Annotated in this window: 90 protein-coding genes; 41 read left to right on the top strand and 49 right to left on the bottom strand. The window is 67.0% G+C overall.

What is annotated here, in order from left to right:
- Positions 1 to 137: 137 nt before the first annotated feature.
- Positions 138 to 1,037, bottom strand: a complete 900-nt coding sequence (locus DJ029_RS16600; RefSeq protein WP_112323614.1) for a dihydrodipicolinate synthase family protein — start codon at positions 1,035 to 1,037, stop codon at positions 138 to 140.
- A 178-nt stretch (positions 1,038 to 1,215) separates the two neighbouring features.
- Here DJ029_RS16600 and DJ029_RS16595 point away from each other — a divergent pair, with 178 nt between their 5' ends.
- From DJ029_RS16595 to kynU, 10 genes are all read left to right on the top strand, one after another.
- Positions 1,216 to 1,950 (top strand): FCD domain-containing protein, encoded by a 735-nt coding sequence (locus DJ029_RS16595; RefSeq protein WP_112323613.1) that lies wholly within the window; start codon positions 1,216 to 1,218, stop codon positions 1,948 to 1,950.
- A 49-nt stretch (positions 1,951 to 1,999) separates the two neighbouring features.
- On the top strand, positions 2,000 to 2,962 hold the full coding sequence (locus DJ029_RS16590) for a sialic acid TRAP transporter substrate-binding protein SiaP (protein ID WP_112323612.1): 963 nt from the start codon (positions 2,000 to 2,002) through the stop codon (positions 2,960 to 2,962).
- Between the two features lie 55 nt (positions 2,963 to 3,017).
- Entirely contained in the window at positions 3,018 to 3,494 is a 477-nt protein-coding gene (locus DJ029_RS16585; RefSeq protein WP_112323611.1) for a TRAP transporter small permease, read from the top strand.
- The gene (locus DJ029_RS16580) at positions 3,491 to 4,765 is read left to right on the top strand and encodes a TRAP transporter large permease (RefSeq protein WP_112323610.1); all 1,275 of its coding nucleotides are present in this window, start codon (positions 3,491 to 3,493) and stop codon (positions 4,763 to 4,765) included. Before DJ029_RS16585 ends, DJ029_RS16580 begins: the two co-directional genes overlap by 4 nt.
- Positions 4,766 to 4,768: 3 nt before the next feature.
- Positions 4,769 to 5,449 (top strand): N-acetylmannosamine-6-phosphate 2-epimerase, encoded by a 681-nt coding sequence (locus DJ029_RS16575; protein ID WP_112323609.1) that lies wholly within the window; start codon positions 4,769 to 4,771, stop codon positions 5,447 to 5,449.
- A complete protein-coding gene (locus DJ029_RS16570; protein ID WP_112323608.1) occupies positions 5,446 to 6,345 on the top strand; it encodes an ROK family protein in 900 nt (299 codons plus the stop codon). The genes DJ029_RS16575 and DJ029_RS16570 overlap by 4 nt, the downstream gene beginning before the upstream one ends.
- Positions 6,342 to 7,124, top strand: coding sequence for a glucosamine-6-phosphate deaminase (gene nagB, locus DJ029_RS16565; protein ID WP_112323607.1), 783 nt, complete (start codon positions 6,342 to 6,344; stop codon positions 7,122 to 7,124). The genes DJ029_RS16570 and nagB overlap by 4 nt, the downstream gene beginning before the upstream one ends.
- Complete coding sequence (gene nagA / locus DJ029_RS16560) at positions 7,117 to 8,256, top strand: N-acetylglucosamine-6-phosphate deacetylase (protein ID WP_112323606.1); 1,140 nt, start codon at positions 7,117 to 7,119, stop codon at positions 8,254 to 8,256. Before nagB ends, nagA begins: the two co-directional genes overlap by 8 nt.
- 82 nt (positions 8,257 to 8,338) lie before the next feature.
- Positions 8,339 to 9,172 carry a tryptophan 2,3-dioxygenase gene (gene kynA / locus DJ029_RS16555; protein ID WP_112323605.1) on the top strand — a complete coding sequence of 278 codons (834 nt, stop codon included), beginning with the start codon at positions 8,339 to 8,341 and terminating at the stop codon, positions 9,170 to 9,172.
- Between the two features lie 2 nt (positions 9,173 to 9,174).
- The gene (gene kynU / locus DJ029_RS16550; RefSeq protein WP_370445250.1) at positions 9,175 to 10,362 is read left to right on the top strand and encodes a kynureninase; all 1,188 of its coding nucleotides are present in this window, start codon (positions 9,175 to 9,177) and stop codon (positions 10,360 to 10,362) included.
- Here the strand turns inward: kynU and DJ029_RS16545 are convergent.
- The 3 genes from DJ029_RS16545 to DJ029_RS16535 are packed head-to-tail and all read right to left on the bottom strand — an operon-like array spanning position 10,355 to position 13,278.
- A complete protein-coding gene (locus DJ029_RS16545; protein WP_112323603.1) occupies positions 10,355 to 11,686 on the bottom strand; it encodes a TRAP transporter large permease in 1,332 nt (443 codons plus the stop codon). The two genes, kynU and DJ029_RS16545, sit on opposite strands and share 8 nt — an antisense overlap.
- Positions 11,679 to 12,206: a TRAP transporter small permease gene (locus DJ029_RS16540; RefSeq protein WP_232823109.1), complete on the bottom strand. Its 528-nt coding sequence runs from the start codon at positions 12,204 to 12,206 to the stop codon at positions 11,679 to 11,681. The genes DJ029_RS16545 and DJ029_RS16540 overlap by 8 nt, the downstream gene beginning before the upstream one ends.
- Positions 12,207 to 12,258: 52 nt before the next feature.
- Positions 12,259 to 13,278, bottom strand: coding sequence for a TRAP transporter substrate-binding protein (locus DJ029_RS16535; RefSeq protein ID WP_198671174.1), 1,020 nt, complete (start codon positions 13,276 to 13,278; stop codon positions 12,259 to 12,261).
- A gap of 232 nt (positions 13,279 to 13,510) precedes the next feature.
- Between DJ029_RS16535 and DJ029_RS16530 the strand changes: the two genes are divergently transcribed.
- A complete protein-coding gene (locus DJ029_RS16530) occupies positions 13,511 to 14,689 on the top strand; it encodes a cytochrome P450 (protein ID WP_112323602.1) in 1,179 nt (392 codons plus the stop codon).
- A 2-nt stretch (positions 14,690 to 14,691) separates the two neighbouring features.
- Here the strand turns inward: DJ029_RS16530 and DJ029_RS16525 are convergent, their stop codons facing one another.
- Positions 14,692 to 15,573: a helix-turn-helix domain-containing protein gene (locus DJ029_RS16525; protein WP_112323601.1), complete on the bottom strand. Its 882-nt coding sequence runs from the start codon at positions 15,571 to 15,573 to the stop codon at positions 14,692 to 14,694.
- Between the two features lie 55 nt (positions 15,574 to 15,628).
- Between DJ029_RS16525 and pobA the strand changes: the two genes are divergently transcribed.
- Positions 15,629 to 16,798: a 4-hydroxybenzoate 3-monooxygenase gene (pobA, locus tag DJ029_RS16520; RefSeq protein WP_112323600.1), complete on the top strand. Its 1,170-nt coding sequence runs from the start codon at positions 15,629 to 15,631 to the stop codon at positions 16,796 to 16,798.
- Between the two features lie 82 nt (positions 16,799 to 16,880).
- Here pobA and DJ029_RS16515 read toward each other — a convergent pair whose 3' ends face one another.
- Complete coding sequence (locus tag DJ029_RS16515; protein ID WP_112323599.1) at positions 16,881 to 17,885, bottom strand: taurine ABC transporter substrate-binding protein; 1,005 nt, start codon at positions 17,883 to 17,885, stop codon at positions 16,881 to 16,883.
- Between the two features lie 387 nt (positions 17,886 to 18,272).
- On the opposite strand from DJ029_RS16515, the gene DJ029_RS16510 reads away from it, so the two are divergent.
- The gene (locus DJ029_RS16510) at positions 18,273 to 19,574 is read left to right on the top strand and encodes an NAD(P)/FAD-dependent oxidoreductase (protein ID WP_232823108.1); all 1,302 of its coding nucleotides are present in this window, start codon (positions 18,273 to 18,275) and stop codon (positions 19,572 to 19,574) included.
- A 109-nt stretch (positions 19,575 to 19,683) separates the two neighbouring features.
- The gene (locus DJ029_RS16505; RefSeq protein WP_112323597.1) at positions 19,684 to 20,709 is read left to right on the top strand and encodes a fatty acid desaturase; all 1,026 of its coding nucleotides are present in this window, start codon (positions 19,684 to 19,686) and stop codon (positions 20,707 to 20,709) included.
- A 6-nt stretch (positions 20,710 to 20,715) separates the two neighbouring features.
- Here DJ029_RS16505 and DJ029_RS16500 read toward each other — a convergent pair whose 3' ends face one another.
- The 13 genes from DJ029_RS16500 to DJ029_RS16440 form a co-directional block, all read right to left on the bottom strand.
- Positions 20,716 to 21,990: an amidohydrolase family protein gene (locus DJ029_RS16500; protein ID WP_112323596.1), complete on the bottom strand. Its 1,275-nt coding sequence runs from the start codon at positions 21,988 to 21,990 to the stop codon at positions 20,716 to 20,718.
- Positions 21,990 to 22,934, bottom strand: coding sequence for an ABC transporter permease (locus tag DJ029_RS16495; RefSeq protein ID WP_112323595.1), 945 nt, complete (start codon positions 22,932 to 22,934; stop codon positions 21,990 to 21,992). The genes DJ029_RS16500 and DJ029_RS16495 overlap by 1 nt, the downstream gene beginning before the upstream one ends.
- A gap of 3 nt (positions 22,935 to 22,937) precedes the next feature.
- Positions 22,938 to 23,987, bottom strand: a complete 1,050-nt coding sequence (locus DJ029_RS16490) for an ABC transporter permease (protein WP_112323594.1) — start codon at positions 23,985 to 23,987, stop codon at positions 22,938 to 22,940.
- Positions 23,977 to 25,509 carry an ABC transporter ATP-binding protein gene (locus DJ029_RS16485; RefSeq protein WP_112323593.1) on the bottom strand — a complete coding sequence of 511 codons (1,533 nt, stop codon included), beginning with the start codon at positions 25,507 to 25,509 and terminating at the stop codon, positions 23,977 to 23,979. Before DJ029_RS16485 ends, DJ029_RS16490 begins: the two co-directional genes overlap by 11 nt.
- Before the next feature lie 3 nt (positions 25,510 to 25,512).
- A complete protein-coding gene (locus DJ029_RS16480; RefSeq protein WP_112323592.1) occupies positions 25,513 to 26,538 on the bottom strand; it encodes a BMP family protein in 1,026 nt (341 codons plus the stop codon).
- A gap of 125 nt (positions 26,539 to 26,663) precedes the next feature.
- Complete coding sequence (locus DJ029_RS16475) at positions 26,664 to 27,281, bottom strand: glutathione S-transferase (protein ID WP_112323591.1); 618 nt, start codon at positions 27,279 to 27,281, stop codon at positions 26,664 to 26,666.
- Positions 27,282 to 27,360: 79 nt separating this feature from the next.
- On the bottom strand, positions 27,361 to 27,765 hold the full coding sequence (locus tag DJ029_RS16470) for a universal stress protein (RefSeq protein WP_112323590.1): 405 nt from the start codon (positions 27,763 to 27,765) through the stop codon (positions 27,361 to 27,363).
- A gap of 54 nt (positions 27,766 to 27,819) precedes the next feature.
- On the bottom strand, positions 27,820 to 28,572 hold the full coding sequence (locus DJ029_RS16465) for an SDR family NAD(P)-dependent oxidoreductase (protein WP_112323589.1): 753 nt from the start codon (positions 28,570 to 28,572) through the stop codon (positions 27,820 to 27,822).
- A gap of 4 nt (positions 28,573 to 28,576) precedes the next feature.
- Entirely contained in the window at positions 28,577 to 29,884 is a 1,308-nt protein-coding gene (gene hisD, locus DJ029_RS16460; protein ID WP_112323588.1) for a histidinol dehydrogenase, read from the bottom strand.
- 9 nt (positions 29,885 to 29,893) lie between these two features.
- Positions 29,894 to 31,225, bottom strand: coding sequence for a TRAP transporter large permease (locus tag DJ029_RS16455; protein WP_112323587.1), 1,332 nt, complete (start codon positions 31,223 to 31,225; stop codon positions 29,894 to 29,896).
- Between the two features lie 8 nt (positions 31,226 to 31,233).
- Complete coding sequence (locus DJ029_RS16450; protein ID WP_112323586.1) at positions 31,234 to 31,749, bottom strand: TRAP transporter small permease; 516 nt, start codon at positions 31,747 to 31,749, stop codon at positions 31,234 to 31,236.
- 116 nt (positions 31,750 to 31,865) lie between these two features.
- Complete coding sequence (locus tag DJ029_RS16445; RefSeq protein WP_112323585.1) at positions 31,866 to 33,005, bottom strand: TRAP transporter substrate-binding protein; 1,140 nt, start codon at positions 33,003 to 33,005, stop codon at positions 31,866 to 31,868.
- A 21-nt stretch (positions 33,006 to 33,026) separates the two neighbouring features.
- Positions 33,027 to 33,212, bottom strand: coding sequence for a hypothetical protein (locus DJ029_RS16440; RefSeq protein WP_112323584.1), 186 nt, complete (start codon positions 33,210 to 33,212; stop codon positions 33,027 to 33,029).
- A 194-nt stretch (positions 33,213 to 33,406) separates the two neighbouring features.
- Here DJ029_RS16440 and DJ029_RS16435 point away from each other — a divergent pair, with 194 nt between their 5' ends.
- The gene (locus tag DJ029_RS16435; RefSeq protein WP_112323583.1) at positions 33,407 to 34,447 is read left to right on the top strand and encodes a LacI family DNA-binding transcriptional regulator; all 1,041 of its coding nucleotides are present in this window, start codon (positions 33,407 to 33,409) and stop codon (positions 34,445 to 34,447) included.
- Between the two features lie 28 nt (positions 34,448 to 34,475).
- Here the strand turns inward: DJ029_RS16435 and DJ029_RS16430 are convergent, their stop codons facing one another.
- The 4 genes from DJ029_RS16430 to DJ029_RS16415 all read right to left on the bottom strand — a co-directional run bounded on the left by DJ029_RS16430 (position 34,476) and on the right by DJ029_RS16415 (position 37,943).
- Positions 34,476 to 35,009, bottom strand: coding sequence for a cysteine dioxygenase family protein (locus tag DJ029_RS16430; RefSeq protein WP_112323582.1), 534 nt, complete (start codon positions 35,007 to 35,009; stop codon positions 34,476 to 34,478).
- A 25-nt stretch (positions 35,010 to 35,034) separates the two neighbouring features.
- Positions 35,035 to 35,331 carry an antibiotic biosynthesis monooxygenase family protein gene (locus tag DJ029_RS16425; RefSeq protein ID WP_112323581.1) on the bottom strand — a complete coding sequence of 99 codons (297 nt, stop codon included), beginning with the start codon at positions 35,329 to 35,331 and terminating at the stop codon, positions 35,035 to 35,037.
- A gap of 121 nt (positions 35,332 to 35,452) precedes the next feature.
- Entirely contained in the window at positions 35,453 to 37,336 is a 1,884-nt protein-coding gene (locus DJ029_RS16420; RefSeq protein WP_112323580.1) for an SLC13 family permease, read from the bottom strand.
- A 178-nt stretch (positions 37,337 to 37,514) separates the two neighbouring features.
- Positions 37,515 to 37,943, bottom strand: coding sequence for a MarR family winged helix-turn-helix transcriptional regulator (locus DJ029_RS16415; RefSeq protein ID WP_232823107.1), 429 nt, complete (start codon positions 37,941 to 37,943; stop codon positions 37,515 to 37,517).
- A gap of 89 nt (positions 37,944 to 38,032) precedes the next feature.
- On the opposite strand from DJ029_RS16415, the gene hmgA reads away from it, so the two are divergent.
- The 7 genes from hmgA (at position 38,033) to DJ029_RS16380 (ending at position 44,445) form a co-directional block, all read left to right on the top strand.
- Positions 38,033 to 39,394, top strand: coding sequence for a homogentisate 1,2-dioxygenase (hmgA, locus tag DJ029_RS16410; RefSeq protein ID WP_112323578.1), 1,362 nt, complete (start codon positions 38,033 to 38,035; stop codon positions 39,392 to 39,394).
- A 69-nt stretch (positions 39,395 to 39,463) separates the two neighbouring features.
- Entirely contained in the window at positions 39,464 to 40,414 is a 951-nt protein-coding gene (locus DJ029_RS16405; RefSeq protein WP_112323577.1) for an MBL fold metallo-hydrolase, read from the top strand.
- On the top strand, positions 40,411 to 40,932 hold the full coding sequence (locus DJ029_RS16400) for a DinB family protein (protein WP_112323576.1): 522 nt from the start codon (positions 40,411 to 40,413) through the stop codon (positions 40,930 to 40,932). The genes DJ029_RS16405 and DJ029_RS16400 overlap by 4 nt, the downstream gene beginning before the upstream one ends.
- Before the next feature lie 2 nt (positions 40,933 to 40,934).
- Positions 40,935 to 42,560: an FAD-dependent oxidoreductase gene (locus tag DJ029_RS16395; protein ID WP_112323575.1), complete on the top strand. Its 1,626-nt coding sequence runs from the start codon at positions 40,935 to 40,937 to the stop codon at positions 42,558 to 42,560.
- A gap of 3 nt (positions 42,561 to 42,563) precedes the next feature.
- Positions 42,564 to 42,767, top strand: a complete 204-nt coding sequence (locus DJ029_RS16390; RefSeq protein ID WP_112323574.1) for a DUF2783 domain-containing protein — start codon at positions 42,564 to 42,566, stop codon at positions 42,765 to 42,767.
- An 86-nt stretch (positions 42,768 to 42,853) separates the two neighbouring features.
- Positions 42,854 to 43,492: a glutathione S-transferase family protein gene (locus DJ029_RS16385; protein ID WP_112323573.1), complete on the top strand. Its 639-nt coding sequence runs from the start codon at positions 42,854 to 42,856 to the stop codon at positions 43,490 to 43,492.
- The gene (locus DJ029_RS16380) at positions 43,489 to 44,445 is read left to right on the top strand and encodes a sugar kinase (protein WP_232823106.1); all 957 of its coding nucleotides are present in this window, start codon (positions 43,489 to 43,491) and stop codon (positions 44,443 to 44,445) included. The genes DJ029_RS16385 and DJ029_RS16380 overlap by 4 nt, the downstream gene beginning before the upstream one ends.
- A gap of 43 nt (positions 44,446 to 44,488) precedes the next feature.
- Here the strand turns inward: DJ029_RS16380 and DJ029_RS16375 are convergent, their stop codons facing one another.
- Entirely contained in the window at positions 44,489 to 45,217 is a 729-nt protein-coding gene (locus tag DJ029_RS16375) for a Crp/Fnr family transcriptional regulator (RefSeq protein ID WP_112323572.1), read from the bottom strand.
- A 148-nt stretch (positions 45,218 to 45,365) separates the two neighbouring features.
- On the opposite strand from DJ029_RS16375, the gene DJ029_RS16370 reads away from it, so the two are divergent.
- A complete protein-coding gene (locus DJ029_RS16370; protein ID WP_112323571.1) occupies positions 45,366 to 45,767 on the top strand; it encodes an ANTAR domain-containing protein in 402 nt (133 codons plus the stop codon).
- Here the strand turns inward: DJ029_RS16370 and DJ029_RS16365 are convergent.
- Positions 45,700 to 46,062, bottom strand: a complete 363-nt coding sequence (locus DJ029_RS16365) for a hypothetical protein (RefSeq protein WP_112323570.1) — start codon at positions 46,060 to 46,062, stop codon at positions 45,700 to 45,702. The two genes, DJ029_RS16370 and DJ029_RS16365, sit on opposite strands and share 68 nt — an antisense overlap.
- Before the next feature lies 1 nt (position 46,063).
- Positions 46,064 to 46,345 carry a hypothetical protein gene (locus DJ029_RS16360; protein ID WP_112323569.1) on the bottom strand — a complete coding sequence of 94 codons (282 nt, stop codon included), beginning with the start codon at positions 46,343 to 46,345 and terminating at the stop codon, positions 46,064 to 46,066.
- 191 nt (positions 46,346 to 46,536) lie between these two features.
- Here DJ029_RS16360 and DJ029_RS16355 point away from each other — a divergent pair, with 191 nt between their 5' ends.
- A complete protein-coding gene (locus DJ029_RS16355) occupies positions 46,537 to 46,701 on the top strand; it encodes a DUF1328 domain-containing protein (RefSeq protein WP_112323568.1) in 165 nt (54 codons plus the stop codon).
- A gap of 113 nt (positions 46,702 to 46,814) precedes the next feature.
- Positions 46,815 to 47,312, top strand: coding sequence for a Dps family protein (locus DJ029_RS16350; RefSeq protein ID WP_112323567.1), 498 nt, complete (start codon positions 46,815 to 46,817; stop codon positions 47,310 to 47,312).
- Positions 47,313 to 47,406: 94 nt separating this feature from the next.
- Here DJ029_RS16350 and DJ029_RS16345 read toward each other — a convergent pair whose 3' ends face one another.
- Positions 47,407 to 48,225, bottom strand: a complete 819-nt coding sequence (locus tag DJ029_RS16345) for a response regulator (RefSeq protein ID WP_112323566.1) — start codon at positions 48,223 to 48,225, stop codon at positions 47,407 to 47,409.
- A gap of 85 nt (positions 48,226 to 48,310) precedes the next feature.
- Here DJ029_RS16345 and DJ029_RS21780 point away from each other — a divergent pair, with 85 nt between their 5' ends.
- Genes DJ029_RS21780 through DJ029_RS16335 form a run of 3 tightly spaced genes read left to right on the top strand, consistent with a single transcriptional unit; the run spans position 48,311 to position 50,768 of the window.
- The gene (locus tag DJ029_RS21780) at positions 48,311 to 48,487 is read left to right on the top strand and encodes a NepR family anti-sigma factor (RefSeq protein ID WP_157966405.1); all 177 of its coding nucleotides are present in this window, start codon (positions 48,311 to 48,313) and stop codon (positions 48,485 to 48,487) included.
- Entirely contained in the window at positions 48,484 to 49,032 is a 549-nt protein-coding gene (locus DJ029_RS16340; RefSeq protein ID WP_112323565.1) for an RNA polymerase sigma factor, read from the top strand. Before DJ029_RS21780 ends, DJ029_RS16340 begins: the two co-directional genes overlap by 4 nt.
- An 8-nt stretch (positions 49,033 to 49,040) precedes the next feature.
- Positions 49,041 to 50,768, top strand: coding sequence for a sensor histidine kinase (locus DJ029_RS16335; RefSeq protein ID WP_157966404.1), 1,728 nt, complete (start codon positions 49,041 to 49,043; stop codon positions 50,766 to 50,768).
- A 349-nt stretch (positions 50,769 to 51,117) separates the two neighbouring features.
- Here DJ029_RS16335 and DJ029_RS16330 read toward each other — a convergent pair whose 3' ends face one another.
- Positions 51,118 to 51,363 (bottom strand): hypothetical protein, encoded by a 246-nt coding sequence (locus tag DJ029_RS16330; protein ID WP_112323563.1) that lies wholly within the window; start codon positions 51,361 to 51,363, stop codon positions 51,118 to 51,120.
- Between the two features lie 158 nt (positions 51,364 to 51,521).
- Between DJ029_RS16330 and DJ029_RS16325 the strand changes: the two genes are divergently transcribed.
- From DJ029_RS16325 to DJ029_RS16310, 4 genes are read left to right on the top strand one after another with little or no spacing between them, the layout of a single operon-like run.
- Positions 51,522 to 51,716, top strand: coding sequence for a PLDc N-terminal domain-containing protein (locus tag DJ029_RS16325; protein WP_112323562.1), 195 nt, complete (start codon positions 51,522 to 51,524; stop codon positions 51,714 to 51,716).
- Positions 51,717 to 51,762: 46 nt separating this feature from the next.
- Entirely contained in the window at positions 51,763 to 51,960 is a 198-nt protein-coding gene (locus tag DJ029_RS16320; RefSeq protein WP_112323561.1) for a CsbD family protein, read from the top strand.
- Entirely contained in the window at positions 51,942 to 52,994 is a 1,053-nt protein-coding gene (locus DJ029_RS16315; RefSeq protein WP_112323560.1) for an amidoligase family protein, read from the top strand. Before DJ029_RS16320 ends, DJ029_RS16315 begins: the two co-directional genes overlap by 19 nt.
- Positions 52,991 to 53,728 (top strand): gamma-glutamyl-gamma-aminobutyrate hydrolase family protein, encoded by a 738-nt coding sequence (locus tag DJ029_RS16310; protein WP_112323559.1) that lies wholly within the window; start codon positions 52,991 to 52,993, stop codon positions 53,726 to 53,728. Before DJ029_RS16315 ends, DJ029_RS16310 begins: the two co-directional genes overlap by 4 nt.
- A 6-nt stretch (positions 53,729 to 53,734) precedes the next feature.
- Here the strand turns inward: DJ029_RS16310 and DJ029_RS16305 are convergent, their stop codons facing one another.
- The 8 genes from DJ029_RS16305 to DJ029_RS16270 all read right to left on the bottom strand — a co-directional run bounded on the left by DJ029_RS16305 (position 53,735) and on the right by DJ029_RS16270 (position 61,645).
- Entirely contained in the window at positions 53,735 to 54,406 is a 672-nt protein-coding gene (locus tag DJ029_RS16305) for a hypothetical protein (protein ID WP_112323558.1), read from the bottom strand.
- 100 nt (positions 54,407 to 54,506) lie between these two features.
- On the bottom strand, positions 54,507 to 55,700 hold the full coding sequence (locus DJ029_RS16300) for a glycosyltransferase family 4 protein (RefSeq protein WP_112323557.1): 1,194 nt from the start codon (positions 55,698 to 55,700) through the stop codon (positions 54,507 to 54,509).
- Positions 55,701 to 55,708: 8 nt separating this feature from the next.
- Positions 55,709 to 56,848, bottom strand: coding sequence for a DegT/DnrJ/EryC1/StrS family aminotransferase (locus tag DJ029_RS16295; RefSeq protein ID WP_308861109.1), 1,140 nt, complete (start codon positions 56,846 to 56,848; stop codon positions 55,709 to 55,711).
- Positions 56,845 to 57,729: a sulfotransferase family protein gene (locus tag DJ029_RS16290; RefSeq protein ID WP_112323556.1), complete on the bottom strand. Its 885-nt coding sequence runs from the start codon at positions 57,727 to 57,729 to the stop codon at positions 56,845 to 56,847. The genes DJ029_RS16295 and DJ029_RS16290 overlap by 4 nt, the downstream gene beginning before the upstream one ends.
- Positions 57,726 to 58,316 (bottom strand): sugar transferase, encoded by a 591-nt coding sequence (locus DJ029_RS16285; RefSeq protein WP_112323555.1) that lies wholly within the window; start codon positions 58,314 to 58,316, stop codon positions 57,726 to 57,728. Before DJ029_RS16285 ends, DJ029_RS16290 begins: the two co-directional genes overlap by 4 nt.
- A gap of 4 nt (positions 58,317 to 58,320) precedes the next feature.
- Complete coding sequence (gene wecB / locus DJ029_RS16280) at positions 58,321 to 59,469, bottom strand: non-hydrolyzing UDP-N-acetylglucosamine 2-epimerase (protein WP_112323554.1); 1,149 nt, start codon at positions 59,467 to 59,469, stop codon at positions 58,321 to 58,323.
- On the bottom strand, positions 59,463 to 60,599 hold the full coding sequence (locus DJ029_RS16275; protein WP_112323553.1) for a polysaccharide biosynthesis C-terminal domain-containing protein: 1,137 nt from the start codon (positions 60,597 to 60,599) through the stop codon (positions 59,463 to 59,465). Before DJ029_RS16275 ends, wecB begins: the two co-directional genes overlap by 7 nt.
- Positions 60,596 to 61,645, bottom strand: coding sequence for an SDR family NAD(P)-dependent oxidoreductase (locus DJ029_RS16270; RefSeq protein WP_112323552.1), 1,050 nt, complete (start codon positions 61,643 to 61,645; stop codon positions 60,596 to 60,598). Before DJ029_RS16270 ends, DJ029_RS16275 begins: the two co-directional genes overlap by 4 nt.
- Before the next feature lie 248 nt (positions 61,646 to 61,893).
- On the opposite strand from DJ029_RS16270, the gene mgrA reads away from it, so the two are divergent.
- Positions 61,894 to 62,925, top strand: a complete 1,032-nt coding sequence (mgrA, locus tag DJ029_RS16265) for an L-glyceraldehyde 3-phosphate reductase (RefSeq protein WP_112323551.1) — start codon at positions 61,894 to 61,896, stop codon at positions 62,923 to 62,925.
- A gap of 126 nt (positions 62,926 to 63,051) precedes the next feature.
- Here mgrA and ade read toward each other — a convergent pair whose 3' ends face one another.
- Positions 63,052 to 64,746, bottom strand: a complete 1,695-nt coding sequence (gene ade / locus DJ029_RS16260) for an adenine deaminase (protein WP_112323550.1) — start codon at positions 64,744 to 64,746, stop codon at positions 63,052 to 63,054.
- 233 nt (positions 64,747 to 64,979) lie between these two features.
- Between ade and DJ029_RS16255 the strand changes: the two genes are divergently transcribed.
- Together DJ029_RS16255 and DJ029_RS16250 are read left to right on the top strand one after the other, a co-directional pair.
- Positions 64,980 to 66,092: a Hint domain-containing protein gene (locus DJ029_RS16255; protein ID WP_198671173.1), complete on the top strand. Its 1,113-nt coding sequence runs from the start codon at positions 64,980 to 64,982 to the stop codon at positions 66,090 to 66,092.
- Positions 66,093 to 66,199: 107 nt separating this feature from the next.
- The gene (locus tag DJ029_RS16250) at positions 66,200 to 66,952 is read left to right on the top strand and encodes an SDR family NAD(P)-dependent oxidoreductase (RefSeq protein WP_112323548.1); all 753 of its coding nucleotides are present in this window, start codon (positions 66,200 to 66,202) and stop codon (positions 66,950 to 66,952) included.
- 12 nt (positions 66,953 to 66,964) lie between these two features.
- Here DJ029_RS16250 and DJ029_RS16245 read toward each other — a convergent pair whose 3' ends face one another.
- On the bottom strand, positions 66,965 to 68,926 hold the full coding sequence (locus DJ029_RS16245) for a DEAD/DEAH box helicase (RefSeq protein WP_112323547.1): 1,962 nt from the start codon (positions 68,924 to 68,926) through the stop codon (positions 66,965 to 66,967).
- A gap of 171 nt (positions 68,927 to 69,097) precedes the next feature.
- Here DJ029_RS16245 and DJ029_RS16240 point away from each other — a divergent pair, with 171 nt between their 5' ends.
- Positions 69,098 to 70,369, top strand: coding sequence for a hypothetical protein (locus DJ029_RS16240; protein ID WP_157966403.1), 1,272 nt, complete (start codon positions 69,098 to 69,100; stop codon positions 70,367 to 70,369).
- A 27-nt stretch (positions 70,370 to 70,396) separates the two neighbouring features.
- Here DJ029_RS16240 and DJ029_RS16235 read toward each other — a convergent pair whose 3' ends face one another.
- Positions 70,397 to 71,371 carry an NAD-dependent epimerase/dehydratase family protein gene (locus DJ029_RS16235; protein ID WP_112323545.1) on the bottom strand — a complete coding sequence of 325 codons (975 nt, stop codon included), beginning with the start codon at positions 71,369 to 71,371 and terminating at the stop codon, positions 70,397 to 70,399.
- Positions 71,372 to 71,518: 147 nt separating this feature from the next.
- Between DJ029_RS16235 and DJ029_RS16230 the strand changes: the two genes are divergently transcribed.
- Positions 71,519 to 72,034, top strand: coding sequence for an RNA polymerase sigma factor (locus tag DJ029_RS16230; RefSeq protein ID WP_112323544.1), 516 nt, complete (start codon positions 71,519 to 71,521; stop codon positions 72,032 to 72,034).
- Entirely contained in the window at positions 72,031 to 72,759 is a 729-nt protein-coding gene (locus tag DJ029_RS16225; RefSeq protein WP_112323543.1) for an anti-sigma factor family protein, read from the top strand. Before DJ029_RS16230 ends, DJ029_RS16225 begins: the two co-directional genes overlap by 4 nt.
- A gap of 55 nt (positions 72,760 to 72,814) precedes the next feature.
- Here the strand turns inward: DJ029_RS16225 and DJ029_RS16220 are convergent, their stop codons facing one another.
- The 10 genes from DJ029_RS16220 to DJ029_RS16175 form a co-directional block, all read right to left on the bottom strand.
- Entirely contained in the window at positions 72,815 to 73,546 is a 732-nt protein-coding gene (locus DJ029_RS16220; protein WP_112323542.1) for a c-type cytochrome, read from the bottom strand.
- Positions 73,547 to 73,605: 59 nt separating this feature from the next.
- A complete protein-coding gene (locus DJ029_RS16215; RefSeq protein ID WP_112323541.1) occupies positions 73,606 to 74,901 on the bottom strand; it encodes a sulfite oxidase in 1,296 nt (431 codons plus the stop codon).
- 122 nt (positions 74,902 to 75,023) lie between these two features.
- Positions 75,024 to 75,536: a GNAT family N-acetyltransferase gene (locus tag DJ029_RS16210; protein WP_112323540.1), complete on the bottom strand. Its 513-nt coding sequence runs from the start codon at positions 75,534 to 75,536 to the stop codon at positions 75,024 to 75,026.
- A 34-nt stretch (positions 75,537 to 75,570) separates the two neighbouring features.
- Positions 75,571 to 76,116: a thioredoxin family protein gene (locus DJ029_RS16205; RefSeq protein WP_112323539.1), complete on the bottom strand. Its 546-nt coding sequence runs from the start codon at positions 76,114 to 76,116 to the stop codon at positions 75,571 to 75,573.
- A 130-nt stretch (positions 76,117 to 76,246) separates the two neighbouring features.
- On the bottom strand, positions 76,247 to 77,635 hold the full coding sequence (locus DJ029_RS16200; protein ID WP_112323622.1) for an FAD-dependent oxidoreductase: 1,389 nt from the start codon (positions 77,633 to 77,635) through the stop codon (positions 76,247 to 76,249).
- Positions 77,628 to 78,494: an isocitrate lyase/PEP mutase family protein gene (locus tag DJ029_RS16195; protein ID WP_112323538.1), complete on the bottom strand. Its 867-nt coding sequence runs from the start codon at positions 78,492 to 78,494 to the stop codon at positions 77,628 to 77,630. The genes DJ029_RS16200 and DJ029_RS16195 overlap by 8 nt, the downstream gene beginning before the upstream one ends.
- Complete coding sequence (locus tag DJ029_RS16190) at positions 78,491 to 79,096, bottom strand: cysteine hydrolase family protein (protein ID WP_112323537.1); 606 nt, start codon at positions 79,094 to 79,096, stop codon at positions 78,491 to 78,493. Before DJ029_RS16190 ends, DJ029_RS16195 begins: the two co-directional genes overlap by 4 nt.
- Positions 79,093 to 81,156 (bottom strand): hydantoinase/oxoprolinase family protein, encoded by a 2,064-nt coding sequence (locus DJ029_RS16185; RefSeq protein WP_112323536.1) that lies wholly within the window; start codon positions 81,154 to 81,156, stop codon positions 79,093 to 79,095. Before DJ029_RS16185 ends, DJ029_RS16190 begins: the two co-directional genes overlap by 4 nt.
- Entirely contained in the window at positions 81,153 to 82,844 is a 1,692-nt protein-coding gene (locus DJ029_RS16180) for a hydantoinase B/oxoprolinase family protein (protein ID WP_112323535.1), read from the bottom strand. Before DJ029_RS16180 ends, DJ029_RS16185 begins: the two co-directional genes overlap by 4 nt.
- Positions 82,841 to 83,254 carry a nuclear transport factor 2 family protein gene (locus tag DJ029_RS16175; RefSeq protein ID WP_112323621.1) on the bottom strand — a complete coding sequence of 138 codons (414 nt, stop codon included), beginning with the start codon at positions 83,252 to 83,254 and terminating at the stop codon, positions 82,841 to 82,843. The genes DJ029_RS16180 and DJ029_RS16175 overlap by 4 nt, the downstream gene beginning before the upstream one ends.
- Positions 83,255 to 83,397: 143 nt before the next feature.
- Between DJ029_RS16175 and DJ029_RS16170 the strand changes: the two genes are divergently transcribed.
- The 3 genes from DJ029_RS16170 to leuD are packed head-to-tail and all read left to right on the top strand — an operon-like array spanning position 83,398 to position 86,200.
- Positions 83,398 to 84,192, top strand: a complete 795-nt coding sequence (locus DJ029_RS16170; protein ID WP_112323534.1) for a GntR family transcriptional regulator — start codon at positions 83,398 to 83,400, stop codon at positions 84,190 to 84,192.
- Positions 84,189 to 85,598 (top strand): 3-isopropylmalate dehydratase large subunit, encoded by a 1,410-nt coding sequence (gene leuC / locus DJ029_RS16165; protein ID WP_112323533.1) that lies wholly within the window; start codon positions 84,189 to 84,191, stop codon positions 85,596 to 85,598. Before DJ029_RS16170 ends, leuC begins: the two co-directional genes overlap by 4 nt.
- A complete protein-coding gene (leuD, locus tag DJ029_RS16160) occupies positions 85,595 to 86,200 on the top strand; it encodes a 3-isopropylmalate dehydratase small subunit (protein ID WP_112323532.1) in 606 nt (201 codons plus the stop codon). Before leuC ends, leuD begins: the two co-directional genes overlap by 4 nt.
- The last annotated feature ends 2 nt before the right edge of the window (positions 86,201 to 86,202 follow it).

Here is an 86,202-nt window from a genome sequence, read left to right as displayed (position 1 = left end):
ACTCAGGCGAATGCTGCTTCCGTTTCGACATCTCTGATCTCCTTCTCGTCGAAGATCAGCAGACAGCAAATCATAGCTTACGTCAGCGTCCGATTTTCGGGGGGCAGCTCACGTCCCGCAGAACCCGGAAGCAGGTATCAGAGCGCGATCCACTCTTTCACGTCCGCGCGTTCCAGGAAGCCGGAGAGCAGGGCGGCCGGGTCGTCGGCTCTTAGGGCCATCGGTGCGCGGGTGGGCCCGCAGTCGATGCCGATCAGGCCGAACGCGGCCTTCATGCCGGGCAGCACGCCCGTCTGCAGGAGGATCTCGACAAACTCCTGCGAGATGTTCTGCAATTCGCGTGCGCGCAGCAGGTCGTTGGCCTGGATCGCCTCCCAGATCGCGACGTAGAGCCGGCCGAACAGGTTATAGGTCGTGCCGATCCCGCCATCGACGCCAAGCGCGCCGGCGGTGCTGAAGATCTCGTCAAAGCCGAAGAAGTACAGCCGGTCGGGCCGTTGCCGGCGCAGCATCGACATCTTGAACAGGTCGGTCGAGGTGAACTTGATCCCCGCCACGTTCGGCAGGTCGAGGATGCGCACCAGAAGCTCCAGCGGCAGCGGGCGCCCGGTTCGGATCGGGATCTCGTAGACGATCAGCGGCAGGTCGGTCGCGGCGGCCAGGGCCTTGTAGTAGGCGAAGATCTCTTCGTCCGTGAAGGGGTAGGAATGGGGCGGCAGCGCGGAAAGCGCGTCATAGCCCAACGTCTTCGCGTTCTTCGCGAGGCGGATCGAATCCCCCAGCGAGGGCAGGCCGACATGCGCCATCAGCACGTTACCGGTGCCGCGCGCAACATCGGCCACCACCGATTGCTGTTCAAGAAGCGCGGCGCTTTCGAGCAGGCCGGATTCGCCGCTGCTGCCGCCCACGTAGAGCCCGCGCAGCCCCTGGCCCGCGACGTACTTGGTCAGGACGCGCTGGCGCTCGGGGTCGAATGCGCCCGATTGGTCCAACCCGGTCATCAGGGCCGCGTACATGCCGGTGAATGAATCAGTCATGGGTTTCCTCGTCGTTGATCGGGCGCGGGCAGTGTAGCCGGCCGGACATTTCTCTTTGGACTTACCAAAAGGAGTAGTTCGGTAATTTTGGTTTGACAATAGTTAAAATCAGGGGTTACAAAACCGCAAGCGGCCAATCGAAGTGCCTTCGGGATGAGCCGAACAAGCGGGAGTAGGGATGGGCGACTTGCAGGAAACCAAACGGACAAGCGACGCGATCGCCGAGGCGCTGATCGCCGAGATCCGCGATGGCAGGATTGCCGCAGGAAACCCGCTCCCCCCCGAACGTGAGCTGACCGAGCAGTTCGGCGCCTCGCGGCCCACGGTGCGCCAGGCGCTGGCCCAGTTGCAGATGCGCGGCTATGCGACCGCCGACGCCGGTAGGCGCCCGCGTGCCAAGAAGCCGTCGCTGATCGACGTGCTGCGCGGGGCGGGCGACCATATCCGCGAGATCCTGGGCGACGCGGAAAGCGGCGTGCACCTCGAGCAGATGCGCCAGTTCATCGAAACCGGCGCGGTGCGGGAACTGGCGATGCGCGGCGGCAACGCGCAGATCGCCAAGCTGAATGCGACGCTCGACGCGAACTACGAGGCGATCGGAACCGACGCCTTCCCCGAGACCGACATCGCGTTCCATCGCGCGCTGGTCTCGACCATCGACAACCCGGTGATCCTGACGCTGCACGACATGTTCGTGTCCGAACTGCTGCGCCAGCGCACGCGGGTCGAAGACCAGGTCGCACACGACAACCAGGCCTACGAGGAGCATCGCGCGGTGTTCCAGTCGATCCTGGACGGCGACGCGACCGAGGCGACGGCGGTGATGGACCGTCACCTCACCCGATCATTCCGGCTTCGCCTGAAGCCCCCGAAATCCGTCAAGAACGGACCCGGTCAGGACATTGCGGACTGACATCAATCGGCAGCCACGATCTGCCACAGGACCCACTACGGAGGAACACATGACTTTTTACGGCAAAATGCTGGGCTGCGCGGCCGCGCTCGCCCTTGTGTCCGGTGCCGCCCAGGCGCGTGACCTGACGTTCGGCATGCAGGACAACGAAGTCTCCAACGTCTACAAGGGCGCTGTCGCGTTCAAGGAAAAGCTGGAAGAGCTTTCCGGCGGCGAGATGAGCGTCAAGCTGTTCCCCTCCGCCGCGCTTGGCGACTTCAAAGCGATGGTGGCGCAGGTGCAGGCGGGTGAGCTGGACATGGTTATGACCGGCTACCCGGACATGTCCTACATCATCCCCGAGCTGAAACTGGTGGGCGCGCCCTACGTCGTGGACGACTTCGCGCATCTTCAGGACATCGTCGCCGGTCCCTGGGGCCAGGAAATCGCCGGCAAGATGGAAGAGCAGAACATCCACCTGCTGGACGTTTGGTACTACGGCACCCGTCAGACCACGTCGAACCGCGCCATCAACTCCCTCGAGGACATGGCCGGCCTGCGCATGCGCACCCCGAACGTGCCGTTCCTGATCGCCTTCGCCGAGAACACCGGCGCAACGCCCGCCCCGGTCGCCTTCCAGGAAGTCTACCTAGCGCTGCAGACCAACCAGGTCGACGCCGAGGAAAACCCCCTGCCCACGATCGAGGCGATGAAGTTCTACGAAGTGCAGGACCACGTCGCGATGACCAACCACTTCATCGCCTCCAGCGCGATCCAGATGGGCACCGCGACCTGGGGTGACCTCAGCGACCAGGAAAAGGCCTGGGTGCAGGAAGCGATCGTGGCGGGTGGCGATGTCTCCGACGCGCTGACCTTCCAGGCGGAAGAGGAACTGGTCGAAACCTTCAAGGGACGCGGCCTGACGATCACCTATCCCGACACCGCGCCGTTCCGCGACGCGATGCAGCCGTACTATGATGAGCTCGAGGCCGAATTCGGAGAGGGCGCCATCGCCCGCGTCCGCGGCAAGTAAGCTTCAGGCGGGGGCCGCGACCGGCCCCCGCCGCCAACCAGCAGCGGAGGTCAGCATGTTCAGGAAATACAGTTTTGAGGCGTGTATCGGCTCGGTCCTATTCATCGGGCTGTTCCTGGTCATCCTGGTGCAGATCTTCGGACGCACCCCGTTGTTCTCGGGCCCGATCTGGACCGAGGAAGTGGCCCGCTGGCTCTGGGTCTGGATGGCGCTGATCTCGATCAGTGCGGTGGAGCGCAACAAGGCGCACCTGCGCATGGGCTTCCTGATGCAGCTGATGCCGCGCGGCTTCCAGCGCGCGCTGGGGCTGGTCAGCGATCTGGTCTACCTCGGCATTGCGGGGCACCTGGTCTGGATCGCCTGGAAGTCGATCCTGCGCACCTGGAACAATGAATCCGTATCACTGCCCACGACGGACGCGGTCCTCTACGCGTCGGCCTTTTTCGCCTTCATTCTGATCGTTCACCGCATCCTGCGCCGCATCCTGAGCGGCGACAGCGGCGATGCGCCCGACAAGGAGATCGTGCTGTGATCCTTTCCGCCGTTGTTTTCGGATGGCTCCTGCTCGTCCTGCTGAACGTTCCCATCGGGATCGCGATGATCTTCGTGTCGATGGGGTATTTCTACTGGTCGGGGCTGGGGCTGTCGTTCGCGACGCAGCGCATGGTGGACGGGCTGAACAGCTTTCCCATGCTTGCCGTGCCGCTGTTCATCCTTGCGGCGGCGATCCTGAACTCGGCGGGGATCACCAACCACCTGTTCGGCTTCGCGCGGGCCCTGGTCGGCCATATCACCGGCGGGCTCGGGCATGTGAACGTGCTGGCCTCGCTGTTCTTCTCGGGCATGTCCGGCTCTGCGCTGGCGGATGCCGGGGGCCTTGGCAAGATGGAAATCGAGGCGATGCGCAAGGCGGGCTACGACGATGAATTCGCCGGGTCCGTGACCGCGGCATCATCGATGATCGGCCCGCTGGTGCCGCCCTCGATCACCATGGTGCTTTACGGCGTCATCTCCAACACCTCCATCGGGAAGCTGTTCCTCGGCGGGATCATCCCCGGCGTGATGTGCGCCGCCGCGCTGATGTTCATGGTCTACTTCATCGCGCGCAAGCGGAACTATCCCCGCGACCCGGTGCACCGCCCGGCCGAGATTGCCGTGTTGTTCGTCAAGTCGCTGCCCGCGCTGCTGACCCCGGTGGTGATCGTGGGGGGCATCTTCTCGGGCTACTTCTCGCCGACGGAGGCGGCGGCGATCACCGTGCTCTACGCCATCCTGATCGACCTGGTGTTCTACCGCGAGCTGACATTCCAGCGCCTCTGGGACGCGATCTACGAGACGACCATCACCTCGGCCGCCATCGCCACGATCATCGCGGGCGTCGGGCTGCTGGGCTGGGTGCTGGCGCGCGAACAGGCGCCCCAGCAGATCGCGCAGCTGTTCCTGACCGTGGCGGACGACCCGATCAGCTTCCTGATCGCGGTGAACCTGATGATCTTCGTCCTCGGCGCGATCATCGAGTCGTTGGTGATCCTGCTGATCGTGGTGCCGATCCTGGTGCCCGTGGCCATGGGCTTCGGGATCGACCCGGTGCATTTCGGGATCATCGTGGTGCTGAACCTGATGATCTCCATCCTGACGCCGCCGATGGGCATGGCCCTGTTCGTCGTCGCGCAGGTGGGCGATATTCCCTACCAGCGGCTGGCGCGGGCGATCCTTCCCTGGCTGATCCCGCCGATTGTCGTGCTTATCCTGGTCTGCGCCTTCCCGATCCTGGCGACCGGCCTTCCCGGATTGATGGACTGAGCCATGGACGTGTTGAAGACTTTGCGCGGCGGGCTCGTCGTGTCCTGCCAGCCCGTGGATGACGGCCCCATGGACTACCCCGAGATCGTCGCGGCGATGGCCGAGGCGGCGGTCGCCGGGGGCGCTGCCGGGCTGCGGATCGAAGGCGTCGACAACCTGCGCGCCGTGCGCCCGCGCGTTACCGTGCCGATCATCGGCATCGTCAAGCGTGACAGCGCGGATACGCCGGTGCGGATCACGCCGCGCATCTCGGACGCGCTGGACCTGGTCCGCGCGGGGGCCGACGTGGTGGCCTATGACGCCACGCCCCGCCCGCGCGAGGATGAGCGCGACGCGATCCTCGCCGCGATCCTGTCTGCCGGGGCGCTTGCCATGGCCGACAGCGCCACGCTTGAGGACGGGCGCAGCGCCCGCGCGGGCGGCGCGTCCATCCTCGGCACCACGCTGTCGGGCTACACGGCAGAGACGGAGCGCGATGATCCCGCCCCGGACCTGGACCTGGTGCGCGCCTTCCGCGCCCTTGGCGGTTTCGTCATGGCTGAGGGGCGCTACGACACCCCCGCGCTGATCGCCGCCGCGCTGGACGCGGGGGCCGACAGCGTCACCGTGGGCAGCGTGCTGACCCGGCTCGAGGTGATGACGACGCGCTTCTGCGCCCCCTTCGCCGCAAGGGCAAGGCAATGAGCCGCACGGCACTGTCCGGGTTCGCCGTGGACATCGGTGGCACCAAGACGGCGGCGGCACGGATCACGGGCGGCACGCTCGCCGAGCAGCTCGTGGTGCCCACGGATGGCGCTGCGGGGCTGGAGGCCCAGCTCGCGCAGATCGAGACTCTGCTCACCCGGCTCGGCCACGGTGCGGGCGACACGCTTGGCGTGGCGGTCACCGGGCGGGTCAGTGATGACGGGCGCTGGTTCGCGGTCAATGCCGGAACCCTCAGCGCTATCGACGGTGTGCCGCTCGGGGCGGCGCTGCGCGCGCGGTTCGGTGCGGCGGGCTGTTGCAACGACGCGGCGGCGGCGGCCCTGGCCGAAGCGCGCTTCGGCGCGGGGCAGGGGGCGGCGAACTTCGTCTACCTGACCGTATCCACCGGTGTCGGGGGCGGCATCGTGCTGAACGACCGCCTGGTGCAATCCGCCAACGGGCTGGCCGGGCACCTCGGCTTCATGACCAGCCCCGAGGGGCAGGACATTTGCGGCAGCGGCCGACGCGGCACCGTGGAAAGCGTGGCGGGCGGGCGCGCCATCGCCGCCGCGGCGCAGGCTGCCGGGCACCCCGGGGCAGACGCGCGCGCGGTTTTCGAGACGGCCGCCGGGGGCGCCCCCTGGGCCGAGGCCATCGTCGCACGTGCGGCGCGGGCCATCGCCGGGCTTTGCGCTGACACCGCCGCCATGCTCGGTGCCGAGCGCATCGCCATCGGCGGCAGCATCGGCCTCGCCCCGGGCTTCATTGACCGCGTCGCGGCCCAGCTTGACGCGGAACCCGCACTGTTCCGTGTGCCGCTGGTAAAGGCTACCCTGGGCGCGGACGGCCCGCTTCTCGGCGCGCTGGCGCATATGTCAGGAGAGAATACGAAATGAAAGTACTGATCCTCGAGGACGAGGGCGCCGCAACCGCCCGCGTCGCGGGCATTGTCGCGCGAAGCGTGCGCGCGAACCCTGCCGCCGTGCTGGGCCTTGCGACTGGGGGCACGATGCTGCCGCTCTATCGCCTGTTGCGTGACATGCATCGCGACGAGGGAGTTTCTTTCGCGCAGGTCACGACCTTCAACCTGGACGAATATGTCGGCCTCGCGCCAGAGCATCCCGGTTCCTATCACAGCTACATGCGCGAGGCGCTGTTCGATCACATCGACATCGATCTCGCGCGCACCCATCTGCCCCGGGGCGATGCGCCTGATCCCACCGCAGAGGCGGACGCCTACGAGGCGCTGATCGCCGGTGTCGGCGGGATCGACCTGCAGCTTCTGGGGATTGGGCGGAACGGCCATATCGGCTTCAATGAGCCGACCTCCAGCCTGGGCTCGGCCACGCGGATCAAGACCCTGACGACCGAGACACGGGCCGCCAACCGCCAGTATTTCGCCGATGACGAAACGACCCCGCGCTATGCGCTGACGATGGGGATCGGCACGATCCTGGCCGCGCGCTCCTGCCTTTTACTAGCCACCGGCGCGGCCAAGGCCGACGCCGTCGCCCGCGCCATCGAAGGCCCGGTCAGCGCGGCCTGTCCCGCCTCGGCCCTGCAGATGCACGCGCGCGCCACGCTGGTGCTGGACCGGGCGGCGGCGTCCGACCTGAAGCTTACCGACTACTACGAACACGTTCATCCGGGGGGCGGGGAAAGTGAATTTGACTGAAACGCGCTGCACTGTCTTTGCCCGCACCCTGTATGACGGGGCAAGCGAAGAGGCGCAGCGCGACATGCTGATCGGGATTGAAGGCGGGCGTATCGCCTTCATCACGTCCGGCGATGCGGCCGGGGCGAGCCATTTTGCCGACATCGTCACGCCGGGGCTGATCGACCTTCAGATCAACGGCGCGGCGGACGTCCAGTTCAACGACGATCCCACCGTCGACGCCCTGGCCCGGATCGCGCAGGGCGCGGCTGAGGGCGGCACGGCGCACATCCTGCCAACCTTCATCACCGCACCGGGGCGCGACTATACCCAAGCCATCGCCGCCGCCCGTGCTGCGATCGAGGCGGGCGTGCCCGGCATCCTCGGCCTGCACCTGGAGGGGCCCTTCCTCAGCCCCCGGCGGCCCGGCATCCATGACCCGGCGGCGATCCGGCCCATGGACAGCGAGGATATCGAGCTCCTCACCCAGCCTTTTCCCGGCCCCCTGCTGCTGACCGTCGCCCCCGAGGAACTGCCAGAGGGCGCGGCACAGGCGCTGACCCGCGCCGGTGTCATCCTGTTCGCCGGTCACAGCGCCGCCACCGCGACCGAGGTCGAGCAGGCTGCCGCCGAGGGCCTGTCCGGGGCGACGCACCTGTTCAACGCCATGTCCCAGATCGGGCCGCGTGAGCCCGGTGTCGTCGGCGCAGTGCTGACCTCGGAGCGGATGTACGCGGGGATCATCGCGGACGGCCACCACGTTGCCTGGCGCAACGTCGCCCTTGCCGCGCGGCTGATGCCGGATCGCCTGTGCCTCGTCACCGACGCCATGCGCAGCCTTGCCGGGGTGGAGACCAGTTTCGACCTGCACGGAGAGACGATCCACCTGGTCGACGGCCGCCTGACCAATGACAAGGGCACCCTGGCCGGGGCGCATGTGGCGATGGACGAATCCCTTCGGAACATGATCGCGCAGGGCATCGCATCGCCCGGCGCTGCTGTGCGCATGGCCTCGCACAATCCGGCGGCGGCCCTTGGTTTGCAGAACGCGCTTGGCAGCTTGCGTGTTGGTCATCGCGCCAGCCTGACGCTGTTCGACGCGGATATGTATGCGAAAATGACGATATGTGACGGCCATGTCCTGAGGCCCTGACAGGCCAGCGCTTGCGCGCCACCTTGGCGTGGCCCCCGCGCCGCTGTATCAGCAAGATGAGCAGCCGCAGCAGGAGGGCACGATGAGCGACAGCTACGATCCCAGCCGGGACGGCGCGAAGATGTCCTTCGCGCGCGACATGAGCTACGGCGACTACCTGGACATGGATGAGCTGCTCGCCGCGCAGCGCCCGCTGTCCGGCGCGCATGACGAAATGCTGTTCATCATCCAGCACCAGACCTCGGAACTCTGGATGCGGCTGATCCTGCACGAACTTTCCGCTGCCCGCACGCTGATGGAGGAGGGGCGGAATCCCCAGGTGTTCAAGATGCTCGCCCGTGTCGCGCGGATTTTCGAGCAGCTCAATAACGCGTGGGACGTGCTGCGCACCATGACGCCCAGCGATTACACGACGTTCCGCAAGTCGCTCGGCGCGTCCTCAGGCTTCCAGTCGCACCAGTATCGCCTGATCGAATTCATGCTCGGCAATCGCAATCCCGCGATGCTGAAGGTACACGAGCACCGCCCCGAGCTGCACCGCCGGCTGAGCGCGGAAATGCAGCGCCCGAGCCTCTATCACGTGGCGCTCAGGCAGCTGGAACAGGCCCTCGGGCTGGAATTCCCAGCAGAGGTCTATCGCCTCGACGGGCCCCACAAGGCCCATGAGCAGGTCATCGCGGCCTGGACCCGGATCTACCGCGCGCCGGATGAACATTGGACGCTTTACGAATTGGCCGAAAAGCTGGTTGATCTTGAGGATTACTTCCGCCGCTGGCGGTTCAACCATGTCACCACGGTCGAACGCGTGATCGGCTTCAAACGCGGCACCGGCGGCACCAGCGGCGTGCCCTACCTGCGCCGGATGCTCGAAGTCGAGCTGTTCCCCGAACTCTGGCACATGCGAGGAGGATTATGACCATGACCCTGCCCCGAAAGGCGCTGTTCGATGTGCCCGATGGCGTGATCTACCTCAACGGCAATTCCCTTGGCCCGCTGCCGCGCGGCGTGGCCGAACGCCTGACACAGGTCGTTCGAGACGAGTGGGGGAAGGAGCTGATCAAGGGGTGGAACACCTGCGACTGGATGGGCCTGCCGCAACGGGTAGGCAACCGTATCGCGGGGCTGATCGGCGCGCCCAAGGGCAGCGTGATGACCGGCGACACGCTGACGATCAAGGTTTTCCAGGCCTTGTCCGCCGCGATGCAGATGCGCCCCGAGCGCAAGGTGATCCTGTCGGACGACGGCAATTTCCCGACCGACCTTTACATGGCCGAGGGGCTGATCCGCCTGCGGGACGCGGGTTACACGCTGAAGGTCGTCCCGCCCGAGGAGGTGGCCGCTGCGATCGACGATACGCTTGCCGCCGTGATGCTGACCGAGGTTGATTATCGCACCGGTCGCAAGCACGACATGGCCGCGATTACCCGCAAGGCGCAGGACGCGGGCGCGGTGATGATCTGGGACCTTGCCCACAGTGCGGGCGCGGTCGAGGTGGATATCGCCGGTTCCGGCGCGGAATTCGCCGTCGGCTGCACCTACAAGTACCTCAACGCCGGGCCGGGTGCGCCGGCGTTCATCTATGTCCGCCCGGACCTGATCGGGCAGGCGGAACCGTTCCTGTCGGGCTGGATGGGCCATGACGCGCCCTTCGCCTTCGACCTGGGCTACCGCCCCGCGCCGGATATCGAGCGGATGCGCGTCGGTACCCCGCCGGTACTGCAACTGAGCGCGCTGGACGCGGCGCTGGATGCCTGGGACGGCGTGTCGCTTGGCGATGTGCGGGCCGCCTCGCTCGCGCTGTCCGAGCGGTTCATCGCGGAGGTGGAGGCGCGTTGCCCGGACCTGCGCCTAGTCAGCCCGCGGGACGGGGCTCTGCGCGGCTCGCAGGTGTCTTTCGCGTTCGAGCATGGCTATGCCGCGATGCAGGCGCTGATCGCGCGCGGCGTGATCGGGGATTTCCGCGCGCCGGACGTGATGCGCTTCGGCTTCACCCCGCTCTACCTGGATGAGGGCGACGTTCTGGCGGCGGTGGATATCCTTCAGGACGTCATGGACAACCGCCTGTGGGACGATCCGGCCCATCGCAAGGTCAGCCGCGTCACCTGAGCCCGTCGATCACCCAGACCAGCCACAGCGTGATGCCCGGAAAGGCGGTCAGTATCACCACGCGGATCATGTCGGTGACAACGAAGGGCAGCGCCCCGCGATAGGTCTGCCCGATGGGCACCTGGTCGGCCAGTTTGTTTATGATGAACAGGTTCATGCCGACGGGCGGCGTTATCAGCCCCACCTCCACCACGATCAGCACGAGGATGCCGAACCACAGCCCGAAGTCGTTGGGGCTCATCCCGAAATCCAGGGCGGCCATGATCGGGAAGATGATCGGCACCGTCAGCAGCACCATCGACAGCGAATCCATGATGCAGCCGAACACCAGGTACATCAGCAGCACCGCGACCATCACCCACCAGGGCGAGACCCCCTGTTCCGCCACCCAGACGGAGGCGTTCTGCGGCAGTTGCGTCAGCGCCAGGAAGTTGTTGTAGACCCCCGCGCCAAGGATGATCAGGAAGATCATCGCCGTCGACGTGGCGGTGGACAGCAACGCCTGGCGCAGGCGCGCGACGCTCATCTGGCCCGACAGGGCGGCGGTCAGCCCGGTGCCGGCGGCGCCCACGGCCGCCGCCTCGGTCGGGGTGAAGATCCCGACGTAGATCCCCCCGACGACGGCGACAAAGATCGCCAGAACCGGCCAGATCCCCGCCAGCGCCACGATCCGTTCGCCCCATGGGACACGGTCCTTCACCACGGCGGCGTTGGGCGAAACCCGGACCCAGATCGAAATGGCGATCATGTAGCCGATGGCCGCCAGGATGCCGGGGATCAGGGCCGCGACGAACAGCTTCTCGATGTTCTGTTCGGCCAGGATGGCATAAATCACCAGGATCACGCTCGGCGGGATCAGGATGCCGAGGGTTCCCCCCGCCGCCAGCGCCCCGGTGGCCAGCGACCCGGGGTAGCCGTAGCGGCGCAACTCGGGCAGGGCGACCTGGCCCATGGTCGCGGCGGTGGCCAGCGACGAGCCGCAGATCGCCCCGAAGCCCGCACAGGCGCCCACGGCGGACATGGCGACGCCGCCCCTCCGGTGGCCGAGGAAACTCTCCGCCGCGCGGAACAGCGATGCGGACATCCCTGAAAGCGTGGCGAACTGGCCCATCAGCAGGAACAGCGGAATGATCGAGAAGGAGTAGTTGGAGAACGTGCCATAGGTCAGCGTCTTCAACTGGTTCAGCACCATGGCCGGAGTCCCGATGACCAGGTAGGAGCCCGCGAATCCGATCGCCAACATCGCCAGCGCGATGGGCGCGCGCAGGAAGATCAGGATCAGCAGAACCGGGAACGACCACAGCGCCAGCGCAATGTCAGACATGGGCACCATCCGCCTTGCCCCGGACCAGCGCGCGCGCCGCCCGGATGACGCAGAACGCCGCGACGAGCACGAAGGCCGCCGCCCCGACAAGGCTGGCCGCGTAGCCGTACCAGACCGGGATCTGCGCGATCTGCGTGGTTTCCCCGTAGCGCATCTTGTCCGCCATCCCGAGGTACATCCGGTATGTCACCACGAGGGCCACCGCGAACATCGCCCCGTCGAACAGCAGGTCGAGGAGGCGATTGAGCAGCGGCGGGAAGACCGGCTCGAACAGGTCGACGGCGGCGTGACCGCGCTGCACCTGGCACCAGGGCAGGAACGCGAAGACGGCGGCGGCCATCCCGATTTCGGTGATGTCGTAAATCCCCTTGATCGGCCCCACGCCCAGGTTGAAGGGCAGCAGCGCGCGCCCGGCGATGGAAATGCAGGTCAACCCGACCACGATCAGCAGCACCGCGCCGCCCGCGTAGGCCATCCAGCGCGCAAGCGCCTGGGCGAAGGAGGAGAGGATGCTGTACATGCGCGCGTCGCGGCCCTTGCCGGGGCCCCGTGCGGGGACCCCGGCGAAGTGCTTACTGCGAGTATTCGTCGATCAGCGCCGAGGCTTTGTCGATCAGGGCCTGGCCGTCGATGCCCTTCTCGTCCATCTCGGCGACCCAGCGCGCGATCACGGGCTGGGCGGCTTCCTTCCAGCGGGCGACTTCTTCTGCGTCGAGCTGGATGATGTTGTTGCCCGCGTTTTCCGCGATGGCGCGGCCCGGCGCATCGGCGTCCAGCATCGCTTGCGCGGCGAAGGTGGACAGTTTCTCGCCCGCCTCGGCGTCGAGAATGGCGCGCAGGTCGTCGGGCAGGCTTTCATACCGGTCCTTGTTCATCACCAGCACGACGGTGGCGGTGTAGAGCGCCTCGTCCCCGGTGAACTCGGTATGGTTGCTGACCAGTTCGGACGAGCGGATCGCCGGCGTCACTTCCCAGGGGATGACGGTGCCGTTGATCACGCCCTTGGACAGCGCCTCGGGCACGGCCGGGACGGGCATGCCGACCGGGGTTGCGCCAAGCTCGCTCAGCATGTCGGTGATGACGCGGGTCGGGCCGCGCAGGGTCTTGCCGGCCATGTCCTCAAGCGACCGGATCGGCTCGGCGGAATGGATCACGCCGGGGCCGTGCACCCAGGCGCCTAGCACCTTGACGTCGGCGTACTCATTCCCCTGGAAATCGCTTTCGACCATTTGCCAGAACGCACGCGAGGTCCCGACCGGGTCCTTCATCATGAAGGGCAGTTCGAACACTTCCGTGCGCGGGAAGCGGCCAGGGGTGTAGCCGACAATCGTCATGATCAGATCGGCCACGCCGTCGCGCGCCTGGTCCATCAGCTCGGGGGGCCGCCCGCCAAGGGCCATGGCGTCGAAGTGCTGGATCTCGATCCGCCCGCCGGATGCCTCGGACAGCTGCTCGCCCCATGGCTTCAGGATCTTGGCAGGCACCGTCGCCACCGGCGGCAGGAACTGGTGCAGGCGCAAGGTCACCTCCTGCGCGAGTGTCGCGGTTGGCAGTGCGACGGCGGCCAGCGCGGCGAGCATCGTGCGTGTCATTCGGTTCATCATGTCTCCTCCCGTAGGTTCTGAGCGCGTCTTCCAGGCATTCCGGCTTGGGTCCCGCTTTACACAACGCGATTATCACCCCGGCGTGAAGCCCTAAGTCTTTTGACGACCCGCCCACACCCCCTACATAGCTTGCGATATCTCCGCGGCGAGGGGTTCGCACGGGCAGGTGCCTGTGCCTATCGTGTTAAGAAGCGCATTTCGAATCGAAAGGGATCGCGTCATGGCAAATCTTGCCCCCGAGGATGACACCATCACGCTGGACCAGCTGGATCGCGACCCGTACCCCATCTACCGCCGCCTGCGCCGCGAGGCACCGGTGCTGCGCGTCAAGGCGACCGGGCGCACGCTGCTGACGAAGGCGGCGGACACCAAATACGTCAAGGACACGCCCGAGCTGTTCAGCTCGGACGACCCCAACACGCCGATGAAGCGCGCGTTCTGGTCCCACACGCTGATGCGCAAGGACGGCGAGGCGCATCTGAGGGAGCGGATGGCCATGGCTCCCGCCTTCAGCCCCAAGGTGATCCGCGACGACTGGATCCCGCGCTATCGCAAGGTGGCCGAGGACTACGTCGCGCGCCTGCCGCGGGGCGAGGTGGTGGACCTGTTTCCCGCGCTCTCGGGCCCCTACGCGGCGCGCGGCCTCGCGATCCTGCTCGGCATGGAGGAGGCCAGCGACGCGGAAATGCAGCGCTGGAGCCAGGCGCTGATCGACGGCGCGGGCAACTTCGGCTGGCGGGACGAGCCCTTCGCGCGCTCCGACCGCGCCAATGAGGAGGTTCACGCCCTGCTCGACAGCCTGCATGAACGCCACCGCGCCGAGCCGGGCAACTCTGCGCTTTCGGTGATGCTGAACGATCCGGACCCGATCCCGCTGACCCAGATCTACGCCAATATCAAGATCGCCATCGGCGGCGGCATCAACGAGCCGCGCGATGCGCTGAACACCGTCCTCTACGGCCTGCTCACCAACCCCGAGCAGCGCGACGAGGTGGTCCGCAACGAAGACTGGGACCTCGCCTTCGAGGAAGCGGTGCGCTGGGTCGCGCCGATCCAGGCCTCCTCCCGGCTGGTGACCGAGGATACGGAGATCCGCGGCCACCTGATCCCCAAGGGCGACACGGTGATGACGATCCAGGCCAGCGCCAACCGCGACGAGGACGTGGTCGAGAATGGCGAGGTGTTCGACGTCTACCGCCCGAAAGTGCCGCACCAGGCCTTCGGCAACGGCCCGCATTTCTGCCAGGGCACCCATGTCGCGCGCCGCGCGGTGGGCCAGGTGATGCTGCCGATCCTGTTCGATCGCTTCCCCGACATGTCCATTCCCGACGCCTCCGCGGTGATCTGGCGGGGCTTCGGCTTTCGCGGCCCGATCCGGATCCCCGTGCTGCTGGCCTGACCTCAGCCCAGGAAGGCGGCGCGGTAGGCGGTGGGCGTCAGCCCCTGCACCACGCGGAACCGGCGCGAGAAATAGGCCGGGTCCGCGAAGCCCAGCCGGTAGCCGATCACCGCGACCGGCAGCCGGGTGAAGGCCAGCAGGCGGCTTGCCTCGGTCATGGTCGCGCGCTCGATGTAGGCGTTCGCGCCGACACCCGCGGCGGCGCGGCACAGCCGGCTGAGGTGCCCGGTGCTGATCGACAGGGCCGCGGCATAGTCGCCCGGACGCCATCCGTCGCCCATGTGCGCCTTCATCAGCGCCTCGAGCTGGCGCAGGTGGCCTGCCCCGGTTTCGGGCGTGCCCGGCGGCGCGCCAAGCTCGGCCACGGCCGCCAGCATCGCCTGCGCGAGCCCGATGGCCGCCGTCGCGCGGTAGGTCGCGGTCCCGGCCAGCGTATCGGCCAGCAGCGCGGCGCTTGCCACAAGCCGGGGCCCCGCCATCCCCCCGATCGGGGCGGCCAGGCTTGCGCCGACATCCGGGTTCGCCGAAAGAATGCCGCCGAGCAGGGGCAGGGGGAAGGACATCACGAACCCCTCGGTCCCGGGTGCGAAGGCGAAGCCATGCACGGTTTGTGCCGGAATGTAGAGCACGGTGCCGGGGCCGATCCGGATCACGCGATCGTCCAGCTGCGCCTCGGCATGGCCGCTTTCGAGCAGGAAGACCTGGACCATCTGGCTATGCCTGTGCGGCGTGATCACCCATCCGTGCCCTGAAGCGCGGTCCCTGATCCGCTCGCAATGGACGACGTCGGGGAAGGCGCCAGTCTCTCCGAAGAGGGTGAAGTCGGGTATCGCGGCGGGGCGGGGCATGTTCGAATAGTACCAGTCATGGTGTCCCCGGTCCATTCCTGCGCGCATTCTGGCATGCGATGATCGCCGATCCTTCCGCCAGGGGCAGGCCATGAAAACCGAAGTCGCCATCATAGGCGGCGGCCCGTCCGGGTTGCTGCTGTCGCAACTGCTGAACCGCGCGGGCGTTGCCACCGTGGTGCTCGAACGCGCCAGCCGGGCGCATGTGCTCGGCCGGATCAGGGCCGGGGTCCTGGAAAGCGGCACCGTCGCGCTGTTGACCGAGGCGGGCGTCGGCGCGCGGATGATGCGCGAAGGCATCCCCCACGAGGGTTGCTACCTCAGCGATGACGACCTGATGGTGCGGATCAACTTCCACGAGCTGACCGGCAAATCGGTGATGGTCTATGGCCAGACCGAGGTGACGCAGGATCTTTACGAGGCCCAGTCCGCGATGGGCACCACGATCCTGCACGGGGTCGAGGACGTGGTGATCGAGTGCGCGAAGGACAGCGCGCCCGTCGTCTCCTTCCTGCATGAGGGCGCGCGCCGCACGCTGACCTGCCGCTACGTCGCGGGCTGCGACGGGTTTCACGGCGTCAGCCGGGGCACCATCCCGGCGGCGAAACGGCAGGAATTCGAGCGGGTCTATCCCTTCGGCTGGCTCGGCGTCCTGTCCGAAACCCCGCCTTGCAGTGACGAGATCATCTACGCGAACTCGCACCGGGGCTTCGCGCTCGCCTCCATGCGCAATCCGACGCTCAGCCGGTATTACGTGCAGGTCCCGCTCAGCGACCGCCCCGAGGATTGGAGCGACGCGCGCTTCTGGGACGAGCTGCGCCGACGCCTGCCGTCGGACACGGCGGAAGCGATGATCACGGGCCCCTCGATCGAGAAATCCATCGCGCCGCTGCGCTCCTTCGTGGCGGAGCCCTTGCGCTGGGGGAACCTGTTCCTGGTGGGCGACGCCGCGCATATCGTGCCGCCGACCGGGGCCAAGGGGCTGAACCTTGCGGTGTCGGATGTCTACTACCTGCACCATGCGCTGATCGATGCGCTGAAGCGTGACGACACGCGCGGCATCGAGGGGTATTCCGATCTGGCCCTGCAACGGATCTGGAAGGCGATGCGCTTCAGCTGGCAGATGACGATGATGCTGCATCATTTCGAGGGCGAGGACAGTTTCGCCGCGCAGATGCGCAAGGCCAGCCTTGCCCATCTTGCGCGCTCGGAAACCGCGCGCCGGGAACTGGCCGAGAATTACATCGGCCTGCCGTTCTGAACCTGCCCCCCTGAAACGCTCGGGGCGGGGCGCTGTTCGCAACCCCGCCCCGTGTGGTGTGCCTCCGGCGGCGTGCCGGTGGTTACATGTTGCTGGCGTCGTTGATCGGCCCGGCGTTCAGCGAGTCTTCGTAGCTGTCCAGCGCGCTTTCGATGCTGCCCGCTTCTACGAAGACATCCGCGACGCCCTTCATGAAGGTCTGAATGCCGCCGTTCATCCACTTGTCGCTCAGCTGCTCTTCCAGGCTCGGGAAGGTCATGGTCGAGATCGACGCGTCCGCATCCGCCAGTTCCATGCCGGACTGCTCGGCGATCACGGCCAGCATCGCGTCACGGTTGTCGCCCGCGTTCCACGCGTCGTTGGCCTCGGCTGTGACGGCCAGGAACTTGGCCACCAACTCGGGGTTCTCGGCGATGAAGTCCGCCGGGGCGGAGGTGACGTCGAAGACCAGGATGCCAAGCTCTTCCTTCTCGGCGCCGGTCAGCAGCACGTTGCCGTGCTCTTTCATCCGTGCCAGACCGCCGCCGTAGCCGCAGGCGAAGTCCAGCGCGCCCTGCGCTAGCGCGACCGCGCCTTCGGGCGGGGCCATGTCCACGATTTCCAGCGTCGAAATATCGACCCCGAAGTGATCCATCTGCCGCAGGAAGCCATAATGCGCGGCGGTGCCGAGCGGGATGGCGACCTTCTTGCCATTCAGCTCGGAGGCGTTTTCCTTGTCGATCTCAAGCTCAGTGCGCACGACGCAGTTGTCGTTGTCCGAATAGGACACGGCAACGTCGATCACCTGCAGCGGCTGCCCGCTGGAGGCCGCCACCACGAAGGGCGGGATCCCCTGGCTGACCGCGATCTGCACGTCGCCCGAGGCCATGGCGGCGCTCATCGCGGTGCCGGTGTCGAAGCTGACCCAGTTCACGTCGACGCCAAGCGCCTCTGCGTATTTGCCTTCCGCCTTGGCGGCAAGGAACGGCATCGGCCACTCAAGGAAGTAGGCGACGGTGATCTCGTCGATGTGACCATCGGCCAGCGACGCCTGGGCCGACGCCGCAATCGCGGTGCCTGCCAGCAGTGTTGCGAGTGTCTTTCTCATGATGTCTCCTGTTGGTTGAAAGCCGGCTTTGTGCCGGTCGTGTCGGTCTTGCGGCCCTTGTGGACGAGCATTGCACCGGATCCCCCGGTGTGGAGCCAGATGTAGCAGCTTGCGCAATGGGCATTTTTGTTATGCCTGAAAATCCTATTGAGCGTGGGACGAAAGGGTCAACACATTTTGAGCGTTGGCCCTAAGGTTGGCCCTAAACTGGAGTCTGTGACGCTATGTCCGCAAAAGATGTGGTCACGCCCTTTCCAATAATCGGCTAATTTCGCTGTATTTCCCGCGCTTTCTATTCAGCTTTCCCAATGGCGCGCCGCGATTGACAGGGCAAGCGGCGGGCTGAATTCTGGTGGGAACTCGCTTTTTGATCCGAAGGCCATGACCATGACTCCGCTTGCCCATGATGTGCAGCACCCGCTTTGGCGCGACACCGCGCCCGCGGGGGAGGATCACCCGCCGCTGAGCGGCGACCACCGCGCGGATGTGACCGTGATCGGGGCCGGGTTCACCGGCCTGCGCGCCGCCCTGATGCTGGCGGAGGCAGGGACGCGCGTCATCGTGCTGGACGCGGGCGATGTCGGCTACGGCGCGTCCGGGCGCACCGGGGGGCAGGTCAACCCGATGCTGCCCTTCAACACCCCGAACCGGCTGCGGGCGCTGCTCGGCCCGGTCTATTTCGAGCGCCTGGCGCAGACCTCGCTCGGGTCGGCGGACGAGCTTTTCGCCTTGATCGAGAGGTACCGGATCGATTGCCAGCCGCGTCAGAACGGGTGGCTCAGGGTCCTGCATTCGCCGCGCGCGCTGAAGGAGGCGCGCGCCGGAATGGCCGCCTGGAACGCCTTTGGCGCCGGGATGGAGGAGGTGGACGGCGCCACGCTCGCCAAGCTTTCCGGGACGACGGCGTATCGCGCGGGGGTGCTGACGCCCCGGGGCGGCGCGGTGCAGCCGCTGGCCCTGGCCCGCGGGCTGGCGGAGGCCGCGAAAAGCCGGGGCGCGGCGATCCACGGCCAAAGTGCCGTCACTACGCTGGAGCGCCGCGACGGCGCGTGGCATGTGCGCACCGCCCGGGGCGCGGTCACCTCGGACTGGGTGATCGTGGCGACGAACGGGTATACGGGCGGGCTGATCCCGACGCTGCCCCGCTCGATCCTGCCGGTGACGCCTGCGCAGATCGCGACCGATCCGCTGCCGGACGAAGTGATCTCGTCCATCCTGCCGGGCGGGCACACCATCTCGGACAGCCGCCGCATCATCATGTATGCCCGGCGCGAGCCTGACGGGCGGATGATCTTCGGCGGGCTCGGGCAGCGCGGGCGCGACGGGCGTGTTGGCGGCTTCGACTGGCTGGCGCGGGACGCGGCGCGGGTGTTTCCGCAACTCGCCCAAGTGCGCTGGCGCTATCGCTGGAGCGGCGTCATCGCGCTGACGGACGATCATCTGCCCCATCTGCATGAGCCGGAACCGGGCCTTCTGGCCGGTCTCGGCTACAACGGGCGGGGCGTTGCGATGGCCAATGTCATGGGCCGCGTCATGGCCGAGCGGGTGCTCGGCGCGGCGCCCGAGACGTTGCCCTTCCCGCTGTCGCCGATCCGCGCGATGCCCCTGCGCGGCGCGCGGATCGCCGGAATGGGCTCCGCGATCAAGGTGTTGCGGCTTTTGGACAGGCTTGAAACACGCCCCGGATGAGCCCACCCGGCCGCCTGCACGGCCCGCAGGTTTTTTCCCCGGATCCGCCTTTTTCCTTGCCATGAGGCAGAGGTGCTGTAACTGGAGCGGAAGATATAAACGGCAGGCCATGAAACACGAAGCATCGAGCACGTATGACGTGCCCCCGCGCGACTGGGTACGCATCCTGGCACGCTACCGCGATCCGAGCACGCTCCGCAGTTGGTGCGAGCTTGTTATCACCCTCGGCCCGTTCATCGGCCTCGGGGCACTGGCGCTCTGGCTGGTGCCGACGCTGCCTGTCGTGTCGCTTCTGCTCTCGGTCTTGAACGCGGGTTTCCTGCTGCGGATGTTCATCATCCAGCATGACTGCGGCCATGGCTCCTTCTTTGCCAGTCGGCGGCTGAACGACTGGGTGGGCCGTGTGTTCGGCATTTTCACCCTGACGCCCTATGACGTCTGGCGGCGCACCCACGCGATCCACCACAGCCATTCGGGCGACCTGGACCGGCGGGGCATCGGCGATGTCCTGACGCTGACGACAGAGGAATACGCCGCCCGCCGCCCGCTGGAGCGCCTGATGTACCGGACCTATCGCCACCCGCTGGTGATGTTCGGGCTTGGGCCGGGCTACCTGTTCATGTTGCAGAACCGCCTGCCGCTGGGGCTGATGGGGCAGGGGCGGCGCTATTGGATCAGCGCGATGGCGACGAACCTGGCGATTGCGCTCATCGTGGCCGCGGTGATCGCGACGACCGGTCTCGCCGGGCTGCTGCTGGTCGTCTTGCCCACGACGCTTGTCGCCGCGTCAATCGGGGTCTGGCTGTTCTACGTCCAGCACCAGTTCGAGGACACACACTGGAACCACACCCCGGACTGGCAGTTGCACGAGGCGGCGCTGCACGGCAGTTCGCACTACGATTTGCCGCCGGTTCTACGCTGGTTTTCTGGGAACATTGGGATCCATCATGTGCATCACCTCTATTCGCGGATTCCCTTCTATCGCCTGCCGGACGTGTTGCGTGACCATCCGATCCTTGCGGAGCATTGCCGGATGACCCTGCGTCAGAGCCTGTCCTGCGCGCACCTCGACCTTTGGGATCACAAGCGGCGGCGGCTGGTTTCCTTCGCGACCGCGCGCGCCAACGCCGCCTGAGACCTGTCAGGCGCGGTGACGCCGCACCACCTTATCGGGGCGTCCGGGCAGGTTCAGCGCCGCGTCCGCGCGGGCTGAGCGGGTGATGACCTTTCCCTTTGCGATCACCGCCAGGCGGTTTGCGCGGCTGCGCACCGCTTCGATCGGGTGGCCCGCGTCCAGCACGACGAGCGAGGCTTTCGCCCCCACCTTCAGCCCGTAATTACTCAGCCCCATGGTCTTGGCGTTATGCGTCGTCACCATGTCGAAACAGGTCTTCATCTCTTCTGGGCTGGTCATTTGCGCGACATGCAGCCCCATGAAGGCCACATCCAGCATGTCGCCGGTGCCAAGGCTGTACCAGGGGTCCAGCACGCAATCCTGCCCCCAGCCGACGTTGATACCCATGGCCAGCATTTCCTTCACGCGGGTCAGGCCGCGCCGCTTTGGATAAGTGTCATGCCGCCCTTGCAGGGTGATGTTAATCAGTGGGTTGGGAATGGCGTTGATCTCTGCCTCCGCGATCAGGGGCAGGAGTTTCGAGACATAGTAGTTGTCCATCGAATGCATCGAGGTCAGATGCGACCCCGCCACCCGGCCCTGAAGACCAAGGCGCTGCGTCTCATATGCCAATGTTTCGATATGGCGGGAGTTCGGATCGTCCGTCTCGTCGCAATGCAGGTCCACGGGCAGGCCACGCTCGGCCGCGATCTCGCAAAGTTCGCGCACCGAGGCGGCGCCGTCTTCCATCGTCCGCTCGAAATGGGGGATGCCACCGACCACGTCCACGCCCATGTCCAGCGCGCGCAGCGTGTTCGCCCGCGCGGTGGGGTCGCGGTAGAAGCCGTCCTGGGGGAAGGCGACCAGTTGCAGGTCGATGTAGTCCTTCACCTTGTCCCGCACATGCAGCAGCGCCTCGACCCCCAGAAGCCGGTCGTCACAGGTGTCCACGTGGCTGCGGATCGCCAGCAGGCCCAGGCTGGCGGCCCAGTCGCAATAATCCAGCGCGCGGGCGACCACTTCGTCCTGGGTCATGACCTGCTTCAGCTCGCCCCACAGGCCGATGCCTTCCAAAAGCGTGCCCGAGGCGTTGATGCGCGGCTTGCCGTAGGACAGGGTCGCGTCCATGTGGAAATGCGGGTCCACGAAGGGCGGGCTGACCAGGTCGCCGGCGGCGTCGATCACATCACCAGCCTCGGCCGTGCCAAGGTCCTCGATCGCGGTGATTGTTGCGCCCTTGATGCCGATGTCGGCTTGCCGCCCGTCGGGCAGGGTGCCGCCCTTCACGATCAGATCGAACATCAACGCTCTCCTTTATTGAACGGGACCATCAGGGCGGCGGGCACCTGGGCGCGGCGCGACATCAGGATCAGCGCCAGGATGGACAGGATATAGGGCATCATCAGGAAGATCTGGTAGGGGATATCCGCCCCGAATTCGGTTTGCTGTACGCGGATCTGCAGGGCGTCGAAGGCCGCGAACAGCACCGCGCCCAACAGCGCCTTGCCCGGCATCCACGAGCCGAATACGACCAGCGCGATGCAGATCCAGCCGCGCCCGTTGACCATCTCGAAGAAGAAGCTGTCAAAGGCGGACATGGTCAGGAACGCGCCGCCCATCGCCATGAAGCCGGAGCCCACGATCACCGCGCCCATGCGGATCGCCGTGACCGAAAGCCCCTGCGCGGCGACGGCGGCGGGGTTTTCACCCGCGGCGCGCACCGCGAGGCCAAGGGGCGTGCGGAACAGGATCAGGCTGACGGCCAGCACCAGCACGAAGGCGAGGTAGGTGAACGGTGTTTGCGAGAACAGCGCCGGGCCAACGAGGGGCAGGTCCGACAGGACCGGGATCTCATAGGGCTGGAACGCCGTGATCTTGGGCGGGCTCGTCACCTCGGGCAGGGCCAGACGATAAGCGTAGTAGGTGGAGGAGGTGGCCAGCAGCGTGACCCCAAGGCCGACGACATGCTGGCTCAGCCCGAAGGGCACCGTCAGGATCGAATGCAGCAGGCCGAACAGCATGCCCACCCCCATGGCGACGGCCACGCCCATCCACAGGCCGGTCCCGGAATAGACCGCCATCCAGCCCGCGAAGGCCCCGGCGACCATGATCCCCTCGATCCCGAGGTTCAGCACACCGGCTCGCTCGCAGATCAGCTCACCCAAGGTACCAAGGATCAGCGGCGTCGCGATGCGGATCGCGGCGGCCCAGAAGCTGGCGGTGAAAAGGATTTCAAGGATTTCCACCGTCTACCCCCTTACCACGCGGAAGCGTGTCAGCAGGATCGCCAGCACCATCAAAAGCAGCGCTGTCGCCAGCATGATGTCCGCCAGGTAGGTCGGCACACCGGCCGCGCGGCTCATGCTGTCCGCGCCAACGAAGATGCCCGCGACGAACAGCGCCGAGATGACGACGCCGAGCGGATTGAGCAGCGCCAGCATCGCCACGATGATCCCGGTGTAGCCATAGCCCGGGCTCAGATCGAGCGTCAGGCTGCCCTTCAACCCCGAGACTTCGGAGAAGCCCGCCAGCGCCGCCAACCCGCCCGACAGAAGCGCGGTCTGCAACAACACCCGGTTGACCGGGATGCCGGCGAAAGCCGCCGCCTCGCGGTTCAAGCCCACGGCGCGCATTTCATAGCCGAGGGTGGTTCGGGTCTGGATCACCCAGACGCAGAGCGCCGCGATCAGCGCCAGCGCAAAGCCCCAGTGCAGGCGCAACCCCTCGACGATGCGGGGCAGGCGCGCCTCTGGCAGGACGCGGGCGGACTTCGGCCAGCCCATGCCCATCGGATCCTTCAGCGGGCCCTCCAGCAGCATGGAGATGAACAGCAGGAAGATGAAGTTGAACAGCAGCGTCGTGACCACCTCGTCCACGCCGAAGCGCACCTTGAGGATGGCCGGGACCAGCAGCAACAGCGCCCCGGCGATCACTGCAAGCAGCGCCAGAAGCGGCAGCATCGAATAGGCGGGCAGGGCGAGCATCCCGGTGCCGAAAACCACGGTGACCAGTGCGCCGCCGTAAAGCTGCGCCTCGGCCCCGATGTTCCAGAACTTCGCGCGGAAGGCGACGGCCACTGCCAGCCCGGTGAAGATCAGCGGCGTGGCCCGGTTCAGCGTTTCCAGGATCGCGAATTGCGAGCCGAACGCCCCCTTCAGGATCAGCCCAAGCACGGAAAACGGGTTCGCCCCCGCCACCATCGCCAGCAGCGAGGCGATGACCACGGTCGCGCCTAGCGCCAGCGCGGGCGGGCCGAGGCGGCGCGCGATGCCCGGATTTTCGATCGGTTCAAGACGCATCGGCGAAGCCCTGTCCGGCCATCCAGATCCCAAGCTCCGCCGGGGATTTCTGCCCCCGCGCGAACCCCGGTGACAGCCGCCCTTCCGAGATGACGTGGATCACGTCCGACAGGCGCGTAATCTCGTCCAGATCCTCGGAAATCAGAAGCACCGCCGCACCGCGATCCCGCGCCGCGAGCAGCTGGGAATGGACGTAGTTCACCGCGCCGATGTCCAGGCCCCGGACCGGCTGGTTGGCCAGGATGATCTGCGGCGCCGCCTCCAGCACGCGGCCAAGGATCAGTTTCTGCATGTTGCCCCCCGACAGCAGGCGGATGCGGGTATCCGCCCCCGGACAGCGCACGTCATACTTCTGGATGATCTCGTCCGCAAACCTCCGCGCCGCGCGCCAGTTGAGCCAGCCGTGGCTGCTGAAGGGCGTGCCCTTGTAACGCTCCAGAATGGCGTTCTCAGTCAGGTCGAAGTCGGAAATCGTGCCGGTCTTGTGCCGGTCCTCGGGGATGCGCGCGATGCCGCGCCTGACCGCGTCGCGCGGGGTCCAGGCGGTTGGGGGCGCATCGTTCAGCACAAGTGTGCCTGAGCCTGGTTTGCGCTGCCCGCCCACCACCTCGGCCAGGGCGGCCTGGCCGTTGCCGGACACGCCCGCCAGGCCTAGAATCTGGCCCGCGCGCAGCGAAAGCGTCACGTCCTTCAGGCCCGGCGCGTTGCCGATATTGGGGGTCGAGACGCCGCGCAACTCCATCAGGGCGCGCCCCGGTTCTGTGCGCGACACCTCGGGGGCGCGGGCCTCGGCGCCCCCCATCATCATGGCCGAAAGCGCGGATTTGTCGGTATCCTCGGTCGCCACCTCGCCCACCAGCCGCCCGTGGCGCAGCACCACGACGCGGTGGGCGATGGCCATCACCTCGTGCAGCTTGTGCGAGATGAAGATGATCGACAGCCCGCTGGCCACCGCCTGGCGCAGGGTGGCGAACAGGTCGTCGGTTTCCTGCGGGGTCAGAACGGCGGTCGGCTCGTCCAGGATCAGCACCTTCATGTCGCGATACAGCGCCTTCAGGATTTCCACGCGCTGACGCTCGCCCACGCTCAGGCTGCCGACCCGCGCGTCGGGGTGGACCGCAAGGTGGAACCGCTCCGCCAGGTCCAGGATCCGCTTGCGTGCCGCCGCCCGGTTCAGGCCCGGGGCCAGCAGCGGATCGACGCCGAGCGTGATGTTTTCCTGCACGCTCATGTTGTCGGCAAGGGTGAAATGCTGGTGCACCATGCCCACCCCCGCTTCCAGCGCGGCGCGGGAATTGCCCGGGGGCAAGGTCTGACCCATCACCGCGACAGAGCCGCTGTCAGCGGTGTACTGGCCGAAGAGGATGTTCATCAAAGTCGTCTTGCCCGCGCCGTTCTCGCCCAGGAGGGCGATCACCTCACCCTTGCGCAAGGACAGGCTGATCGCGTCGTTCGCGACCAGCCCGCCGAAGCGTTTGGTAATGGCGTCGAGGCGCAGGACAACGTCCGTTCCCGCGCCCATGGGTCAGGACGATTTCGGTTCTTCGTCGTTGATCTCGACCGTGAAGTCGCCCGACATGATCTCGTTCGCGCGTTGCTGGACCATGTCCAGCGCCTCCTGCGGGATCTTGCCCTCGAAGGTGCCCAAGGGGGCGAGCGAGGTGCCGCCTTCCTTCATGAAGGAATAGACGCCGTAGTCGGCCGCGGTGAAGTTGCCGTTCTGTACCGCCGTGATCGCCGCATCGAGCGTCGGCTCGAAGTGCCAGAGCGCGGAGGCGACGACCGTGTCGGGATACTCGGCCTGTGTGTCGATCACGTTGCCGATGGCGAGGATGCCCTTTTCCTTCGCCGCGTCCGAAACGCCAAAGCGTTCGGCGTAAAGGATGTCGGCGCCGTTCTCGATCATCGCGAAGGCGGTTTCCTTCGCCTTGGGCGGATCGAACCAGCTGCCGATGAAGCTGACCTGGAAGGTGATGTCCGGGTTCATTTCCCGCGCCCCGGCCATGAAGGCGTGCATCAGGCGGTTCACTTCGGGGATCGGGAAGCCGCCGACCATGCCGATGTTGCCGTTCTCGGTCATCGCGCCGGCGATGATGCCCGACAGGTATGAGCCGTCCTGGATGTAGTTGTCGAACACCGCGAAATTCGGCAGTGCCGGATCTTCCTTGAAGCTGGAGCCCATGAGGAAGGCGACATCCGGGTACTCGGCCGCCACCTCGCGCGCCTCGGCTTCCGCGCCGAAGACTTCCCCGACGATCAACTGGTTGCCGGCTTCGGCATACTCGCGCATCACGCGGGCATAGTCGGTGTTGGACACGTTTTCCGAGAAGTCGTAGACGATATCGCCCCGCTCCTGTGCGATCAGCGCGGCCTTGTGGATGCGGCTGACCCACTGCTGTTCCACGGGCACGGTGTAGATCCCGGCGACCTTGATCGGCTCCTGCGCGATGGCGCGGGTCCGCCCGAGCGGCCCGGCCAGAAGTGCTGCGGTTGCGGCCGTGCCAAGGAAGCCGCGGCGGCTCAGCTTGAGAGGCGGTGTGGAAATCTTCATGTCGGTGTCCCCCTGCGTGGTTCCCGATGAAGGTGCATTGGATTTGATCAGTTGGTCAAGAAATGAATGCCCGGCACCCGTGTTGCACCGCCGATATGATCGTTTCCTGTGCAAAGGGGCCCTTGTCAGGGAAAGGGGCAGGGGGCGTCGCCCTCCACCCATGCCGGGTATTTCGTCATCACGCTGAGAAAGCGCGCCGATTCGAGGAACGCCTCGAGCCAGGCCTGCACGTTGGGCCAGGGCTGGACGTCGAACCAGTCCTTGTCTATGAAGGCGAACTGGCGCACGAAGGGCAGGATCGCGAAATCCGCCAGCGTGGGGCGGGGGAAGATCCACCCCTCGATCTGCCGGTCAAGGTCGGACAGGAAGGCGGCGGCCTCGGCCCGGGCGGCATCGGGGTCCGCGTCCGGGTAACGGCTGGCGTATTTCGTCCTGTCCAGCGCGCTTTTGAACGGCCCGTCGGCGCGCGCGATCCAGTCGTGCCCCTCGGCGGGCATCGCAAGCCACTGCTCGGGGTCATTGCGCCCAAGCGCCCAGAGCATGATGTCGAGGCTTTCGTCGATCACCCCCTCGCCGGTCCTCAGGCAGGGGACGGTCGCGCTGGGCGAGGTGTCGAGGAACGCCTGCGGCTTGTCGCGCAGCACCACCTCGCGCAGCTCGACCGCCTGGCGCGAGACGGACAGCGCCAGCCGCGCGCGGATGGCATAGGGGCAGCGGCGGAAGGAATAGAGGATCGGCGTCATAGTGGGCGGTCAGGTCTTTCTTTGCCGCCTGTCTAGCCGATCCTCCGCGCGGGATCAAAGCCGTGATCGGGCCGGGCGTTCAACGCAGCACATGCACCGAGCACTGGGCGTGGCGCACGATCCGCGCCGCCGTCGAGCCGAGGAAGATGTCCCGCATCCCCGGCTTGTGCGAGCCGACGATGATGCAATCGGCCCCGACTTCTTCCGCGTAATCCACGATTGCGCGGCCCGAATGGCCTTTCAGCATGACGCCTTCGACGTCCGGCCAGGGCGCGACGCGATCTTCGAGCGCCTGTTTCATGCTGTTGTAGGCCCTCGCCACCGCCTCTTTTGAGACATAGGCGCTGGCAGATCCCGGCATCGGTTCATAGACATGAACGCCGATGATGGTGCCATCCTTGGTCACCAACCTGCGCGCGACCTCGATGGCCTTTTCGCCAATCCCATGTTCGAGCGAGAGCGAAACGATGATTTTCCTGTACATGGCAGCTCCTTGGGCTGGAAAGAATGGGGCTGCCGGGGGCGTCCCCGGCAAGCGTCACTTCGCGGTGAACCCCCCGTCGACGAAAAGCACCTGGCCTGTGACATAGTCCGAGGCGGGGCTGCAGAAAAACATCAGCGGGCCGTTCATGTCGCTCGGCTCGCCGTTGCGCCCGATGCAGGTCTGATCGGCGTTGCGCTTTGCAAGTTCGGGGTTCGCAAAGACGGGTCCGGTCAGCTCGGTGCGGAAGAAGCCCGGCGCGACGGCGTTGGCGGTGATGCCGTGCGCCGACCACGCCTCGGCCATGGCGCGGGTCAATTGCTCGACGCCGCCCTTGGACGCGCCGTAGCTGATGCCGTTCGCAAAGGCGCGGCGGGACTGGAGAGAGGCGAAGTTGACGATCCGCCCCCAGCCCTTGGCCCGCATGCCCGGCACCAGCGCCTGCGCGAGGAAGAAGGGCGCGGACAGGTTCAGGTCCATCGTGCGGTCCCAATCATCGGGGGTGACGGCATCGGCGTGCTGGCGGGTGTTCAGACCCGCCGCATTGATCAGGATATCGGGCGGCCCGAAGGGGTCCGCCGCGTCCCGCGCGATCTGCGCCAGCGCTGCGCGGTCGCCAAGGTCGGCGACCACTGTGGCGGTCTGCCCGCCCGCTTCCGCCTGCCATTCCGACAGGCGGTCCGCGCGGCGGGCGATGCCGACGACCTTCGCCCCGTTGGCCGCCAGAAGGGTGGCGGCTGCCTGCCCCAGCCCGCTGCTGGCGCCGGTCACACAGGCGATCCGCCCGGAAACGTCGAACAGATCGCCCATAGTCTTACTCGACTCCCGACAGGTCGAAGGTTTCGTCGGGGAAGTACTTGTGCAGGCGCGCATCCGCGGTGCGGGCGTGCCCCTCCATTCCCTCGAGGCGGGAAATCCGCGCGGTGGCTTCCGCGACCGGCTTCGCCCCGTCGCGCGTGGCGCGCTGCCAGGTGACGATCTTCATGTATTTGTGCACCGAAAGCCCGCCGGTGTATTTCGCGGATTGCGAGGTGGGCAGCACGTGGTTGGTGCCGGACGCCTTGTCGCCGAAGGCAACGGTGGTTTCCTCGCCCAGGAAGAGCGAGCCGTAGCATTGCAGGCGGTTCAGCCACCAATCCAGGTCTTTCGCCTGTACGGTCAGATGCTCGGGAGCATATTCGTCCGAGGTCGCTGCCATATCCTCGCGGTTGGCGCAGACGATCACCTCGGCATAGTCGCGCCAGGCGGCCTCGGCGTTCTTGCGGTTCAGCTCGGGCAGGTCCGCGATCAGGCCGGGGACCAGTTCCATCACCTTTTCGGCCAGCGGGCGGTTGTCGGTGACCAGCCAGACGGGCGAGTTGTAGCCATGCTCTGCCTGGCCGACCAGGTCAGTGGCGACAATGAAGGGATCGGCGGTCTCATCCGCCAGGATCAGGCTGTCGGTCGGGCCCGCGATCATGTCGATGCCCACGCGCCCGAACAGGATGCGCTTGGCTTCGGCCACGAACTGGTTGCCGGGGCCGACAAGGATGTCGGCCTTCGGCAGGCCGAACAGCCCGAAGGTCATCGCGGCCACGCCCTGAACGCCGCCCATGGACAGGATCTGCGTCGCGCCGCACAGGTTCGCGGTGTGGATGATCGCCGGCGCGATCCCCTCGCCCGGGCGGGGCGGCGAGCAGGCCACGATGTGCTTGCAGCCCGCCACGGAGGCGGTCGTCACGGTCATGATCGCGCTGGCGATATGGCTGTAGCGCCCGCCGGGGATGTAGCAGCCCGCCGCCTGGCAGGGGATCGCCTTCTGCCCGGCGACCAGGCCGGGCACGATCTCCAGCTCGACATCGTGCATGGTTTCCTTCTGCGCTTCGGCAAAGCGGCGCACGTTGTCATGGGCGAAGGCGATGTCGTCCTTCAGCTTCTGGGGCACCTTGGCCGAGGCGGCGGCGATATCCTCGGCGCTCAGCAGGACGGGGCCGTCGTACTTGTCGAACTTTGCCGCGTACTCCATCGCGGCGGCGTCTCCGCCGGCCTCAATCGTGTCGAGGATTGTTTGCACGGTGTCATGCACGTCGCTTGCGCCCGATTGCGAGGTCAGCGTCGCTTTCTTGAGATACTCTCGTTTCATGTCAGTACCTTACCTTAGGTTTTCAGGAAGCATCGTGAGCGAGATCGCCGGGATGTAGGCGATCATCAGGGTCACCACGAGCATGAAGAAGACGAACGGCCCCACCCGAGAGGCGATCCGCAGGACCGACTCGCCCGTGATGCCGGACACCACGAACAGGTTCAGTCCCAGCGGCGGCGTGATGAAGCCCACGCCAAGGGCCGTGATCATCATGATGCAGAACTGAATCTCATGCATTCCGATGCTGTCGGCCAGCGGCTTCAGGATCGGCGCCAGGATCACGATGTTGGGTGTCGTTTCCATCACGCAGCCCGCCGCGATCAGGATGCCGACCATCAGCAGCGTCAGGATGTAGGGATTCTCCGTCAGCGCCGAGACCGAGGCGACGAAGCCCTGCGGTACGCCCAGGATCGCCAGCGCCTGCGCTAGCGGCAGGGAAAAGGCGATGATCGGCAGGATGACCCCGTTCACCTTGGCAGAGCTGATCAGCATCGCGGGGAAGTCGGAAAACTTCAGCGTGCGCAGGATGAAGCCCAGTATGATCGTGACGATCACGGCGGTCGCGCCCGCCTCCGTCGGGGTCAGCCTGCCCGAGAAGATGCCGTAGAAGATGATCCCCGGCACGAGGAACGCGTACCAGCCGTCGGCGACGGTGCGCCCCAGGTTGGAGGCCCACTCGCCCATGCTCATCGCCTCGCCGCCCTCGTAGGCGTAGATGCGGTTGACGATCAGGTTGGTGACAAGGATTGACACCAGGATCGCGATCCCCGGGATCAGCGCCGCGATGAACAGCGTCGAGGCGGAAATCCCGAGCACGAGCCCGATGATGATATAGGCGATGGAGGGCGGGATCAGCACGCCGGTACAGGCCCCCGAGGCGACCAGCGCACAGGCATAGGGGCGCGGGTAGCCCGACTCGACCAGCCGGTCGATGGTCATCCGCCCCACCGCCGCGGCCCCCGCCGCGTCCGAGCCCGAGATGGCCGAGAACATGCCACAGACCAGCACCGTGGCTGAGCCGAAGCCGCCCTTGGTCCAGCAGGTCAGCGCCTCGGCCACGTTCAGGAACTTTCGACTGAGCCCGGTGCGCACCAGCACGTCGCCGGTCAGGATGAACAGCGGCACGGCGGTCAGCGCGAAGGCATCGATGCCGTCGAACAGCGACTCGCCCACCAGCGACAGCGGCAGCGCGCCCGACAGCAGCAGCATGGCAATCGCGGCCGAGCCGATGGCGGCCCAGATCGGGATCGCCAGCGCGCAGAACAGGATGAAGATCAGGACGGGGATGTAGAAGTCCCATCCCAGTATGACGGTTTGTTCTTCAAGACTTGGAAAGAGCATGGCGAACCTCAGTCAAACAGCTTGTCGCCTTCGTACACGGGGCGACCGGACGCGAAGTCCTTGAAGTCCCGCAGAAGCGACTGGATGAGACGAAAAATCATGAGCGAAAAGCCGACCGGCACGGCCAGCAGGAACCAGACCATCGACACGCGAAGCCCGTGGCTGACAGAGCCGAATTCCCAGGACACCATGACGGTTTCAAACGACCAGTAGACCGCGATTACCGCGACCGCCAGCATCACCAGGTCCCCCAGGATATACAGCAGGGCCTTGGCGCGCGTGGACAGGTAGTGCATCAACACGTCGATGCGGATATGCGCCCGCTCGCGCACCGCCGAGGCGGCGCCGATCCAGGCGAGGTAGATGAAAGAGTAGCGCACGATCTCTTCGCCCCAGATCGACGAATAGGCGAAAACCTCGCGCCGGACGACTTCGACAAACATCGTGCCGACCAGCAGCACGTAGAAGAACAGAAGCGCCCAGCGTTCCGCGTTCCTGTTGAGAGCTGAAAGAAACCGATCCATCGGGTGCCCCCTTTCACAACGGATCCGTCCGCTGACGCCGCAAGGGCATCAGACGAGAGAGGGATCACAGGCGTTGAAAAAAGGCTGCCGGCGTTTCCGTCGGCAGCCTGGTGAGATCATGCGTCGTGGACGTAGTACTTGCCCATCGTGCCCGCCGCTTCCTCGAGCTTGGCGAAGACGTCCATGGACCCGGCCAGCTCTGTCTTGAAGCTGTCCCACTCGCTGCGCTGGTAGCCGCCCGCCTCTTTCCACTCGGCCAGCTGATCGTCGCTGAGGGTGTGGAATTCGACGCCGGACTTGCGCAGCTCGGCCATGGCGTAGTTCCGCGCCGAGGGCACCTTGGCGAGGTTCTGGTGCCCGGTGATTTCCGAGGCGACCATGATCCCGTCCTGCACGTCGGCAGGCATGGATTCGAACCATTCCAGGTTGCACGAGTACACCTGGCTGTCCGGCACCGCCTGGGTGAAGGTCACATGGCTCAGGATGTCCTTGAAGCCGAAGACGAACAGCGCGCCCACGGACGGGTCAAGCGCGTCGGCGACGCCCTGCTTGATCGCGGAGGGGGTTTCGCCCCAGGCCACCGGCGTCGGGTTCGCGCCGACCATCCGGTAGTATTGCTGAAGCATCTGCGAGCCGGGAACCCGGAACTTCACACCGGCCAGGTCGCCGGGCGTGATCACCGCGCCAGCGCCGCCCTTGCGGACCGCGACGACGCGCGGGTCGATCACGACGTAGAACAGCGGCTTGAAGCCCTTTTCTTCGACCTTCGTCTCGACCTCGGCCTTCCAGGCGTCGGAGTGGACCAGGTTGGTGAAGCGCTGGTTCGAGCCGCAGAAATACGGCATGTTGATCAGGTCCGCCGCGGGCGCGAAGGCCGCGAAGTTGGACAGCGAGTGCTGTGCAACCTGGATCGTGCCGCTCTGGACCTTCTGGACCAGCGCGCCGCCGGCGCCAAGCTGACCGCCGGGCGCAAGTTTCACGTAGACCTTGCCGTTGGTGGCGTTCTGGATGTTTTCCTTCAGGTCCAGCTGCATGATCGGATAACTGCGCGTCGCGCCCAGGACATAGGCGGTGGCGATGGTCATCGTGTGCTCGGCCGCGGCCTGGCGGTCCTGCTCTTCCTTGGCGGTCTGCGCGACGGCCTCGGTCGACCAGAGCGTCCCGGCGGCGCCCGCGACCATGGCCGTGGTGAAGGCCCCGGTGCTGGTCAGCTTCAGGAAATTCCGGCGTGCTAAGGATTTGAGTTCGTTTGTCAAAGTGTTCCTCCCAGGTGTGGATCAGTCGTTATTGTTGTTTTTTGCCTTGGCTTCCCGCACCAGGATTCCGGCGACGAAGAACAAGGCCGAGGTGGCCATCAGAAGCATTTCCGGCACATCGCCGAGAAACGATCCGCCGCCGAATGCCCCCATGGAGACGTTCGCGACGAACACGCAGAACAGGGCCACGGATATTGCCATATTCATGATAGCTTCTCCCCCTTTATCCGCCTCGGACGGGCGGTATTCTTGCAGTGTAAGCGCTTGCAGTCCTCAATGCAAGCGCTTACATTAAGCCGAGCGCGAAAAATCCGCGCGACCGGCCGCGAGATATCGTTGACTTGACCCGGCCAGTGTGGATGTCGGTCGGATGCGGAATTTCTGAAGGAACGGAACATCTCATGGTGCAGACAGCCCCGACGCTTCAGGACGTTGCCCGTGTTGCGAATGTTTCCACGGCGACGGTGTCGCGTTGCCTGAACACGCCCGCCCTGGTGGGCGAGGAGACGCGGCGCAAGGTTATGGCGGCGGTCACGGATCTTGGTTACTCGCCGAATTTCCGGGCGCGCGCGCTGGTTTCGGGGCGCTCGCACACCATCGGCGCGATCATTCCCACGATGGAGAACGCGATCTTCGCCCGCGGCATCCAGGCCTTCCAGGAGGAACTGGCGGATCACGGCTTCACGCTGCTGATCGCCAGCTCGTCCTACCGCGAGGATGTGGAGGAAGGCCAGATCCGCCACCTCGTGTCCCGCGGGGCAGAGGCGTTGCTGCTGATCGGGCACCACCGTGACCCGGTGAACTACCGCTTCCTTGAGCGTCAGGGCATCCCGGCGCTGGTGGCCTGGGTCTACGATCCGGACCAGCCGCAGATGTCGATCGGCTTTGACAACCAGTCCGCGATGACGGGCCTCGCGCGCGAGGTCATCGCCATGGGCCACCGCCGGATCGCCGCCATCTCGGCCCCGAGGGCGGCGAACGACAGGGCGCGCAACCGGATCGTCGGCATCTGCGACGCGATGGAGGAGGCGGGCCTCGACCCCGCCACGCTGGATATCGTCGAGGCCCCCTACGGCATCGAAACCGGGGCGGAGGCCTTCGCCACCCTGATGACCCGAGAGCCGCGCCCGACCGTGGTGATGTGCGGCAACGACGTTCTGGCCGCCGGCGCGCTGCGGCAGGCCACGCAAATGGGGCTGCGGGTGCCGGGCGATATCTCGATCACGGGATTCGACGACCTGGAACTGGCCACCCTGGTCGAGCCGCAACTGACCACCGTGCATGTGCCGCACCGCGAAATGGGGCGGCGCGCCGCCCGGGTGCTGGTGGCCCAGCTGGACGGGGGCGCCGCCGACGCCAGTATCGAGCTTCAGACGCGGCTTTGCCTGCGCGGCTCGCTCGCCCCGCCGCCGGACGGGGACGGCGGGGCCCTTGGGGGCTGAGGCCTGATTCCCGGCCGCGCCTAAGGTGTCAGTTGGAAAACCGCGCGCGCACGATGTCCATGTCGAGCTTCTGTTCGGTCAGGCCGCCCGGCTCCCACTCGCTGCGCTCGGCTTCGAAGAAGTCCCCGCCATAGACGTGCAGCGCGCCGGTCAGGCGCGGGATCGGGTTGGTCACCGAATGGATGATGTCCGGCCCCATCGGGCAGACATCCCCGGTGCTCAGCGCCTGCGCGCCCGCCGCCTCGATCAGCCCGTCGGGATGGTCCTTGATCCGCCGCCAGAAGATGTTGTCCTCGCGACCGCCGTAGATGCCGATGACCGCCCACATGTCGTGGTTGTGCGGCGGGATCGTGGTGCTGGGCTTCCAGGCGAGGTTGATGATCGTCAGGGTGCTGGACTGGTAGAGCGGGCGGATGCCGGGTTCCTCGGGCTCCCCGAGCGCGCGGAGCACCGCGTCCGGGTCGGACATGGCGCGCCTGACGATTTCCGCGACCGATTTATGCGTCGGGTCCCGGTCGACCGCCGTGCGGCAATCCTCGATGAACGTGTCCAGATCGAACATTCTGTGCTTCCTTTCCGCAGGTCCGTCAGGTGGAGACGAGGTCGTAGTGCTTGATCGTCCTGCTCTCGACCAACTCCGCCTCTTCGGGGGCGATGTGGGGGCTTTCATAGTCCTCGCCGACGAAGGCTTTCAGGGACTCGAGGTCCTTCCAGACCATGACGAAGCTGAATTCGCGCGGGCTTTCGGGCCGCGCCGCGCCCGGCAGCAGCGAGACGATGCCGTCGGTGGATTTCATCAGCGGGATGGCCGTTTCGTGAAAGAACGCGGCGAACGCGCGCTCTTTCCCGGGCCGCGCCACGACTTGAAAGATCCGCATGATCATAGCCCCGATCCCCCCTGGTTTCGGCCCCTGCCTGCGTGAATGCCCCGTCGCAGCGTCATTGCGCTGGCGGGAAGCCTAGCACGATCGGCCCGAAAAGTCTGCCGCACGGGGGCGGGGCGGCTCAGAACACCAGGTTCATCACGACGAGCGAGACGACCAGGAACAGGATCGTCATGATGCCGCCGCTCTTGATGAAGTCCGTCACCCGGTACCCCGCCGGCCCCATGATCAGCGCGTTCACCTGGTGCGTCGGGATCAGGAAGGAATTCGACGTCGATATCGCCACCGTCAGCGCGAAGATCGCCGGGTCCCCGCCCGCCGCCACGGCGATGGAGACGGCAAGCGGTACCAGCAGCACCGTCGCGCCGACATTGGACATGATCAGCGTGAAGACGGTGGCGAGGACCGCGATCCCGGCCTGCAGCGACCAGATCGGCCAGCCCTCCAGAAGGATAAGGATCCGCTCGGCGATCCAGGCGGCGGTGCCGGTCGTCTGCACCGCCTGTCCCAGCGGGATCAGGCTGGCCAGCAGGAAGACGGTGCTCCAACTAACGGCGCCGTAGGCCTCGTCTATGTCCAGCACCTTCGCCAGGATCATGCCGACCGCCCCGGTCAGCAGGCAGAGCGACAGGCGCAGGTCCGTGAACAGGATCAGGAAGATGGCGATGGCGAAGAACAGTAGCGCCCAGCCCACCTTTTTCGGGCGGAGCTCCTCGCGCGGAAAGTCGGTGGTGACGACCACGAAATTGCGGTCCCGGGTCAGCCGGGTCAGCGCATCCCATGTGCTGTGGATGACCAGCGTGTCCCCGGCAAGGAAGGGCACTTCGCCGACCTGCGTGGGTTTGTGATCCTCCGTCTCGACCAGGCTCATGGTTTCCTCACCCCGGTGGATCGCCAGCAGGCTGGCGCCATAGGTCTTGCGGAACACCAGGTCGTGGGCGCATTTGCCGATCACGGCAGAGCCGGGGGGGATGACCATCTCGGCGATGCCGGACTTGGTCGGCGCGTAATCCTCTGCAAAGACGTCGAGCGTGTCGTGCAGGATGAAGCCCTGCTCCTCGACCATGTGGCGGATGACCTTTTCGCGGCCCAGCACCGCCAGCCGGCAGGGGGCGGTAATCTTCGTCTGGATCACCGGGGCGAACCATGTCTTGCCCTGGTAGGCGCTGCCGATGATGTAGACGTGGTAGCGCTTCATCAGGTCGTCGAAGGTCAGCCCGACGCAAGGGTGCCCGGCGGGGATGGTGATTTCGAAGATGTCGGCTTTCAGCCCGTAGATCTGCTTCAGGTATTCCTTCAGCGACCGTGCGGAGGTGGCATCGCCGTCCGCCTGCTCGCCCGGCAGGACCCAGCGCCCGAAGATCATGAAGTAAAGGATGCCGGTGATCACCAGGCAGATGCCCACAGGGGTCACCGAAAACAGGCCGAAGGTCTGCATCTGCCCGGATTCGGGCAGCGATTGGTTGGCGACGAGGATCAGGTCGTTCAGCAGGATCAGCGGCGAGGAGCCGACCATCGTCATCGTCCCGCCGAGGATCGCGCAAAAGCCCATGGGCATCAGCAACCGTCCAAGCGGCAGTTCGGTGCGCACCGAGATCCGGCTGACGACCGGCAGGAACAGCGCCGCCGCGCCGACGTTCTGCATGAAGGAGGAGATGACGCCCACGGTGCCAGAGATGATCGGAACGATCCGCGCTTCCGTCTTGCCGCCGTGCTTCAGGATCAGCGCGGCGACCTTGCTCATCAGCCCGGTCTTGTCCAGCCCCGCGCCGATGATCATGACCGCGATGATCGACACCACCGCGTTGGACGCAAGCCCGTTGAACAACTGGCTGACATCGGCCAGCGAGCTGAGCCCCGGCAGCTGGCTGAGCAGCCCGAGCAGCACCATGACGAGGATGGCGGCGAAGTCGATGCGCACGATCTCGGACACGAACAGGACCACCGTGAAGGCCAGCAGGCCGAGCACCACGCTCATCGGCAACGTCAGGGCAAGTGTCTCCAAGTTCGCCGTCCTTCGCTGTCCCTCGGTAGCCGCCCCCGGGGTGCGGGGCGTGGCCCGGGCCCCGCTCAGGTTGCGTGCGGGGCATCTTGCATTCCTTCCTATAGCATATTCCGCTCGCCCGTGGGGCCCCGGTGTCTGGCGCGATGCCGGGGCAGCGCGGGGGCGGTCCAGGCGCGGGTCAGGAGCCGAAGTGCATCAGCTTCGCAAGGCTGCTGCGCAGATGGGCCTGTTCCTGCGGGGTCAGCACGGCGGTCAGCTTCGCCTCGCATTCTTCGGCGTCCACCTGCAGCGCGTCGAACACCCGCTTTCCGGCGCGGGTCAGGGACAGGACCTCGCGGCGGCGGTCGTCAGGGTCGGTGGTGCGCGACACGTAGCGCTTCGCCTGCAGGGCGGCGACGGCGCGGCTGACCTTGGTCTTGTGGATCGAGGCGCGCTCGCAGATCTGCTTGGCGCTCAACTCTCCGTAACAGCCGAGGTGGAACAGCACCCGCCATTCGGTGCGCAACATGCCGTAGCGGCTGCGATAGCGGGACTGGAACTCCCGGCTGGCGGCCTCCGCCGCCTGGTTCAGAAGGTATGGCAGGAAGTCGGGCAATGAAAACGCCAAGGCGGCTCCTTTCCGGGGACTCGGGGGCATTGTTAGTTACAAAAGCAACTGTTAGCGCTGGACACAACCCCAAACACCCGGAGGATCCCATGACTTTGCAAACAGCACCCTCGCAGATGGTCCAGGCCCCGTCGCTGGACGGTCCCCACGCCGGCTACATGCCCGGCTTTGGCAACGACTTCGAGACGGAGGCGCTTCCAGGCGCCCTGCCTCAGGGCATGAACAGCCCCCAGAAGTGCAACTACGGCCTGTACGGAGAGCAGCTTTCCGGCACCGCCTTCACCGCGCCGAGCCACCAGAACGAGCGCACCTGGTGCTACCGCATCCGCCCCTCGGTCAAGCATTCGGGGCGCTATGCGCGGATCGATCTGCCGTACTGGAAATCCGCGCCGCACGTGGTGGACGATGTGACCAGCCTCGGCCAGTATCGCTGGGACCCGCTACCCCACGCGGACCAGCCGCTGACCTGGCTGACGGGGATGCGCACCATGACGACGGCGGGCGACGTCAACACGCAGGTCGGCATGGCCAGCCATGTCTACCTGGTCACCGAATCGATGAAGGACGCCTATTTCTATTCCGCCGACAGCGAGTTGCTGGTCGTGCCGCAGGAAGGCCGGCTGAGGTTCTGCACGGAACTCGGGATCATCGATATCGAGCCGAAGGAAATCGCGATCCTGCCCCGCGGCCTCGTCTACCGTGTCGAGGTGCTGGAAGGCCCGTGCCGCGGCTTCGTATGCGAGAACTACGGCCAGAAGTTCGAGCTTCCGGGCCGTGGCCCCATCGGCGCGAACTGCATGGCGAACCGGCGCGACTTCAAATCCCCCGTGGCCGCGTTCGAGGACCGCGAGGTGCCCTCGACCCTGACGATCAAGTGGTGCGGGCAGTTCCACGAAACCGCGATCGGCCACTCGCCGCTGGACGTGGTGGCTTGGCACGGGAACTACGCCCCGGTGAAATACGACCTCAGGACCTATTGTCCGGTGGGCGCGATCCTTTTCGACCACCCGGACCCGTCGATCTTCACCGTCCTGACCGCGCCGTCGGGGCAGGCGGGGACGGCCAACATCGACTTCGTGCTGTTCCGCGAGCGCTGGATGGTGGCGGAAAACACCTTCCGCCCGCCCTGGTACCACAAGAACGTCATGTCCGAGCTGATGGGCAACATCTACGGCCAGTATGACGCCAAGCCGCAGGGCTTCATTCCTGGCGGCATGAGCCTGCACAACATGATGCTGCCCCACGGCCCGGACAAGAACGCTTTCGAGGGGGCCTCCAACGCGGATCTGAAGGCCGAGAAGCTGGACAACACCATGAGCTTCATGTTCGAGACCCGCTTCCCCCAGCACCTGACCGAATTCGCCGGGAAGGAAGCGCCGTTGCAGGATGACTACATCGACTGCTGGGACAGCCTGGAGAAGAAGTTCGACGGGACGCCGGGGATGAAATGATCGCCCGGGCCACGGTGGTGCAAGTCGTGTATCGTGGCCCGTATCCGACCAATGGAGGGGGCATCACCCATGGCCAAGGCATTCGCGTCGCAAGGCGACCTCAGCGAGAAGACCATCACCTTTGACGAGATCGGCGACGGGCTCTGGGCCTTCACCGCCGAGGGGGATCCGAACTCCGGCGTCATCATCGGTGACGACAGTGTGATGATCGTCGAGGCGCAGGCCACCCCGCGCCTGGCCGGAAAGGTGATCGAGAAGGTGCGCGAGGTGACGGACAAGCCGATCAGCCACCTGGTGCTGACGCATTACCACGCGGTCCGCGTGCTGGGCGCGTCGGCCTTCGGAGAGGTGGATATCGTGATGTCCGAAAAGGCCCGCTCCATGGTGGTCGAACGCGGGCAAGAGGATTGGGACAGCGAGTTCCAGCGCTTCCCCCGCCTGTTCGAGGGGCATGAGAGCATCCCCGGCCTGACCTGGCCGACGACGACGTTCAACGACCGCATGACCATCTATCTCGGCAAGCGGCGGATCGACCTGATGCACCTCGGCCGCGCGCATACGGCGGGGGACGCGGTGGTCTATGTGCCCGATCAGAACGTGATGTTCACCGGCGACATCGTCGAGGATCACTCGGCCTGCTACTGCGGCGACGGCCATTTCCACGACTGGCCCGGAACGCTTGAGCGGATCCGCCGCTTCGGCCTCGACGCCATCGCGCCGGGGCGGGGGGCGGCGTTGCAGGGGGCTGACGCGGTCAACGGTGCCATCGACAGCACGGCGGATTTCCTGCGCTCGACCTACAGCCCGGCGGCGCGGGTGGCGCTGCGCGGCGGGCCGCTGAAAGAGGCATGGGACGCGGTGCGCGCCGAGTGCGATCCCAAGTTCGGCGACTACGCGATCTATGAGCATTGCCTGCCCTTCAACGTCGCCCGCGCCTATGACGAGGCGCGCGATATCGACACCCCCCGCATCTGGACCGCCGCGCGCGACCTGGAGATGTGGGAGGCGTTACAGACATGAGCGCGCAGGCGCTCTTCGCGGGGTTCGCGTCGAACAACGCCTATGCCAACCGGACGTTGTTCGGCGCGATCACGGGCCTCGACCGGGCGGCGTTCAATGCCCCGCGCCCGGGCTTCTTCCCCTCGCTCAGCGCGACGCTGAACCATATCTACGAGGTAGACCTCTACTATCTCGACGCGCTGGAAGGGGCGGGGCAGGGCCTCGCCGTCTTCGAGCGGCCCGAGATCGCCGAGGTGGCCGACCTGGCCGCCGCGCAGGCCGTGGCTGATGCCCGTCTTTGCGCCTTCTGCGACGCGCCCGGCGATCCCGCGCGGCTGGTCGGCGTGGCGCGCGCGACAGGCATGACGCGGGAGCGGGTGGACGCGGTGCTGGCGCATCTTTTCCAGCACCAGATCCACCATCGCGGGCAGGCCCATGTGCAAATGGGCGATGCCGGGATCGCCCCGCCCCAGCTTGACGAGTTCTTCCTGGATTACGAACGCGCGCCCCTGGCGACGGAGCTGCGCGCGGGGCGCTGAGCATGGACAAAAGCCCCCCGCCGATCGACGCGCTCTATCCCTACGCGCACAGCGCCGACCAGGATGCGGCGCGTCCGGCGCATCACCCGGTGATCGTCGTCGGCGCCGGGCCGGTCGGGCTGGTGCTGGCGCTCGACCTCGCTCAGCGCGGCACGCCGGTCCTGGTGCTCGACGACCAGCAGGGCCCGGGCGAGGGCAGCCGCGCGATCTGCTTCGCCAAGCGCACGCTGGAAATCGCGGACCGGCAGGGCGTGGGCCGGAGGCTGGTCGAAAAGGGCGTTGTCTGGAGCGTGGGCAAGGTCTTCCACGGCCATGACAAGGTGTTTGAGTTCAACCTCTTGCCCCAGGAAGGGCATCGCAACCCCGCGTTCATCAACCTTCAGCAGCCCTATTTCGAAAGCTATCTGGTCGAGGCGATCCGCGCCGCGCAAGCGGATGGCGCCCCGATCGAGATCCGCGGCGGCAACACCGTCACCGGGATCGAGCCGCGCGCGGACAATGTCCTCGTGACGGTGGAGACGCCCGATGGCCCCTACCGGCTCGAAGCGGCCTGGCTGGCCGCCTGCGACGGCGCGCGCTCAGCCCTGCGCGGGATGCTCGGCCTCGGGTTCGAGGGGCGGGTGTTCGAGGACAACTTCCTGATCGCCGACGTGCGCATGACCGCCGATTTCCCGACCGAGCGCTGGTTCTGGTTCGATCCCCCCTTCGACGGGGCGGGCCAGTCCGCGCTGCTGCACAAGCAGCCCGACGATGTCTGGCGGATCGACTTCCAGCTCGGCTGGGACATCGACCGCGCTGCCGAGCTTGACCCCGCGAAGGTGCGCGCGCGGGTCGATGCGATGCTGGGCGCGGATGTGTCCTACGACCTGGTCTGGACCTCGATCTACACGTTCCAGTGCCGCCGGATGGCCGAGTTTCGCCACGGCAGGGTGCTGTTCGCCGGGGACGCGGCGCACCTCGTGTCGCCCTTCGGGGCGCGGGGCGCGAATTCAGGGATACAGGATGCCGACAACCTGGCCTGGAAGCTTGACCTGGTCACGCGCGGGCTCGCCCCCGAGGCGCTGCTCGACAGCTACGCAGAGGAGCGGGGCGCGGCGGCGGACGAGAACATCCTGAACTCGACCCGCGCCACGGATTTCCTGACCCCAAAGTCCCCGGCCGCGAGCCTTTTTCGCGATGCCGTGCTGGACCTGGCGCGCCGCCATCCCTTCGCGCGGGTGCTGATCAACTCGGGCCGCCTGTCGCTGCCGAGCGTCTATGACGGGCTGTCGCTGACGGGCCCGGATGAGTTGAACGGCCCGCCGGAAACCCGCCCCGGGGCGCCCGCCGTGGACGCGCCGCTGGCGCAGGGTTTCCTGCTGGACCGCCTGAAAGGACGTTTCACCGTGCTGGCGATCGATGCGCAGATCCCGGACCTTACGCAGCTTCCGGGTATTCCGCTGGAAAGGCTGACCCTCACCACCTCGCGCGACGATCCGACAGGCGCGCTTCGGGCGCGATACCTTGGCGGCGCCCCGGCGGCCCTTTACCTGGTGCGTCCCGATCAGCATGTCGTCGCGCGCTGGCGCGATGCGACGCCCGGAATGATCGAAAGCGCGCTTAGCGCCGCGATTGCGAAAGGAGCCTAGCCCATGGCGCTGACCGACACGCCGAACATCCCCGACCCGGACGGGTTCTACGACGAACTGCTCGCCGCCCACGCGGGGCTCAGCGCCGGGCAGACCCACGCGCTGAACGCGCGGCTGGTGCTGATCCTGGCCAACCACATCGGGGATCGCGACGTGCTCCGCGCCGCCTTGGCCACCGCCCGGGCCGGGGCCGAAGGGACACGCTGACGCCTTCCGCTGTTTCCCTCCGCCGGGTGGCGGTTTAAGAATGGCGCCAACATCGCCCGCAGACCCGAGCAGGAAGGATCACCTACATGATCGACCTCTACACCTGGAGCACGCCAAATGGACGCAAACTGTCCATATTGCTCGAAGAACTGGGCGTGGAGTACAGGGTTCATCCGGTCGACATCGACAATCGCGAACAGTTCGCCCCCGACTTCGGGAAGATCTCTCCCAATCACAAGATCCCGGCCATCGTGGATCGCGAGACCGGCATCCGCATGATGGAATCCGGGGCGATCATGCTCTACCTCGCCGACAAGTACGGGCGCTTCGGGGCCGAGGGCGCGGCGCAGTGGGAACTGGTCGAATGGCTGATGTGGCAAATGGGCGGCCTTGGCCCGATCCTCGGGCAGGTCCATCACTTCGTGAAGAACAACAAGGGCGTGTCCCCCTATTCCGAGAACCGCTACCAGACCGAGGCGCGCCGCCTCTACGCCGTGCTGAACATGCGGCTGGAACACCGCGACTACGTGGTCGGGGACGGGCGCGGGGCGTATTCCATCGTGGACATGGCTATCTTTCCCTGGATCGCCCGCCACGACTGGCAGGAAATCGACCTGAACGAGACGCCCGCCCTGCGCGACTGGTACATGCGCCTCGTCGGGCGACCGGCGGTGCAGACCGGCTATCACATCCCGCAACGAACGACGGAAATCCCCCTGCCTTGACCTATTCCGATGACAAGACGCCCGCCTCCGCGCGGGACGGTTACGCGCATATCGCCTGCCTGGGCGAGGTGATGATCGAGCTTTCGCCGTTGACGCAGGACACGGTCCGCGTCGGCGTGGCGGGCGATACCTTCAACACCGCCGTCTACCTGCGCCGCGCGCTGGACAGCGCGGGCGCGAAGGTCAGCTATGTCACCGCCCTCGGGGATGAGGCAATGTCTGAGCGCATCCTCGAAAGCCTGGCGGAGGAGGGCCTGTCCACCGGGCTGATCGAGCGCCGCGCGGGCATGAGCCCCGGCCTTTACATGATCACCCTCGATTCGCAGGGAGAGCGCAGTTTCAGCTACTGGCGCTCCGCCGCCGCCGCGCGCACGGTGTTTCAGCGCCCCGCGCAGGTGCCGATGGAGGCGATGGGCGATGTCGACCTGCTGTACCTGTCGGGGATCTCGATCGCGATTCTGCCGCAGGACACGCGCGATGCGCTTTGTGACTGGATCGACGGCTTCCGCGCCAACGGCGGCAAGCTGGCGTTCGACTCGAACTACCGCCCGCGCCTCTGGCCGGATGCTGAGACCGCGCGGCGCGACACCATGAAGATGTGGTCGCGCTGCGATATCGCGCTGCCCTCGCTCGATGACGAGATGGACCTGTTCGGCGACGTGGACGAGACAGCGGTGATGGACCGCCTGGCCCGCGCCGGGGTGCATTACGGCGCGCTCAAGCGCGGCCCGTCCGGCCCCCGCGCGCTGGATGGCAGCGGCGCTGCGCTATCGGTCGCACCGGTGACGGGTGTTGTCGACACCACGGCGGCAGGGGACAGTTTCAACGCCGGGTTCCTCGCGGCCCATGCGGCGGGCGGCACGATCGCCGAGTGCATGGAGGCAGGCCACGCCCTGTCCGCCAGGGTCATCTGCCATCGCGGCGCGATCATTCCCCGGCCGTCCGGGGGCTGACGAACGGGATTTCGGCTCATGCCGGCGGCGCGCGCCCGGTCCGTCAGATCAGCGGCCGGTCGGGCACCCGGTAATCCGCGATCCCGGCAATCTGCGCCAGCGCAAGCGGGTCAGAGATCCGCAGCGAGTCGCCATCCCAATGGGCAACTTGCTGTTCGCGAAGTTTCTTCAGCGTCTTGTTGGTATGGACCAGCGACAGCCCCAGCGCATCGGCAAGGTCCTGCTGTTTGAAGGGCAGCCTGGTGCGCCCCTCCGACGCGAGGCCAAGCGCCTCCATCCGGCGGTAGTACTTCAGTAGCCCCCAGGCCACCCGTTCGAGGCCGGTAAGCCGCCCGACGACGGACAGGGTTTCGCCGAGGAAATGCTCCTCAAGGGCGGCAAGCCAGGTCAGGTCGTAGGCGCGGCTGGGATGAGAGCGGTACATCGTCCACAACTCCTCGCGCGAGAAGACGCAAAGCGTCATCTTCGTCGTCGCCTCGACCGAGTGCTGCATCTCTCCCATCAGGCCGGCCTGCAAGCCGACGAAATCCCCGGGCAGCACGAAGTTCACGACCTGCCGCCCGCCATCGGGAAGGTTCTTGTAGCGCAGCCCGATCCCCTCCAGCGCGGTGAAAAGCTGCGGCGAATTCGAGCCTTCCATCAGGATGGTGGAGCCCGCATCGACGCTCAATTCTCCGCGTTTGAAGCCCTGCATGAACTTTACTTCGGCGGCGGACATGTTGCGGAACATGTCGCGGCGGCGAAGCGGGCAATTTCTGCAAGAGACGGCCATTCTTTTATCCTGTCGGCTATGTCATGGTTTAATGCGGCGCCGGGAAAAGCCGCTACTGTTCGCCCGACGTATCGGCCCGTTTCCCGCAACCCGCGGCGCGGCCGAGAGGGAATTTTCGGCGCCATGGCGCCACCGGAACAGGAAGAGCATGACAGACAGACGACTCATACTCATTTACGAACGGGACCCCCTGATCGGGGAGGACCTTCAGGAGATGCTGGCGCAGGACCGGCATAACCACTGCGTGCTCTTCGGCGACCTCGACGACATGCTCACGGCGGTTTGCAAGCCGGAGTGCCAGCCCGACGTGGTGTTCCTGGCATATGAACCCGCCCGCCCCCAGATGGAGGAGGCGCTGGGCCACATTTTCGGCACCGGGGCGCGGCTGGTCCTCGTGGACGGGCTCGCCGCGCGGGCAAGCCAAGCACAGACCCGGTCGTGGTTCGCGCTGAGCAAGCCATTCAACCAGGCGGATGTCGACGCTATTCTGGCCGACATCTTTCGGCCGCGCGGCCTGAGCGCAGCGCCTGACCTGCAGCCTGCCCCATAGCGAAGGCCTCGACAACGGCGGCAAGCGGCTCGGCTTTGCGTTCCGCTCGGCGTTCCGCGGCGCGCAGGCGTGCCTGCAGGACCATCATCAGGACGAGCGCGACGATCAGGAATAAACCGCCGACCGTGGCCGAGGCGATGATCGCGTCGTAGGCCTCGCGCAGAAACCGCCACAGCGCGTCCGTCAGGAACCATGCCCCCGCAAGGGCGCTCAACCCGACCAGGAGCGGGATGAGCACGATCCCAACGCGACCGTGGCGATGCCCGCCGCGGGACGCCAGAAGCAATTCCAGCATGTTATCGACGGCCCGTCATCATGCCGACGATGACACCCAGCCCGAGCGCGAGGCCTAGCGCCGCGACAGGGCGTTCACGCACCACGTTCGCGGCTTCGTCGGGCAGGGCCTTCACAGCGGATTGCACCGCCTCGAGCTGGTGTTCGCCCTGCTGGCGCGAGTAGCGCCCGATGTTTGCGGTCAATTCGCCGATCTCGGTCTTTAACTGATCGATCTGCTCGGAAAGCTCGTGAACGGTGACTTCACCGTTTGCGCTTTGTTTGCTGGATTGTGTGGCTGCCATGACGTGTCCTTTCGTTTGGTCCACAGTGGAAACGATTGATGGAGGCATTTGTTCCCTTCGCGCGCCCGACATTCTGCATTCTTCCTGCCGGGGCACGTTGCCTTCCTGTCCCCGGACACCTGTCCGGAACAATCGGCGTCATGGCGGCGTTAAAGTGCTGACACCCCGTGCAACAATAATGGAGAAATGAAATGCTTTACTGGGCCTTGGTATTCTTCGTCGTCGCGGTGATCGCGGCAGTATTCGGGTTCGGCGGTATCGCCTCGGCCTCGGCCGGGGTCGCGCAGATCCTGTTCTTCATCTTCGTCGTGCTGTTCGTCGTGGCGCTGATAGCACAGCTGTTGCGGCGCGGGTGACGCACCGCCCGCCGCCCATGAAACCAGCCGGGCGCCGCGCGCGGCACCCGATGGAACAAACCTTGCCGGTCGCGTGTTCCTTGAGCGAACCGTGACCAACGAAAGGGAAATCAATGACCGATCCGTTGAAAGTCGTAGCGACACAAGAAACCGTCGATACCGGGGTGCGCAACCGCAAGCCCGTGGCAAAGGCCTTGGGCGACGTGCTGGCCGATACCTACCGGCTGACCTTCAAGACCCACGCCTATCACTGGAACGTGGCCGGGCCGCTGTTCTACGCGGTGCACAACCTGACCGAAGAGCAGTACGAGGACATGTTCGCCGCCGCGGACGAGATAGCAGAGCGTATCCGCGCGCTGGGCCACCTTGCGCCGATGAAATTCGCGGCGTTGATGGAGGACAGCGCCCTCAGCGACGTGGACGGCAACCCGAATGCGGGCGAGATGGTGGCCGAGCTTGCGGCCGATCATGAAACCGTCGCCCACCGCCTGCACGCGCTGATCGAGCTGGCCGAGACGCACAAGGACGGCGTGACCGCCGACCTGGCGACCGCTCGCTCGGCATTTCACGAGAAGGCAGCATGGATGCTGCGCGCGCTGATCGCCGAGTGAACCGTCTGGGCCGGGCCACGCCGGACCCGGTTCGTAGGCCACAAAAAAGCCCCGCCTCACCGGCGGGGCTTTTCCTTTGCCCGTGTTGCGCGCCCTACGCCAGCGCGGCGGAGGAGGCGAAGAACAGGGACTGGCTGACCGCCAGGCGCACCTGTTCTTCGGTGAAGGGCTTGGTGATCAGGAACGCCGGTTCGGGGCGCTCCCCGGTCAGCAGCCGCTCGGGGTAGGCGGTGATGAAGACGACGGGCAGGTCGGGCCGCTGCTTCAGGATGTCGTTCGCCGCGTCGATCCCTGAGGACCCATCGGCGAGCTGAACATCGCAGAGCAGCAGGTCGGGCGCATGCTCACTGGCCAGGCGCACAGCTTCCGTGCGGGTGCGGGCATTGCCCACGACGCTGTGGCCCGAGTCGTTGACGATGGACTGGATGTCGAGCGCAATGATCGGCTCATCCTCGACGATCAGTACGCGCCCGGCCATCTGCGCGCTCATCTCGGCCATGCCGATTTCAAGGAAGCGTGCCACCTCCTCCTGCGGGACGGCCATCACCGCGGCGATATTGTCCGGGCTCATGCCTTCCATGGTGGACAGCAACACCGCCTCGCGCGCGTTCGGCGTCAACTCGGCCAGACGCTCCTGCGCCTTGGCTTCCAACGCGTCCTGCATGTCGCCAAGCGGCATCACCTCGCGCCCGGCGGTGGACCAGATCGTATGAAAGACGCTAAACAGCGCGACCTTTGGCGGCAGCTTCGCGTCGAAGGAAGACGGGTCGGCGATGATCGCCTCCAGCGTGGTGGCGGCGTATTTGTCGCCGCGCGCTTGGTCCCCCGTCAGCGCACGCGCATAACGCCGCAGGTAGGGAAGTTCGCCCGCGATTCGTGCCGCGGGACCGCTGGTGTCAGTGTGTTCGCTCATGAAAGCCTCTCGCGATGAAAATTCTTGGAACCTAACGCCGCCCGCCGCGTTAGGTTCCGAGTGAAACATCACCCAAGGCTACAATATGTCAGATAGACAAAGGGACAACCCTGCCGACACAGGGGCAGCCGACACTGGTAACGTCCAGGACCAGATTGAGGAAAACCTGCGCAAACTCTATGACGAGACGCTAAGCGAGCAGCTTCCCGACGAATTGCTACAGCTTCTGAAGAAGCTGGAAGAAAGCGACACCCGAAAATGAGTGCCCAGGATCCCAAGAAAGAGCTGGTGGAGCATCTCCCGGCTATGCGTGCGTTTGCGCGCAGTCTGACCCGCGATCATTCGGCGGCCGATGACCTGGTGCAGGACACGGTTGTCAAGGCGTGGGGCAACATGGACAAGTACAAGCCGGGGACGAACCTCAAGGCGTGGCTTTTCACCATTCTGCGCAACACCTTCTATTCCAGCATCCGAAAAGGGAAATGGGAAGTTGAGGACGTGGACGACGTCATGGCCGGCCGGCTGTCGGTGAAGCCCGAGCATGACGGCCGCCTCGCGATGGAGGAGTTCAGGGACGCCTTCAGCACTCTGCCGGACGACCAGAGAGAGGCGCTGATCCTTGTCGGGGCATCGGGCTTTTCCTACGAGGAGGCGGCGCAGATGTGCGATTGCGCCATCGGAACCATCAAGAGCCGGGTCAATCGCGGCCGCAGGAAGTTACAGGAACTGCTGAAGCTGGGCGACGACGAAGAGCTGAGCTTCGCCGACGCGGAAACGCTGGCGGTCCTGAACACGCCGGGGCCGTGAGCGCGCCGATGCGGCAGGACTTGCCGTCGCGTCGTTTCGAAGGATCGTTGCGGGCCAAGATGGTCCTGATCCTTGCCGTGTCGCTGCTGCCGCTGGGGCTGATCTCGGTCATACAGACCTATAACGCTGGTCAGGAAGCCCAGGCGATGTCCCGTTCGGCCCTGCTTGCCGCGACGGAGCGCGCCGCGACGGAGGAACGCTCCGTCATGATGCGGGCGCTTGGCGCGGCATCCGCGGTTGGCGTTTCCATGCTCGATCTGCTGGACACGCCCGAGGTGTGTTCCCAACGGCTGACCGAATATGTCCAGCGGACGCCCGACCGCTTTTTCGCCGCCTTCGTCGGGCTGGATGGAGAGTCCCTGTGCAGCTCTGACCAGCGGGGGTTCACCTTTGCGGAAGGTAACCTGTTCTCGACACTGATTTCCGAGCCGCGAGAATCCGTCAGGCTGGAATATGGCGACCGGTTTTCCGGGCAGCCCGCGCTGGTCGCCTCGGCCCCGGTGTTCGAGGATGGCGCGCTGCGCGGGATCATGTCGATCGCCGCGCCACGCAGCAGCGTCAGCGTCGCCATTCGCGAAGACGACATGAGCGACCGGAACTTCACCCTGGCCCTCTTCGGTCGGGACGGCGATATCATCGGCGCGGATTCCGAAACCACCGACGCCAGCCGGATGCTGCCGCGGGACCACGCGCTGACAGAATTCGTGAACCGCTCGCGGACGACGTTCGCGGGCGTGTCCCTCGGCGGGGAGGGGCGGCATTATGCCGTGGTTCCGATCCTGCAAAAGGACATCTACGCCATTTCCAGCTGGAAGCTGCGCTCGGTCTGGTACTCGGGCAGCGAGGGCTACATCCTGCCGCTGCTGTTTCCAGTGCTGATGCTGCTGGTCAGCATGATCGTGGCCTACAATTCCTTCAGTCGTCTGCTGATCCGCCCGGTCAATGACCTGCGCAGGCGCATGAAGGAATTCGAGCAGGGGCGCCGGGATTTCCCGGAATCGGTGCTGATGCGTGCGCCGACGGAATTCCAGTACCTGGCCGAAGGGTTCCTGTCGATGACACGCACCATCGCCGAGGACGAGATCGAGCGTGAGCAGGCCATGCAGGACAAGAACACCCTGCTGCGCGAGGTCTATCACCGGGTAAAGAACAACCTGCAACTCATCGTCAGCATCATGAACATGCAGATCAGGAACGCCGCCACGCCGCGCGAGAAGCAGCTTTTGCAGCAGCTTCAGGAACGGGTGATGAGCCTGTCGGTAGTGCACAAGAACCTGTACCAGGCGTCCTCGCTCGCCAGCGTGCGGGCGGATGACCTGCTGTCCGAGGTGGTGGCGCAACTGGTCGGCGCGGGCGCGACGCGCCATGGCGGACCCGATGTGCGCACGGATTTCGACGCGATCACGCTTTATCCCGACCAGGCGGTGCCGGTCGCCCTGCTGATCACTGAAGCGGGGACCAACGCGCTGAAGTACACCGGCGTCGCGGGCGGGGGCAGGATCTCCTTCCGCCTGAAGACGATGCCCGGGGACATGGTGGAGCTGGGGGTCGAGAACTCGATCGGGACCCCGGACGAGGGGCTGACCAGCTCGGGGCTCGGCGCGCGGCTGATCGATGCCTTCGCGCGCCAGCTCGGCGCCGAGGTCGAGCGCGACGCCAGCGCGACGCACTACAGCCTGCGCCTGGTGTTCCCGCTGAGCGACGGCACCACGGAGGCGGACCATGGCTCCGCCTGAGGCGCCCGGCCCGATCCGGGACTTCACGCCGCTTGTCACCGCGGCAGAGGCGTTCCCCGCGCTTGAGCGGTGCTTCCTCGCGGCCAGGAGCGAGATCCGCGCCAGCTTCCGGGTGTTCGACCTGACGACGAAGCTGCACTCGCGCGAGGGCCTGGCCATCGGCGAGACATGGTTCGACCTTGTCGTCGCGGTGCTGCGCCGTGGCGTGACCATCGATCTCACGCTTTGCGATTTCGATCCCATCGTCGCCCGCCCGCTGCACCGCCAGAGTTGGAAATCGGCCCGTCAGTTCATCGCCGCGAACGATGCGACCAGCACCGGGCGGGCCAGTGCCCATGGCGCCCATCGTCTACATCCACGCGAAAGTCACCATCGCCGACGAGGCGGAGGCGATCCTGAGTTTCGCGAATATGAACGATCGTTCACTTCGCTGGGATACGGAGGCGGGCGTCCACATCACCCGCGCCGCCCATGTGAGCGCGCTGCGCCGGCGCGTCTGCTCTGCCTGGCTACCCGAGCGGCCCGCGCCCGCGCTGCTGGACCCCGCGACCGCCGCCAGTGCCTGGCGCAGGCTGGCCGAGGAAAATGTCGGCAAGCCCCCTTCCGAGCGGCAGGAGTTCCTCGCCCCCTTTGCGGCGGCGCGGGTCCGACATCCCGGCAGAGGCTGTCTAGCATGCCGCCCCCTTACGCCGACAAGGCTGGGAACAATCGCCCCAGTTGCGCGTTCCCCCTGTGTCAAAACAGGAGATTGCCATGGAATTCGCATTTTCTGGCCTCGGGGGACTGATCCTTCTGGCCCTCGATATCTGGGCCATCATCTCGATCATCGGATCCCGCGCGAGCACGAGCGCCAAGGTGCTGTGGACGCTGCTGGTCCTGCTGCTGCCGCTTGTCGGCTTCATCGTCTGGCTCATCGCCGGGCCGAGATCCGCAAACATGGCCGCCTGAACCGTGGCCGCTTGAAACTTCACCGCCTGAAACAGGAGGAAAACGCATGAATACCGACGAACTCAAGGGCAAGTGGAACCAGCTCAAGGGCAGCGCCAAGCAGAAGTGGGGCGAACTGACCAATGACGAGCTGGACCAGATTGAAGGCAACCAGGACAAGCTTGTGGGCCGCATCCAGGAACGCTACGGCAAGGCCCGGGAAGAGGCCGAGCGCGAAGTCAAAGAGTGGCTGAACAAGCTCTGAGCGTGTCTGACAGCCCGCAATCCCCCCCGGGGGCAAGAGCCGATGATACCCGGCGGCAAGGCGCGGCCCTTGCCGCCGCGCGCGTGTTCGCGCCCCTGGACGTCCCCGAAACACGCGACGGCGCGCTGCGCAAGGTCGGCGTCGAGCTGGAATTCGGCGGCCTGGGCGAAGCGGATGTCGCGAAGGCCGTGCAAGGGCGTTTCGGCGGCAAGATCGTTCTCGACGGGCTGGTCTGGTGCGTCGAAACCGACGAGGGGGTGTTCGAAATCTACCTCGACACCGCGCTTGGCAAGGACGCCAGTGTAGGCAGCCTGACCGCGAAGGCGCGCGACCTGGGGCGCAGCGTGGTTCCGCTGGAACTCGTCGCGCCGCCGCTGGCACCAGACAAGCTGGGGCTGTTGCAGGCCGTTGCCACCGACCTGCGCCGCCTTGGCGCAGAGGGGACGGAGGCGGGCTTGCTGAGGGGCTACGGAATGCACCTGAACATCGCCGCCCGCTCCATGCAGGCGCGGGACATCATCCCCGTGCTGCGCGCCTACACCTTCCTGGAGGATTGGTTGCGGGGGGCGGAAACCATCGACCTCTCGCGCCGGATGCTGCCCTTCGTGGACCCGTATCCGCGCGGCTTCGTGACCCATATGGCCCAGGATCCGCCCGCGACGATGGAGGGCCTCGCCACGCTCTATCTTCGCCACAATCCGACGCGCAATCGCGGCCTCGACCTGCTGCCGATCCTCGCCACCTGGAACGAGGCGATGCTGCGCCGGATGCTGGGCAATGAAAAGATCGGAGCGCGCCCGGCCTTTCACTACCGCCTTCCGGACTGCCGCATCGACGAGCAGGATTGGACCATCGCCCTGGAATGGAACCGCTGGCGCCTGTTGGAAAAGGTGGCCGCTGCGCCCGACGTGCTGGATGCGCTGGCCGCGGGTTGGGTGCGCTATTTCGAGCAGTGGACGACCGTTCGCGGCGACTGGCGCGCCTGGAGCGGCGCGCTTCTTGCCGAGCACGGCTTCCGCGAGGGGCGCGAATGAAACGACCGAGGATCGGTGTCACCGTCTCCACCCGCAGCGGGTGGCGGATCTTTCCGCTGATCGCCCTGTCCGTGCGCCTCGGCGGTGGGGAGGCGGTGAAATGGACCTCCGCGCGCCTTGCCGACATGGCCGAGGTCGATGGGCTGATCGTAGGCGGTGGCGACGACATTTCCGCCAGCCTTTACGGGGGCGAGTTGGTCGCGCGCTCACGGATCGATCCCGCGCGCGACGCGCTTGAGCATCGGCTGATCTGCGCTGCATTCGAGCAGGACAAGCCGGTCCTCGGCATCTGCCGGGGCGCGCAGATGCTCAACATCGCGCTGGGCGGCACGCTGCACCAGGATGCCTACGGGGTCTTCCCCGACAGCCGGAAACTCTGGACGATCCTGCCGAGAAAGACGGTCGGCCTTGCCCCCGACAGCCGCCTTGCCGCGCTGGCGGGCCCGCAGGACATGCGGGTGAACGCGCTGCATTCCCAGGCAGTGGACACGCTGGGGCGGGGCCTGCGCGCCGTCGCCCATGACCAGGCGGGCATGATCCAGGGGGTGGAGCGGGTGCGCGACCCCTTCGCCATCGGGGTCCAGTGGCACCCCGAGCATCTTTTCTACGCCAACCGCCAGCGGCGCCTGTTCAGGGCGCTGGTGGAAGCGGCGCGGGCCGGGCCGACGGGGGAAAGCCAGCTCTCCGCCGTGGACCAGGTCGCCGAAGAGGTGGGTGCCGGGTGGGCCGACTGACCTCTTTCAGCCGGTCAGGCCGTAATAAGCCGCCACCCGGTCCATCCAGTTGCGGTCGAGCCGCTCGTAGGATTCGAGCGCGGGGCCGTCTTCGATCTGCTTTTGCGTGGCGCTCACCACCGCGCGCCCCTTGGCAATGTCGATGTGATCCAGCGTGGACACGGGGATGACCTTTTGCGTCTTGGCCAGCGTCGTGCCCGTATCGATCACAACATGCGACACCGTCAGGTTCTCGGGGTCCATGAGCAGATCGACGATCCGCCCCACCTGCGTTTCGCCCTTGTAGGCGTCGAGCCCGACGGTATGGGCGACTGAGACATAGCGTGTCGCAGACGGATTCGCCGTCGCGCCCGCCGGGGGGCGCGATCCGCGCTTGTCCTTGTAGTCCAGCATCAGCCCCGCTTTCGCAGGCTCGATCCCGTCCCCGGAGTCGAGGTCCGGTGCATCCGCCGCCTCCGCCTCGGTCAGGGAGATCTGGATGTCGCGGCGTTCCGCGTCGATGGCGCGCACACGATCCGCCGCGATGATCGCGGACTTGTTTTCGAACCAGCCGCCAATGTCGATGGAGACGTAATTGACGCTCCAGTCATTCTGGTCGACGAAGACATCCTCGACCGGGGCGGAAAGGTCCGTGGCTTTCGCCGTGTATTTCGTGACGTCGTTAAGTGAAACAAGCATTCAATACCTCCTCGCGTTCAACGCGCGGTGGGGGGAATTGTTCCATTTCGTGGACGTGCGTGCTTTTGCGGGGGCAGTGATCCCCGATACGGGGGGCCGCCTAAGCCGGGTCAGTGCTGGCAAGGTCCGCGAACAGGCCACGCCAGCGTGCCATGACGGGGGCTTGCGCGGCCTCGCCCGTATACCACTCGCGCAGCGCCTCGGTGGACGGCGGCGCAAGCAGCAGCTCTTCGAGCGCCGCCGCGATCGCATCGGGCGCATCGCTGGCCGGAACCTTGCCCAACGCCGCATCGTGCAGCGTGCGCGCCAGCGCGCTTTGCGCTTCGACCAGCGCCAGCACCGGCACGCCAAGTCCGAGGTAGGTCAACATCTTCGACGGATAGGCAACCCGGTAGATCCCCGGCGTGAGCGAGACGAGGCCGACGTCCGCCTCTGCGATCAGCACCCGCGCCTGCGCATAGGGCAGGAAGGGGGCGAAGCGCAGGTTCGGATGATCGCCGAAGCGCTGGCGTAACTCGGGCACGGCCGCGCCGTCGCCCAGCAGCAGCACCTCCCGGGGGGCGCCGGGCGGGCAGGCGCCCAGCACGCCTTCCACAAGCCGGGGCAGGTTCTGAAACCGCCCGAGGTTGCCCGCGAATATGATCCGCGTGATCCCTTTGGGCTTGGCCAGGTCGCGCGGCGGGGGGATATCGTCTTCAAAGCTCGGAAGCTGGAAGTTGTTGATCACGTGGATCGGCAGCTTTCGCGCCATCCTGGCTTGCAGCGTGTCGGCCATGTCCTCGGACAGGACGACGATCGCGGCGGCCCGGCGAAGCGACTGGTTGTCGAGCCAGCGCAGCAGCCCGGCCAACGGCTGGCGGCCCAGCAGGCCGCCGCTGATCTCGGACACCTCGGGGTGGATGTCCTGCATGTGATAGACGAACTGCGCGCCGCACAGCCGCGCCGCGACCGAGGCGCTCCACGCCGCCATGACCGGCGGAAAGGTCGAGGCGGTGACCACGTCGGGGCGGGTTCGCAGGATGTGCCAGACCAGGCCGAGGCAGTAGATCAGCACGTTAAACATCCGCGCCGCGGGGTTGCGCCGGTTTTCCGCCAGCACCCAGATCCGGGTGACATCGAGCGCGCCAAGCCGTTCCCGCCGCGGCGCGCTGCCGCCGCCCCGGTAGGACGGGCGCGAGGCGAAGACGCTGACCTCGTGCCCCGCCTCGGCCATCTCTTCCGCCAGGCGGCGCATGAGCGCGGCATAGGGCGCGGTGTCGGGCCAGAAATAACGGTGGGTGAACAGGATCTTCACGGCACCGGCTAACCCCGGGAGTCAGGCAGCAGGGCGAGGATGCGCTCGATCACCTCGTCCTGCTCGGCCTGCGTCAGGTCGCTGCCCGATGGCAGGCACAGGCCGTTGGCGAACAGCCGTTCATCGACTCCGCTGCCGATGTAGCGGCTGCCCTCGAACAGCGGCTGCGTGTGCATCGGCTTCCAGAGCGGGCGCGCCTCGATCTCGGCCGCGGCAAGGGCCAGGCGGACATCCTCTCGGGTGACGCCCAGGATGTCGGGATCGAAGGTCAACGCCGTCAGCCACCTGGTCGAGTGCGCGCCGGCGGGCTCGGGCATGAAGGTTATGCCCGGACGCGCCAGCGCGGCGCGGTAGCGTTCGTTCACCGCGCGCCTTGCGTTTACCCGCGCCTCCAGAACCTCCATCTGGCCAAGGCCGATGGCCGCGCAGATGTTGCTGAGCCGGTAGTTGTAGCCATAGGTGGAGTGCTGGTAATGCGGCGCCGGATCGCGCGCCTGCGTGGCGAGGAAGCGCGCCTGCTCGGCCCAGTCGGCGTGACGCGTGACCAGCATGCCCCCGCCCGAGGTGGTGATGATCTTGTTGCCGTTGAACGACAGAACCGCCGCGTCGCCCGCGCTGCCGCAGGGCGCGCCGGTGGCGTCCCGCGCGCCCAGGCTTTCCGCGCTGTCCACGATCAGGCGGATGCCGAAGCGGGCGGCCATGCCTTCGAACCGCGCGCGGTTGACACCCTGTCCGTAAAGGTCCGTCGGGATCAGCGCCTTCGGCAGGGTGCCTTCCTTCGCCGCCTGCTCAAGCGCGGTTTCCACCAGGTCCGGGTCCAGCGTCCAGTGATCGGGGCCGAGGTCCAGGAACACCGGCGTCGCCTGTTCGTAGATGACGGGGAACACCCCGCCCGCGAAGGTCATGGAGGAGACCCAGACCGTATCGCCCTTGCCCACGCCCGCGATGCGCAGCGCCAGGTGCAGCGCGGCCGAGCCGGACGACAGGCCGACGCAGTGCAGCCCGCCGCCGAGGTGCTCGTTGATCCGCGCTTCGAAGGCGCTGAGCTGCGGGCCGAGGGGCGCGACGAAGTTGGAAGCGAAAGCCTCGGCGACGCGCGCCTCCTCGTGGCCGGACATATGGGGGCGGGACAGCCAGATACGCATCATGATGCTCCATAACCATGGGCGGCCAGCGTCGCGCGCATCGGCGCGAGCACCGGCTCGGGCAGGTCTGGCAAGGTGGTGCGCCCCTTGCCGACAGAGGTGGCGCGCACGGTCGCGCTGGCCCGCGCGATCGCTTCGGGCGGCGGGGTCGCCCCGAGGAAATGCAGGATATTGCCCAGGGTTCCGACGGGATCGGCGACAAGGGATTCGTACTTCAGGTGCAGAACACGGTCGGGCGCGATATCCTGGAACGCGGCGTCGCTCGCACTGACACAGGCCGCCCATTGCGCGGCGCACAGCTCGCCCAGGCTCGCGTCGGTCATCGAGTCCATCCCCGGAAAGCGCGGCCCCCAGACCGAGAGCCGCCCCTTGCGCCCGCTCAGCATGCCGAGGCGGGCGCGCAGGAACGACCAGCCATAGGCGGGCAGGTCGCGGCGCGGCGCGTAGCGGGCCTTGGCAAGGAAATAGGGCAGGGCGGGGATCTCCATCTTGCCCTGCCAGCGCCTGCTGGCGGAGGCGACGACGTCGATGCCGTCCCGCACGATGTAGATGTAGCGCGCCTCGGGCAGAATGGTGTCCACGAAGGGCACCCTGAGGGAGTTGGCGCAGGTCTTTTCCACCACGAAGCACGGCGTGCCGGTTTCGCGCCAGATGCGCCGGAACGCGCCGCGGATGAAGGACCTGACCTTCGGCGTCGCGGCGCTGGGCGGGATCGCATCGTCGGGGTGGGACAGGTTGCCGTGCCGCCAGATGGGGTTGATCTCGTCACAGGGCCAGGTCTCGAACCCCGGCAGGGCCGTCAGCATATCGCGCAGCGCATTGGTGCCAGAGCGGGCGGCGCCGATGATCACGACCGGCGTGAAGGTGAACCGGGGATCGCTCATCCCTTCACCGTTTGCAGCAGGTAGCGCAGGTCCGCGCCGAAGGACCAGCTGTCCTGGTAGGCGCGGTTGATCGCCACCTTGTCGGGCCAGATTACCTCGGCGTTGTAACGCTCGGGGTCGTCCACGCCCGCCAGCAGCTGTTCCTCGTTGCGGTATTTCAGCGTTGCGGGGCCGGTGATGCCGGGGCGCAGGTCCAGCAGCTTGCGATCCTCGCCCTCCAGCGTATCGAGGAAGCCGGGCACATCCGGGCGTGGGCCGACAAGGCTCATGTCGCCCTTCAGCACGTTCCAGAGTTGCGGCAGTTCGTCGATCTTCCAGGCGCGCAGCTTCGCGCCCAAGGGCGTGATGCGTGCATCCGCCGCGGTGGTGACGGTCGTGCCCCCGACATCGCGCATGGTGCGCAGCTTTACGACGCGGATCAGCCGCCCGTGCCGTCCGACGCGCTGCTGTGTGAAAAAGCCGCTGGCGCCGGTGTCCCGCGCCGCCAGCACCCAGGCGACCAGGATCACAGGCCACAGCAGCGCCAGCGCGATGGCCGAAACCGCCACGTCGAACCCCCGCTTCACCGTGCGCTGCGCCAGTGTCATGGCCCTATCCAAGATCGTTCAGCCGGATCCCGTCCCAGGCGTTGGACAGTTTAGCCGTGCCAAGGATCAGGCTGACCACCCGTTCCGAGGTGTTGGAAATGCAGTAATCCTGCGGGACCGGGTGCGGCTGCCCCGCCGCCTCGCGCGCGGCGAACATCTTCGTCACCGCGTCCACTCCGCCAAGGATGGTGTCGCGGTCCAGACCCGTCATGATCAGGCAGCCCACGTCGATGCCCTCGGGCCGCTCGATCGCATCGCGCGGGGTGATCGCGGGAAAGCCGAGGATCGAGGCTTCCTCGGCGATCGTGCCGCTGTCGGAAATCGCGCAGAACGCCTTCATCTGTAGGTAGTTGTAGTCGTGGAAGCCGAAGGGCTTCAGGAATTGCACGCGCGGATCGGTGGTGCGCCCCGCCAGCCCCTCCATCCGCTTGCGGGTTCGCGGATGGGTGGAGACGATGACGGGCATGTCGTGCCGCTCCGCCAGCGCGTTGAGCGTATCCAGCAGCGCGCCGAGGCGGTCGGCGCGGTCCACGTTCTCCTCCCGGTGGGCGGAGACGATGAAATAGCCCCCTGGCGACAGGTCCAGCCGCGAGAGGACGTCCGACCCCTCGATCCGGTCGCGGTAATGTTCCAGCACCTCGCGCATGGGGGAGCCGGTCAGGTTGATGCGCCGATGCTCGATCCCCTCGGACAGCAGGTGGCGTCGGGCATGCTCGGTATAGACCAGGTTGAAGTCGGCGATGTGATCGACAAGGCGGCGGTTCGTCTCCTCCGGGACGTTGCGATCGAACGAGCGGTTGCCCGCCTCCATGTGGTAGACGGGGATCTTCATGCGCCGCGCCATGATCGCCGAGATGGCGGAGTTCGTATCGCCGAGGATCAGCACCGCGTCAGGGCGTTCCGCCGCCAGTACCTTTTCGCTTTCGCTCAGGATCTTTCCCAGCGTTTCACCCAATGAGCCCCCGCCGGTGCCAAGGAAATGGTCGGGCTTGCGCACGCCCAGATCCTCGAAGAAGACCTCGTTCAGCTCGTAGTCCCAGTTCTGGCCGGTATGGACGATGACGTGATCCGTGAAGTCGTCCAGCCGCGCCATCACCCGGCTGAGGCGGATGATCTCGGGGCGGGTGCCGAGGATGGTCATGACCTTCAGCATGGGCGGCCTTTCTGAAGAACGGGATCTGCATAGGTGTCCGGGGCGGCTGGGTCAAAGACCTCATGCGTCCAGAACAGGGTCAGAAGGGGCGTGGAGCCTGTGTTTTCGATGCTGTGCGTGTGCAGCGTCGGCATATCCACCGGGGCAGGGGCCGCGCCGCTGACCTCGTAGGTCCAGACATCGGGGAAAAGCGCGCGGCGGATGCGGAGCGTCGCCTGCCCCTCTAGCACGAGAAAGCGCTCCACCTTGTTCAGGTGGAAGTGATCGCCACGCGTGACGCCGGTTTCGGTCCAGCTGAGGAACGTCTGCCCGCCGGAGCCCCCCTTCACCGCCTCGAACAACGTTCCGCGCGGGTCGGTGTTCAGTTTCAGCGGGCGTGGGAAGCCGCCGGGATAAAGTGCTGTGCGGTAGCTGTTGAACAGGGCGACGTGGAACGGATCGTCCAGCGCGGGAAAGATGTTGGCGCTGTAGTCCGCATGGAAGCCCTTGAGCATGGCCAGCAGTTCACCCACGGTAGTGTCGCGTCCCTCAGGCTGGGACTGCCCCGCCACCCCGGCAAGACCAGCGTCGATCGCTAGCTGCGCCGCGCGTCCCGCATGGAGAAGGCTGACGCGCCCATCCGGGTTCACCTCGGGCTTCTCGCCCCGGATGATACGGTCAATGAAGGTCGCTGTGACATTGTTGTAGTCGGGCCGTGCACATTCTCCGAAAATATGCGGCAGGATCAGGTCGGTGAACGTGTCGGTAAAGCTGGAAAAGACCGCCGCCGCCCCGGATTTGGAGCGGCCGTAGACGGTGTCTGAACCGGCATGCGTGGAATTGGCATAGACGATGTGGGGCGTTGCGCCGGTAGCGTGGCACGCGTCCACGAGAGTGCGGGCGATAGCGGGGTTTGCATCCGCCATCTCTGCATCGGGGGCGCGGTTGACCCCGGCGAAGTGCAGGATGACGTCCGCCCCGCGGACCGCATTGGCCAGGCTCGTGGGATCGGAAAATCCGGATCGGTCCAGGGCAACCACTTCGTGGGGTGCATCCTCACCCCGAAAGCGTGCGGCGCAATTCTGGGCGTGCAGCCGCACGGCGGCGTGCCACCCGAGCAGGCCGCCCGCGCCGGTGATCACGATCTTCACCGTGCACGCCCCTGCCACTCAGCCACCTCGGCCGCCAGTTCGGGAAGCGTCATCAACAGGCTCTTGATCCCCTCGATGTCCAGCCGCTCGGTGTTGTGCGAATGGTAATCCTCCCGCTGCGCGGTTTCTGTTTCCCCTTCCGAGAAATAGGCTTTGTAGTTCAGGTCCCGCTCATCCATCAGGATGCGGAAATAGGCGTCCATATCCTCGGACTTGGCCAGTTCCTGGGCGCTGGCCAGCGTTTCGTAGAGTTTTTCGGCGTGACGCCAGCCGATGATCTCCACCGGGTGGTCGGGTACCTCGAACAGCTGCTTCAGGGCCTCCACCAGATCGAGGATGGTCGAGGCAGGGGCCTTCTTCACGAACAAGTCGCCCTGGTTGGCGTGTTCGAAAGCGTGCTTCACCAGCGCCACGCTGTCACGCAGCGGCATCAGGAAACGGGTCATCGTCGGCTCGGTCACGGTAATCGGCGTGCCGTCCTTGATCTGGCGCACGAACAGCGGAATGGCGGACCCGCGTGAGTACATCACGTTGCCATACCGCACCAGGCTGATGGTCGTGTCCGCGCCGGGGCCGATGTCGCGCGCGATGGACTGGGCGAGCTTTTCCATCATCGCCTTGGACATGCCCATGGCGTTGACCGGGAACACCGCCTTGTCGGTGGACAGGCACACGAGGCTGCGCACGCCACTGGCCACGGCTGAGCGGATCACGTTTTCCGAGCCGAGGATGTTGGTGCGCACTGCCTCGATCGGGAAGAACTCGCAGGACGGCACCTGTTTCAGCGCGGCGGCGTGGAACACGCAGTCGATGCCACGCATCGCCCGGTCGACCGAGGCGCGGTCGCGCACGTCGCCGATGTAGTAGCGCACGCGGTTGTCGCGCAACGCGTTGCGCAGCGCGTCCTGCTTTTCCTCGTCCCGGCTGAGGATGCGGATCTCGGGCACGCCGTTGTCCAGAAGCTCGCGCAGCATGGTCTTGCCGAAAGAGCCGGTGCCGCCCGTGATCAGGACAGACGCCGGAGGGCGTGGGGTGGGGGATGTCATTGGCCTGCTCATTGTCCTTGCGCGGTTGGCACACTCTAGGCAGCGGCGGCGATCCTGCGCAAGACGTGCGGCCGCCAAGGGCCCGATACTGCGACCTTCGCGCCACCGAACCGAGGTTCCGGTCACGGCGGCCCTGACCGACTGAAGTTGCGGCCGGTCCAGCGTTGCGGCGCTGCCCCTCATCGCACTAGAGTTGTGGTCATATCGACCTGGACGTGGTCCGGGCACGCCCCGCGAAAGGACTTTCAATGACTCGCTATATGCCCTCACCCACCCGATACGACACCATGGCCTATCGCCGCTGTGGGGCATCGGGGCTTCTTCTGCCGGCGGTTTCGCTGGGCCTGTGGCACAATTTCGGAGAGGACGCCACGCATGAGACGAAGCGCGCGATCTGCCAGGCGGCCTTCGACGCGGGGATCACCCATTTCGACCTGGCCAACAACTACGGCCCGCCGCCGGGCAGCGCGGAGGAGGCGTTCGGCCAGATCCTGAAGACCGATTTCGCCGGCTATCGCGATGAGCTGATCATCTCCTCGAAAGCCGGCTACAGGATGCATCCAGGCCCCTACGGCGAATATGGCAGCCGGAAGTACCTGATCGCGTCCTGCGATGCCTCGCTGAAGCGCATGGGGCTGGACTACGTCGACATCTTCTACTCGCACCGCTTCGATCCCGACACCCCGTTGGAGGAGACGATGGGCGCGCTCGACCAGATCGTGCGCTCGGGCCGTGCGCTTTATGCCGGCATCTCGTCCTACAACTCCCAGCGCACGCGGGAGGCGGTGGCGATCCTGAAGGAGCTGGGCACGCCCTGCCTGATCCACCAGCCGAGCTACAACATGCTCAACCGCTGGGTGGAAAAGGATGGGCTGAAGGACACGCTCAGCGACCTTGGTATCGGGTCCATCGCGTTCACGCCGCTGGCGCAGGGGATGTTGACGACGAAATACCTGAACGGCGTGCCGGAGGGCAGCCGCCTGACGAAGGGAAAGTCCCTGCGGCCCGAAATGGTTCATGAGGATGTGATCAAGAGCATTCGCGGCCTGAACGAGATTGCCGAGAGCCGGGGTCAGACCCTTGCGCAGATGGCCATCGCATGGGTCCTCAGGGGCGGGCAGATCACCACGGCCCTGATCGGGGCGTCGAAACCGGGGCAGGTGGTGGAATGCGCGGGGGCGGTCGCCAACCTGGACTTCACCGCCGAGGAGCTTGCCGCCATCGACGCGCTGGCCAGCGAAGAGGCGATCAACCTCTGGGCGCGTTCGTCGGAAGCTTAGCGCCCCAGCAGCGCGGCAGGGTGGGTTGGAAAAACCCACCCTACGGGCGCCGCGCCCGGTCCGGCGCAAGGTGCGTCCGCCGGACCGTTGGTCGGGTAAGGCAGCCCCCCGGGGGGGGGGCGCGCCTTAGGCGATGATCTCGAAGCGGTTGACGTCCACCAGGCCCCGGTCGGTGATCTTCAGCGCGGGGATCACCGGCAGGGCGAGGAAGGCGAGCTGAAGGAAGGGTTCCTCCAGCACCACGCCAAGCGAGCGGGCGGCGGCGCGCAGATCCTCGAGCGCGGCGCGCACCGCCTCGAAGGGCTCGAGGCTCATCAGGCCGGCGACGGGCAGGGCAAGCTCAGCCAGGATCTTGCCGCCCTCGGCCACCACGAACCCGCCTTCCAGCGCGCTGAGCCGGTTCGCGGCCAGCACCATGTCCTCGTAATCCGCGCCGACGGCGACGATGTTGTGATGATCGTGGCACACGGTCGAGGCGATGGCCCCGCGTTGCAGCCCGAAGCCGCGCACGAAGCCGTTCGCGATGTTGCCGTTCTGCCCGTGCCGCTCCACCACCGTGATCCGCGCCAGGTCTCGGGCCGGATCGGGGCGCTTGTCGCCGTCCTCGATGGCGATGTCCTCATGCAGGTGGGCGGTGATGATCTTGCCCTCGATGATGCCGATTACGTCGGTTTCCGCCCGGTTGCCGGTGTCGCGGAAGTCCCGCGCGCTGAGGGCCGGGGCCTTCACCGTGGCGCGCCCCACCGGCGGCAGCGTCTCGCGTGCGGCGAAGGCCGCGTCGTCCACCACGACCCCGGCGCAAAGCACCAGCGATGCGTGGCAGCCCTCAAGACTGTCGATCGCCACGATGTCCGCCCGCTTGCCCGGCGCGATCTGGCCGCGATCCTTCAGCCCGAAGGCCTCGGCCGCGGACAGGCTGGCGGCGCGGTAGGCGGCGATGGGCGGCGTGCCGAGCGTGATCAGGCGGCGGATCATGTAGTCGAGGTGCCCATGCTCGCCGATGTCCAGCGGGTTCCGGTCATCGGTGCACAGGCACATGTAGGCCGAGGTCAGCTCGTTCAGCAGCGGCTGCAGCGCGTCGAGGTCCTTTGAGACGGAGCCCTCGCGGATCAGCACCCGCATCCCCTTTTGCAGCTTCTCGCGCGCCTCCTCGGCGGTGGTCGCCTCATGCTCGGTGCGGATGCCGGCGCTGATGTAGGCGTTCAGGTCGCGCCCGGAAAGCTGCGGGCAGTGGCCGTCGATATGGGCCCCGTCGAACAGGCGCAGCTTGGCCATTGCGCCGGGATCGCGGTGGATGACGCCGGGGTAGTTCATGAACTCCGCCAGCCCGATGCCGCTGGAATGGCCCATGACCTCGCCCAGGTCCTCGGCATCGATCCGCGCGCCCGCCGTCTCCATCTCCGTCGAGGGCACGCAGGAAGACAGCTGCACGCGGATATCCATCACCGTGCGCTCGCTGGCCGCCTGGAAATAGCGGATGCCTTCAAGCCCGATCACGTTGGCGATCTCATGCGGGTCGCAAATCGCCGTGGTCACGCCGCGCGGGGCGACGCAGCGGTCGAACTCGAACGGGGTGACGAGCGAGCTTTCGATGTGCAGGTGGGTGTCGATGAAGCCGGGGACCAGGATCTTGCCCGATACGTCGATCACCCGCGCGCCGTCATAGCGCTCCGCGATCCCGACGATGGTGTCGCCGCAGATCGCCACGTCGCCGTCGATCAGCGCACCGGTCACAACGTCAAGCACCCGTCCGCCGCGAAGGACGATATCCGCCCCTATGTCACCGCGTCCCTGTGCGATCCGCTTTTCCAGTTGATCCATGACATCCCTCCTGCCCGACGTGTTTCGCCGCAACAGACCGCAGCGCGCCGCCGCCGTCCAGTCCCCAAATGCGCGGACCACCGCCAGGGCAGGTGGCGCGCAAAGCATCGCCTGACCCGGCATGATGTTGCCATGAAACGATGCCGCGTGGCAGCGCCGAGAAATAGTATTCCCAAAACGCGATGTCTTGATAGTCTTGCCCGACGCTCATGGACCAAAGTAGCGGAGGCATCATGCCCTACGAACTTTCAGGCTATAAGTGGGGCGACCCGACATTGGGGGAAACCGGGGGCAAGGTGTACTGGTCCGCCGACCTGTCCTCGGGGCTGCAATATGATCCGAACCTGTACTCCCTCTCCGATTTCGAGGACGCCCTGCGCGATGCCTTCCAGGCGTGGGAGGATGTCGCGGGCATCAACTTCGTCGAGACGAACAACCCGGCTCTGGTCGATATCGACGTCACGATGCAGTTCCTGCAAGGCAATACCATTGGCCTGGCGAACATCAGCTACTTCCAGCTTCCGGGATACGGCCAGATCGATTCCGCCAGCATCTACATGGACAGTTCCGAGTTCTGGGTGCCCGACGGCGGCGCCTCGTTCAGTTTCTACTCGGTCGCACTGCATGAGATCGGCCATGCCATCGGCCTCGACCATGATGACGACCCGACCCAGATCATGCACAGCATCATCTACGCCTCGGACCTGGGGGCGGAGGATATCGCCGGGGCGCAGGCGATCTACGGCGTGCTGTGTTTCACGCGCGGCACGATGATCGACACGCCGGATGGGCCGAAACCCGCCGAAACACTGGCCGCCGGGGACCTGGTGATGACCCGGGATCGCGGCGCGCAGCCGCTGACCTGGGTGGGGATGCGCCGCCTGTCGCCCCGCGACCTTGCCCTGTATCCCGAGCTGGCCCCGGTAAGGATCGCCGCCGGTGCGCTGGGGCAGGGGGTGCCGGGCGTCGAGACGCGCGTCTCCCCCCATCACCGGGTGCTGCTGAGCGGCTGGCGCGCCGAGACGCTCTATGGCAAGGGCGAATGCCTGGCCGCCGCGCGGGACCTGGTCAACGAGCGCACGATCCTGCAGGACGCCACCGCGCCGGGGGTCGACTACATCCATCTGATGTTCGAGCGGCATGAGATCGTGACCGGCGACGGCCTGCCCTCGGAAAGCTTTCACCCCGGTGTGGCCGGGATGAGCCACCTGGAAGACGCGGTCCGGGACGAGATCTTCGCGCTGTTCCCCGCGTTGGAGCGCGATTTCGCCGCCTATGGCGGCACGGCCCGCCCGGTGCTGTCGGCGGCCGAGCTTGCCCCGCTTGCCGAGGCGCTGCCGCGCTGAAGCCACCCGGTATCCGCACTGGCCGAGTCCCCCCAACCTGCGGTATGCGGGCAGGGTACGGGTCGCGCCAATCGTCGGCCCGATGGCAAGGATACCAGGAGGATACCATGACAAAGAAGCCCCTCGCGATCGTAACCGGCGGTGCGCAAGGCATCGGCTATGCCTCTGCCGAGGCGCTGATCGAAGACGGGCATCGGGTGGTGCTGGTCGATATCAAGGAGGACGGTGTGAACGCCGCCGCCGCGGCGCTGGGCGCGGATGCCAGCGCCATGGTCTGTGACATGGGCGGCAGCGCCGCGGTGCGCGCGCTGTTCGACACCATCGCGAAAGAGCACGGCGCGCCGACCGCCCTGGTCAACAACGCGGGCATCGCGCAGCCCGGCGACTTCCTGGAATACTCGCTGGAGGATTTTCAGCGCGTCATCGACATCAACCTGACCGGCACGTTCCTGGCGACGCAACTTGCGGCAAAGGCGATGATCGCGGCGGGGATCGAGGGGGCAATCGTCAACATGTCCTCGATCAACGCACAGGTCGCGATCCCGTCGATCCCGGCCTATTGCGCCTCGAAAGGGGGGGTGATGCAGCTGACCAAGGCCGCCTCGCTGGCGCTTGCGCCGCACAACATCCGCGTGAACGCGGTCGGCCCCGGCTCCATCGATACCGAGATGATGGCCGGCGTGAACGCCGACCCGGCGGCGATGGAGCGCGCGATGTCGCGCACGCCGCTGAAACGCCCCGGCACCGCGCGCGAGGTGGGCGATGTCGTGGCCTTCCTCGCCTCGAAGAAGGCCAGCTACATCACCGGAGAGACGATCTACGTCGATGGTGGCCGCCTGGGACTGAACTACACCTGCTGAGGCGCGGGCCGCTCAGTCCCTGCGGCTTTTCGGGGCTTTCTTCGCTGCCTTCGCGGCAGAGATGCGGGCCTTGTTCTTCTTGCTGTTGGACTTGCCTTTCGGCGGCGGCGGCCCCTTGGGCTTGAGCGGCGCGACGCCCGGCTCAGCGCCGCTCGGCTCATAGGCGCGCTTTGCGGGCGCATCCGGTTTCGCCGGACGGCCCTTGGCGCCGGGCTTGGGCTTGCGCTGACGCGGTGCGGGGGCGTCGTTCCAGTCGATTGGCGCCGCGGCATTGGCCTTCTTCGCCGCGGGCGCGGCGCGTTCGGGCGCATCCCCTTTCGGAGCAGGTTTGCCTGAGCGCGCCTCGGAACCGCGATGCGGCTTGGGTGCGGGCTTGCGCGGGCCATTTCCACGCGGGCCACCGGCGGGCGGGGGCGCGTCGGCGGGGCGCACGGTGGTGTCGCCTTCCAGCGTCATGGCAGGGCCGAGCGTGGACAGGAACCCGGCCACCGCGCTTTCGCGGATCTGCACGAAGCTTTCGGAGGCCTGGACGCGGATCGCGCCCACGTCTTCGCGGTTGAGGCCACCGGCCTTGCACAGCATCGGCAGGATGCGCCGCGGCTCGGCGTTCTGCTGGCGGCCGCCGGACACGGCGAACCACTGGCTGGGGCCGAAGGCCTCGCGCGGGGCCGGGGGCGCGTCGGGGTCCGACAGTTCCTCGGGGGCGGAATGCTGCTCGCCGCGCAGGCGAACATAGGCCGCGGCCAACTGGTCGGCCGAGAAACGGGTGGCCAGCTCGCTGGCCAGTTCCGCGTCCGCGCCCTCGACCGGGGTCTGCCATGCCGGATCGTTCAGCAGGCGGGCCATGTCCTCGGCCCGCACCGCGTCGGCGGAGGGTGCGTCGCCCCATTCCGCGCTGAGGCGGCCCTGGGACAGGATTCGCTCTGCCTTGCGCCGCGACTTCGGCGGCGCGATAAGCACGCTGACCCCCTTGCGCCCGGCGCGCCCGGTCCGGCCGGAGCGGTGCAGCAGCGTTTCGTGGTTGCTCGGCAGCTCTGCATGAACCACCAGGTCGAGGTTCGGCAGGTCGATCCCCCGTGCGGCCACATCAGTTGCCACGCAGACCCGCGCCCGCCCGTCGCGCATCGCCTGAAGCGCATGGCTGCGCTCGGCCTGGGACAGTTCGCCCGACAGCGCCACGACCGAGAAGCCGCGGTTCGACAGGCGCGTGGTCAGCCGGTTCACCATGGCGCGGGTATTGGCGAAAACGATAGCGTTTGGCGCCTCGTAGAAGCGCAGCACGTTGATGATGGCGTTTTCCACGTCCCGCTCGGCCACGCCAAGCGCGCGGTAGGAGATATCCGCGTGCTGGCCGTCGTCGCTGCGGGTCGTGATCCGCAGGGCGTCGCGCTGGTAGGTCTTGGCGAGCGTCGCGATCGCCTTCGGCACGGTGGCCGAGAACATCAGCGTCTGGCGCGATTCCGGCAGCGCGGCGAGGATGAACTCCAGGTCCTCGCGAAACCCGAGGTCCAGCATCTCGTCCGCCTCGTCCAGCACCACGGCGCGGATTTCGCCAAGGTCGATGGAATTGCGCATGATGTGATCGCGCAGACGCCCCGGCGTGGCCACGACGATATGCGCGCCCCGCGCCAGCGCGCGGCGCTCGTCGCGCATGTCCATGCCCCCGACGCAGGAGGCGACGACCGCCCCGGCACCGGCGTAAAGCCAGCTGAGTTCGCGCTTCACCTGCAACGCAAGCTCTCGTGTGGGTGCGATCACCAGCGCCAGCGGCGCGGCAGCGGGGGCGAAGGTATCGTCCTCGCCCAATACGGTCGGCGCCATGGCAAGGCCGAAGCCCAGCGTCTTGCCCGAGCCGGTCTGCGCGGAGACCAGAAGGTCCGCGCCCACGGCCTCCTCGGCGATGACCGCCTGCTGGACTGGGGTAAGGGTATCAAATCCGCGCTCTTCAAGCGCGGCGGCAAGGGTCGGTTTCAACGGGAAGTACTCGATTCTGGAAAGGGCTCAGGGTGCGTCCGGACGCACGGGGTCAAGCATGGAACTGCAGGGATTGCGCGCTCTCTAGGCCTTTTGCGCGGACTTGTCGAGGGGCGCGCGTGCCCTGCTTCTATCTGGCGCGGGGCGGATGCCTGTGGTTAGGGTGGGTCCATGCTCAGACCTGCGCTCGCTGTGGCCCTCTTTTCGGCGTGGTGGATCCTGCTCACCCTCGCGCTGCGGGCGATCACGCTCGATGCCGGGGAGTTGCCGGTGGATTACCGCACCTATGCTCTGGCGGCTGAGCGTCTTGGGCAAAGCGGTTCGCCCTATCCGGCGGCCGAAACCGTCCGCGGCACGTGGCAGGCGATGCATGAAAGCGCGCTTGCCGTGTTCCGCCCAGACGCGGCAGGGCCAGACGCGGCAGGGGTCGTATCCGGCCCCTACCTCTATCCGCCGGGTCTGGCGCTGGTGCTGCAACAGACCGGCCTGACCGGTGGGCAATTCCTCGTGCTTCTTGCCGGGGCAACGATCGGTCTTTGCCTCGGCTGGTGGCGGCTGTCCGGCTTGCGGTCGGCGGTGTGGCTTCTGCCCGCGTGCGTGTCCATAGACCTGATCGCCGTCTTCATGGGCGGCAATGTCGAGATCCTGCTGATCGCCCTGTCGCTTCTGGCCTGCCGGCTGCTATGGGCGCGCCATCCCCTTGCGGCGGCACCGGTTGTGGCGGCGGTCCTGCTGGTCAAACCGCAGTTCGCTCTGCTGTTCGCTGCCTTCGCCTGCCTTGGCCTTTGCGCCACGCCCGGGCGGCGCGACTTCCTGCGCGCTTCGGTGATCTGCGCTGGCGCGGCGCTTGTGCTGATCGCGCTCGATATCCTCAGGTGGCCACCGGCGGCGCGGGCGGACTTCCTTGCCTATGCAAGCGCGCCGGCGGAGTTCCTGTATTTCGCCCTGGATGACGCGTCGCAGTGGCCCATGCGCACGTGGAACCGCGCGCCGTTGCAGGTGTTTCTGAACCTCGGCCTGCCGTTTGGCGCGGCGCAGGCCGCGTCGATCGCGCTTTACGGGCTGCTGCTCGGGATCTCGGGGCTGGTGTTGCGCGGGCGCGCGCTGACCTTCGCCAGCGCCTTCGCGCTGGCCTATGCGCTGCTTATCGTCGGGCGGCCGATCACATGGGCGCTGCCGATGCTGTCGGTGTTCACGCTCGCCGCGGTCTGGCCCGCCCTGACGCGGCGGGGGCGGGTCGCCCTCGTCCTGGTGGCGGCTGGCGTCGGCCTGTCGCATTGGGTGGCGTTCGGGCTTTTCGTGGCGGGCATCTGGCCTGGGCTGCTGACCCTGCAGACGCCGGCGCTTCCCTGGGAAACGCTGGTGATCCTTCCGGGGGCCTGGGCGCTGGTCCTGCTGGCCGCGCGCCGCCAGGGCGTGGCCGCACGCACCCCCGCAGCGTGAGGGCTCGCCCGGGAAGGGGCGGGGGGCTCACCTTGGCGCGGGCAGCCGACCCTCCCCGGCGAGTGTTCTGAAGGCTTTCAGCGTCGCGCGGATCCCTTCCTCGGGCGGGATCGAGGGGTAGGCCCCGACGTGGCCGCGGATCGGGGCGTCGCTCAGGTCCGCGGGTAGGGCAAGGGGGCTGCCGGTCACGGTGATCCGGTGATCCGGGGCGATGGCGTCAAGGATGCCAATGCCGTCCTCGACGCTCATGCAACTGCCGTTGAGGTCAAAGACCTCCGCCTCGCCACGCTCGCTTGAGACGGCGGCGATGAAGGCGGCCGCCGCTTCCCCGGCGTAGAGCCAGCTGATCGCGCCGCTGAACGGAATGGCGAAGGGCGTCCCCAGGGCCGTATGCGCCAGCGCGACGCTGAAGCCCGAGGTCATTCCCTGGTCGCGCGCCACCCCGTAGACGACGTTCGGCCGGATCCCGACCGAGGGCACCCCCCAGTCGAGCCAGTAGACCTTGGCCGTGTATTCGTTCGCCAGCTTGTAGGCGCCGTAGAGCGTGGCCAGCATCGGCCCGCCCGGCGGCATGCCGTGCGCCGCCACGGAACTGGCGTAGGCCAGCCGCTTCATGCCGGCGTTGCGCGCGGTTTCCAGCACGTTGATCGTGCCTTCCACGTTTACCCGCGCACCCGCCGCCGGATCCGCCTTGCAGAAGGGCACCTGAAGCCCCGCGAGGTGGATGATGGCGCGAATGCCGTGCCGGGTGCAGATCTGCTCCAGCCGGGCCTTGTCAGTGATGTCCCCGCTTTCCCAGGTCAGCGCCTCGGCCGCCGCGTCGCCCATGACGAGTGCGGGGCGCGTTCGCGCTTCGGAAAGGTCGAAAGCGATCACCTCCACCCCCGAGCGGGCGAGGATCGCGACGGTCCAGGCGCCGATGCAGCCCCCGGCCCCGGTGACCAGGACGGGCCCGTCGAAGCGGGAACGATCGATGAGAAATGGGTCCGTCAGAAAATCCATAAGTGCCTCCCTTGGCTTATGCTGGCGTCACAGTGGCGCAGGCGTGGCGAATCGTCCAGCATTCCGCCCCGCGGGGCCGCGCATCGCTCGCCGCCGCCGGATGCGTTCCGCTTTGACGCATGGCCGCCCGTGGGCCATAGTCATCCCATGGGATCCTTAAGCCAGATCGAGGTGCTGCTGCCCGAGTTGCGGGCCTATGCGCGTTCGATCTGCGAGGGTCACGACGCGGCGGAAGACCTGGTGCAGGATTCCATCGAACGCTCGCTGAAATCCCGGAGCACGCCGAATACGTTGTCCGCGCTCAGGCCGTGGATGTTCCGCGTGATCCGTAACCTGTATTACGACGAATTGCGCAAACGCCGCGTCCGGCGGGAATATGTCGCCGCCGAGAAACGTCTATCCTCACATGGCGCGCCCGTCCCGGACCATGCCCGGGACGTGTTGCTCAGGCTCGGCTTCCGGCGGCTGCCCCCGGACAAACGGGAAGTCCTTTTCCTTGTGGACATCATGGGCCTGAAATATGCGGAAGCCGCGCAGGTGATGGGGGTCGCCGATGGAACCGTCATGAGCCGGCTCAGCCGGGCGCGCAAGGCGCTTCGCGAGATGGTGGACAGCGGGCAGGGGGAAGAGGTGCTGAAGAAGAACAGGGTAGGCGACGCATGATGATTTCCGACGACGACCTGGAGCTTGTCAGCGCCTTTCACGATGGCGAGCTTGACCCGGCGCAGGCCGGGGTGCTGCGCGCCCGCCTGGAAAGGGAGCCGGCCCTGCGAGAGGCGCTTGACGGCATACAGGGGGTCTCGGCGGCGCTGAAAGGGCTGCGCCCGGATATCGCGGCGCTGCCCGGCCCGGTCGCCACGCGGGCGCCGAAGCTCGCGGTGCTGGCCATCGCCGCCTGCCTGGCCCTGACGGTGGCCCTTGTCAGCGTGACCTTCGGCGCGCGGAGTTCCGCGCCCGCGACGCCGTTGGACTGGCATGGTCACTTCGTGGCCCAGTCCTACGTTGGGGACGGTGTGCTGCACCCGGCCGCGGGAACCCGGTGGATGGGGCAGCAGCCGGACCTGTCGGCCGCGAACCTGACGCTGGTCGATTTCGCGAAGGCGGGGTCTGGCGGGTTTTTCCTGCATTATTCCGGCGTCAACGGCTGCCGCCTGACCTTTGGTACCCATACCGCTGCGCCGCGCCTGCCGGGGCGTGACCCGGATCTTCTGATCGCAAGCTGGTCTGGGGGCGAGCTGCACTACTCGGTCCTGGCCGTGGGCATGGACGCAGACCGCTTCCATGCAATCGCGGCGCTGCTGAAGGAGGATACGGAGCGCGAAAGCCCCGCCGCGCCGCTGTTCGCCGCAGCCAGGGATGCGACGAACCAGGCAGTGCCCTGCGCCTGAGGTGTTCCGGCCCTGTGGGCCCAGGTCGGGGCAGGGGCGCTGCTGAAGTCCCGCCTCAGGGGCGCGGGAAGTTGGGCCTGTCCGTGTTGTAGTGCGCGGCCAGGTAGTCGAGGATGATATTGCGCTCGTCCTCGGGCAGTTCGGCCATGCCCTGTTCCTCGATCATCCAGTCGAACAGCTTGTCCCAGCCTTCGCGCGTCTTGCCCTGCTGGGCGACGATCATCTCGGAATGGCAGGCGGTGCAGGCGTAATAGGTTTCCTCGGCACCGGGGGCGACGACGAGTTGTCCGAAGTCCTCCTCGGCGGGGGCTTCCGCCTCGGCTGTGGCCTGCGTGTCCCCGCTGGCGGCTGCGTCGGACCCGGCCCCGGCCAGGTCGAGCGGCGCATCGCTCTGGCTGTTGAGGTAGGCGATGACATCCGCACGCTCTTGTGCGTCGCGAAGTCCGCGGAAGCTCATGCGAGTTCCGGGCACGTTGCCGCGCGGGTCCTCAAGATAGGCGTCGAGGCGCTCGGGCGTCCACGCGCCGCCGAGCTCCTGCATCGCGGGGGAATAGCGGAACCCCTCGACCGAGGCGACCTCGCGGCCCACCACGCCGTAAAGGTCCGGGCCGACGCGCCGCGCCCCGCTGTTGTCGATCGCGTGGCAGGTCTGGCACTGGCGGAAGATCTTCTCACCCGCGCCCTGATCGGCGGAGGCGAGCCGCGCGCCGATGTCCTGTGCATAGCCGGCGGGGGCGAAGGTGACTGCCGCCGCGCAAACCGCGGCTCGGAAAAATGTGAATGTCATGCTGCTTTCTGCTCCATTCTGGCTGCGAGGGGGTGGCGGGAAGCCCGCCACCCGCCGCTTCAGCCGACCCGCAACCCGACGCGGTGCATCGAGTTGTTCAGATAACCCTTCGGGTTCCAGTCGATCGCGAAGGGCTGCATGATGCCCTCGCTGTCCGTGGCGCGGGCCCAGACCTCGTAATAGCCGGCCTCGGGGAAATCGACAGTGGCGCGCCAGTTCTGCCATGCGCCGTCGTTGGCCGGGGCATCCAGCGTGGCCGCCTGCCACGTCGCGCCGAAGTCGATGGAGATGTCCACGCGATCGATCGTGCGATCGCCTGACCAGGCATGGCCCCGCACCTCGGTCGACATGGCCGTCGAAACGCCGTTGGCGGGGAAGGTGACCAGCGATTTCACCGGCATCCGCTCGATGATCACGAAGTCTTCCTCGGGCACCTCTGCCCCGGCGGAGACCGGGTAGGCCGGCACGCGGTAGGAGGTGCCGGTCATCTTCGGCCCGTCGTGCACCACGTCGCGCAGCTCGATCCGCGTCAGCCATTTCTGCGAGCAGGACCCCGGCCAGCCCGGCACGACAAGGCGTAGCGGCGCGCCGTTCATCGGGTGAAGCTCGGCCCCGTTCATTTCGAACGCGATCAGGATGTTGTCGGTCATCGCCTTGTCGATAGGCATCCCGCGAGAGATCGGGATCAGATCGGGATTGCCCGACAGATGCGCGTCCGCCCCGTAATGCGCGGTGTAGATCACGTTGGACTGCACGCCCGCCGCCTCGAGCACGTCCTTCAGGCGCACGCCGGTCCATTCCGAGCAGGCCACCGCGCCATAGGTCCACTGGTTACCGCTTGCGGGCGGGTCGAAGAACGCCCGGCCGTTGCCGCCGCATTCCACGGTCAGCGCCATGGTGACCACCTCGAAACGGTCGCGCAGGTCGGCGATGGACAGCTCCAGCGGGCTGTCGACCAGCCCATCGACGGTCAGCGTCCAACCCTCGGCGCTGGTGTCGTCGGGCACGAGGCCGTTGTTGCGGATGAAGTGCCGGTTGGTCGGCGTGATCGCGTCGTCCAGCAACTCGGGCGGGGTTTCCGCGTTGAGCGGGCGGTCGTTCAAAAGCGTCAGCCCGTCCTTGCCCATGATGGGGTTGCCCTGCGCCATGGCGGCGGGGATGAACCCCTGCGGGATGTTGCGGTGGAAGGGGATCGCCATGCCCACCGCCGCCGTCATGGACGCGAGGCCCGCGCCCTTCAGAAACCCTCGGCGATCCGGGAACGACTTTCTTCCGAAGACTTCGCGATCCGCCGCTTCCGGGTCTTCCGCGAATTTCGCGCGCAGATCGTTCCCGTTGTTTCCATCTGGTGACATGATTTCCTCCCTTGGCTTTTGCAACGCACACAGGGTGCATTCCCTTACTAACGTCCAAAGGCGGGCGGCTATTCCATCGGGTACGAAATTCCTTCAGGGGACTGCGCGTGTGGCGTCCGGTGTCACCCGGTGCGGTGGTCCGCCAGGTCGAGCGTGAAATCGACCTGCCGCAAGCGCTGCCCGAAGGCCGTGCGCTCCGCGCCCGTCGTGCCGAGAAAGCCGAGGGCGGCATAGAGCCGGCAGGCGTCCCGGTGCCGATCGAAGGTCGAGACGAGGACCGTCTCGACCCCCTCGCGCGCCGCATGGTCGAGGATACCCGTCAGCATGGCCTTGCCGATGCCGCGCCCGCGATGCGCCGGGTCCAGGTAGAACAGCCGGATCCGCCCCGCAGCGGCCGTTTCGGCACAAAAGAAGATGCAGCCGACCCTGTGCCCGGCGGCTTCGGCGATGGTGAAGCGGGATCTTCCATCGCCGATCCGGGCCTCGAGCAGGTCGAGCGCGCCGGACACCGCGTCACCGAAGTCGGGGCTGAATCCCTCGGCCTTTTCATAGTGGTGCAGATGGGCGGCGTGCACCCAGTCCCTGTCCGTGGACCGGTAGCTGCGGAAGGTGATCGCGCCGTTGTAGGGCGTCATCCTGTCGGCCCCGGGCGCATCGGTTCCTTTGGCCTCAGGTCCACTTGATCGAGCATCCCATGGAGGGGGGGTGCGCCCTCGGTCCGTTGCCCGTGCGGGCGATCATCCGCATGGCGTTCACCAGTTCGGGCGTGCGGTCGCTGGCGTCGCCCCGGCCCGCATCGTCCAGCCGGCCACGGTATTGCAGCGCGCCTGAGCTGTTCAGCCCGAAGAAATCCGGCGTGCAGACCGCGCCATAGGCCTTGCCCACCGCCTGATCCTCGTCGATCAGGTAGGGAAAGGGGAAGCCATGCGCCGCCGCGAAGTCGGCCATCTTGCGGGGGCTGTCTTCAGGGTAGGCCCGGTAGTCGTTCGACATGATGGCCAGCACGCCGATCCCCTCGTCCATCAGGGTTCGCGCGTCCTCGGCCAGCCGGTCGGCGATGGCCTTCACATAGGGGCAGTGGTTGCAAATGAAGGCAATCAGCAGGCCGTTCCCGCCGAGGTGATCGCGCATCCGATGCGGCTGCCCCGTGGTATCGTCAAGGGTGAAGTCAGGGGCCTGCCAGCCGAAATCGCAGGTCGGAGTATCGAGGCGCATCGCTGCCTGTCCTTTCGCTGCCGCGCGCCCCGCCGGTTCCTTGGGGGCGAGGCGCACTCAAGGGTGCTACCTTCAAGGATAGAGGCGGGGGAGGCCGCGTTTCAAGCCGTCGCAAACACCAGCGCGTCGCTCAATCCCCGGCCGATCCCCGGGCCATGCCGGCGGCGCGGCCGAGGACCACCGCCGTCAGCAGGCCGTTGCCCGACAGGTACCCCGCGTCCCCGTCCCCCGAAACGCCGCAGGCCGCGCCCCCGGCGGCGAAGAGGTTCGCGAAGGGTTGTCCCGCTGCATCCAGCACCCGCCCCTTGGGGCTGACCACGAGCCCGCCTTGCGTGTGGAACAGCGCGCCGGTTACGCGCACGCCCAGGAAGGGCGGCGACAGGCGCGGCCCCTGGAACACCCGGCCAAAGGCGTCGGGTGTGGCATCGGGCGGGATCGCGGCGACGGTCTGCGCCAGGGCCGGGCCGGGCAGTCCCAGCGCCTCGGCCAGGTCCGGCAGGGTGTCCGCCTGCACGAACGCGCCCTCAGCCTCGGCGGTGCGAAAATCCTCGAACTGGCGGGCGATGGCGGCGATCCTCGCGTCGAAGATCGCCCAGGCCGCGCCGCCGGGCTGGGCCATCACCGCGCGGGCTGCCTCGGAATAGCCCTGGGCTTCGTTCCAGAAGCGCTGGCCGTCGCGGTTCACCTGCACGCCGCCCTCGGTGATCACCGCCCAGGTGATCAGGATGCCATGGGGATGCGCCACGTTGCCATGCCCCTGGTACGCCCCGAGGTGGCGCGTTCCCGCCCCCATGGCGCGGCCCCAGAGCACCGCCTCGCCCCGGTTGCCGTCATGGCCGAACCAGAGCGCTGTCTCGATCTCGGGCATATGCTCGGCCACCATCGCGCGGTTGCCGCCAAAGCCGTTGCAGGCCAGGATCAGGCGGGCGCAGCCGATCGCCTCCTCGCTGCCGTCGGGGCGGGTCAGGGTGACGCCGGTCACGCGGCGCCCCGTCACATGCAGCGTGGTGACCTGCGCCTCGTAGAGCATCGCGATATCCGTCCGCTCGCAGGCGGTGCGCAGCGCGTCCACCAACTCCCGCCCCGAGCGTGAGGGCAGCCCGTGCATCCGTCGCTGGCCGTGGCCGGGATAGTCGAAATCCGTGACCAGCGAGAACGCCAGCCCATGCGCATCCGCCAGCCATTCCAGCGCGGGCGCCGCGCCCTCGGCGATGGACGCGACGAACCCCGGGTCGTTCTGCCCCTTCGCTTTCTTCTGGATGTCCGCCGCATGGGCCGCCGCGCTGTCCTCGATCCCCGCCGCCGCCTGCCAGCGCGTGCCACCCGCCGGGATCAGCCCCGCCGACAGCGCGGTGGAGCCGCGCGGCAGAGCGTCCCGCTCAACGATCAGCACCTCTTGCCCGGCGTCCCGGGCGGCGAGTGCTGCGGTCATGCCGCAGGCCCCCGCGCCGACGATCAGGGTTTGGACCGTCCAGCCGAAACCGCCCTCAGGCGGCGCGGCGATGCCCGGCTCACGCATCGCCGCCGTCATAGTCCTTGCCCCGCGCCAGCAGGTCGGCGGTGCCGAGGCGCTGGTTCAGCCCGTCGAAGTCGAACATCCGGTCCGAGAAGGGGCGGGTAGTGCCATGGCTCGCAAGGCTTTGGTAATAGTCCTCCGCCGTGCGGGCCAGCGCGCGCACGATGCCGCCGGGAAAGATCACGATGTCAAAGCCGAGGGCCTCAAGCTCCGTCGCCGCGCCGATGGGGGTCGCACCACCTTCGACCATGTTGGCCAGCAGCGGCACGCGGCCCGCGAATTGCGTCGTGATCCGGGCCTGTTCGTCGGCCGAGCGGGGGGCTTCGATGAACAGCACGTCCGCGCCGGCGGTGACATAGGCCTCGCCCCGCTCGAGCGCGGCGTCGATCCCGTCCACGGCGATGGCGTCCGTGCGCGCGATGATCAGCGTTTCAGCGCTTGTCCGCGCGTCGGCCATGGCGGCGATCTTGCCCGCCATTTCCGCGGCCGGGATCAGCGACTTGTCCTGCAGGTGGCCACATCGCTTGGGATAGGTCTGGTCTTCGAGTTGCAAGGCTGACGCCCCGGCGCGCTCGTAAAGCCGCATGGTGCGCTGGGCGTTGAGCGCGTTGCCGAAGCCGGTATCCGCGTCGATGATCACCGGCAGGTCCACCCGGTCGCGGATCAGCGCCATGGTGTCGGCCATTTCGGACACGGAGGTCAGCCCGATGTCCGGCCGCCCCAGCCGCGTGTAGGCGACCGCCGCGCCGGAAAGATACAGCGCCTCGAACCCCGCCGCCTGCGCCAGCAGGGCGGTCAGCCCGTCATAGACCCCGGGGGCGAGCACGATCCCGGGCGCGGTCAGGCGGGTCCGGAGGCTCATGCGGCCTCCAGCAGGTTCAGCGCCTCGGCGCAGGTCATCTGCTCGGTCACCGTGGCAAGGGACAGCAGCGTCGCCGCGTGCACTTTCGGATCGAAGGCGGCGCAGCCGTCGGTCAGCATGATCGTATGAATGTCGCGCAGATGCGCATCGCGCAGCGTGCTCGCCACGCCGCCGTTGGTGACGATGCCGCCGACGATCAGCGTCTCGATCTTCATGGCGCGCAGGATGTATTCCAACCGCGTCTGGTAGAAGGCGGAATAGGCCACCTTCTCGACGGTGAAATCCGCCGGGGCCAGCGTGTCCACCAGCGCGTTGCCGAAACTGCCGGGCGCGAAATCCCCCCGGCCGAGGAAGGGGCGCAGCTTTTTCAGATGCTCCGCGATCAGGGGCTCTCCGCCCGGGCCGGGCACCAGCGTGAACTGGGCCGAGACATAGATCCCGCCCTTTTCCTTCAGCGCCGCCGCCAGTGGCGCGATCCGCCCCGGCAGCGCCTGCGCCAGGGGCGAGGCCTGTCCCGCCCGTCCATAGGCCCCCTCGGGGTGCAGGAAGTCGTTCTGCAGGTCGATCGTCAGCAGCGCCGTGCGTTTGGGCGAAAGGCTCATGGGCGGGGCTCCAGGATCAGGTTGCCGAAGGGGTCGACGGTGGCTTGCAACCACGGCTCCACCAGGATGGTCGTGTCCGACTGCTCAAGGATCGCGGGGCCGGGGATCACCGCGCCCGCGGGCAGGGCGAGCCGCTCGTAGATCGCTGTTTCCGCCCAGGCATCGGCGAAATGCACCTGGCGGTGGCCTTTCAGCGCGTCTTCCGCGCTGCCGGTGGCCACGGGGGCCAGCGTCATCAGGTCGAACCTCGGCCGCCGCCCGATCACGGCCGTACGTAGGTTGATCAGCCGCCGCACGCCCTTGGGCAGAAGGCGACCGTAGGCGGCGGTATAGGTCGCATCGAAGGCCGCCGCGATCTGCGCATGGGTCGGCGGCGTGACGCGGCCATCGGTGACAGTAACCTCCAGCGGGACCGAGACGGTGTGCGTCTGCCCCGCGTAGGCCATGTCCAGCTCGAAAACCATGTCCTGGGACAGGAAGCTGGTGCCCGCCGCCGCCAGCGTCTTTTGCCCCGCGTCCACGTGATCCTGCATCACCTGCGCCAGCGCGGCTGTATCCACGCTGTCTGCCATGGCGTTCAGGGTCTGAACGAAGTCCTGGCGCATGTCCGCGATCACGCAGCCAAGCGCCGAGGTCACGCCCGGATAGCGCGGCACGATCGCGCGGCCCAGGCCGACTTCCGCCAGCATCGCGCCCGCGTGCAGCGCGCCGCCGCCGCCGAAGGGCATGAAGGCGAAGCGCTTGGGGTCGAACCCGCGCTCGATGGACACCAGCCGGATCGCCCCGGCCATGCGGGCGTTGGCGACCTTCAGGATCGCCTCGGCGGCGGCCATGGTTTCCAGGCCCAGCGGCTTGCCGACATGGGTATCGATGGCGCGCGCGGCGGCCTCGACATCAAGGCGCTTGAGCTTTCCGCCGATGGGATTGTCTGGATCGATCCGGCCCAGCACCACGTTGGCATCCGTCACCGTGGGCCGGTCATTGCCGCCGCCATAGGCCACGGGGCCGGGATCGGACCCGGCGCTTTCCGGCCCGATGTTCAGCAGCCCGCCCTTGTCCACCCAGGCGATGGAGCCGCCGCCCGCGCCGATGGTCGCGATCTCGATCATCGGCTGGCGGATGACCATGCCGAAGTCGATGCTGGTCTGGGGCGACAGCACGGTCTGCCCCTGGGTGATCAGGGACACGTCGAAACTGGTGCCGCCCACGTCGCCGGTGATCACGTTGGTGAAGCCTGCCGCCTGCGCGATATGGCCCGCCGCGATGACCCCCGCGGCGGGGCCCGACAGGGCGGTGCGGATTGGCAGGCGGCAGGCGGTATCGGTGCTCATCACGCCGCCGTTGGATTGCACGATCATGAACTCGCCCTTGAAACCGCCCGCGTTCAGCGCGCTGGCCAGCCGGTCGAGGTAGCCCGCCACCTCGGGCTGGAGGTAGGCGTTCAGCGCGGTGGTGGAGAAGCGCTCGAACTCGCGGATCTCGGGCAGGATCTCGGACGAGCAGGAGACATGGGGGTTCGGCCAGAGGCCGCGCACCAGCTCTACCGCGCGGCGCTCGTTCTCGGGGTTGGCGTAGGCGTTGGCGAACAGGATGGCGACCGCTATGCATCCCTGCTCGAGCAGCTGGCGGGCTGCGGCTTCGACGGCGGGCAGGTCCACAGGTGTCTCGATGGTGCCGTCGGCCAGCGTGCGCTCGGGCACTTCAAGGCGCAGGTCGCGGGGCACGACGGGGGTGAAATCACCGCGCAGGCCCCAGGTGCGGGGGCGGTCGCGGCGGCGCATCTCCAGCACGTCGCGCAGCCCTTGCGTGGTGATAACGCCGATCTTCGCGCCCTTGCGCTCCAGCAGCGCGTTGGTGCCGGCGGTGGTGCCATGCACCACGGCGGCCACCTTGCCAAGGTCGTCCACCTGCTGGGAGATCCCGTTCAGGAAGCCGCCGGACTGGTCGGGCCGGGTGGTCGGGACCTTGGCGATGCTTGCCTTGCCGGTCGCTTCGTCCAGCACGAAAACATCCGTGAAGGTTCCGCCGACGTCGACGCCGATGACGGTTGCGCGGCTCATTGCCCTGCCTCCCGCCAGGCAGACCCGTAGGCGGCGTCGGCCTCCGCGTCCGAGACATAGCCGAGCGCCACGTCCCGCGCCACGTACCCGGGCGCGCGCTCGCTCGCGGGGCCGAAACCGCCGCCGCCGGGCGTGTCGAGCCGCACCCGCTGGCCGCGTTTCAGCCGGATCCCGCGGATCTTCGAGGCGAGCGGCGGCGTTTTCCACCCCTCGTCCGTCTGGTAAGCGAAAGCGTTCAGCGCTGCCGTTGCGCCGCCTGCCGCGCCCTGCGGTGCGAAGCGGCCACGCTCTCCGAACAGGAAGGCCTCGGCGGTTTCCTCGAGCAGCTCGATCTCGTAGGTCGCGCCAAGCCCGCCGCGGTGCTGGCCCGCGCCTGCACTGTCAGGGCGCAAGGCCCATTGGCGGAACACGACGGGATAGGCGGCCTCAAGGATTTCCATCGGTGGGATCGTCGCGGTGGAGATCGGCGCGTTGCCGTGGTTCAGCCCGTCGCTTTCCGAGGTCCCGCCATGCCCGCCCCCGTAGAAAGAAAACATCACCCAGGGCGCGCCATTCGCGCGTTTTCCGGCGATCGACAGGGCGTTGATCGTGCCATAGGCGTTCGCCGGCACCCGCTCCGGCGCGGCTTTCGCCATGGCCGAGAAGATGACGTCGATCATGCGCAGGATCGTCTCGGTATAGCCGCCCACGGGAGCAGGGAAGTCGGCCGAGAGCAGGCTGCCCTCGGGCACGGTGATGTCGATGGGGCGCATGACGCCCGCGTTCGCGGGCAGGGCGGGAAAGATGTGCTTGATCGCCACGTAGCAACTGGCCACGGCGGTGGGTAGGGCGATATTCACCGGCCCCGCCGTCACCGGCGCGGTGCCGGTGAAATCCAGGTGCAGCCGGTCGCCCGCCACCTCCACCGCGACGCGGATCGGCAGGGGCGTGTCGGTGATCCCGTCGTTGTCGAGGAAGTCCTCCGCCTCCCAGCGGCCATCGGGCAGGGCGGAGAGGTCGGCGCGCATCAGTGCCTCTGCCCGGTCGGTCAGCGCGTCGAGTGCGCCTTGCACCGTGTCGCCGCCGTATTCGTCCAGCAGCGCGTCCAGCCGCTTCACGCCAAGGTCCAGCGCGCCGAGTTGCCCGTTCAGATCGCCCATCGCCGACTGTGGCAGGCGGGTGTTGCGCATCAGGATATCCACGATGTCCTGTTGCAGAACGCCGCCCCGCGCGATGCGCACCGGGGGCAGGATGAACGCCTCCTGGTGGGCATCCGTCGCACCGGGGTTGTAGTTGCCGGGCACCGCGCCGCCCACGTCGTGCCAGTGCCCGACCGAGGCGAGGTAGCAGAAGATCTCGCCGTTGCGGAAAAAGGGCCGGACGAGGCGCATGTCGCTGAGATGCGTCCCACCTATATGCGCATCATTGAATATGTAGATGTCGCCGTCCGTCATGTCGCCATCGGCGGCCGCCTTCTCGATCACCGCCTGCACCGCAAAGGACATCACCCCCACGAAGATCGGCAGCCCCGACTTGCCCTGCACCAGCGTATCGCCGCTGCTCGCGTGGTAGATCCCGTGCGAGGCGTCATGCGCTTCCGCGATGATCGGGTTGAAGGCCGAGCGGAACAGCGTGGCGTCCATCTCGTCCGCGATCTGCTCCATCCGTCCGGCCAGGACGGCCAGCGTGATCGGGTCGATGCCGCTCATGCGCGAAGCCCCTTGTGCTCGGCCAGGTCGTTCCAGACGTCCTGGCGGGTGATCAGGCCGCCCTCGATTTCGAAGCGGTCGATGAAGCGGATGCCGTCGAAGGGTTGCCCGTCGGGCCAGAGCCCGTGCAGCGTGCCCCGGCAATAGACGATGGCGGTCGCGCCGTCCTGAAGCACGTCGAAGCCCGACAGGTGCTTGCCGACGCGCTGGTAGCGGGGCGCGGCCCAGTCCAGCACCTCCGCCAGGTCGCGCATCTCGCCCGTGGCGGGGAAGACCGTCCGCAGGCCGGGCGACAGGCAGGCGCGCGCCGCCTCCAGGTCCCGCGCCTCCAGTGCCGCAAGGAAACGGCGGACAAGCCCCTCGGCAGGGTGCATGGCGGTGGCGTCGGGCGGGTGGGACGTGTCTGACATCGAACCTGTTCCGTGAAATCTGTCATATTTGTAGAACAGATACATGTTCGATCAAGCCCCGATCTGCCTGAATTATTTTCGGACAGTTTCTTGCTTTCGGCGATGTGGCGGCTAATCTTCCTGCAAACGGAGGTGATCTGCGCGTGAACGGACCGGTCCAGAACCTGCAACCCGAAGGTGGCAAGTCCCGCCGCGTCTACCTTTTGCTGCTGGACGAGATTTCCAACGGTACATACCCCGAAGGCGCGCTTTTGCCGGGCGAACAGCGGCTGGCGCAGATGTATTCCGTGTCCCGCGTGACCGTGCGCCGCGCGCTCGACGCGCTGGCGCGGGACGGGCGAATCGAGAAGCGGACCGGCGCCGGTTCCGTCGTGTTGCCGGCGCGGCGCGATACGGGCGTGACCGCTGATCTGACAACGCTGATTCCCCAGCTTGAGGAAATGCACCGCCGCACCACGGCGCGGTTGCTGTCCTTTTCCTACGGGCCCGCGCCGGGGCCGGTGGCGCAGGCGCTGGGCCTGGAACCGGGCGCCGAGGTGCAGATGGCTCAGCGCGTCCGCCTGCTGGACGGCGGGCCGTTTTCGCACCTGACGACCCATGTGCCCGCTGATCTGGCGAGCCGCTATTCCGAATCCGACCTGGCCACCACGCCGCTGTTCCGCCTGCTTGAGCGCGGCGGCGTCACGGTGGCGGGGGCGCGGCAGTGGGTCTCGGCCACGCTGGCCACACCTGAGGTGGCGCGCTCGCTCGATATCTCGGAAGGCTCGGCGCTGATCTCGCTGATCCGGGTGGTGCGCGACGCAGAGGGGCGCGCGATCGAGCACCTTGCCGCGCTCTATCGCCCAGACCTTTATCGGTTCGAGATGAGCCTCGCGCGCGTCGGGGCCGAGGACGCCCGCCACTGGAGCCCGGTCATCGGGGCCGAGGGGGGCGCATGAGCCCGCCGCGCACCCTGTTCGACAAGGTCTGGGCGCGGCATGAAATCAGCCGCGACGCGGGCGGCACCTCGCTTCTGTGGGTGGACCGCCACCTGGTGCACGAAGGCTCGCACCATGCGTTCGCCAAGCTGGCGGAGCGGGGGCTGAAGGTGGCGGCGCCGGAGCTGACCTTCGCCGTGGTGGATCACTACGCGCCGACGCGGGAGCGCGCGCATATCAAGGATCCGGCGATCCGCCGCATGGTCCAGACGCTTGAGGCAAACGCCGAGAAGCACGGGATCACCTGTTTCGGCCTGCGCGATCCGCGTCAGGGGATCGTGCACGTGATCGGCCCCGAGCAGGGGCTGACGCTGCCGGGGCTGCTGGTCAATTGCGGGGACAGCCACACCTCCACCCACGGGGCGCTTGGGGCTATCGGATTCGGCATCGGCGCGACCGAGGTGGCGCATGTGCTGGCCACCCAGACCCTGCGCCAGAAGAAGCCGAAGACAATGTGCATCACGGTCGATGGGGCACTTGGGCCCGGTGTCGGCGCAAAGGATATCGCGCTTGGCTGGATCGCCCGGCTTGGCGCGGACGGGGCGCGGGGCCATGCCATCGAGTATGCGGGGAACACCATTCGCGGGCTCAGCGTGGAAGCCCGCCTGACCCTGTGCAACCTGTCTATCGAGGGCGGCGCGCGCTGCGGCATGGTCGCCCCGGACGACGTGACGCTGGACTACCTGGTCGCGCGCCCGTTTGCTCCGAGGGGCGCCCTGTGGGACCGGGCAGAGCAGGACTGGCTGTCGCTGGCCAGCCATCCCGACGCCGAATTCGACCGGGAGGTTTCGATCGATGCCGCTGACATCGCCCCCACGGTCACCTGGGGTACCAGCCCGGACGAGGCGGCGCCGATTACCGACCATGTGCCCGACCCCGCCACGGCGCCGCCCGAAAAGGCTGCGCGGATCGGGGCCGCGCTGGACTACATGGGCCTGCGCCCGGGCCAGCCGCTGACCTCCATCGCCGTGGACCAGGTCTTCATCGGCTCCTGCACCAACGCGCGGATAGAGGATCTGCGTGCCGCCGCCGCCGTGCTGGCGGGGCGGCGGGCAAAGGTGCCGGGGCTCGTCTCGGCCGGCTCGGCGCTGGTGAAACAGCAGGCCGAGGCGGAGGGGCTGGACCGGATCTTCACCGAGGCGGGCCTTGAATGGGTCGCGGCAGGCTGCTCGATGTGCGTTGGCATGAACGGCGACCTGGTCGAGCCCGGCAAGCGCTGCGCCTCCACCACCAACCGCAACTTCCGGGGCCGGCAGGGCAGGGGTGCGCGCACGCATCTGATGTCCCCCGCGATGGCGGCGGCGGCGGCGGTGACCGGGTATCTGACCGACGTGCGCCCCATGCTGGCGGAACGGAGCGTGGCATGAGCGGCTGGAGCACACACACGGGCACCGCCGTAGTGCTGCCGCTGGAGAACGTGGATACGGACCAGATCATCCCGGCACGCTTCATGTCCACACCGCGCAGCGAGGGGTATGGCCGCTTCCTGCTCCACGACCTTGCCCATGACGCGGAGGGCGCGAAGTTGCCGGGATTTGCGCTCAACCGGCACCCCGACGCCTCGGTCCTGGTCACCCGGCGCAACTTCGGCGGCGGCTCCAGCCGCGAGGCGGCGGTTTATGCGCTGGTGGATTCCGGTATCCGCGCGGTGATCGCGCCGAGCTTCGGCGACATCTTCGCCGCCAACGCGGTGAACAATGGCCTTCTCCCCGCAAGGGTCAGCGCGGAGGCGGCGGAGGAGATGATCACCAGCTTGGGCGACGCTACCGCGCCTGTACGCATCAGCCTGACCGAACTTACGATCACCCTGGGCGATCGGACACTGGCATTCGATCTGGCCGACACCTGGCGCGAAAAGCTGATCAACGGTTGGGACGACATCGACCTGACGCTGCAGGAACGGGACGCCAACGCCGCGTTCCGCGACGCCTACCGCGCGGCCACCCCCTGGGCGTGGCCCGCGACATGAGC

It is taken from the genome of Oceanibium sediminis, from assembly GCF_003265325.1.
Classification (GTDB): domain Bacteria; phylum Pseudomonadota; class Alphaproteobacteria; order Rhodobacterales; family Rhodobacteraceae; genus Halovulum; species Halovulum sediminis.
The sequence above is the reverse complement of the archived record's forward strand: the minus strand, read 5'-3'. Positions and strand labels throughout refer to the sequence as shown.

Bases quoted from the DNA above. Each gene is read 5' to 3' on its own strand.
- DJ029_RS16205 (WP_112323539.1), bottom strand. From the start codon at position 76,116: ATGCGCCTCGATACTCCGACCTGCGATTTCGGCTGGCAGGCCCCTGAC.
- DJ029_RS16385 (WP_112323573.1), top strand. From the start codon at position 42,854: ATGATCGACCTCTACACCTGGAGCACGCCAAATGGACGCAAACTGTCC.
- DJ029_RS21780 (WP_157966405.1), top strand. From the start codon at position 48,311: ATGTCAGATAGACAAAGGGACAACCCTGCCGACACAGGGGCAGCCGAC.
- DJ029_RS16185 (WP_112323536.1), bottom strand. From the start codon at position 81,156: ATGAGCCGCGCAACCGTCATCGGCGTCGACGTCGGCGGAACCTTCACG.
- DJ029_RS16525 (WP_112323601.1), bottom strand. From the start codon at position 15,573: ATGGACCGGGGACACCATGACTGGTACTATTCGAACATGCCCCGCCCC.
- DJ029_RS16175 (WP_112323621.1), bottom strand. From the start codon at position 83,254: ATGTCAGACACGTCCCACCCGCCCGACGCCACCGCCATGCACCCTGCC.
- DJ029_RS16395 (WP_112323575.1), top strand. From the start codon at position 40,935: ATGGACAAAAGCCCCCCGCCGATCGACGCGCTCTATCCCTACGCGCAC.
- DJ029_RS16440 (WP_112323584.1), bottom strand. From the start codon at position 33,212: ATGAATATGGCAATATCCGTGGCCCTGTTCTGCGTGTTCGTCGCGAAC.
- DJ029_RS16190 (WP_112323537.1), bottom strand. From the start codon at position 79,096: ATGAGCCTTTCGCCCAAACGCACGGCGCTGCTGACGATCGACCTGCAG.
- DJ029_RS16295 (WP_308861109.1), bottom strand. From the start codon at position 56,848: ATGATGCGTATCTGGCTGTCCCGCCCCCATATGTCCGGCCACGAGGAG.
- DJ029_RS16540 (WP_232823109.1), bottom strand. From the start codon at position 12,206: ATGTACAGCATCCTCTCCTCCTTCGCCCAGGCGCTTGCGCGCTGGATG.
- DJ029_RS16370 (WP_112323571.1), top strand. From the start codon at position 45,366: ATGACAGACAGACGACTCATACTCATTTACGAACGGGACCCCCTGATC.
- DJ029_RS16305 (WP_112323558.1), bottom strand. From the start codon at position 54,406: ATGCTTGTTTCACTTAACGACGTCACGAAATACACGGCGAAAGCCACG.
- DJ029_RS16340 (WP_112323565.1), top strand. From the start codon at position 48,484: ATGAGTGCCCAGGATCCCAAGAAAGAGCTGGTGGAGCATCTCCCGGCT.
- DJ029_RS16365 (WP_112323570.1), bottom strand. From the start codon at position 46,062: ATGCTGGAATTGCTTCTGGCGTCCCGCGGCGGGCATCGCCACGGTCGC.
- DJ029_RS16335 (WP_157966404.1), top strand. From the start codon at position 49,041: ATGCGGCAGGACTTGCCGTCGCGTCGTTTCGAAGGATCGTTGCGGGCC.
- DJ029_RS16450 (WP_112323586.1), bottom strand. From the start codon at position 31,749: ATGGATCGGTTTCTTTCAGCTCTCAACAGGAACGCGGAACGCTGGGCG.
- DJ029_RS16240 (WP_157966403.1), top strand. From the start codon at position 69,098: ATGCTCAGACCTGCGCTCGCTGTGGCCCTCTTTTCGGCGTGGTGGATC.
- DJ029_RS16480 (WP_112323592.1), bottom strand. From the start codon at position 26,538: ATGAAGATTTCCACACCGCCTCTCAAGCTGAGCCGCCGCGGCTTCCTT.
- DJ029_RS16585 (WP_112323611.1), top strand. From the start codon at position 3,018: ATGTTCAGGAAATACAGTTTTGAGGCGTGTATCGGCTCGGTCCTATTC.
- DJ029_RS16430 (WP_112323582.1), bottom strand. From the start codon at position 35,009: ATGTTCGATCTGGACACGTTCATCGAGGATTGCCGCACGGCGGTCGAC.
- DJ029_RS16455 (WP_112323587.1), bottom strand. From the start codon at position 31,225: ATGCTCTTTCCAAGTCTTGAAGAACAAACCGTCATACTGGGATGGGAC.
- leuC (WP_112323533.1), top strand. From the start codon at position 84,189: ATGAGCCCGCCGCGCACCCTGTTCGACAAGGTCTGGGCGCGGCATGAA.
- mgrA (WP_112323551.1), top strand. From the start codon at position 61,894: ATGACTCGCTATATGCCCTCACCCACCCGATACGACACCATGGCCTAT.
- DJ029_RS16360 (WP_112323569.1), bottom strand. From the start codon at position 46,345: ATGGCAGCCACACAATCCAGCAAACAAAGCGCAAACGGTGAAGTCACC.
- DJ029_RS16225 (WP_112323543.1), top strand. From the start codon at position 72,031: ATGATGATTTCCGACGACGACCTGGAGCTTGTCAGCGCCTTTCACGAT.
- DJ029_RS16220 (WP_112323542.1), bottom strand. From the start codon at position 73,546: ATGACATTCACATTTTTCCGAGCCGCGGTTTGCGCGGCGGCAGTCACC.
- hisD (WP_112323588.1), bottom strand. From the start codon at position 29,884: ATGAAACGAGAGTATCTCAAGAAAGCGACGCTGACCTCGCAATCGGGC.
- DJ029_RS16515 (WP_112323599.1), bottom strand. From the start codon at position 17,885: ATGAGAAAGACACTCGCAACACTGCTGGCAGGCACCGCGATTGCGGCG.
- DJ029_RS16250 (WP_112323548.1), top strand. From the start codon at position 66,200: ATGACAAAGAAGCCCCTCGCGATCGTAACCGGCGGTGCGCAAGGCATC.
- DJ029_RS16510 (WP_232823108.1), top strand. From the start codon at position 18,273: ATGACTCCGCTTGCCCATGATGTGCAGCACCCGCTTTGGCGCGACACC.
- kynU (WP_370445250.1), top strand. From the start codon at position 9,175: ATGACCCTGCCCCGAAAGGCGCTGTTCGATGTGCCCGATGGCGTGATC.
- DJ029_RS16310 (WP_112323559.1), top strand. From the start codon at position 52,991: ATGAAACGACCGAGGATCGGTGTCACCGTCTCCACCCGCAGCGGGTGG.
- nagB (WP_112323607.1), top strand. From the start codon at position 6,342: ATGAAAGTACTGATCCTCGAGGACGAGGGCGCCGCAACCGCCCGCGTC.
- DJ029_RS16320 (WP_112323561.1), top strand. From the start codon at position 51,763: ATGAATACCGACGAACTCAAGGGCAAGTGGAACCAGCTCAAGGGCAGC.
- DJ029_RS16235 (WP_112323545.1), bottom strand. From the start codon at position 71,371: ATGGATTTTCTGACGGACCCATTTCTCATCGATCGTTCCCGCTTCGAC.
- ade (WP_112323550.1), bottom strand. From the start codon at position 64,746: ATGGATCAACTGGAAAAGCGGATCGCACAGGGACGCGGTGACATAGGG.
- DJ029_RS16470 (WP_112323590.1), bottom strand. From the start codon at position 27,765: ATGTACAGGAAAATCATCGTTTCGCTCTCGCTCGAACATGGGATTGGC.
- DJ029_RS16475 (WP_112323591.1), bottom strand. From the start codon at position 27,281: ATGACGCCGATCCTCTATTCCTTCCGCCGCTGCCCCTATGCCATCCGC.
- DJ029_RS16500 (WP_112323596.1), bottom strand. From the start codon at position 21,990: ATGTTCGATCTGATCGTGAAGGGCGGCACCCTGCCCGACGGGCGGCAA.
- DJ029_RS16400 (WP_112323576.1), top strand. From the start codon at position 40,411: ATGAGCGCGCAGGCGCTCTTCGCGGGGTTCGCGTCGAACAACGCCTAT.
- DJ029_RS16195 (WP_112323538.1), bottom strand. From the start codon at position 78,494: ATGAGCCTCCGGACCCGCCTGACCGCGCCCGGGATCGTGCTCGCCCCC.
- DJ029_RS16535 (WP_198671174.1), bottom strand. From the start codon at position 13,278: ATGACACGCACGATGCTCGCCGCGCTGGCCGCCGTCGCACTGCCAACC.
- DJ029_RS16435 (WP_112323583.1), top strand. From the start codon at position 33,407: ATGGTGCAGACAGCCCCGACGCTTCAGGACGTTGCCCGTGTTGCGAAT.
- leuD (WP_112323532.1), top strand. From the start codon at position 85,595: ATGAGCGGCTGGAGCACACACACGGGCACCGCCGTAGTGCTGCCGCTG.
- DJ029_RS16490 (WP_112323594.1), bottom strand. From the start codon at position 23,987: ATGCGTCTTGAACCGATCGAAAATCCGGGCATCGCGCGCCGCCTCGGC.
- DJ029_RS16545 (WP_112323603.1), bottom strand. From the start codon at position 11,686: ATGTCTGACATTGCGCTGGCGCTGTGGTCGTTCCCGGTTCTGCTGATC.
- DJ029_RS16210 (WP_112323540.1), bottom strand. From the start codon at position 75,536: ATGACGCCCTACAACGGCGCGATCACCTTCCGCAGCTACCGGTCCACG.
- DJ029_RS16405 (WP_112323577.1), top strand. From the start codon at position 39,464: ATGGCCAAGGCATTCGCGTCGCAAGGCGACCTCAGCGAGAAGACCATC.
- hmgA (WP_112323578.1), top strand. From the start codon at position 38,033: ATGACTTTGCAAACAGCACCCTCGCAGATGGTCCAGGCCCCGTCGCTG.
- DJ029_RS16325 (WP_112323562.1), top strand. From the start codon at position 51,522: ATGGAATTCGCATTTTCTGGCCTCGGGGGACTGATCCTTCTGGCCCTC.
- DJ029_RS16530 (WP_112323602.1), top strand. From the start codon at position 13,511: ATGGCAAATCTTGCCCCCGAGGATGACACCATCACGCTGGACCAGCTG.
- DJ029_RS16355 (WP_112323568.1), top strand. From the start codon at position 46,537: ATGCTTTACTGGGCCTTGGTATTCTTCGTCGTCGCGGTGATCGCGGCA.
- kynA (WP_112323605.1), top strand. From the start codon at position 8,339: ATGAGCGACAGCTACGATCCCAGCCGGGACGGCGCGAAGATGTCCTTC.
- DJ029_RS16600 (WP_112323614.1), bottom strand. From the start codon at position 1,037: ATGACTGATTCATTCACCGGCATGTACGCGGCCCTGATGACCGGGTTG.
- DJ029_RS16485 (WP_112323593.1), bottom strand. From the start codon at position 25,509: ATGGGCGCGGGAACGGACGTTGTCCTGCGCCTCGACGCCATTACCAAA.
- DJ029_RS16290 (WP_112323556.1), bottom strand. From the start codon at position 57,729: ATGAGCGATCCCCGGTTCACCTTCACGCCGGTCGTGATCATCGGCGCC.
- DJ029_RS16270 (WP_112323552.1), bottom strand. From the start codon at position 61,645: ATGACATCCCCCACCCCACGCCCTCCGGCGTCTGTCCTGATCACGGGC.
- DJ029_RS16465 (WP_112323589.1), bottom strand. From the start codon at position 28,572: ATGGGCGATCTGTTCGACGTTTCCGGGCGGATCGCCTGTGTGACCGGC.
- DJ029_RS16350 (WP_112323567.1), top strand. From the start codon at position 46,815: ATGACCGATCCGTTGAAAGTCGTAGCGACACAAGAAACCGTCGATACC.
- DJ029_RS16590 (WP_112323612.1), top strand. From the start codon at position 2,000: ATGACTTTTTACGGCAAAATGCTGGGCTGCGCGGCCGCGCTCGCCCTT.
- DJ029_RS16595 (WP_112323613.1), top strand. From the start codon at position 1,216: ATGGGCGACTTGCAGGAAACCAAACGGACAAGCGACGCGATCGCCGAG.
- DJ029_RS16285 (WP_112323555.1), bottom strand. From the start codon at position 58,316: ATGACACTGGCGCAGCGCACGGTGAAGCGGGGGTTCGACGTGGCGGTT.
- DJ029_RS16390 (WP_112323574.1), top strand. From the start codon at position 42,564: ATGGCGCTGACCGACACGCCGAACATCCCCGACCCGGACGGGTTCTAC.
- DJ029_RS16255 (WP_198671173.1), top strand. From the start codon at position 64,980: ATGCCCTACGAACTTTCAGGCTATAAGTGGGGCGACCCGACATTGGGG.
- DJ029_RS16345 (WP_112323566.1), bottom strand. From the start codon at position 48,225: ATGAGCGAACACACTGACACCAGCGGTCCCGCGGCACGAATCGCGGGC.
- DJ029_RS16375 (WP_112323572.1), bottom strand. From the start codon at position 45,217: ATGGCCGTCTCTTGCAGAAATTGCCCGCTTCGCCGCCGCGACATGTTC.
- DJ029_RS16180 (WP_112323535.1), bottom strand. From the start codon at position 82,844: ATGAGCGGCATCGACCCGATCACGCTGGCCGTCCTGGCCGGACGGATG.
- DJ029_RS16215 (WP_112323541.1), bottom strand. From the start codon at position 74,901: ATGTCACCAGATGGAAACAACGGGAACGATCTGCGCGCGAAATTCGCG.
- pobA (WP_112323600.1), top strand. From the start codon at position 15,629: ATGAAAACCGAAGTCGCCATCATAGGCGGCGGCCCGTCCGGGTTGCTG.
- wecB (WP_112323554.1), bottom strand. From the start codon at position 59,469: ATGCTGAAGGTCATGACCATCCTCGGCACCCGCCCCGAGATCATCCGC.
- DJ029_RS16505 (WP_112323597.1), top strand. From the start codon at position 19,684: ATGAAACACGAAGCATCGAGCACGTATGACGTGCCCCCGCGCGACTGG.
- DJ029_RS16570 (WP_112323608.1), top strand. From the start codon at position 5,446: ATGAGCCGCACGGCACTGTCCGGGTTCGCCGTGGACATCGGTGGCACC.
- DJ029_RS16230 (WP_112323544.1), top strand. From the start codon at position 71,519: ATGGGATCCTTAAGCCAGATCGAGGTGCTGCTGCCCGAGTTGCGGGCC.
- DJ029_RS16425 (WP_112323581.1), bottom strand. From the start codon at position 35,331: ATGATCATGCGGATCTTTCAAGTCGTGGCGCGGCCCGGGAAAGAGCGC.
- DJ029_RS16200 (WP_112323622.1), bottom strand. From the start codon at position 77,635: ATGCGTGAGCCGGGCATCGCCGCGCCGCCTGAGGGCGGTTTCGGCTGG.
- DJ029_RS16575 (WP_112323609.1), top strand. From the start codon at position 4,769: ATGGACGTGTTGAAGACTTTGCGCGGCGGGCTCGTCGTGTCCTGCCAG.